The organism is Antarctobacter heliothermus (assembly GCF_900188425.1).
Classification (GTDB): domain Bacteria; phylum Pseudomonadota; class Alphaproteobacteria; order Rhodobacterales; family Rhodobacteraceae; genus Antarctobacter; species Antarctobacter heliothermus.
In genome coordinates this window covers 1-113,785 of sequence record NZ_FZON01000012.1, presented here as the reverse complement: position 1 = coordinate 113,785, position 113,785 = coordinate 1, and the positions used below count along the sequence as shown (strand labels likewise).

The 113,785-nt window shown below is 62.2% G+C and carries 109 protein-coding genes and 1 pseudogene; 45 read left to right on the top strand and 65 right to left on the bottom strand.

Going from position 1 to position 113,785, the window contains the following annotated elements; translation table 11 throughout:
- The coding region (locus CHB90_RS08835) for a transposase (protein ID WP_141135831.1) at positions 1-303 on the top strand (303 nt) is incomplete at its 5' end.
- Between the two features lie 12 nt (positions 304-315).
- Positions 316-1,830, top strand: a pseudogene (locus tag CHB90_RS08830) (efflux RND transporter permease subunit); the annotation flags it as partial.
- Between the two features lie 136 nt (positions 1,831-1,966).
- Here the strand turns inward: CHB90_RS08830 and CHB90_RS08825 are convergent.
- The 3 genes from CHB90_RS08825 to CHB90_RS08815 are packed head-to-tail and all read right to left on the bottom strand — an operon-like array spanning position 1,967 to position 3,170.
- Positions 1,967-2,335 carry a DUF2155 domain-containing protein gene (locus tag CHB90_RS08825; RefSeq protein ID WP_089277499.1) on the bottom strand — a complete coding sequence of 123 codons (369 nt, stop codon included), beginning with the start codon at positions 2,333-2,335 and terminating at the stop codon, positions 1,967-1,969.
- Entirely contained in the window at positions 2,332-2,790 is a 459-nt protein-coding gene (gene mlaD / locus CHB90_RS08820; RefSeq protein ID WP_089277498.1) for an outer membrane lipid asymmetry maintenance protein MlaD, read from the bottom strand. Before mlaD ends, CHB90_RS08825 begins: the two co-directional genes overlap by 4 nt.
- On the bottom strand, positions 2,787-3,170 hold the full coding sequence (locus CHB90_RS08815) for an NADH:ubiquinone oxidoreductase subunit NDUFA12 (protein ID WP_089277497.1): 384 nt from the start codon (positions 3,168-3,170) through the stop codon (positions 2,787-2,789). The genes mlaD and CHB90_RS08815 overlap by 4 nt, the downstream gene beginning before the upstream one ends.
- Positions 3,171-3,363: 193 nt before the next feature.
- Between CHB90_RS08815 and CHB90_RS08810 the strand changes: the two genes are divergently transcribed.
- Complete coding sequence (locus tag CHB90_RS08810) at positions 3,364-5,139, top strand: FkbM family methyltransferase (RefSeq protein WP_089277496.1); 1,776 nt, start codon at positions 3,364-3,366, stop codon at positions 5,137-5,139.
- Positions 5,140-5,262: 123 nt separating this feature from the next.
- On the opposite strand, the gene CHB90_RS08805 is transcribed toward CHB90_RS08810, so the two are convergent.
- The 15 genes from CHB90_RS08805 to CHB90_RS08735 all read right to left on the bottom strand — a co-directional run bounded on the left by CHB90_RS08805 (position 5,263) and on the right by CHB90_RS08735 (position 19,936).
- Entirely contained in the window at positions 5,263-5,622 is a 360-nt protein-coding gene (locus CHB90_RS08805) for a RidA family protein (RefSeq protein WP_089277495.1), read from the bottom strand.
- 84 nt (positions 5,623-5,706) lie between these two features.
- Entirely contained in the window at positions 5,707-6,972 is a 1,266-nt protein-coding gene (gene clpX / locus CHB90_RS08800; RefSeq protein ID WP_089277494.1) for an ATP-dependent Clp protease ATP-binding subunit ClpX, read from the bottom strand.
- Between the two features lie 167 nt (positions 6,973-7,139).
- A complete protein-coding gene (locus tag CHB90_RS08795) occupies positions 7,140-7,769 on the bottom strand; it encodes an ATP-dependent Clp protease proteolytic subunit (protein ID WP_089277493.1) in 630 nt (209 codons plus the stop codon).
- 270 nt (positions 7,770-8,039) lie between these two features.
- Positions 8,040-8,897, bottom strand: a complete 858-nt coding sequence (locus CHB90_RS08790; RefSeq protein ID WP_245823203.1) for a cation diffusion facilitator family transporter — start codon at positions 8,895-8,897, stop codon at positions 8,040-8,042.
- Between the two features lie 210 nt (positions 8,898-9,107).
- Positions 9,108-10,373 carry an NAD(P)/FAD-dependent oxidoreductase gene (locus tag CHB90_RS08785; protein WP_089277491.1) on the bottom strand — a complete coding sequence of 422 codons (1,266 nt, stop codon included), beginning with the start codon at positions 10,371-10,373 and terminating at the stop codon, positions 9,108-9,110.
- 405 nt (positions 10,374-10,778) lie between these two features.
- Positions 10,779-11,495 (bottom strand): c-type cytochrome, encoded by a 717-nt coding sequence (locus CHB90_RS08780; RefSeq protein ID WP_089277490.1) that lies wholly within the window; start codon positions 11,493-11,495, stop codon positions 10,779-10,781.
- A gap of 9 nt (positions 11,496-11,504) precedes the next feature.
- Positions 11,505-12,761: a c-type cytochrome gene (locus CHB90_RS08775; RefSeq protein ID WP_089277489.1), complete on the bottom strand. Its 1,257-nt coding sequence runs from the start codon at positions 12,759-12,761 to the stop codon at positions 11,505-11,507.
- Entirely contained in the window at positions 12,745-14,022 is a 1,278-nt protein-coding gene (gene soxC, locus CHB90_RS08770; protein WP_089277488.1) for a sulfite dehydrogenase, read from the bottom strand. Before soxC ends, CHB90_RS08775 begins: the two co-directional genes overlap by 17 nt.
- Before the next feature lie 92 nt (positions 14,023-14,114).
- Entirely contained in the window at positions 14,115-15,815 is a 1,701-nt protein-coding gene (gene soxB / locus CHB90_RS08765) for a thiosulfohydrolase SoxB (RefSeq protein ID WP_089277487.1), read from the bottom strand.
- A 98-nt stretch (positions 15,816-15,913) separates the two neighbouring features.
- Entirely contained in the window at positions 15,914-16,765 is an 852-nt protein-coding gene (gene soxA / locus CHB90_RS08760; RefSeq protein WP_089277486.1) for a sulfur oxidation c-type cytochrome SoxA, read from the bottom strand.
- Positions 16,766-16,828: 63 nt separating this feature from the next.
- On the bottom strand, positions 16,829-17,158 hold the full coding sequence (soxZ, locus tag CHB90_RS08755) for a thiosulfate oxidation carrier complex protein SoxZ (RefSeq protein ID WP_089277485.1): 330 nt from the start codon (positions 17,156-17,158) through the stop codon (positions 16,829-16,831).
- 29 nt (positions 17,159-17,187) lie between these two features.
- Positions 17,188-17,622, bottom strand: a complete 435-nt coding sequence (gene soxY, locus CHB90_RS08750) for a thiosulfate oxidation carrier protein SoxY (protein WP_089277508.1) — start codon at positions 17,620-17,622, stop codon at positions 17,188-17,190.
- Between the two features lie 26 nt (positions 17,623-17,648).
- Complete coding sequence (gene soxX, locus CHB90_RS08745) at positions 17,649-18,125, bottom strand: sulfur oxidation c-type cytochrome SoxX (RefSeq protein WP_089277484.1); 477 nt, start codon at positions 18,123-18,125, stop codon at positions 17,649-17,651.
- A gap of 423 nt (positions 18,126-18,548) precedes the next feature.
- Positions 18,549-19,133, bottom strand: coding sequence for a thioredoxin family protein (locus tag CHB90_RS08740; RefSeq protein WP_089277483.1), 585 nt, complete (start codon positions 19,131-19,133; stop codon positions 18,549-18,551).
- Between the two features lie 65 nt (positions 19,134-19,198).
- The gene (locus CHB90_RS08735) at positions 19,199-19,936 is read right to left on the bottom strand and encodes a cytochrome c biogenesis CcdA family protein (protein ID WP_089277482.1); all 738 of its coding nucleotides are present in this window, start codon (positions 19,934-19,936) and stop codon (positions 19,199-19,201) included.
- Positions 19,937-20,010: 74 nt separating this feature from the next.
- Here CHB90_RS08735 and CHB90_RS08730 point away from each other — a divergent pair, with 74 nt between their 5' ends.
- From CHB90_RS08730 to CHB90_RS08715, 4 genes are all read left to right on the top strand, one after another.
- Positions 20,011-20,394 carry a thioredoxin family protein gene (locus tag CHB90_RS08730; protein WP_425426601.1) on the top strand — a complete coding sequence of 128 codons (384 nt, stop codon included), beginning with the start codon at positions 20,011-20,013 and terminating at the stop codon, positions 20,392-20,394.
- A gap of 15 nt (positions 20,395-20,409) precedes the next feature.
- Positions 20,410-20,748, top strand: coding sequence for an ArsR/SmtB family transcription factor (locus tag CHB90_RS08725; RefSeq protein WP_089277480.1), 339 nt, complete (start codon positions 20,410-20,412; stop codon positions 20,746-20,748).
- A gap of 92 nt (positions 20,749-20,840) precedes the next feature.
- The gene (locus tag CHB90_RS08720) at positions 20,841-21,899 is read left to right on the top strand and encodes a YeeE/YedE family protein (RefSeq protein ID WP_089277479.1); all 1,059 of its coding nucleotides are present in this window, start codon (positions 20,841-20,843) and stop codon (positions 21,897-21,899) included.
- 240 nt (positions 21,900-22,139) lie between these two features.
- Positions 22,140-23,270 carry an NAD(P)/FAD-dependent oxidoreductase gene (locus CHB90_RS08715; RefSeq protein ID WP_089277478.1) on the top strand — a complete coding sequence of 377 codons (1,131 nt, stop codon included), beginning with the start codon at positions 22,140-22,142 and terminating at the stop codon, positions 23,268-23,270.
- Between the two features lie 68 nt (positions 23,271-23,338).
- Here CHB90_RS08715 and CHB90_RS08710 read toward each other — a convergent pair whose 3' ends face one another.
- The 3 genes from CHB90_RS08710 to CHB90_RS08700 all read right to left on the bottom strand — a co-directional run bounded on the left by CHB90_RS08710 (position 23,339) and on the right by CHB90_RS08700 (position 24,735).
- A complete protein-coding gene (locus tag CHB90_RS08710) occupies positions 23,339-23,632 on the bottom strand; it encodes a hypothetical protein (protein WP_089277477.1) in 294 nt (97 codons plus the stop codon).
- Position 23,633: 1 nt separating this feature from the next.
- Positions 23,634-23,936, bottom strand: a complete 303-nt coding sequence (locus CHB90_RS08705) for a hypothetical protein (protein WP_141135830.1) — start codon at positions 23,934-23,936, stop codon at positions 23,634-23,636.
- 211 nt (positions 23,937-24,147) lie between these two features.
- Complete coding sequence (locus CHB90_RS08700; protein WP_089277475.1) at positions 24,148-24,735, bottom strand: riboflavin synthase; 588 nt, start codon at positions 24,733-24,735, stop codon at positions 24,148-24,150.
- An 89-nt stretch (positions 24,736-24,824) separates the two neighbouring features.
- Here CHB90_RS08700 and CHB90_RS08695 point away from each other — a divergent pair, with 89 nt between their 5' ends.
- From CHB90_RS08695 to CHB90_RS08685, 3 genes are all read left to right on the top strand, one after another.
- The gene (locus CHB90_RS08695) at positions 24,825-26,117 is read left to right on the top strand and encodes a capsule biosynthesis protein (protein WP_089277474.1); all 1,293 of its coding nucleotides are present in this window, start codon (positions 24,825-24,827) and stop codon (positions 26,115-26,117) included.
- Positions 26,118-26,213: 96 nt separating this feature from the next.
- Entirely contained in the window at positions 26,214-27,359 is a 1,146-nt protein-coding gene (locus CHB90_RS08690) for a polysaccharide biosynthesis/export family protein (RefSeq protein WP_170941014.1), read from the top strand.
- A gap of 6 nt (positions 27,360-27,365) precedes the next feature.
- Positions 27,366-29,402 carry a capsular polysaccharide biosynthesis protein gene (locus tag CHB90_RS08685; protein ID WP_245823202.1) on the top strand — a complete coding sequence of 679 codons (2,037 nt, stop codon included), beginning with the start codon at positions 27,366-27,368 and terminating at the stop codon, positions 29,400-29,402.
- Between the two features lie 124 nt (positions 29,403-29,526).
- On the opposite strand, the gene ribD is transcribed toward CHB90_RS08685, so the two are convergent.
- The 5 genes from ribD to CHB90_RS08660 all read right to left on the bottom strand — a co-directional run bounded on the left by ribD (position 29,527) and on the right by CHB90_RS08660 (position 34,017).
- Positions 29,527-30,630, bottom strand: coding sequence for a bifunctional diaminohydroxyphosphoribosylaminopyrimidine deaminase/5-amino-6-(5-phosphoribosylamino)uracil reductase RibD (ribD, locus tag CHB90_RS08680; protein ID WP_281256091.1), 1,104 nt, complete (start codon positions 30,628-30,630; stop codon positions 29,527-29,529).
- Positions 30,627-31,094: a transcriptional regulator NrdR gene (gene nrdR, locus CHB90_RS08675; protein WP_089277472.1), complete on the bottom strand. Its 468-nt coding sequence runs from the start codon at positions 31,092-31,094 to the stop codon at positions 30,627-30,629. Before nrdR ends, ribD begins: the two co-directional genes overlap by 4 nt.
- A 133-nt stretch (positions 31,095-31,227) precedes the next feature.
- Positions 31,228-32,772, bottom strand: coding sequence for a zinc-binding metallopeptidase family protein (locus CHB90_RS08670; protein ID WP_089277471.1), 1,545 nt, complete (start codon positions 32,770-32,772; stop codon positions 31,228-31,230).
- On the bottom strand, positions 32,769-33,521 hold the full coding sequence (locus CHB90_RS08665; RefSeq protein WP_089277470.1) for a DUF1353 domain-containing protein: 753 nt from the start codon (positions 33,519-33,521) through the stop codon (positions 32,769-32,771). Before CHB90_RS08665 ends, CHB90_RS08670 begins: the two co-directional genes overlap by 4 nt.
- 91 nt (positions 33,522-33,612) lie before the next feature.
- A complete protein-coding gene (locus tag CHB90_RS08660) occupies positions 33,613-34,017 on the bottom strand; it encodes a secondary thiamine-phosphate synthase enzyme YjbQ (RefSeq protein ID WP_089277469.1) in 405 nt (134 codons plus the stop codon).
- A gap of 108 nt (positions 34,018-34,125) precedes the next feature.
- Between CHB90_RS08660 and yghX the strand changes: the two genes are divergently transcribed.
- On the top strand, positions 34,126-35,031 hold the full coding sequence (gene yghX, locus CHB90_RS08655; RefSeq protein ID WP_089277468.1) for a YghX family hydrolase: 906 nt from the start codon (positions 34,126-34,128) through the stop codon (positions 35,029-35,031).
- Between the two features lie 48 nt (positions 35,032-35,079).
- Here the strand turns inward: yghX and CHB90_RS08650 are convergent, their stop codons facing one another.
- The 15 genes from CHB90_RS08650 to CHB90_RS08580 form a co-directional block, all read right to left on the bottom strand.
- Positions 35,080-35,409, bottom strand: coding sequence for a DUF1294 domain-containing protein (locus CHB90_RS08650; protein ID WP_212591580.1), 330 nt, complete (start codon positions 35,407-35,409; stop codon positions 35,080-35,082).
- A 32-nt stretch (positions 35,410-35,441) separates the two neighbouring features.
- The gene (locus tag CHB90_RS08645; protein WP_089277466.1) at positions 35,442-35,723 is read right to left on the bottom strand and encodes an HlyU family transcriptional regulator; all 282 of its coding nucleotides are present in this window, start codon (positions 35,721-35,723) and stop codon (positions 35,442-35,444) included.
- Between the two features lie 3 nt (positions 35,724-35,726).
- Positions 35,727-37,718, bottom strand: a complete 1,992-nt coding sequence (gene rpoD, locus CHB90_RS08640; RefSeq protein ID WP_089277465.1) for an RNA polymerase sigma factor RpoD — start codon at positions 37,716-37,718, stop codon at positions 35,727-35,729.
- Between the two features lie 123 nt (positions 37,719-37,841).
- Positions 37,842-39,806 (bottom strand): DNA primase, encoded by a 1,965-nt coding sequence (gene dnaG, locus CHB90_RS08635; RefSeq protein ID WP_089277464.1) that lies wholly within the window; start codon positions 39,804-39,806, stop codon positions 37,842-37,844.
- A gap of 82 nt (positions 39,807-39,888) precedes the next feature.
- Positions 39,889-40,164 carry a hypothetical protein gene (locus CHB90_RS08630; RefSeq protein ID WP_089277463.1) on the bottom strand — a complete coding sequence of 92 codons (276 nt, stop codon included), beginning with the start codon at positions 40,162-40,164 and terminating at the stop codon, positions 39,889-39,891.
- A 34-nt stretch (positions 40,165-40,198) separates the two neighbouring features.
- Positions 40,199-40,750, bottom strand: a complete 552-nt coding sequence (locus CHB90_RS08625) for a sarcosine oxidase subunit gamma (protein ID WP_245823201.1) — start codon at positions 40,748-40,750, stop codon at positions 40,199-40,201.
- On the bottom strand, positions 40,743-43,679 hold the full coding sequence (locus CHB90_RS08620; protein ID WP_089277462.1) for a sarcosine oxidase subunit alpha family protein: 2,937 nt from the start codon (positions 43,677-43,679) through the stop codon (positions 40,743-40,745). The genes CHB90_RS08625 and CHB90_RS08620 overlap by 8 nt, the downstream gene beginning before the upstream one ends.
- A complete protein-coding gene (locus tag CHB90_RS08615) occupies positions 43,669-43,935 on the bottom strand; it encodes a sarcosine oxidase subunit delta (protein WP_089277461.1) in 267 nt (88 codons plus the stop codon). The genes CHB90_RS08620 and CHB90_RS08615 overlap by 11 nt, the downstream gene beginning before the upstream one ends.
- Positions 43,936-43,939: 4 nt before the next feature.
- Positions 43,940-44,446 carry a hypothetical protein gene (locus CHB90_RS08610; RefSeq protein ID WP_141135829.1) on the bottom strand — a complete coding sequence of 169 codons (507 nt, stop codon included), beginning with the start codon at positions 44,444-44,446 and terminating at the stop codon, positions 43,940-43,942.
- Between the two features lie 14 nt (positions 44,447-44,460).
- Complete coding sequence (locus tag CHB90_RS08605) at positions 44,461-45,714, bottom strand: sarcosine oxidase subunit beta family protein (protein ID WP_089277459.1); 1,254 nt, start codon at positions 45,712-45,714, stop codon at positions 44,461-44,463.
- A gap of 109 nt (positions 45,715-45,823) precedes the next feature.
- Positions 45,824-46,384: a TadE/TadG family type IV pilus assembly protein gene (locus CHB90_RS08600; RefSeq protein ID WP_245823200.1), complete on the bottom strand. Its 561-nt coding sequence runs from the start codon at positions 46,382-46,384 to the stop codon at positions 45,824-45,826.
- Between the two features lie 5 nt (positions 46,385-46,389).
- Positions 46,390-46,926, bottom strand: a complete 537-nt coding sequence (locus tag CHB90_RS08595) for a TadE/TadG family type IV pilus assembly protein (protein ID WP_089277458.1) — start codon at positions 46,924-46,926, stop codon at positions 46,390-46,392.
- Positions 46,923-48,842, bottom strand: a complete 1,920-nt coding sequence (locus CHB90_RS08590) for a TadE/TadG family type IV pilus assembly protein (protein ID WP_170941013.1) — start codon at positions 48,840-48,842, stop codon at positions 46,923-46,925. The genes CHB90_RS08595 and CHB90_RS08590 overlap by 4 nt, the downstream gene beginning before the upstream one ends.
- Positions 48,843-49,010: 168 nt before the next feature.
- Positions 49,011-50,918 (bottom strand): TadE/TadG family type IV pilus assembly protein, encoded by a 1,908-nt coding sequence (locus CHB90_RS08585; RefSeq protein WP_170941012.1) that lies wholly within the window; start codon positions 50,916-50,918, stop codon positions 49,011-49,013.
- Between the two features lie 218 nt (positions 50,919-51,136).
- Entirely contained in the window at positions 51,137-52,591 is a 1,455-nt protein-coding gene (locus CHB90_RS08580) for a Glu/Leu/Phe/Val family dehydrogenase (protein WP_089277455.1), read from the bottom strand.
- Between the two features lie 350 nt (positions 52,592-52,941).
- Here CHB90_RS08580 and CHB90_RS08575 point away from each other — a divergent pair, with 350 nt between their 5' ends.
- The 3 genes from CHB90_RS08575 to CHB90_RS08565 are packed head-to-tail and all read left to right on the top strand — an operon-like array spanning position 52,942 to position 55,679.
- Positions 52,942-54,585: a TadE/TadG family type IV pilus assembly protein gene (locus CHB90_RS08575; RefSeq protein ID WP_089277454.1), complete on the top strand. Its 1,644-nt coding sequence runs from the start codon at positions 52,942-52,944 to the stop codon at positions 54,583-54,585.
- Complete coding sequence (locus tag CHB90_RS08570; RefSeq protein WP_089277453.1) at positions 54,582-55,115, top strand: TadE/TadG family type IV pilus assembly protein; 534 nt, start codon at positions 54,582-54,584, stop codon at positions 55,113-55,115. Before CHB90_RS08575 ends, CHB90_RS08570 begins: the two co-directional genes overlap by 4 nt.
- A gap of 12 nt (positions 55,116-55,127) precedes the next feature.
- A complete protein-coding gene (locus tag CHB90_RS08565; RefSeq protein ID WP_089277452.1) occupies positions 55,128-55,679 on the top strand; it encodes a TadE/TadG family type IV pilus assembly protein in 552 nt (183 codons plus the stop codon).
- A 94-nt stretch (positions 55,680-55,773) separates the two neighbouring features.
- Here the strand turns inward: CHB90_RS08565 and CHB90_RS26510 are convergent, their stop codons facing one another.
- Positions 55,774-56,253, bottom strand: a complete 480-nt coding sequence (locus tag CHB90_RS26510; protein ID WP_089277451.1) for a hypothetical protein — start codon at positions 56,251-56,253, stop codon at positions 55,774-55,776.
- A gap of 94 nt (positions 56,254-56,347) precedes the next feature.
- Positions 56,348-57,301 carry an NAD(P)-dependent oxidoreductase gene (locus CHB90_RS08555; protein ID WP_089277450.1) on the bottom strand — a complete coding sequence of 318 codons (954 nt, stop codon included), beginning with the start codon at positions 57,299-57,301 and terminating at the stop codon, positions 56,348-56,350.
- A gap of 105 nt (positions 57,302-57,406) precedes the next feature.
- Between CHB90_RS08555 and CHB90_RS08550 the strand changes: the two genes are divergently transcribed.
- The gene (locus CHB90_RS08550) at positions 57,407-58,573 is read left to right on the top strand and encodes a 4Fe-4S double cluster binding domain-containing protein (RefSeq protein WP_089277449.1); all 1,167 of its coding nucleotides are present in this window, start codon (positions 57,407-57,409) and stop codon (positions 58,571-58,573) included.
- Positions 58,573-59,028: a methylated-DNA--[protein]-cysteine S-methyltransferase gene (locus tag CHB90_RS08545; protein ID WP_089277503.1), complete on the top strand. Its 456-nt coding sequence runs from the start codon at positions 58,573-58,575 to the stop codon at positions 59,026-59,028. The genes CHB90_RS08550 and CHB90_RS08545 overlap by 1 nt, the downstream gene beginning before the upstream one ends.
- A gap of 122 nt (positions 59,029-59,150) precedes the next feature.
- On the opposite strand, the gene CHB90_RS08540 is transcribed toward CHB90_RS08545, so the two are convergent.
- The gene (locus CHB90_RS08540) at positions 59,151-59,984 is read right to left on the bottom strand and encodes a prephenate dehydratase (protein WP_089277448.1); all 834 of its coding nucleotides are present in this window, start codon (positions 59,982-59,984) and stop codon (positions 59,151-59,153) included.
- 124 nt (positions 59,985-60,108) lie between these two features.
- Between CHB90_RS08540 and CHB90_RS08535 the strand changes: the two genes are divergently transcribed.
- The 5 genes from CHB90_RS08535 (at position 60,109) to CHB90_RS08515 (ending at position 66,664) form a co-directional block, all read left to right on the top strand.
- Positions 60,109-60,621: a c-type cytochrome gene (locus CHB90_RS08535; protein ID WP_089277447.1), complete on the top strand. Its 513-nt coding sequence runs from the start codon at positions 60,109-60,111 to the stop codon at positions 60,619-60,621.
- A gap of 232 nt (positions 60,622-60,853) precedes the next feature.
- Positions 60,854-62,797, top strand: a complete 1,944-nt coding sequence (locus tag CHB90_RS08530) for an extracellular solute-binding protein (protein ID WP_089277446.1) — start codon at positions 60,854-60,856, stop codon at positions 62,795-62,797.
- Position 62,798: 1 nt separating this feature from the next.
- Positions 62,799-63,887 (top strand): microcin C ABC transporter permease YejB, encoded by a 1,089-nt coding sequence (locus CHB90_RS08525; RefSeq protein WP_089277445.1) that lies wholly within the window; start codon positions 62,799-62,801, stop codon positions 63,885-63,887.
- 3 nt (positions 63,888-63,890) lie between these two features.
- Positions 63,891-65,078, top strand: a complete 1,188-nt coding sequence (locus CHB90_RS08520) for an ABC transporter permease (RefSeq protein ID WP_089277444.1) — start codon at positions 63,891-63,893, stop codon at positions 65,076-65,078.
- Positions 65,075-66,664, top strand: a complete 1,590-nt coding sequence (locus tag CHB90_RS08515) for an ABC transporter ATP-binding protein (protein ID WP_089277443.1) — start codon at positions 65,075-65,077, stop codon at positions 66,662-66,664. Before CHB90_RS08520 ends, CHB90_RS08515 begins: the two co-directional genes overlap by 4 nt.
- A gap of 27 nt (positions 66,665-66,691) precedes the next feature.
- On the opposite strand, the gene hemN is transcribed toward CHB90_RS08515, so the two are convergent.
- Complete coding sequence (gene hemN, locus CHB90_RS08510) at positions 66,692-68,047, bottom strand: oxygen-independent coproporphyrinogen III oxidase (protein WP_089277442.1); 1,356 nt, start codon at positions 68,045-68,047, stop codon at positions 66,692-66,694.
- A gap of 63 nt (positions 68,048-68,110) precedes the next feature.
- Between hemN and fnrL the strand changes: the two genes are divergently transcribed.
- The gene (gene fnrL / locus CHB90_RS08505; protein WP_089277441.1) at positions 68,111-68,860 is read left to right on the top strand and encodes a transcriptional regulator FnrL; all 750 of its coding nucleotides are present in this window, start codon (positions 68,111-68,113) and stop codon (positions 68,858-68,860) included.
- A complete protein-coding gene (locus tag CHB90_RS08500; RefSeq protein WP_089277440.1) occupies positions 68,832-69,767 on the top strand; it encodes a PhzF family phenazine biosynthesis protein in 936 nt (311 codons plus the stop codon). The genes fnrL and CHB90_RS08500 overlap by 29 nt, the downstream gene beginning before the upstream one ends.
- A 76-nt stretch (positions 69,768-69,843) precedes the next feature.
- Here the strand turns inward: CHB90_RS08500 and CHB90_RS08495 are convergent, their stop codons facing one another.
- Complete coding sequence (locus CHB90_RS08495) at positions 69,844-70,683, bottom strand: universal stress protein (protein WP_089277439.1); 840 nt, start codon at positions 70,681-70,683, stop codon at positions 69,844-69,846.
- A 193-nt stretch (positions 70,684-70,876) separates the two neighbouring features.
- Here CHB90_RS08495 and ccoN point away from each other — a divergent pair, with 193 nt between their 5' ends.
- The 4 genes from ccoN to ccoP are packed head-to-tail and all read left to right on the top strand — an operon-like array spanning position 70,877 to position 74,331.
- A complete protein-coding gene (gene ccoN / locus CHB90_RS08490; protein ID WP_089277438.1) occupies positions 70,877-72,487 on the top strand; it encodes a cytochrome-c oxidase, cbb3-type subunit I in 1,611 nt (536 codons plus the stop codon).
- A 12-nt stretch (positions 72,488-72,499) separates the two neighbouring features.
- Positions 72,500-73,228, top strand: coding sequence for a cytochrome-c oxidase, cbb3-type subunit II (gene ccoO / locus CHB90_RS08485; RefSeq protein ID WP_089277437.1), 729 nt, complete (start codon positions 72,500-72,502; stop codon positions 73,226-73,228).
- Between the two features lie 11 nt (positions 73,229-73,239).
- On the top strand, positions 73,240-73,431 hold the full coding sequence (locus CHB90_RS08480; RefSeq protein ID WP_089277436.1) for a cbb3-type cytochrome c oxidase subunit 3: 192 nt from the start codon (positions 73,240-73,242) through the stop codon (positions 73,429-73,431).
- A gap of 12 nt (positions 73,432-73,443) precedes the next feature.
- Positions 73,444-74,331, top strand: coding sequence for a cytochrome-c oxidase, cbb3-type subunit III (gene ccoP / locus CHB90_RS08475; RefSeq protein ID WP_089277435.1), 888 nt, complete (start codon positions 73,444-73,446; stop codon positions 74,329-74,331).
- Between the two features lie 267 nt (positions 74,332-74,598).
- Here the strand turns inward: ccoP and CHB90_RS27305 are convergent, their stop codons facing one another.
- Together CHB90_RS27305 and CHB90_RS26505 are read right to left on the bottom strand one after the other, a co-directional pair.
- Positions 74,599-74,724, bottom strand: coding sequence for a hypothetical protein (locus tag CHB90_RS27305; protein ID WP_281256090.1), 126 nt, complete (start codon positions 74,722-74,724; stop codon positions 74,599-74,601).
- A complete protein-coding gene (locus CHB90_RS26505; RefSeq protein WP_170941011.1) occupies positions 74,717-74,872 on the bottom strand; it encodes a hypothetical protein in 156 nt (51 codons plus the stop codon). The genes CHB90_RS27305 and CHB90_RS26505 overlap by 8 nt, the downstream gene beginning before the upstream one ends.
- A gap of 99 nt (positions 74,873-74,971) precedes the next feature.
- Here CHB90_RS26505 and CHB90_RS08470 point away from each other — a divergent pair, with 99 nt between their 5' ends.
- The 5 genes from CHB90_RS08470 to ccoS all read left to right on the top strand — a co-directional run bounded on the left by CHB90_RS08470 (position 74,972) and on the right by ccoS (position 80,202).
- A complete protein-coding gene (locus CHB90_RS08470; RefSeq protein ID WP_089277434.1) occupies positions 74,972-75,847 on the top strand; it encodes a LysR substrate-binding domain-containing protein in 876 nt (291 codons plus the stop codon).
- A 92-nt stretch (positions 75,848-75,939) separates the two neighbouring features.
- Positions 75,940-77,373 (top strand): cytochrome c oxidase accessory protein CcoG, encoded by a 1,434-nt coding sequence (ccoG, locus tag CHB90_RS08465; RefSeq protein ID WP_089277433.1) that lies wholly within the window; start codon positions 75,940-75,942, stop codon positions 77,371-77,373.
- Positions 77,373-77,837 (top strand): FixH family protein, encoded by a 465-nt coding sequence (locus CHB90_RS08460; protein ID WP_089277432.1) that lies wholly within the window; start codon positions 77,373-77,375, stop codon positions 77,835-77,837. Before ccoG ends, CHB90_RS08460 begins: the two co-directional genes overlap by 1 nt.
- 1 nt (position 77,838) lies before the next feature.
- Positions 77,839-80,025 (top strand): heavy metal translocating P-type ATPase, encoded by a 2,187-nt coding sequence (locus tag CHB90_RS08455; protein WP_089277431.1) that lies wholly within the window; start codon positions 77,839-77,841, stop codon positions 80,023-80,025.
- Between the two features lie 15 nt (positions 80,026-80,040).
- A complete protein-coding gene (gene ccoS, locus CHB90_RS08450) occupies positions 80,041-80,202 on the top strand; it encodes a cbb3-type cytochrome oxidase assembly protein CcoS (RefSeq protein ID WP_089277430.1) in 162 nt (53 codons plus the stop codon).
- Positions 80,203-80,382: 180 nt separating this feature from the next.
- Here the strand turns inward: ccoS and CHB90_RS08445 are convergent, their stop codons facing one another.
- Positions 80,383-80,841 carry an Lrp/AsnC family transcriptional regulator gene (locus CHB90_RS08445; protein ID WP_089277429.1) on the bottom strand — a complete coding sequence of 153 codons (459 nt, stop codon included), beginning with the start codon at positions 80,839-80,841 and terminating at the stop codon, positions 80,383-80,385.
- 136 nt (positions 80,842-80,977) lie between these two features.
- On the opposite strand from CHB90_RS08445, the gene ald reads away from it, so the two are divergent.
- Positions 80,978-82,090, top strand: coding sequence for an alanine dehydrogenase (gene ald / locus CHB90_RS08440; RefSeq protein WP_089277428.1), 1,113 nt, complete (start codon positions 80,978-80,980; stop codon positions 82,088-82,090).
- A gap of 119 nt (positions 82,091-82,209) precedes the next feature.
- Here ald and mscL read toward each other — a convergent pair whose 3' ends face one another.
- The gene (gene mscL / locus CHB90_RS08435; RefSeq protein ID WP_089277427.1) at positions 82,210-82,638 is read right to left on the bottom strand and encodes a large conductance mechanosensitive channel protein MscL; all 429 of its coding nucleotides are present in this window, start codon (positions 82,636-82,638) and stop codon (positions 82,210-82,212) included.
- A gap of 151 nt (positions 82,639-82,789) precedes the next feature.
- On the opposite strand from mscL, the gene CHB90_RS08430 reads away from it, so the two are divergent.
- Positions 82,790-83,491 (top strand): glutathione S-transferase family protein, encoded by a 702-nt coding sequence (locus tag CHB90_RS08430; protein ID WP_089277426.1) that lies wholly within the window; start codon positions 82,790-82,792, stop codon positions 83,489-83,491.
- 210 nt (positions 83,492-83,701) lie between these two features.
- Entirely contained in the window at positions 83,702-85,045 is a 1,344-nt protein-coding gene (locus CHB90_RS08425; RefSeq protein WP_141135828.1) for a hypothetical protein, read from the top strand.
- 4 nt (positions 85,046-85,049) lie between these two features.
- On the opposite strand, the gene CHB90_RS08420 is transcribed toward CHB90_RS08425, so the two are convergent.
- The 3 genes from CHB90_RS08420 to CHB90_RS08410 form a co-directional block, all read right to left on the bottom strand.
- Positions 85,050-85,499, bottom strand: a complete 450-nt coding sequence (locus CHB90_RS08420) for a YtoQ family protein (protein WP_089277424.1) — start codon at positions 85,497-85,499, stop codon at positions 85,050-85,052.
- Positions 85,500-85,688: 189 nt separating this feature from the next.
- A complete protein-coding gene (locus CHB90_RS08415; protein ID WP_089277423.1) occupies positions 85,689-88,190 on the bottom strand; it encodes a GcvT family protein in 2,502 nt (833 codons plus the stop codon).
- Positions 88,191-88,357: 167 nt separating this feature from the next.
- Complete coding sequence (locus CHB90_RS08410; protein ID WP_089277422.1) at positions 88,358-88,762, bottom strand: hypothetical protein; 405 nt, start codon at positions 88,760-88,762, stop codon at positions 88,358-88,360.
- 746 nt (positions 88,763-89,508) lie between these two features.
- On the opposite strand from CHB90_RS08410, the gene CHB90_RS08405 reads away from it, so the two are divergent.
- The 8 genes from CHB90_RS08405 (at position 89,509) to CHB90_RS08370 (ending at position 97,657) form a co-directional block, all read left to right on the top strand.
- On the top strand, positions 89,509-90,555 hold the full coding sequence (locus CHB90_RS08405) for a rod shape-determining protein (RefSeq protein ID WP_089277421.1): 1,047 nt from the start codon (positions 89,509-89,511) through the stop codon (positions 90,553-90,555).
- Between the two features lie 109 nt (positions 90,556-90,664).
- On the top strand, positions 90,665-91,594 hold the full coding sequence (gene mreC / locus CHB90_RS08400; protein WP_089277420.1) for a rod shape-determining protein MreC: 930 nt from the start codon (positions 90,665-90,667) through the stop codon (positions 91,592-91,594).
- Positions 91,587-92,126, top strand: a complete 540-nt coding sequence (locus tag CHB90_RS08395) for a rod shape-determining protein MreD (RefSeq protein WP_089277502.1) — start codon at positions 91,587-91,589, stop codon at positions 92,124-92,126. Before mreC ends, CHB90_RS08395 begins: the two co-directional genes overlap by 8 nt.
- The gene (gene mrdA, locus CHB90_RS08390) at positions 92,123-94,066 is read left to right on the top strand and encodes a penicillin-binding protein 2 (protein ID WP_089277419.1); all 1,944 of its coding nucleotides are present in this window, start codon (positions 92,123-92,125) and stop codon (positions 94,064-94,066) included. The genes CHB90_RS08395 and mrdA overlap by 4 nt, the downstream gene beginning before the upstream one ends.
- On the top strand, positions 94,063-95,208 hold the full coding sequence (gene rodA, locus CHB90_RS08385) for a rod shape-determining protein RodA (RefSeq protein WP_089277418.1): 1,146 nt from the start codon (positions 94,063-94,065) through the stop codon (positions 95,206-95,208). Before mrdA ends, rodA begins: the two co-directional genes overlap by 4 nt.
- Before the next feature lie 63 nt (positions 95,209-95,271).
- A complete protein-coding gene (locus CHB90_RS08380; protein WP_089277417.1) occupies positions 95,272-96,204 on the top strand; it encodes a 2-hydroxyacid dehydrogenase in 933 nt (310 codons plus the stop codon).
- A 122-nt stretch (positions 96,205-96,326) separates the two neighbouring features.
- Positions 96,327-97,016 carry a ribulose-phosphate 3-epimerase gene (rpe, locus tag CHB90_RS08375; RefSeq protein WP_089277416.1) on the top strand — a complete coding sequence of 230 codons (690 nt, stop codon included), beginning with the start codon at positions 96,327-96,329 and terminating at the stop codon, positions 97,014-97,016.
- Complete coding sequence (locus CHB90_RS08370; protein WP_089277415.1) at positions 97,013-97,657, top strand: HAD-IA family hydrolase; 645 nt, start codon at positions 97,013-97,015, stop codon at positions 97,655-97,657. Before rpe ends, CHB90_RS08370 begins: the two co-directional genes overlap by 4 nt.
- Before the next feature lie 144 nt (positions 97,658-97,801).
- On the opposite strand, the gene CHB90_RS08365 is transcribed toward CHB90_RS08370, so the two are convergent.
- The 5 genes from CHB90_RS08365 to CHB90_RS08345 form a co-directional block, all read right to left on the bottom strand.
- Positions 97,802-98,197 carry a PaaI family thioesterase gene (locus CHB90_RS08365; RefSeq protein ID WP_089277414.1) on the bottom strand — a complete coding sequence of 132 codons (396 nt, stop codon included), beginning with the start codon at positions 98,195-98,197 and terminating at the stop codon, positions 97,802-97,804.
- Complete coding sequence (locus CHB90_RS08360; protein WP_089277413.1) at positions 98,190-99,212, bottom strand: phosphotransferase family protein; 1,023 nt, start codon at positions 99,210-99,212, stop codon at positions 98,190-98,192. The genes CHB90_RS08365 and CHB90_RS08360 overlap by 8 nt, the downstream gene beginning before the upstream one ends.
- Positions 99,213-99,262: 50 nt before the next feature.
- Positions 99,263-100,498: an acyl-CoA dehydrogenase family protein gene (locus tag CHB90_RS08355; protein WP_089277412.1), complete on the bottom strand. Its 1,236-nt coding sequence runs from the start codon at positions 100,496-100,498 to the stop codon at positions 99,263-99,265.
- Positions 100,499-100,592: 94 nt separating this feature from the next.
- The gene (locus CHB90_RS08350) at positions 100,593-101,030 is read right to left on the bottom strand and encodes a MaoC family dehydratase (protein ID WP_089277411.1); all 438 of its coding nucleotides are present in this window, start codon (positions 101,028-101,030) and stop codon (positions 100,593-100,595) included.
- On the bottom strand, positions 101,020-102,654 hold the full coding sequence (locus CHB90_RS08345) for a long-chain fatty acid--CoA ligase (protein ID WP_089277410.1): 1,635 nt from the start codon (positions 102,652-102,654) through the stop codon (positions 101,020-101,022). Before CHB90_RS08345 ends, CHB90_RS08350 begins: the two co-directional genes overlap by 11 nt.
- 98 nt (positions 102,655-102,752) lie before the next feature.
- Between CHB90_RS08345 and CHB90_RS08340 the strand changes: the two genes are divergently transcribed.
- Positions 102,753-103,775, top strand: coding sequence for an NADP-dependent oxidoreductase (locus CHB90_RS08340; RefSeq protein ID WP_089277409.1), 1,023 nt, complete (start codon positions 102,753-102,755; stop codon positions 103,773-103,775).
- Positions 103,776-103,786: 11 nt separating this feature from the next.
- Here CHB90_RS08340 and CHB90_RS08335 read toward each other — a convergent pair whose 3' ends face one another.
- The 6 genes from CHB90_RS08335 to CHB90_RS08305 all read right to left on the bottom strand — a co-directional run bounded on the left by CHB90_RS08335 (position 103,787) and on the right by CHB90_RS08305 (position 111,070).
- Positions 103,787-104,605 carry an aspartate dehydrogenase gene (locus CHB90_RS08335; RefSeq protein ID WP_089277408.1) on the bottom strand — a complete coding sequence of 273 codons (819 nt, stop codon included), beginning with the start codon at positions 104,603-104,605 and terminating at the stop codon, positions 103,787-103,789.
- Positions 104,606-104,639: 34 nt separating this feature from the next.
- The gene (locus tag CHB90_RS08330) at positions 104,640-106,181 is read right to left on the bottom strand and encodes an ATP-dependent DNA helicase (RefSeq protein WP_089277501.1); all 1,542 of its coding nucleotides are present in this window, start codon (positions 106,179-106,181) and stop codon (positions 104,640-104,642) included.
- 180 nt (positions 106,182-106,361) lie between these two features.
- Entirely contained in the window at positions 106,362-107,000 is a 639-nt protein-coding gene (locus CHB90_RS08325; RefSeq protein WP_089277407.1) for an acyl-homoserine-lactone synthase, read from the bottom strand.
- A 114-nt stretch (positions 107,001-107,114) separates the two neighbouring features.
- Complete coding sequence (locus CHB90_RS08320; RefSeq protein ID WP_089277406.1) at positions 107,115-107,852, bottom strand: helix-turn-helix transcriptional regulator; 738 nt, start codon at positions 107,850-107,852, stop codon at positions 107,115-107,117.
- A 354-nt stretch (positions 107,853-108,206) separates the two neighbouring features.
- On the bottom strand, positions 108,207-109,493 hold the full coding sequence (gene ccrA, locus CHB90_RS08310; protein ID WP_089277404.1) for a crotonyl-CoA carboxylase/reductase: 1,287 nt from the start codon (positions 109,491-109,493) through the stop codon (positions 108,207-108,209).
- A 233-nt stretch (positions 109,494-109,726) separates the two neighbouring features.
- Positions 109,727-111,070, bottom strand: coding sequence for a 1-acyl-sn-glycerol-3-phosphate acyltransferase (locus CHB90_RS08305; RefSeq protein ID WP_089277403.1), 1,344 nt, complete (start codon positions 111,068-111,070; stop codon positions 109,727-109,729).
- Between the two features lie 295 nt (positions 111,071-111,365).
- Between CHB90_RS08305 and CHB90_RS08300 the strand changes: the two genes are divergently transcribed.
- The gene (locus CHB90_RS08300) at positions 111,366-113,339 is read left to right on the top strand and encodes a protein meaA (RefSeq protein ID WP_089277402.1); all 1,974 of its coding nucleotides are present in this window, start codon (positions 111,366-111,368) and stop codon (positions 113,337-113,339) included.
- Positions 113,340-113,493: 154 nt separating this feature from the next.
- Here CHB90_RS08300 and CHB90_RS08295 read toward each other — a convergent pair.
- Positions 113,494-113,785 (bottom strand): transposase (locus tag CHB90_RS08295; protein WP_141135827.1); only part of this gene is annotated, 292 nt, incomplete at its 5' end.

The following is a 113,785-nucleotide window of genomic DNA, read 5'->3' as shown; positions in this document are numbered from 1 at the left end:
AAAGCCGTGGGGAAACTGACCAAAGACCGCGACGTTCTCTTGGCATTCTATGACTTCCCAGCCGAGCACTGGAAACATGTCCGAACGACGAACCCAATTGAAAGCACCTTCGCCACCGTCCGACATCGCACAGGCAAAACCAAGGGTTGTCTCAGCCGTAAAACCGGCCTTGCCATGGCGTTCAAGCTGATGATGTCAGCGCAGACGAAATGGCGCAAACTCGACGGAGCAAACCGCATGCCAGAGATCATCCAGGGGATTGCATTCAAAGACGGGATCAAACAACTTAACCAAGCCGCCTGATTACGCCATCACCAACTTTCGGGCATAGCTCTGATTGGCCTGACCGTGGTCTGTTACATTGGCTTCGGGCAGGTCAAGCAACAGTTTTTCCCCGACAGCAACACACCGCTGTTTTATGTCCACTACAAGCTCCCTCAAGGGGCCAGAATCCACCGCACGGCGGAGGACATGAAGCAGCTGGAAACCTGGCTGGCGGACCGGGACGACGTGGTCTCCGTCTCGACCTTTGTTGGCGGCGGCGCGACCCGGTTCATGCTGACCTACGCCCCAGAAGAGGCGCTGCCGACCTATGGCCACCTCATCATCCGCACCGAAAGCCTCGAGCAAATTCCACCGCTGCGCGAGGAGCTAGAGGCGTTTGGGCGCAACACGCTGACGGATGGCGAGTTCCGCACTGAACGTCTGGCCTTTGGCCCCGGCGGCGGCGCCCCGATCGAGGCGCGTTTTTCCGGGCCGGACCCTGTCGTGCTGCGCGAACTGGCAGAGCGGGCCATGGCGACTCTGCGGACCGGGTCCAGCCAGTTGCAGGATCTACGCACCGACTGGCGCGAACGAGAACTGGTGATCAGGCCGAACTTTGCGGATGAACGGGCCAAGGCGGCGGGCGTCACCCGCGAGGATCTGGCGACCTCCCTGCTTCTTGGCTCTGACGGATTGCAGTCCGGGGTCTACCGCGAAGGTGACCGGCTGATCCCGATCATCCTGCGCACCGATGTCGCGGCGCAGGAAGGCGGGGCGCACCTGGCCGATCAACCTGTCTACTCCAGCGCGGCGCAGTCCTTTATCCCACTGTTGCAACTGATCGACGGCTACGACTGGGAGGCGCAAAACACGCTGCTGCGCCGTCGCGACCGAGTGCCCACCATCGCGGTACAGGCGGGCGTTCCCGCCGGTGTGAACGCCTCTGCCGTCTTCAACGAGATCCGCGCCGGGATCGAGGCGATCGACCTGCCAGAGGGCTATACGCTGGAATGGGGCGGCGAATACGAAAGCTCGACAGAGGCGCAGGCCGCATTGGGCAAACAATTGCCCCTGTCGCTGATCATCATGGTGCTGATTTCCGTGCTGCTGTTTGGCCATATCCGCCAGCCGGTGGTGATCTGGCTGCTGGTCCCGATGAGCGTCAACGGCGTCGCGTTGGGCCTGCTTGGGACCGGGCTGCCGTTCTCCTTTACCGCCCTTCTGGGCCTGCTCAGCCTGTCGGGGATGCTGATCAAGAACGGCATCGTTCTGGTCGAGGAAATCGATCTGGTCCGGGCCGAGGGCGTCGGCTTTCGCAAGGCGGTTCTGGATGCCTCCACATCGCGTCTGCGGCCCGTCGTGCTAGCAGCGGCCACCACGATCCTTGGCATGATCCCGCTGCTGTCTGACGCCTTCTTTGCGTCCATGGCCGTGACGATCATGGGGGGCCTTGGCTTTGCCTCGATCCTGACGTTGATCGCGGCGCCGGTGCTGTACTTCAGCTTTTTCCCGAAAGCGCGCAAGGCGGACGCGGCAGCCACAGCTGCGGCCAAGGCAAGAGCCTGACGCGGAAAACCCAAGGGCCGGACTGCGCTGTCCGGCCCTTGGGACATCCCTTTGTCACAGAGCCCAAGCGAACTGCGCCTTTAGGTCATCACTTGGAAAAAACCGATCAGTCCGGCTCCGTTCAGTCCGGCCCCGATCAGTCCGGCAGAGTGCAGCGCAAAATCCAGACATCGAAACGCGCATGGTCCATGGCGTTCAGCGCCGGGGACGAGGCGATCATCCAACCCGAGAATACAGGTTTTGCGATGCCAGCCTCCCGGATGGTCAGAAACGCATAGGCGTCGCCTGACGGATCCCCCTCGGGATAGCGGCATTCCTTCAGCGCGATCTCGATCAGGCCAAGAACCTCGGTCGCACCGTTTTGCAGCACGATGTCGGTCACCTTGGCGTTCAGTTTATCCAGACCACGCAGGACGGCCCCGGTCCCGACCGACACCGTTTCCTGCGCCGCGACGGGCACGGATGATGCCAGCGCAAACAGGACAACCGCCGCGCGGAGGATCATTCGGCTGTGTCCTCGCTCCCGCCGCCAACGTAGCGCAGCAGAAGCGTAAGCAAGCTGACAGAACCCTGCGTATCCAGGATCTCTTCGCCCGCAGCGTAGTAGAACAATGATCCGCCGGGAGAAATCTCGACATAGTTGCCGCCAAGCAGCCCCTCGGAGGCGATGGCGATCACGCTGTCGTCGGGCACCTGAACGCCGTCATTCAGGATCACCTTGGTATCGGCACGATAGGTCTCGGCGTTGAGATTGATCCCGGTGACAGTGCCCACCTTCACGCCCGCAAGACGCACGTCCGTGCCCACGCTGATCCCCTCGACAGAGCGGAACGAGGCGGAAAGTTCATATCCGGTCGAACCGAAAGCAAAGCCAGTGCTCTGAACAGTATAGGCCCCAAAGGCAAGCGCCGCCGCCAGAACAGCCCCGCCAACGGCCACTTCGGCCACGGAATGAGTCATTTGGGCGACCATGCCTCATAGTCGCGACGGTCTGCGGGCACTTCGCGGCGAATGGACCCGGCGGGCGCATAGGCCAGCGCGGTTCCGGTCAGGTTCTCAATGTGCGGCTTTTCCCAGGCCTTGTGCGGCAAGGGGCGGTCTGTCGGCGCTTCCTTGTAGGTGTGATGCAGCCAGCCATGCCAGTCGGGGCTGACGCGGGTTGCCTCGGCCTCACCGTTGAAGATCACCCAACGGCGCTTGCCATCGCGGGTCTGGTAATAGGTGTTGCCCTGCTCATCTTCACCCACCTTCACGCCCTTGCGGCTGGTGTAGATCAGGGTGTTGAGAGTGGCGCCATTCCACCATGTCACGGCGCGCAGAAGGGTATTGAGAATGCCCATGGACGACTCCTCGTGTGTCTGGGGCCTTGTATGGCGAATTCCCGCAGCGGGGTCCAGTGGCAGGCATGACGCATGTCCCCGGTTTGCCGCATCTGAAAACGGATCTGGTGCGGCAATCATGGTGAACATAATCTTAACACAAACGGGTGGCACGCCGATCATGAGCAAAAAGACGAAAAACAGGCGAGCAGCGATGCAAGATACATTGGTGGCAGTCACTTGCCGAGGCGTGGCTGTGCCTGCCTCTCCCTTTCTGACAGAGACGCGCCAGCGGCGAATGGCCGAAGAGCGCTATGAGGCCGATGAGATTGCAGGCGCTCTGTCCGTTGTGCGCCCCGGTGACCGGGTGCTGGAGCTGGGCGCCGGACTGGGCGTTGTCGGGGCCGTGATCGCCAAGAACGCCAATCCCAAGGCTGTCTTGTCGTTTGAGGCCAATCCCGATCTGATCCCCCACATCCGCGCGCTTCATGCCCTGAATGGGCTTCAGGACCGGATCGACCTGCGCAATCAAGTGCTGATGAGCGCACCAGAGCGGCCGGACACGCGGACGTTTTATCTGCGCAACTCTTTCCTCGGGTCCTCTCTGGTGGACGTGGACAACCGTCAGACGCGCCCGGTCGAGGTTCCGACCGCCTCTTTTGATGCCGTGGTCAAAGAATTCCGCCCCGACGTTCTGATCATGGACATCGAGGGCGGCGAACTGGAATTCCTTGAACACGCCACCCTCAAAGGCATCCGCGCCGTGGTGATCGAGTTTCACCCCACGGTCTATGGCGCTGATGGCACCAGAACCTGCAAGGATCGGCTGCGGGCGCTGGGGTTCCGCAAATCCGAAGACGTCTCTACCCGGTATGTCTGGACCTGCACGCGCAACCTTGTCCGGATGGAGCCGCCCAATCCGGTGGGCGGCTGGTCCTGCCAGATCGCGCGGTTGAAGCAGCCCGTGGTCGTGCCGCCTGCACTTCGGTCACATGTGCAACCCTCGGGCGTTTTGACCGCCGATGGGCAAGTGGTGCCGCACGCGGCGACCTGGCGTGCCGCGCGATTGCTGACGCCGCCACCCGCGCGCCCGCCGCAGGCAGAACGGTTGCCGGGGCGGTGGTTGTGGGGCGGTGTCCTTTGGCGCTATTTTCCGCACTTCGTGACCGAAAGTGTGACCCGGCTTTGGGCGTTGGAGCATATCGACGCGTCGCAGTTTGATGGCATTCTGTTCACCCCCAAGAACCCGACCAACTCGGACCCCCTACCTGCGTTCCACCGTGAATTCCTGTCCTTGATGGGATGTGATCTGCCGATCCATGAGGCGCGCACGCCTTGCGTCCCCGATGAGTTGATCGTTCCTGGTCAGGGCTTTGGTCTGGGAGAGATTAGTCGCGGCACGGACCGGTTCATCGAGGCTGTGGCCCTGCGGTTTGGGCAGGGTGTTGCGCCCGAGGGATCGGACAAGCTGTATATCAGCCGCTCTCGGCTGGGTGCGGGGCGGGGCGCGCTACTGGGGGAGGCACGGTTGGAGGCGTATCTGGCCGCGGAGGGCTATGAGATCTTTCATCCGCAGGCGCACTCGTTGACCGAACAGGTGGCCCGTTACAAGGCGGCCAAGCAGATCGTGGCGGCCGAGGGATCGGCGTTGCATTTCCTGGCCTTTGCGGCACGACCGGATCAGCAGGTGGCGATGATTTTGCGGCGGCGTTCCGGGGCAACGCAGCATATCTCGGCGCATCTGGAAAGCTTTTCGGGCCGCGCTCCGCTGTGGATCGAGACCCTGCGCCGGGCATGGATGCCAGCCGGTCAGGTCCGCAAGAGATTGGCCGTCGGAGAGCCGGATTTTGCGGCGGTTCAGGCAGCCCTTGTGGGGGGAGGATTCGTGGCCCCCGGCCCGGTTTGGGAGCAGCCCGGAGAGGATGAGGTGCGTGCGCTCTTGGGGCCGGATTTTGAGCTGCTGGACGAGGGCGTCCGGCTGGCGGGGTAAGGGGTTGTCCACACGTGGACAGCGTTTCGCCTGAAAGAAATCAATGGCTTGCAGAGACGGTTTAACCTTGTCTAAAGACTTTGCCAGCCGTGGCGGTGGGTCGAAACCCACCCTAGGAATGGATCAACGCGCGAGCGCCGTGACCTCGATCTCGATCCGGTATTTGGGGTCGATCAGCCCGCATTCCACCATGGTCGCGGCGGGAGGATTTGCGCCAAACGCCTCACGCAGGATCGGCCAGCAGGGTTCAAACTCGGCCCGATCCGGCAGGTAATAGGTGACCCGCACCGCGTCGGTCAGGCTGGTCCCTGCCTTTTCAAGCGCAGCCGCAATTGTCGAAAGCGCGGCGCGACACTGGTCCTGCACCGTCTCGCCCTGCCCGACCGTTCCGGCGACATGGACAAAGCCGCCAGCGACAACCGCGCGGCAATAGCCGATCTGCTCCTCAAACGGGCTGCCGGACGAAATGCGGGTGATGGTCATGGTGTCTGTCCCTTGGACAAAGGAAAGGCGGGGAAAATCCCCGCCCTACACTTGTTTCGATATGTTGTTCGAGATGTCGCGGCCTTACCCGGCCGAGGCACCCTCTTTCTTGGCATCGGCGTAGATCATCAATGGCTTGGCCTCGGAGATAACCGATTCCTCATTGACGACAACCTCTGTCACCTCATCCATGCCCGGCAGTTCGAACATGGTATCCAGCAAGATCCCCTCAAGGATGGAGCGCAACCCGCGCGCGCCGGTCTTGCGTTCAATCGCCTTTTTGGCGATGGCCGACAGCGCGTCATCGGTAAAGTCGAGCTTGGTGTCTTCCATCTCGAACAGGCGCTGGTACTGCTTGACCAGGGCGTTCTTGGGCTGGGTCAGGATGGTGACAAGCGCGTCCTCATCCAGATCCTCAAGCGTGGCGATGACCGGCAGACGGCCGACAAATTCCGGGATCAGGCCGAATTTCAGCAGATCCTCAGGCTCCAGTTCCTTGAACGTCTCACCGACGCCAATCAGGCTGTCATCACGCACATCGGCCCCAAAGCCCATGGCAGAGCCTTTGCCGCGCTGCTTGATGATGCGGTCCAGACCGGCGAAGGCACCGCCGCAGATGAACAGGATGTTGGTGGTGTCGACCTGCAGGAATTCCTGCTGCGGATGCTTGCGCCCGCCCTGCGGCGGAACGGAGGCAACGGTGCCTTCCATCAGCTTCAACAGGGCCTGTTGCACGCCCTCCCCCGACACGTCGCGGGTGATGGAGGGGTTTTCCGACTTGCGCGTGATCTTGTCGACCTCGTCGATATAGACGATGCCGCGCTGCGCGCGTTCGACGTTGTATTCGGACGATTGCAGCAGCTTGAGGATGATGTTTTCCACATCCTCGCCGACATACCCCGCCTCTGTCAGCGTGGTGGCATCGGCCATGGTGAACGGCACATCCAGAATGCGCGCCAATGTCTGCGCCAACAGCGTCTTGCCGCAGCCGGTGGGGCCGATCAGCAGGATGTTGGATTTCGCCAGTTCGATGTCCGACGATTTCTGCGCATGGTTGAGACGCTTGTAATGGTTGTGGACCGCGACCGAGAGCACCCTCTTGGCCGTTGCCTGACCGATCACATAATCGTCCAGCACATCGCATATTTCACGCGGGGTGGGCACACCATCAGCAGCCTTCAGCCCGGCGCCTTTGGTTTCCTCGCGGATGATGTCCATGCAGAGCTCGACGCATTCGTCGCAGATGAACACGGTGGGGCCCGCGATCAGCTTGCGCACCTCATGCTGGCTCTTGCCACAGAAGCTGCAATAGAGGGTGTTCTTGCTATCGCCGCCTGAATTCGTTGCCATAGTGCACCTTTCCCGGTTTCAGTTCCGGTTTCCTGCTTCGCCGGCGACCGGCATTTGCGCCCCCACAACGCGGCCTTCCGCCGGTGTTCGCACAGCTTAGGCCACGCGGTCGGGCGCGACAATCCGAAAGTTCGCCCCACGCCACCCTGTGGCGCGGGGCTGCCTCTTTAGGCGTCGCTGTCGCCTTCGGTGACGCGCGAGGTCACGATTTCGTCCACATGCCCCCATTCCTTGGCTTCTTCGGGGGTCATCCATTTGTCGCGGTCAAGCGCCTCTCGGACGGTGTCAAAGTCCCGGCCAGAGTGCCGCATGTACAGTTTGTACATCCGCTCTCGCGTTTGTTCGATGTGGCGCGCAGAGATCAGGATGTCCGCCGCCGTGCCCTGTGCGCCGCCGGACGGCTGGTGCACGAGGAATTCGGCATTGGGCAGCGAGTAGCGCATGCCTTTTTCGCCACCGATGGCGATGACAGAGCCCATCGAGGCCGCCAGACCGCACACCAGCGTCGACACCTTGGGTTTGATGTATTGCATGGTGTCGTAGATCGACAGCCCCGCCACAACCGACCCGCCGGGCGAGTTGATGTACATCGAAATCTCTTTGGACGGGTTTTCCGCCTCAAGGTGCAGCAGCTGCGCCACCACCAGAGAGGACATGCCGTCATGGACCGGGCCGTTGACGAAAATGATCCGCTCTTTCAGCAGCCGTGAAAAGATGTCGTAGGCGCGTTCCCCGCGGCTGGTCTGTTCTACCACCATGGGAACGAGGTTCATGTATGTCTCTATCGGATCTGTCATTTCGGCCTGCCTGCAACTGCTGTCAAAGATGTAACGCCTGAGTGTTACCCGAGTCTTAGTATTGCCCATGGGGGGCTGCAAGGGGCGCAGGCCAAAACGGCCCGCGCGGTGGGTCGGTGTCAGACGGTCGGATGGTCACGCAGAGCGCGAACGCCGGGCCCGGCATCCCGCGGTTCGGGGCGGGTTTCGGGCCGGGTCACAAAGGTAGAGACGTCCGCACGCCTTTCAAGGCCGGCCCGCCGCGCGCGGGGGGCGGAGTGGAGATCGGGGTCAGTGACCGATGCGACGGACGTCCACACAAATATGTTCGGCGCATTCCATTTCCAGCGTGACATGGGTCAGCCCATGCGCTGCGGCCAGTTGGGTCTTGACCTGATCCTTGATTGTATCGGCCCGGTCCCAGGCACCGGGCGCGATCACCAGATGCGCCTGAAGCGCAGCGGTGTGCTCATCCATTTGCCACAGGTGGGCGTGGTGCAGGCTTTGGACGCCATCGACCGCCTCGGCGGTGTTCAGGACGTGTTCGGGGGCCATGCGTGGCGGGCTGCCCAGCATCAGGATGCGGATGACGCCGCCGATCTCACCCCATGCCATCCACAGGATGTAGCCCGCGATCAGCAGCGTGATGGCCGGGTCGACCCATGTCCAGCCAAAGGCCCAGATCAGCCCGCCCGCCACGATCACCGCGACCGAGCCCATGGCATCGGCGAGGTTGTGCAGAAAGGCGGCGCGGATGTTCACGCTGTCCTGCGCCATCCGGTAGGTCAGCGCGGCGGTCACAAGGTCGATCACCAGCGCCACGGCGGCGATGACGATGATCAGCCAGCCGATCACCTCTTGCGGCTGGAAAAAGCGCATCACCGCCTCGTAGATCAGGTACAGGCCGATCACGATGAGCGTGGTCAGGTTGATCAGCGCGGCCACCACCTCTGCCCGGCCATAGCCAAAGGTCATGTCCGAATCCGCCGGGCGGCGGGCGATGCGGCGCGCCCAGGCGGCGATGATCAGGCTGGCCGCGTCGGAAAAGTTGTGCAGCGCGTCGGCGATCATGGCAAGCGAGCCGGACAGCACCCCGCCGATGACCTGCGCAACCGTGAGCAGCAGGTTCACCCCGACGGCGGCAGCCATGCGGGCATCCCCGGCATCGGGGTCGACGTGGTGATGGTGGTGGTGTCCATGTGGCATGGGCCGAGAGAGCGCGCTTTGGAGGGCAGGGTCAAGGGGGCGTGGCCCGCCCGCGACCGGGGGTCGCGCGGGGCTGCCCGGGAGCACTGCGCGTTCTCTGTGGTCCGCCGCGCTGGACGCGCGGCGGACCGGTTGTTCAGCCGGACACGGCCCTTAGCCGAACATGTCCGAGGTGATGCCAGCGTACCAGCCGACGCTTTCCTCATAGGTCGTCTTGCGCAGGGCCGCGTCCTCTCCGGTGTCGGAAATGAACCCGTCGACCTTGGCGATCTTCTCGTCTGTCGCCTCGTAGGTGGCGCCCACCTTGACGCCGTCGTCGGTGTTGATCAGCGACCAGCAGGTGTTGGAGAACTTGGCCGGGAAAACACGGCTGCCCGTCAGCGCACCGCGCACCGCCATGGCTGCCACCTTGGCCTGTGAATTGGCGGAAAAGCCGGATTTCGGCATGTCGCCCTGATTGGTGGCGTCGCCGAGGATGTGGATGTTCTCATCCAACCGCGATTGCATGGTGTGGCCGTTGACCGGCGCCCAGTTGCCCTCTGTCAGATCGGCGGCAGCGCAGATCATGCCCGCCTTTTGCGCCGGGATGACGTTGCAGACATCGGCCTTGACCACCTCGCCGTCGATGTCGACCTCCATGGTGTCGGCGTTCACAGAGACGTTGTCGCCGCCGAAATCCGGGCCGATGCGGGTGATCATGCCGCCATAATATTTCTGCCAGCCTTCCTCGAACAGCGCCTGTTTGGAGAAGCTCTCTTTCGGATCGGCGATGAGGATCTTGGCCGTGGGATTGGTGGCCTTCAGCACATGGGCCACCATGGAGATCCGCTCATACGGTCCGGGCGGGCAGCGGAAGGGATTGGGCGGCGCGACCATGACATAGGTGCCGCCCTCTGGCATGGCCTCGATCTGCGCCTTGAGCAGCGCGGTCTGGGTGCCGGCCTTGTAGGCGTGGGGCATCGCGGTCTGTGCAGAGACGTCCCAGCCGGGAACCGCGCCGTCGACAAAGTCGATACCGGGGGACATCACCAGACGGTCGTAGGGCACGCTTCCGCCCCCAGCCAAGGCCACGGTTTTTGCATCCCGGTCCACGCCCACAGCCCAGTCATGCACGACATTGACGCCGTATTCAGAGGCCAGCGTTGCGTAATTGTGTTCGATGCTTTGCAGGTCGCGGAAGCCACCGATGTAGAGATTGGAGAAAAAGCAGGTGTAATAGCTGCGCGAGGGTTCGATCAGGGTTACGTCGATCTCTCCATTGCTGTCCTTGGCGATATAGCGGGCGGCAGTTGCGCCCCCTGCCCCGCCACCGATCACAACGGCGCGCGGGCGTCCGTGGCTGGCAGCCTGTACCATCGGTGCGGCCAGCGACGATGCGGCCACAGCGGTCCCCAGAAATGTGCGTCTGTTAAATGTCATGTCCGTACTCCTCCATATTGGACAGGTTTATTGGTGCGCCCCCTTGCAGGGTTGAAAAATGGGCACACGGAATGCTTTCCCAGACCTACGAAAAACCCCGCGCGGCACAGGGCTGCGCGGGGTGACGTGGTGTCGGAAAAGGTCTTTGGGGGCGCGATATGGCCCGGCGGCATCAGGTCGGCAGGAGGCCGAAAAACGCCGCCAGCGCCAGCAAAGCGCCCAGCATCAGTATCCGGGTGGCGAAAGGCATCCGCATGAAATCCATCCAAACTGGCCGGGACAGTCCCGGCGGTACGCATAAGCGCAGGGGCAAAAATCAACCCGCTGCGGCGGGACTGGCTGTCCCGCGCGTTCACTGTCTTATCTGGGTGGCTTTTGCTCAATTGCGGAATACCTGACCCCCGGTCATTCGATGGTTGCGAAATAGGCCGCCAGTGCGGCGATTTCCTCATCCGACAGCCGCCCGGCCATCATCTGCATCACCGGATGCACCCGCAGTTTACGCTTGTAGGCGTGCATGGCGATGACAAAATCCTCTTCGGGCCATTTGACGATAGAGGGGATGCCGTCATCCGAGCCATCACGTTTATGACAGGTCACACATTCCGAGGCGAGGTATTCGCCATACGGCACGTCGCCCACAATGGCGAGGATTTCGGGCGGCAATTCGACCTCACGCGCCACGGCGGTCGGTGCGGATTCCGGGATGTCTTGCGGGCTGGCGGTGAACTGGCGCAGGTAGGCCAATACATCGTGGCGGTCCTGTGCGTCCTTGATGCCCCGGAACGACATGCGCGTGCCGGACAGCAGGACGCGCGGGTTTTCGATATAGGCATCCAGCAGGTTGAAATCCCACGTCAACCCGTCACCAGAGGCGCGTTCCATGGATTTGGAGTAGTCGAACCCCTCCAGACTGCCAGCACGGCGTCCGAAGATGTTGTTGAGATGCGGGCCAATGCGGTTCTTGGCATCGCGTCCGACCTGGTGACACCCGGAGCATTGCGCAAACAGTTTTGCCCCGCGTTCGGCATCGCCGAACAACTGGGCCTCCTCCTCTGCGGTTGCTGGCCCCACGAGGGGGGCCAGCGCGACGAGGGCCGTTATGATCAGCCGCTTCATCATGTTTTTATCTTACTCGGAGAACGACTTGAGGTAGGCGATCATTGCCGCGACTTCCTCGTCTTTCCTCAGACCGGCAAACGCCATCTTGGTGCCTTTCACGGTGCCACGCGGATCGGCAAGGAACGCGCCCAGGATCTCTTCGTCCCAGGTGCCGCCCATGTCGGCCATGGTTCTGGAGTACTTGAACCCCTCGACCGCGCCGATGTCGCGCCCCACCACGCCTGTCAGCTGCGGACCGACGCGATTCTTGGCCCCGTCGCCGACCTGGTGACAGGCCTTGCACTTGCCGAACAGCTTTTCACCAGCGGCGACCAGTTCGGGGTCAAGTGCGTCCTCCGCCGGGGCGGCGGCGGGCTCTGCTGCGGGTTCTGCCTCTGGCTCCGGGTCGACGGCGGCGGCCTCTGCCGGGTCGGCAGCGGGGGCTGGGTCAACGGCGGGCTCTGTGCCCTCCTCATCCGGGGTCACATCCAGCACGGTGGCGCGCATGGTGATCTCGACACTGTCCTTGCAGTTTTCCATGCAGGGCTCAGTCCGCCAGATCGGATACTCCGTCTCGGCCCGGTCATCGACGATAAAGCCATCCGCATTGGGCAGCGTGATCGTCGGCAGGGTTTCGTTGGAGACCTCGAACTCATCGTCGATGATGTCGTTGGAATAGAGGATGTAGGCCACGATGGCATAAACGTCGTCATCCGACAGCGTCTGCGCCGCGCCAAAGGGCATCGAGCGGTGGACATAGTCCCAGATCGTCGAGGTGTAGGGCCAGTAGGAGCCCACGGTTTTCAACGGGTCGTCATCGGCAAGGGTGCCGTCACCCCCGGCCAGTTTCGGCCAGTTGCCGACGCCCTCGGCAAAAGAGCCGTGACAGGCGGCGCAGTTGTCCTCGAACAGCGGTTCGCCGTCGAAGGCATTGCCGGTGCCGACCGGCAGGCCGGTGCCATCGGGGCTGATGTCCACGTTCCAGGCAGCGATTTCCTCCGGCAGAGCCTCACGGCCAAGGCCAAAGCGCAGGCCGGTGCTGTCGCCGTTGTCGGCATGGGCCGCGCCTACGATGCCGCCGTCTAGCGCCGCCGGGTCGGCGGCGTCGGGGGCAGTCGCGGTCTGCACCGGGGCCACGGGTTCCGGGATGGGGGCGGGCAGCTCGGCCAGCACTTGCGGATTGGTGGGATAACCCGCGACGTTGCGATCGGCAAAGTTGTACGCGCCCACCAGCATCAGGCCGATGCCAGCGGCAACGCCACCGTAGAGTTTAAGAGACTTCGACATTTTCGGCCTCCCCATTGGCTTTGACGTGCCATGTCTGGATGCAATTGTTGTGATAGATCGAGTTCAGCCCGCGCACATCGCGCAGCTGGGCCTTGGTCGGTTGGACATAGCCGGTCTCATCCATCGCGCGGGATTGCAGCAGCATGTCTTCGCCGTTCCAGGTGGTATCAAGGTAAAAGCGTGTCAGCGCCTTGTCCTCTCCCGGCGCAGCCAGACGCGCGGTTTCCCATGTCTTGCCGCCGTCCTTGGAGACATCGACGCGGGTGATCTTGCCGTGGCCGGACCAAGCCATGCCGGTGATGACCAGCGGGCCGTGACCATGGGTGATCGGCGATTGCGGGCTGGGCGAGGTGACAACCGATTTGGCGTCCATGACCCATGTCCACTTGCGCGATGTGCCGTCCTCAAGCGTGTCGGTGTATTTCGAGGTCTCTTCGCGGCTCTCGACCGGGCCATCCATGACCTCGATCCGGCGGATCCACTTGACCCACATGTTGCCTTCCCAACCGGGCACCACGAGGCGGACGGGATAGCCGTGCTCCTTGCGCAGCGCCTCGCCGTTGGCCTTGAAGGCCACCAGAACATCGTCCATCGCCTTTTCCATCGGGATGGAACGGCCGTTGGACGAGGCATCCGCCCCCTCGACATAGACCCATTTGTCCTTGAAATCGCCCGCGGCATCCAGACCGGCCTCGGCCAGCAGGGTGCGAAGGGGGACGCCGGTGTATTCCATGTTGTGGATCATGCCGTGGGTGAACTGCGCGCCGTTCAGCTGCGCGCCCGCCCATTCCATGCCGGTGTTGGCGGCGCATTCGCAGAAATAGACGTGCTGTTCGCGCGGAAAGCGTTCCAGATCCTCGTAGGAGAACACCAGCGGCTTATCCACCAGACCGTTGATCATCAGCCGGTATTCGGATTTGGCCAGTTCGATCGCGCCCGAGTGGTGGCGTTCAAACGCGCAGCCCTGCGGCGTGATTGTGCCGTCCAGCGCGTGGATCGGGGTGAAGTTGATCGAGGAAATCGTGTCGGCGGTCAGCCATTCCACGTTGCGGCGGATCACGTCGTCCTCAAACTTGATCGGCAGGCCATAGGGGACCTCGTCGACGCCAGCGCCAAACCCGGACGCCCAGTCCTGTATTTCGGTGATCAGCGGATCAGGCCCTGCCGCGCGGGCACCGGTTGCGGCCACGGCCCCTGCCCCAAGTGCGGCGGCACTGGTCAGGAACTTGCGGCGCGAAGGGCCATTCGTTTCCTTGCTCATTGCGTTCTCCTTACGGATCATCTCATTCATCTATGTGAATGATCTGGCTGAAAAATCGGCGGGCCGAAGCCCGCCGGAAAAACATGGTGGCGTCAGATGCCCACCACTTCGACGTTGTCACGGGGCGCAATCGAGACAGTGCCCTGTTTGCGGATGTGGCTTTCGACCACGTCCCAGATCTGCGGACCTTCGGTGCCCTCATTCACACTGGCCCAGCCGGCGACCACATAGGTCTTGGCCGGATCAATGGCCTCACCGGTGCTGAGCAAGGTCATGTTCGAGATCCGCTCACCCTGCGGTTTGGTCACGTCGCAGCGATAGCCCATGCCCCCGATGCGAACCATGTCGCCACCCTGCTGGTAATAGGGATCGGGGTTGAAGATGTTGTCGCCCACGTCCTCAAGAATGACCTTGATGAATTCGCCGGTCATTTCAGAGCGATACGCCTCACCATAGGTCATGGAGGTCACGTTCCAGATGTCCTCGCGGGTGATGTCGTCGCCCGGGATCAGCGAGGGGCCCCAACGCACGCCCGGCGACATGGCAATGTCGGCCTCACGTTCGGACAGCAGCGCGTCACAGATCAGGTCGTCCCATGTGCCGTTGAAGTTGCCACGGCGATAGAGCAGCGAGTCGGTCTGGCCAATCACCTCTTCGAGGTCGGCCTTGTAGGGCGCGCGCTGTTCCTGGATCAGGCTGGTCATGGTCGGATCGGGCGCGATCACATCCGAGAAAATCGGGATCAGCTTGTGCCGGAAGCCCATCATGCGACCGTTCTGCACGTCCAGATCGACGCGGCTGACGAATTTGCCGTTCGACCCCGAAGCAATCAGGATCGTGTCGCCCACCAGAACGGGTTCGGGCAGCGCGTCATGGGTGTGGCCGGTCAGGATCACGTCGATACCGGTGACTTTGGACGCCATCTTTTTGTCGACGTCAAAGCCGTTGTGCGACAGGCAGACAACCAGTTCGGCGCCCTGCGCGCGGACCTCATCCACCATGGCCTGCATGTTCTCATCGCGGATACCAAAGGAGAACTCGGGGAACATCCAGCGCGGGTTGGCGATGGGCATATAGGGAAAGGCCTGACCGATGACCGCAATCTTGACGCCGCCGCGCTCAAAGAACTTGTACGGCGGGAAGAGGTCCGGCAGCGGTTCATCCCATTCGGCGTCAAAGATGTTCTGACCCAGCGCGGCAAAGGGCAGGTTTTCAACCAGCTCCTGCACCCGCTCGGACCCGAGGGTGAATTCCCAGTGGAACGTCATGGCGTCGGGTTTCAGCCCGTTCATGACGTTGACCATGTCCTGCCCTTCGGTGTGGTAGCAGGTGTAGGAGCCGTGCCATGTGTCGCCGCCGTCTAACAGAAGCGCGTCGGGGCGGTCAGCGCGGATCGAATTCACAACCGTTGCGACGCGGTCCATGCCGCCGACGCGACCATAGCCCTGCGCCAGCGCGCTGAAGTCACCCGAGGACAGCGCGTAATGCGAGGGCGATCCGTCCTCGATGCCATACAGCTTGCGGAAATCCGCGCCGGTGACATGCGGGACCGCGCCTTTGTTGCCGCCAACACCGATGTTGACAGAGGGTTCGCGGAAATAGATCGGCATCAACTGCGCATGGATGTCGGTAACATGGATCAGGCTGACGTTGCCGAAGGTGTCGAATTGCAACAATTGGTCCTGAGTCAGCTTTTGCTGGGCGGCAAGCCGCGCCCAGTTGCCAAAACCGGAGGCCCCGAGCATCGCCGAGGCCGCCATGGACACTTGCAGGAAATCGCGTCTTGAGATCATGGGGAGGGACTTTCTATCTCATGACACACATGCGCATGTGTGAATTTGTAAGTTGAAAGAAACCCCGCGCCAGTCGCCTGACGCGGGGTTCGTGTGTCTTAGTTGCGGACCGAGGGGCCTTCGACCGACAGGCCGTTGCCACGCGATTTCACATACAGCTCAAGTGCGATGAACTCATCCGAACCGGCGCTGAAGGTTTCAGCACGGGTGTCGCGGATGCAGCCCTTGAAGCGCGAGTGCGATCCGTTCAGCTTGGCGTTTTTCAGACGGTAGGTCGGGAAACCGTTGATCTGGCCCTGGCTGAGGTGATCGGCGCGGATGTAGTTGCCATAGTTCTGCTCGTGGCAGTTGGCACAGGACAGTTCGAGCTGGCCGAAGCGGGTGTAGTAGATGTCCTTGCCCGCCTCCCAGTAGTCGGCTGCCGGGCCGTCGATGGCCACGTCCACCGGCATTCCGCGCGAGACAGACGCAATCAGCGCCTCCATCGACACGGCATCGCCTGCATCGTATTTCCACGCCTCGGCACCCATGCGGTTGGTCCGGCAGTCGTTGACCTGCATCTGGACGGTGCGCATCTCACCGGCCTCTTCGTTCCACTTCGGATAGGTCGCCGCAACGCCCACCATGCTGTCCGCCGGATCGCTGTGGCAATCCGCGCAGGATTTGCCCTCAGAGCCTTCGGCGGTGTTCCACTGGTCGATCGCCTGATCGACAAAGATCATGCCCTGGTTTTCGAAGTCGTCGGTTTGCAGCTGCTGGGTTTCATCCGACCGGAAGTGCCAGCCAGAGATGATCTCATCAAACGCGTCCGACAGGTGATCCGGGGCGGCGGTCTTGGTGACCATGTCCAGATCGCCGTTGATGGTCAACGTATCGTCATCTGCGCCGCCGGCAAAGGCCGCAGGCGCGATCAGCAGTGCGGCTATAGCCGTCAATGCCTTGAATTTCATAGGTATCCCTCCCAATTGGCGATCCCGCCCCGCGTCGTGCGGGACAGGATTTATCTTGCCAGGTCAGCCGACGGCGACCGATTTGGTATCTTCGTAGACGTCGCCGTCATCGTCGTACCAGGTAAACTTCAGATCGCCCGCTGCCGGAATGGTTGCGTCGAATTCGAAGTAGGGGTTGGTCGAGATCGCCGGAGCGAGGACAATGTCGATCACGCTCTCACCGTTGAACTCACAGGTGAAGCGATTGATGATCGAACGCGGGATCACATTGCCCGATCCGTCTTTGCGCTGACCCGATTCCATCTTGTGGGAAATCAGGGTCTTGATGGTCACGACCTCACCGGCGGATGCCTTCTTGGGGGCCTTGACGCGGGGTTTGACACCAGATGCCATTTCTAAGAACTCCTCTAGGTTTCCGCTGATCAGCCGCCGCAGCCGCCGATGGTGACCTTGACGGTCTTCATCGCGGTCACATAGCTGCCGTCTGCCATCTTGGCGATTGCCTGCACGTCCTGCGTTCCGGCAAGACGGACACGGGTCGATGCCGCCTGCGCGCCGGCCAACGGGCCAAAGCGGAAGGTGGCGATGCCCGGGGTCGGGTTGCCCAGCGCGTAAACGCGGATCTCGACGGCGCCGGGGGCGTCGACAGAGATCGGAACAGTGTTGCCGTTTTCGGCAATTTCCGGGGCGGTCAAGGTCAGATCGCCGGTGCCTGCGTCAGCGCCTGCCAGAAAGTCGTCGGGCCCGCCGACCATTTCGGCGTTGGGGTCAGCCTGGGCCATGGCGCGCAGCGGCAACAAGGCCAATGCGGTGGCGCCGGCACCCAGCGCCAGTGTATCGCGTCGCGTGAAGTTCATCATGTTTCTCCTAATGTGATCGGGGGTCAGCTTTCCTGCAGCGTCAGCAGGAATGCGACCACATCTTCGATTTCCTGGGCCGACAGGATCGGTGACAGGTCACCCTGGGCGGCCTTGCCGGTGTAGCCGTCGCCAGGACGGGTAAAGCCGGTTGTCTTGTAGAACGCGGGCATCACCGTGTCCGGGAAGGTCATCTTGGCGTTGGCCACGATGCCGCGCAGTTCCTCGGCGGTGCGCGCCTCGCCGGTCCAGGTCAGTTCGGGGCCGACTTCGCCCTGAAAGGCCACATCCGGCAGTTGGGCAACGGCATGGCACGCCGCGCAATTGCCTTTGGACCGCGACGAAAAGATAACGCTTCCTTTGTCCGCGTCTCCGGCCATACCGCTGAGTGAGGTGGCGACATCGCCATATTCGCCAAACTGGACGTCGCCGGGGGCGACCGTGTCCGCGAACGCCGCTCCGGTCGCCAGGACCGCCGCCGCCGTGATTGCTGTAAGCCTCATGTTCCCTCCCTAGGCTTTTGGACCCCCGAAAGGAGGTCCTCGCTCATACCTGTTGGCGTATACCGTAGGCTACCGGACGACCTTCACGCAACAACAAATTCAGGGATGTGAATTTTTGCTCCGTTTCGTCGCAGGTCCGCTGGCGCGTCCTTGCGCCTGATGACCACCGGAGCAAGGGCAGGCTGCCGAATTTATGAAGCAAAATTAAGTGGATGCGCTCACCCAAGCGCCCCAGCCCCTTGATGCGGCCATGACAAGATGACAGAGTCCGCAGACACCCGGCATATCCCGAAACCGACCGCCGCGACCAAAAGCAGGGGCGCAGGTCGGGGCCATGTCCACCCCGACAGGCCGCGCGTGGAGTCCTGCGGTCCTGCCCCGGAAACCGCGGCAGGACCCGGAGTCGATTCGGGCGTCCCGCCCTCAGTCAAACTTGCCGTTGTTGCGTTCCTGGATGCGGCGGGCATGGTAGCGCTGAAAGTCCTCGCCGGTCTCATCCGCGATCTCATAGCGCTTTTCAGCGACCCAAGTGAACATGTCCAAGGAGGTGCCTTTGGAAAAGGCCCCCGGCATCACCGCAACCGCCGCGTCCAGCGCGCTTTGCCCCTCTGGCACCTCTTCGGGCAGGAACACGATGTTGGGGGTGAACAGGACGCGCCATTTGCGGGCCATGTCCTTTTCGGTCAACACCTCACCGTCGAAATCCGTCACTTCGATATCGCCATGCAGGTTCAGCTGCACCACAAAGTAATTGTTGTCGATGAACTCTGACACCTCCGCATCGGAAAACACCTCTTCGTGCATCTTCTTGCAGTAGATGCAGCCGCGCTGTTCAAAGAACAGTACCAGCCGCTTGTCCTCGGCGTTGGCCTCTGCCAGATCCTCGCGCAGATCCTTGAAAGTGTCGCGCATCCACGGGCTTTTATACAGTCCATCGTCGCCCATCTGCTGGGCCGCAACAGGCAGCGCCATGACCACGGCCAGCGCCGCACCGATCCAGTGTTTCATCCGGGTATCCTCCCTATTGGTGCGGCAAGGGGTCTGTCGGCCCCACGGCCGCGACATCAGTTGCTTCAGCTCAGCGAGGACCAGGACGGAAAGGTCTCGATCATCCACTGGGCAATCAGGTTCACGGTATCGGTCGCGATGAGGATCGCAAAGAGGATCAGCATCACGCCCATGAGTTTCTCGACATATTGCAGCTTGTCCCGGTGGCGTGCGGTCCAGCGCAGGAACGGCCCCGAAAACAGCGCCGCAATCACAAAGGGCGCAGTCATGCCGACACCGTAGACCAGCAACAGCAGCCCGCCCCGCGCAATGTCGCCCATGCCGCTGGCGATCATCAGGATCGAGGCCAGCGCAGGCCCCACGCAGGGCGTCCAGCCAAAGCCAAAGGCCAACCCCATGGCATAGGCGCCAAACACGGTTGTCGGCTCTGCGCTGCTTTCGATCTTGGCCTCTCGGTAGAGCAGGCCAATGCGCAGGACGCCAAGGAAATGCAGGCCAAAGATCGCCAGCACAACCACGGCCACCCATTTCAGATAGCCCATGTAGTCGGCAAAGGCCTGACCGACTGCTGTGGCCCCCATGCCCAACAGGACAAAGATCGTCGTGACCCCGGCGGCAAAGAACACCGAAGACAGGATCAACCGTCGTTGCGCGCCGGGCGTGATGCCTGCATCGTCGCGCAGTTCGGACATCGAGATGCCCGCCATGTAACACAGATAGAAAGGCACCATCGGCAGGATGCAGGGCGTAAAGAAGCTGAGCAAACCGGCAAATGCTGCACCTGCAAATGAAATGTCGAGCACTTGGCGCGCCTTTCCTTGATCAATTCACATATTCAGATTAAGTTGTTTGTCAGGCCTACGTCAATTGGTGCACCATGAGAACCATGAAATTCCTGTCCGCGACTTTGTTCAGCCTTGTGCTGCCTGCCAGTCTGGCGCTGGCAAGCGATGTGAGACTGATTATGGTCGAACAGCCGGGATGCGCCTATTGCGCCGCATGGAACGATCAGATCGCCCCGGCCTACCCCCACACCGAAGAGGGCAAATTCGCCCCGCTGGAGCGTGCGGACCTGCACATGGGGCCACCTGATGACGTCACCTATGCCCGCCGCGTGAACTTTACCCCGACGTTCATCTTGGTGAAGGACGGCGCAGAGCTTGCCCGGATGGAGGGCTATGTCGGCGAGGATTTCTTCTGGCCGCTTTACGCCCGTCTTCTCGAAGAGCATACGACCTTCGCCCCTGGCAGCAACGACTGAGGAAGAACAGGACTGATGGCGCTTCCGGTATTGCATGACAACATGACCGACGATGAGCTTGACGCGATCGTCGAAAAGGCGACCGCCGCGTCGTCGTTCCTGAAAGCCATCAGTCACGAAGGACGGTTGATGATCCTGTGCCATTTGGTCACCGGAGAGAAATCCGTCACCGAACTGGAGGAATTGCTGGCCGCGCGCCAGGCCGCCGTGAGCCAGCAACTGTCGCGCCTGCGGCTGGAGGGGTTGGTGGTGCCGCGCCGGGACGGCAAGGCGATCTATTACCGGCTGGCCGACGACCGGCCGCGCAAGATGCTGGAATGTGTCTACGACCTGTTCTGCCGCGACGACGACTGATCCGCCCGCACAGGTGCGACGCTTGCCGCTGGCATGAGGCCCCTGCATACTCGATGAATTGATTTTCGGCGAGTCAGGAGGAGGCCCCGCCCATGATCTCATTTCTGTCCGAACACCACCTTGTTGCCCTGATCGGGTTGCTGACGGGGATTCCGCTGGGTCTGGCGGCCCGTCTGGGTCGATTTTGCACGCTGGGCGCGATCGAGGACGCGCTCTATGGCGGATCGACCGTGCGGCTGCGGATGTGGGGCATGGCGATCGGGCTGGCCGTGGTTGGCAGCTTTGCCCTGATGGGGTCGGGCCTGTTGACGGGCGCGGACACCTATTACCTGTCGATCCGCTGGATGCCGATGGCCTCGATCCTGGGCGGGTTGGTGTTTGGCTATGGCATGGCGCTGTCGGGCAACTGTGGCTATGGCGCGATTGCACGGCTGGGCGGCGGTGACCTGCGCAGCTTTGTGATCGTGCTGGTGATGGGGGTGGCGACCTTTGTGGTGCTGTCCGGTCCGCTGGCCCCGTTGCGGGCGATGATCTTTCCGCAGACCGAGGTCACAACGGATGTTCCGCCGGGGATTGCGCATCAACTGTCGGCACTCAGTGGCGTGTCGGTCAATGTGATCGGCATCGCTGTCGGCGTTTTGATCCTTGCAGGTGCGGCCGCGTCCCGCGAGGTCTGGAAAAGGCCCGCGCAGGTGGCCTGGGCCGGAGCGGTCGGTCTGGCCGTGGTCGGGGCCTGGGCGGGCACCACATGGGTGGCGCGCGGCGGGTTCGAGGCGCTGCCGGTGGTCTCACATAGCTTTGCGGCCCCTCTGGGAGACACCATTCTGTGGTGGATGACAGGCTCTGCCCGACCGTTGAGCTTTGCCGTCGGATCAGTTGCGGGCGTCTGGGGCGGGGCCTTTATCGGGTCGCTGATCAAGGGGCATTTCCGCTGGGAGGCCTGCGAAGATCCGCGCGAATTGCGCCGTCAGATCATTGGTGCTGCGCTGATGGGCGGCGGCGCGGTTGTGGCGCTGGGCTGTTCCATCGGGCAAGGATTGTCGGCTTTTTCGGTGCTGGCGATTTCGGCCCCGGTAACATTTGCGGCGATCTTTGCGGGCGCGGCGCTGGGTCTGCGGCAGTTGATCGTGGGGTTTCAACCGGCAGAGTGAACCCGGCCTGTCCACGCGTGGACAGATTTGTGACCGAGCGTCATCAAGGGGTTACAGAGGCGTTTTTACCCTTTGTTGACCAATACCCCCTCCCGCCGCGCGACAGGCGTCCGACATCGCCGCTTGCCGCGACGAGGCCGGTGCGCGTAGCCTGACGGACAGATAAACCAGAGCCCTCATCGCGCCAAATCCTGCGTCCTTCAGGTCATGCCCGGGTCGGACACATCCGAAAGGACGACAATGAAATCCAGGGTTCTTGTGCTTGGCGCCGGTTTCGGCGGCATGGAGTTGGCCAGCCTGCTGTCGGAAAGCCTGGGAGAGGGCGCGGACGTCACCGTCATCGACAAGGGCGACCATTTCGTTTTCGGCTACTCCAAGCTGGATGTGATGTTCGGCAAAAAGCCTCTGGATGCGGTGCGCCTGCCCTACAGCCGCTTTGCCCCGCCCGGCGTCCGTCTGGTGCGCGAAACGATAACCGCAATCGACCCGCAGGCGCGGCGCGTGACAACCGATGGCGGCAGCTATTCAGCGGATTTCCTTGTCGTGGCGCTGGGCGCCGATCTGGACGTCGCCGCGACGCCGGGGCTGGCCGAGGGCGGGAACGAGTTCTACTCGGTTCCCGGCGCGACCCTGCTGCGCGATGTGCTGCCCGATTTCTCGGCCGGGCCGGCCATCGTGGGGATCTGCGGCTTTCCCTACAAATGCCCGCCCGGTCCCAGCGAATGCGCCCTGACCCTGCACCATTACCTGAGCGAAAGGGGGGTGCGCGGGGCCTGCGAGATCACGCTTGTCTCGCCCTTGTCGAGCCCGATGCCGGCCTCGGCCGAAATGTCCAAAGCCATGATGGCGGCCTTTGCCGAAACGGGCATCCGGGTGATGCTGCAAACCACGGTCACGGCACTGGACCCGGACCGAAAGGTGGCCCTGCTGGATGACGGCAGCGCCCTGCCCTACGCGCTGTTTCTTGGGGTCCCCAAACACCGCGCGCCGCAGGTGGTCCGCGACAGCGGGCTGGCCGAAGGCGATTGGGTTCCGATCGACCTTGCCACGATGGCGACCGCGATTCCGTGCGTCTACGCCATCGGCGACATGGCCAAGACAGGCCACCCCAAGGCCGGGTCCTTTGCTGAAAGTCAGGCCGAGGCGGTGGCCAGCGCGATCATCGCGCAGGTGACAGGCGGCCAGGCGCACACCAACAAGGGCACCGGCAGCTGTCACATCGAATTCGGCGATGGCCGCATCGCCCGCGCCGATGTCGATTTCCTGACCGGACCAAAGCTTCGGGCGACATATCAGCCGCCGTCACTGGACTCGCGGGCGCACAAGGACGCCTTTGACGCCGACCGTCGGAGCCGCTGGTTCGGGCTTTGAGGCTGGGTAGACCCAAAGCGCAACGAATGTGTGTATCCGTTGCCTGCGCCGACACGCCGCGCGGCAAATCACGCGTCGGGGTCTTGGGGCCTTGCCCTGTCGCGATCAATCTTGATCTCGGGCAGAGCGACCTCTGCCGGCCATGAAACGCGCAGGTCTGAAAAGAACCTGTGCAGATCCGGGCCGGGAAGCCCGACCACTTCGGCGGGAAGGTCGATTTCCAGCGCGCGCTGGCCCTCCGTAGGCTCCAGCCGGGCGGTTGGGGCGTTGTCCTGTGGCTTGTCCCGCTCATCTCGAAACCGTGCGCCCACAACCCGGCCATCCCGATCAACGATCACCTGCACCTTGATTTGCCCTGTCATTTCAGACACCCCCACCGTCCAGCTTGAACTTGCACGCGTTGCTGTCGAAGTTCCGAATGTCCGTGAAATATTCCCAATAGGCGCTGGACGGCGCGCCGCAGGAATACTTGCCGCCCGCGACCTGAGCGATGGTGCAGCGCGCCTTCTTGCCCACCCGTTCGGTCGACAGCGTGCCGTATTCGCCCGGTTCGGGATGCCCCATGACCCATTGCGCGCCCCGGTTGCCCGGACGCTCCCACGCAAACCAGATGTTGATCGTCTGACCCGGGGCGACATAAAAGGTGTCGTTCATTGTCCAACCCATTTTCATTCCTCCCTGTCCGGGACCGGATCGCGCATGACCCGACCGCGGTCTGGTCGCGACAAGCACCGTGGGCCGATTGCCAAACGGGCCGTTACGAACCTTGGAGAAATCTGCCGGAACCGTCGATCAGTGCATTGATCCCGGTCAACCTGCGCGAGAAAGACGTCAGGCGTTTCACCCGGACACACTCAGGACAGTCGCGGACACGGGATCACGCCCAATCCTGCAGCCGCGCGACATAGCGCGCCAGCGTGTCGATTTCGAGGTTGATGCGGTCGCCCACGGCGACCTCACCCCAGGTGGTCACGGATTTGGTGTGCGGGATGAAGTTGATGCCAAAATCGCATCCATCGACCTCATTCACCGTCAGCGAGGTGCCATTCAGCGCCACCGACCCCTTGGGCGCGATGAACCGCGCCAGCGCGTCAGGCGCGCGAAAGGTGACGCGGGTGCTGTCACCCTCATCCACCATGTCGACCACCTCGGCCACGCCGTCCACATGGCCGGACACGATATGCCCGCCCAATTCGTCCCCGACCCGCAAGGCGCGTTCAAGGTTGAGCCGCTTGCCCTCGGCCCAGTCGCCGACATTGGTCTTGGAAACCGTCTCGGCAGAGATATCGACGTCGAACCAGTCGTCGCCCAGACCCACCACGGTCAGGCAGACGCCGCTGCAGGCAATCGACGCGCCCATGTCGATGCCAGCGGTGTCATAAGACGTGGCGATCCGCGCCCGCAGGTCGCCGCGATGGTCCAGCGTGCTGACGGTGCCAAGATCAGTGACGATGCCGGTGAACATGAATGTGCCCTTTCCCCTGCCGCAGAGCCTTATTTTCGACGAACTCGCGCGGTAAAGATATCTACAGACACCCGACATAAAGCGGCACAATGACCAAGGCAACCGGCGACAAACGGGTCTTTCTGTTCTTGCAGGGACCCCACGGCCCATTCTTCAACCGGCTTGGCACCATGCTGCGCAAGACCGGCGCAGAGGTCTGGCGCGTCGGGTTCAATGCCGGTGACCGGGCATTCTGGTTCCATTCGCGCAGCTACCTGCCCTATCGCGGCACGCCTGACGACTGGTGCGCCTGGTTTGTCGACCTGATCGAGGCGCGGCATGTGACTGACATCGTCCTGTACGGCGACGTCCGGCCGATCCACGCGCAGGCGGTGGAACAGGCCAGGGCGCGCGGGCTGACGGTGCATGTTTTCGAAGAAGGCTATATGCGGCCCTATTGGGTCACTTATGAACGCGGCGGCAGCAACGGCCATTCGCGGCTGATGCAGATGAGCGTCGAGGACATGCGCCGCGCGCTGGAGCTGTCCGACATGGAGGCCCCCCTGCCCCCGGCCCATTGGGGCGACATGCGCCAACACATCTTTTACGGCGCGCTGTACCACTGGTTCGTGATGTTTCGGAACGGCGACTACCGCAATTTTCAACCGCATCGCTCCCTTAGCGTGTTTCAGGAGTTCCTGTTGTACCTGCGGCGGCTGTTCCTGATGCCCGCCAGCTGGCTGGACCGGGTCATATCGACCGCGCGCATCCGTCTGGGCGGGTTTCCCTACCACCTTGCCCTGATGCAATTGGAACATGACTCCAGCTTTCAGAAACACTCGCCCTTTGACACGATGCCCGATTTTGTCGATCTGGTGATCGCGGGCTTTGCCGAGGGCGCGCCGGGCCACCATCACTTGGTGTTCAAGGCGCATCCGCTGGAGGATGGACGCGCCCGCGTGCGCCGGTCCGTGACCGCATCGGCCCGCAAACACGGGGTTCTTGACCGGGTGCACTATGTGCGCGGCGGCAAGCTGGCGCAGCTGTTGAACGATGCGCGCAGCGCGGTCACGGTCAATTCCACCGCAGCGCAACAGGTGCTGTGGCGCGGAATCCCGCTCAAGGTCTTTGGCGACGCGGTCTATGCCAAACCCGAATTTGTCTCGACCCAGTCGCTGCCGGACTTCTTCGACATGCCGACCCGGCCGGACAACCGCGCCTACAAGGATTATCGGCGCTACCTGCTGGAAACCTCACAGCTTCCGGGCGGGTTTTATTCCGCGCGCGGACGGCGGCAATTGCTGCGTCAGGTGGTCGATATGATGCTGTCGCCGGACGATCCCTATGACGCGCTCAGCCGTGGCACCGCGGCCCCACGGCAACAGTTGCGCGTGGTGCACTAGGCCGGGCTGAACGCTGGACTGGCATTTTGCGCCGGAGTCCCGTAGTTTAAACAAAAAAACCTGAGGCAAAAATAACAAGGTCGAGGAGACCGAGCAGTGAAACAACCCATTTCCCGGTGGGCGCGTGGAATCGCGTTCCTGGTCGCGGTATCGCTTGTGGCGTCCTGCGGCCTACCCCGCGTTGGCCCGAACAAGCGTGAAATCTTTGCCGGTTCCGTACAACGCGAAGGCGATGCCTTTATCGTTTCCGTCAACGACCGCGTGACGCGTGCCACTGCCGTGGTGCCCTCGCTGGGTTTTTCCGACACGTTCAAGAACGCCAGCCTGCTGGGGTCGGACACGATCCGTCCCGGTGATACGCTGGGCCTGACGATCTGGGAAAACGTCGATGACGGGCTGCTGGCAGCCGAAACCGCCAATGCCACGATCCTCGAAGAGGTGCAGGTGGACGGCGCGGGCTTTGTCTTTGTGCCTTACGCCGGTCGCATCCGCGCGGCGGGCAACACGCCAGAACGCATCCGCCAGATCATCACCGAACGTCTCGAGGACCAGACACCTGACCCGCAGGTCGAGGTGCGGCGCCTGGCCGGTGACGGCTCGACCGTGAGCCTGGTCGGTGCAGTCGGCAGTCAGGGCGTCTTTGCCATCGAACGGCCCACCCGCACGCTGTCGTCGATGCTGGCGCGCGCAGGTGGCATCACCATCGCGCCGGAAATCGCCCAGGTGACCGTCCTGCGCGGTGACCACAAGGGCAAGATCTGGTTCCAGGACCTTTACGAGAACCCCAAGTTCGACATCGCCCTGCGCGGCGGCGACCGGGTACTGGTCGAAGAGGACACAAGATCCTTCACCGCATTGGGCGCGACCGGCACACAGGCCCGCGTGCCGTTTGAAACGCAAGTGATCTCGGCGGTTGAGGCCATCGCACAGGTTGGCGGGTTGCTGTCTGCCTCTGCGGACCCGACCGGCGTCTTTGTGCTGCGCAATGAACCGGCAGAGGTCGCCAACCAGGTTCTGGGCCGCGACGATCTGATCGGCGCACAGCGCATGGTCTACGTTCTGGACCTGACAGAGCCGAACGGCATGTTCATGGCGCGCGATTTCATCATCCGCGATCAGGACACGCTGTATGTGACCGAAGCGCCCTTTACCCAGTGGAACAAGGTGATCGCCTCGTTTACCGGCACCTTGGGCGCCGTGAGCACGGTCACCTCTGCCGCCGACGCGCTGTCCGGGGGCTGACCTCCCTTGCCGGGATCGGTTGAACAGACACACACCGCCGGGGGCCAACACCCCCGGCGTTTTTTTGTCTATAACGGCGGTTTTCTGTGGCAGCGCAGGCTGCGCCGCATCCTGTCACTGGCGGGCTACCGCGTGTCCCTCGGACGGCCCAGACCGGCGGATCTGGTCGGTGTTTGGGGGCAATCCCCCTATGCGCACCGGGGCAAGGCGATGGCCGAAAAGACCGACGCGGAACTGGTGCGGGTCGAAGATGCCTTTCTGCGTTCTCTGCACCCGGGCCGCGCCGGAGAGCCGCCAATGGGGCTGTTGATCGACCATGCGGGCGTGCATTTCGACGGGCGCGCGCCCTCGGACCTTGAAACCCTGCTGAACACCCATCCTCTGGATGACACCGCGTTGCTGGACCGGGCGCGCGGCGTCGCGGCACGGATGCAAGAGGCGCATCTGAGCAAATATTCAGCCACCCGGCTGGATGTGAACCTACCGGAACCGGGCTATGTGCTGGTCATCGACCAGACCCGCGGCGATGCCTCTGTCCGGGCCAGCGGTGCCGATCGGTCGCGGTTTCTGGAGATGCTCTTTGTCGCGCGCGAGGAAAACCCCGGCGCGCAGATCGTGTTGAAAACGCACCCGGAAACCGGCGCAGGCTATCGTGAGGGCCATTTCACCGATGCCGACACAGGCGAGACCGTGTCGCTCTATGACGGGCCCGCCTCCCCCTGGATGCTGCTGGAGGGCGCGACAGCGGTCTATACTGTCTCCTCTCAGATGGGGTTCGAGGCGATCCTGGCCGGGCACCGTCCGCGCGTCTTTGGCCTGCCGTTCTACGCGGGATGGGGGCTGACCGAAGATGAGGACGTGATCGCGCGTCGGACACGTCCCCTGACCCGGGCGCAACTGTGCGCGGGCTCGATGATCCTCTATCCGCGCTGGTACGATCCGCATGACGACAGGCTATGCGAAATCGAAACGGTTCTCGGCACGCTGGAGGCCTGTGCGCGCGCCTGGCGCGAGGACCGTTGCGGCTGGGTCGCCACGGGGATGCGCCTGTGGAAAAGAGCGCCGTTGCAAAAATTCTTTGGTCAGGAAAAGCGCCTGCGCTTTGAAGATGATGTGGAGAAAGCTGGGGACATCGCGCGCGCCGAGGGTCGGCAACAGATGTGTTGGGCGGGCAAGGCGCAGGGCGAAACGGTCCGGGTGGAGGATGGATTCCTCAGATCGCGCGGTTTGGGCGCAGATCTGGTGCCGCCCCTCTCTCTGGTGCTGGATGACGCCGGAATTTACTACGATCCGACCCGCTCGTCCGCGCTGGAGGCATGGATTCAGCGGCGCGCACTGAAGATGAGACCAGACCAAACCGAACGTATCCACAGCCTCACTCGCCGTCTGGTGGCCGATGGCTTATCCAAATACAATCTTTCGGGAAAGGCGCCACTGCTTCCTCCGGGTCATCGGATCCTTGTCCCCGGACAGGTCGAGGATGACGCTTCGATCCTCACCGGCAGCCCGAACATGCGCCGAAACGCGGACCTGCTGGCCCGTGTCCGTGCCGAAAACCCCGACTCCGTGATCTTGTGGAAACCTCATCCCGACGTCGAAGCCGGATTGCGGTCCGGCAAGGTCGATCATCCCGACCGCTGGGCTGATGCCGTGCTGGACAACTGCGATATCGGCGCGCTGTTGCGGGATGTCGACGAGGTTTGGACGATGACCTCGCTCACCGGGTTCGAGGCCTTGATGCGCGGGTGCCGTGTGGTGACGCTGGGCGCACCGTTTTACGCGGGCTGGGGCCTGACGCGCGATCTGGGCCCGGTGCCCGCCCGCAGGTTGCATGGCCCTCGCCCAACGCTGGACGCATTGGCCCACGCCACCCTGATTGACTATCCACGCTATTTCGACCCGGCGACAACTTCACCCTGTTCCGTCGAAACCGTCGTCAGCCGCCTGAAATCCGGCAGGATTCCGTCACCAGGCCCCTTCAATCGGGGGCTGGCAAAACTACAAGGCGCACTGGCCAGTCGGGCCCACCTGTGGCGTCATTAACGTCGCATGGCAGCCAATTGGTCCATCAATCTGATATAAAAGTTATTTCCAGACATATCCACAGGTGGCTGACGCAAAGTAAACCGCGCAAGTGAGCGTGTTAACCATTTGTTAACGTTCCGGTTTACCCTTCCCGCCGCCGACGCCAAACGTGATGGATATCCGCCCCCTGCGACATTACATCCACAAGCTGAAACCGAGGCGCGTCGTCCAGGCGGTCAACCCCAAGTGCGCCAATCCCCGGATGGCCTTCGGCCCCCAGCGCCATCCCGGCGGAAAAGACGTGCAACTCATCCACGAGATCGTGCATCAGCAAGGACCCGGCCAATTGCCCGCCGCCCTCACAAAACACCCGCGTCAGCCCCTCGGCCCCAAGGGTGCGCAGCATCGCCAGAGGATCAATGCGTCCACCGGCGATCTGGCAAGGCAAGAGCCGCGCGCCGATCCCGTCCCAGGCAGAGCGCAGCTCGCTGCGCGCCTCCGGGCCGTGACAGAACCACAACGGCACATCTCTGGCGCTTTGGGCCAGATAACTCATCAAGGGTACGTCGATCAGGCGCGACACGACAATGCGCACTGGCTGACGGCGCGGCCCAAAGCCGCGCACCGTCAATTGCGGATCATCGGCCCGCGCCGTTCCGGCCCCGACCATGACCGCGTCATGGCTGGCGCGCAGCCCGTGCACCGCGCGACGTGCAGCGGGACCGGTGATCCACTGGCTTTCCCCGGTGGCCGTGGCAATCCGCCCGTCCAATGTCATGGCCAGTTTCAGCGTGACCCAAGGCCGCCCCTGCGAAACCCGCAGAAAGAACCCGGCATGATCATGCAGCGCCTGCTCGGCGCCGATGCCGGTTGTGACCTCGACCCCGTTTTTCCGAAGATAGTCAAAACCTTGCCCGTCGACCCTGGGGTCGCTGTCGGCGATGGGGGCGACCACGCGCGCGATACCGGCCGCCGCCAGGGCCTGACAGCAGGGCGGCGTCTGGCCGTGATGTGCGCAAGGCTCAAGCGTGACATAGGCCGTGGCACCGCGCGCGGCCTGTCCGGCCTGCTCCAGCGCCACGGTTTCGGCGTGCGGACGCCCGCCCGGCTGGGTCCACCCACGACCGACCACGCGACCGTCACGGACGATGACGCAGCCAACCGCCGGGTTCGGCCAGCACTGTCCCATGCCGCGCCGACCCAGCCCAAGGGCATGGGCCATGTGGCGCCGGTCGTCGGATGTCACTTTTCCGCCTGACCTTCGGGACGCAACTCACTGACGAACTTGTCAAAATCGTCTGCGGCCTGAAAGTTCTTGTAGACGCTGGCAAAGCGGACATAGGCTACGGTGTCGATCCGCGACAGCGTTTCCATGACAATCTCACCGATCATCTTGGACGGGATGTCCGTCTCACCCATGCTTTCCAGCCGCCGCACGATGCCAGAGATCATCTGGTCAATGCGTTCCGGGTCCAGCGGGCGTTTCTGCAACGCCATGCGAATGGACCGCTCCAGCTTGTCCCGGTCAAAATCCTCACGCCGCCCGCTGGTCTTGATGACGACAAGGTCGCGCAACTGCACGCGTTCGTAGGTGGTGAACCGTCCGCCGCAAGCCGGACAGAACCGGCGTCGACGGATCGAAACATGGTCCTCGGCCGGGCGAGAGTCCTTTACCTGGGTGTCGATATTTCCGCAAAACGGGCAGCGCATAGGCCCATCCCCTCGTTTTTACTTGATGATCCTGCCTCTGGTCATGGGGTTGGCCCCCACTTATCCACAGTCACTATAGGGGAGCCGCCAGAATTTGGGTAGAGGGGAATTGACGCCGCTAGATAAGGCAGGCTCAGCCCGGAATATGCCAGTGCCGACCGCGGACAGTGGTGACATATTCCGGCCAGGGCAAATCCACGGGGGGCGGGTAATCCGCCAAGGGCGGGATCGGATTTTCGGCGCGGCGGCGCGCGAACTCCTCCGCTGCGGCGTCGCGTGCGCCGGAATCGGTGAGCAATTGCAACGCGGTGCGCGCCAGTACGCGACCTGCCGTTGCCACGGTCGGGTCAATCAACGCGGGAATGCCCCCCATCGCATTCATCGCCCAAGGCGGATACGGCCCGCCGCGCAGTGCGGGGCGCGCGATGTAGATCCGCGCCGTGGGGGCGTGCCAGCACATGTCCGTATAGTCGTCCGAGGTGCTGTTGCGCTGACCGGGCGGCAGATCGCGGCGCAGGATCGCCTCTGCCTCTTGCGGTGCAATCAGACGGGTGCATTCCGGGATCAACGGATCGTCGGTGGGCTCTTGCCCACACGCCGCCTGCACCTGACGGGCCAGATCCAGCGCTTGGGCATCATAAACCGGCGCGCCGACCTGCTGGAGCGCCTCCCAGGCAATAGAGGCCAACGCATGATTGGGCAGTCCGGGGCGGGATTTGCTGACCCAGATCTTTTCGACCGTGCAGCCGGTGATCAAAGCCACATGCTCGGCCAGCCGGTCCAGTTGCGCGGTGATCTGTTCGGCCATGTCCAGATCCGGCACCCGGATCATGTATTGCAGATCGGCCTGCCGCGCGGGCAGATTGTCGGCGCTGGCCTGCCCGGTGGACAGGATCGCCTCTGACACGGACCAGCCGCCGCGATGGGGCAACATGGACTCCCGCAGGGACCGCCCCAGCTGGTACAGGGTGATCAGCGCGTCATTGGCCCCCGGCGCACGCACGTCAGAGTGGCTTTGCGGGATCGGCGGCGCGCCCTCCCCGCCCTGCATCCAGGCCTGTGGCGCGGCGCACCTGAACCGATACACAAAGCTGTAGGCCGCGCCGCAATGGGTGTCCCAGCGCACGGTGTTGCACAGCGGCAGCATGTAGAACGGGTGCCACGACAGCATCGCCGCCAACCCGTCATAATACCCGGCGGCGGCATGGATCGGTTTGGAGCCACGGACCTTTTCCGCAGGTTCGCCGGTGATCTGCAGCCCGCCGGGAATGCCCTGCGCCTGCATCGCCGCCTTGGTGGCCAGCACGCCCGCCAGCGCGCCCATGCCCAGTGCGGAATGCGGATCGGTGTGGCCGGCAGCAAGCGGACCCAGCCCGGCGCGCGGGGCCTCAAACGGCACGGGCGCCTGACAGTTGGCCGGGACGGCGTCGTATTCGGCATACATGCCGACCACAGGCCCCTCTCCCTGCTGCCAGCGGGCGCAAAACGCCGTCGGCATCCCGGCAGATTCTGCCTCTACCTCGAACCCCTCGGCGCGCAGCCGGTCGACGTACCATGCCGCTGATCGGTATTCGCGCCACGCGGGTTCCGCATAGTCAAAGATCTGCGCGCACCAGTCCGAGAGATCCCCGGCATGGTCCGCGATCCAGGCATCGGCGGCGTCAAAGGCTTTGGTCACAGGTTTCTCGGGTCCTTGGCATCACGGAGATAGTCGGGAATGACCTGCGGCTCTCCTGACAAAAGCGCCTTTTCCCGCTCTTCCATCCATTGTTCGATTTCATCCGGCGTGGGATCGGTCAATTCGATCCATTTCAGACACCATTCCATTTCCTGCCGCAAGACCGCCTCTGGCAAATGATCCAGCATCCTGTCCGGTTCATCCCAACGCGGACCGCCGAGAAAGACAGCGGCATACATGATCTTGGCCTTTTTCGGCGGCGTGCCGTTGACCAAAAGCGCCTCAAAGAACATGCGATGCACCTCACGCCATGACCGGGTGCGGAAGGTGGCCAAACCGTCATTCCCGACACCGCAATAGGCATCGTGCAGGGCCGCCGCCATCAGGTATTCGCGGCTTTGCCGGTCGCCGATCAGGGGCGCAAAGATAACCGGGATCGTCGCCCCGTCGGTCAGGGTATTGGGCGGCGCGGTCCACTTGTCGCCCGTGGCGTCGATGAAATCGATCTTGGCCAGGGTTGGCAAAAAGGCGTGGTGGAAATTCTCCATGAACACGGGTTCACCGGCCATCTGCAGCGGGCCGCCGATAAAGCGGCAGAACCGCTTGCGGTCTTCCACGTCCAGGCAGGTCGAGGCCACGCCGCTCTGGCGGGCGAGGTATTCCGGCAGGCCGATCACCGCCCCCGCTCCGCCCGCGACGAGCAGGAGACCAACGGCGAAAAACGCCCGACCTTTGGTCATGCGTGACATGTGTTCATTCCCGAGACAAACGGTTTGAAAAACTTGGCAGTTATCGCACCGACCCTATCAGCCCGGCGGGGCGGAACAATGGCGGAATTCCTCACCCGGACAGATGGCACACCACCTCACGGCGGTGCGGCGCGCTGCGGTGTTCGAACAGGTAAATGCCCTGCCATGTGCCCAGTCCCAGCCGCCCGTCCACCAGCGGGATCGACAGGCTGACCGGCAACAGCGCCGCCTTGATATGGGCGGGCATGTCGTCAGGCCCCTCATACCGGTGGGTCAGATAGGCCATCTGTGGGGCATCCGCATCCGGCACCAGACGGGCAAAAAACGCCTCCAGATCGCGGCGCACGTCCGGGTCGGCGTTTTCCTGAATAACCAGACTGGCCGAGGTGTGGCGCAGGAACAGCGTGCACAGGCCGTCCGACAACCCGGACTGCGCCACCCAGTCGGCAACCTGTCCCGTGACCTCATACAGGCCCGGCCCACGCGTGCTGATCATGAAAACGTTATTCGGCACGCTCTTCCCTCACCTGAAATCACAGTTAAGCTAATTACATCCGAACGCTGGCGCCGCAACGGGCCCGGGCGGACCTCAGGGAGCCTATTGATGAACGACCAGACCCCGCAACGCCGCATGACCGCGGCTGATTTCGATCAGGACCTTCTGGATCTGTACGATTTTTACGCGCATGGACGCATCACAAAGCGCGAATTTCTGGACAAGGCGGGCAAATTTGCCGTCGGCGGTCTGACCGCGCTTGCACTGCTGAACATGCTGTCACCAAACTACGCCATGGCCGAGCAGGTCAGTTTCAACGATCCCGATATCACGGCGGACTACATCGAATACCCCTCGCCCAACGGCCACGGCAGCGTGCGCGGCTATCTGGTGCGGCCTGCAAATGCCAATGGCCCGCTGCCTGCGGTGGTGGTTGTGCATGAGAACCGCGGCCTGAACCCCTACATCGAGGACGTGGCACGCCGCGCCGCCAAGGCCGGGTTCATCGCATTGGCCCCGGACGGGTTGACCAGTGTCGGCGGCTATCCCGGCAACGACGCGGACGGGCGCGACCTGCAGCAGACCGTCGATGGCGTCAAACTGATGAACGATTTCTTCGCCGCCTATGAGTTCCTCGCGGATCACGCGGAAACCACAGGCAAGGTCGGCTGCGTCGGCTTTTGCTATGGCGGCGGCGTGTGCAATGCGCTGGCGGTGGCCTACCCGGAACTGGGGGCCTCTGTCCCGTTCTATGGCCGACAGGCCAGCGTCGAGGACGTGCCGAAAATCCAGGCGCCCCTGCTGCTGCAATACGCGGAACTGGATGAGCGTATCAACGAAGGCTGGCCTGCCTATGAGGCCGCGCTGAAAGAGCACGGCAAGACCTACACCGCGCATATCTACCCCGGCGTGAACCACGGATTCCACAACGACAGCACCCCGCGATACGATGAGGCGGCAGCAGAGCTGGCGTGGGATCGGACCATCGCGTTTTTCAACGAACACCTGACCTGAAACCGTCGGGGCGCGGTTCCGCTGCGCCCCGTACCCAGTGCCTCCGGGTCAGCCAGAAACACCCGTCAGCCCGGACAAGATCCACTGTCGGCTGGCGGGGATCACCATGGCCACGACGGCCACGGCCTGCATCAGGCAGATCGCGTTCAAAGTCCCGGCAAACGGCTGCTTGCTTGTCTTGTGACGAAAGACACGCTGGCCCAGCTTGGCGCCGACAGAGCCGCCCAGCGCGGCAAGGATCAGCAGATTGCGTTCTGGCACGCGCCAGACGCCCCGGCGCGCGCGCCGCTTGTCCAGACCGAACAGGACAAAGGCCAGTGCGTTGACCAAGACGGCCAGCCCGACACAGGTCAGGATAAGGACGACCCTGTCAGTCATGTCCGCGAATACCATCGGGGCCCAATCCCTGTTCAGTCGAACAGTCGCGCGCCCATCTGGTCGATCATCTGCTTGGCCTTGCGGATCGACGCATCCACAGCCTCATCCGCATCGCGGATCAAGTCCGCACGGATCAGATGGTGGGTCTTGGTCTCGCCGTTTACCTCGCCCTCGATCAGCGCGCCGATGCGGTACTGACCGCCCTCCGACGACGGCTGCGGGGTGATCCGGAAACCTTCGTAATCAATCGAAGCGGCGGCGGCGGGCGTCTTGTCCGCGCCGCCACCCCCGAAAAGACGTTTCAACAACGACATCGCTTATTGATCCAGGAACGAGCGCAGCTTGCGCGACCGGCTGGGATGCTTGAGCTTGCGCAGCGCCTTGGCCTCGATCTGGCGGATCCGTTCGCGGGTAACGCTGAACTGCTGGCCCACTTCTTCCAGCGTATGGTCGGTGTTCATACCGATGCCAAAGCGCATCCGCAGCACCCGTTCCTCACGCGGCGTCAGCGAGGACAGCACGCGGGTCGTGGTTTCCTTCAGGTTTTCCTGAATGGCGGAATCCAGCGGCAGGATCGCGTTCTTGTCTTCGATGAAATCGCCAAGCTGGCTGTCTTCCTCGTCGCCGATGGGCGTTTCCAGCGAAATCGGCTCCTTGGCGATCTTCATCACCTTGCGGACCTTTTCCAAAGGCATCTGCAGCTTTTCTGCCAATTCCTCTGGTGTCGGTTCGCGGCCAATTTCATGCAGCATCTGGCGACCGGTGCGGACCAGCTTGTTGATCGTCTCGATCATGTGGACCGGGATCCGAATGGTGCGCGCCTGGTCCGCGATGGATCGGGTGATCGCCTGACGGATCCACCACGTTGCGTAGGTCGAGAACTTGTAGCCGCGACGGTATTCGAACTTGTCCACCGCCTTCATCAGGCCGATGTTGCCTTCCTGAATGAGATCAAGGAATTGCAGGCCGCGGTTGGTGTATTTCTTGGCGATCGAGATCACCAGACGCAGGTTGGCCTCGACCATTTCCTTTTTCGCCTGACGGGCCTCTTTTTCGCCCTTCTGCACCTGGTTCACGATGCGGCGGAATTCCGAGATATCCAGACCGACGTACTGACCAACCTGTGCCATGTCGGCGCGCAGTTCCTCGACCTTGTCGGTCGAGCGTTCGATGAACATCTGCCAGCCGCGACCGGATTTCGCGCCCATACGCTCCAGCCAGTTGGGGTCCAGTTCGTGGTTGCGGTATTCCTCGATGAATTCGCGGCGGTTTATGCGGGCCTGATCGGCCAGCTTTACCATGGCGCTGTCGATCGACATGATGCGTTTGTTGATGCCGTACAACTGGTCGATCAACGCCTCGATCCGGTTGTTGTGCAGGTGAAGCTCATTCACCAGTTCAACGATCTCGGAGCGCAGCTTTTGATACAGCGCCTCATCGCCCGCAGAGAAAGAACCGTCCTCGTTCAGGGTCGCCGAGATCCGGCTGTCCTGCATTTCGGCCAGTTGTTCGTAATCCTGCGCGATCCGGTCCAGCGTTTCCAGCACGCGCGGCTTGAGCGCGGTTTCCATCGCGGCGAGCGACATGTTCGCCTGCTCGTCGTCTTCGTCGTCGTCGTCGTCCTTGGCGATGGGATTGCCGTCGGCGTCGTATTCCGGCTCATCGCTCTTGGGCTTGGCAGCGGCGTCGACATTGGCGGTGGCGTCCACCACCGGCTCCCCCAGTTCGCCGTCCTCGCCCATCTGGCCAGAGAACGTGGTCTCAAGGTCGATCACGTCGCGCAGCAGGATGTCCTCTGACAGCAATTCCTCGCGCCAGATGGTGATCGCCTGAAAGGTCAGCGGGCTTTCACACAGCCCGAGGATCATGGTGTTGCGGCCGGCCTCAATGCGCTTGGCGATGGCGATTTCGCCCTCGCGGCTCAGCAGTTCGACGCTGCCCATCTCGCGCAGGTACATGCGCACCGGATCATCGGTGCGGTCCAGCTTTTCATTGCCGGAGCCCGCCAGCGTGACTTCGCCCGGCTTCTTGGTCTCGACCAGATCGGTCGAGCCTTTGCTGTCGTCGTCTTCCTGCTCTTCCTCTTCGGTGACCTGGATGCCCATTTCGGACAGCATGGACATCACGTCCTCGATCTGGTCGGACGAGACCTGATCAGGGGGAAGCACCTGGTTGAGCTGATCGTAGGTGATGTAGCCGCGTTCACGCGCCTCGGCGATCATCTTCTTGACCGCCGCCTGGCTCATGTCGAGGCCGGCATCCTCTTCCTGGTCTTCGGACTTGACGTCTTCATTGTCCTTGGCTGCCATGCGGCTCTCCTGATGGGGGGCTCGGGAACGGGGCGATTCGTTGAAACGACTCAATAGCGCGATAAAGTGATTCGCACACCCGTTTAACCTTATTTCTTTACCAGTTCGTCACCAATACGACGCTCATTTCCGGCCCTTGTCGAATCGAATCTGCGACAGGAGCGAATCGAACGCGCTGCGTTCCTCACGGTCAATCGGGGCACCGTTTGGCCCCACGTCATATTCGGCATCATCTTCATCCCGGCGGCGACCCGCCTGCGCGCGGACCCTTGCGGCCTCTGCCAGACGCCATGTCAGCGCCTCGTCGGCATGGTCGGCCAGGTCCTCCACGGCTTCGTTCAGTTCCACTTGCCACCCGTCGGCGGCGGCGAGCTTCGCCAGTTCCTCGGCCACGGTCAGCCTTGCTAGATCGGCATTTCCGGGCGTGCGGATACAGGGCACCACCGCCACATGGCGTCCCATCAAAAGATTTTCAAGGGCTTCCGCCCCGATCACCGCCTCTGCACGCCGGGTCATCGTCTCTGGTTCGGCGATACTGTCGAGGATGGCATCCCGCAAGGCCGCCAGCGTTCCGTCGGCGCAGGGCATGTCCTCCAACTGCGATTCGAACCCCTCTGCGATACTGGGGGCCGACAGAACCGCCGCCAGGATCACCTCCAGCCGCAGGCGGCGTTCGCCCTCTTTCCCGGACGAGGCCAGAAACGACGCCTTTGCCCCCGCCGTGGGCGCCGCTGGCGGCTGAAACGGTTTGAACCCCTTTCCCCGATAGCTTTGCTGTTGGCGCGGGGCCTGTTGCGGGCGTTGGGCGCGAAAGGCCTGAAACCGCAGCTCCTTGATCGCCTCGCCATAGTGGTGGCGCAGACTGGGATCCTGAATCTTGCCGATCCGCGCGCGCAACGCCTTGTCCAGCGACGCCTTGCGCTCGGGGCTGTCCAGCACCAAGCCCTCTGTTTCTTGCCGCCACAGCAGTTGCACCATGGGCATCGCCCCGTCCAACACCTTGCGGACCGCCTCTGGCCCTTCGGCGCGCAACAGGTCGTCCGGGTCCTTGCCTTCTGGCATGATGGCAAAGCGCAGCCCCTTGCCTGCCTCCAGCAGCGGCAGGGCCACGTCGATCACCCGGTACGCGGCGTTCAGCCCGGCCTTGTCGCCATCCAGCGCGATCACCGGCTCATCCGACACGCGCCACATCAGTTGCAACTGCGGCTCTGTCACGGCGGTGCCCAGCGGCGCGACCGACGCCGTGAACCCCGCCTCTGACAGGGCGATCACATCCATGTACCCCTCGCCCACGATCAGGGTCTGCCCCCGGCCCGATGCCTCGCGCGCGGGTTTGAAATTGAACAGGTTGCGCGACTTGTCGAACAGGTCGGTTTCCGGCGAGTTGAGGTATTTGGCGTTGTCGTTCGGGTCCATCGCGCGCCCGCCAAAGGCGATGGCGCGTCCGCGCGCATCGCGGATCGGGAACATGATGCGGTTGCGGAACACGTCATAGGGTGCGCGCCCCTTGTCCGACGCCTTGACCAGCCCGGCGGCCAGCATCAGGTCCGGCGACACGCCCCGCCCGCCCAGCGCCTCACGCAGGTTTTCCCACCCCGGCGGGGCAAAGCCGATCTCCCAACGTTCCAGCGCCGCCTCGTCCAGACCGCGCCGCGCCAGATAGGCGCGCGCCTCGGCCCCGGCCCCGGTCTTCAGTTGCAGGCGAAAGAACCCGACCGCTTGTTCCATGACCTCGACCAGCTGTGTCCGCCGATCCGCCTTTTGCTGCGCGCGCGGGTCTGCCTTGGGCACCTCCATGCCCGCTTCCTGGGCCAGGATCTCGATCGCTTCCATGAAGCTCACGTTTTCCGTTTCCCGAACAAAGGAAATGGCGTCGCCCTTGGCGTGGCAGCCAAAGCAATAGTAATAGCCCTTGCGGTCATCGACGTGAAAGGACGCGGTCTTTTCGTGGTGAAACGGGCACGGCGCCCATAGGTCGCCCTTGCCCTGATTGGATTTTCTGTTATCCCACAGCACCTTGCGCCCCACCACCTGGGCGAGGCTGGAACGATTGCGCAGTTCATCCAGAAAACCGGGGGGGAGACTCATGGCCGCTTTATCGGTCTTTGCGGTCCCATTGCCAAGAGGCGGTCATCCGCGCGCAAAACGATGCGCCCCATCCTGAGGTGAATCAGAGCGCCTCACATTGGGTGCGCGCCGCCTTGGCCACCTCTGGCGTCAGGGCCGCCTCGGGCAGGGCAAAGACAAACTCGGCCAATTGCTCGGCGGCGGTCCGGTCCATGTCCTTGCGCAGCGCGCGGCGCACCTTGCCGATGGCATCACCGTCCAGCCGGGCCTGCACGGCGGCGTTGAACCATGTTTCCGTCAACTCACATTTATCGACGTCCTGTGCCACGGCACCCGATGCCGTCATTCCGATCACAGCGGCAATAGTCAAAACGCGCATGACACGCACTCCCCTCTGTCAGTCAGAGAGGTATCTAGCCCGCCGCCCGCCGTCCGGCAACAGAGGCCATGGCGTCACTTATTTCATGGGCAAGAGTCCGCGCCATCGACCGGAACGCCATGATTTGCAGCCCCTCAGCCCGCCGACAGATCGTGACCGACATATGCTGGCACAGCGTCCGCGCCGCCGCCCCTTCGGGAAAGGCGGCGGGTCGCAGATCAATGGGCACCAGCCGCGCCAGCACGTCCTCGGCATCCAGACCCGCCAGCAGCACCACCGACCAAGCGTCCGACTGATCGGTGACAGCGGCGTGTGGCGCAAGGCTGTCGTCCGGGGCCGGTCCCATCAAAAAGGCCTGATCCCGCGCCGTCCAGACACAGGATGCGCCTTCGGCCACAGTGGTTTGCCCCGGTTCGGGAAAGCCCAGACCGTGCGCCGCCTGCAACGCCTCCGTCAGCGCCGCGTGCTGTCCCCGGAATGGCATCAGCGCGGTGATCCGTCCCGGATCGACCTCGCTCAGGGTCGTCTCACCAATGGTTATCGGCAAAATCCCGTTGCAGGGCATCAAAGCTGTCAATTCAACCACGCAGCCGTCCTCCATCCGCATCAAACGCCACCGGATCGGTCACAAGACAGACCTCTTCGACCCCGCGCAGGTGATCGACCATCCGTACCTCTTCACCATGCCGCGCGCGCCCGTTTTTCAGGAAACCCAAGCCAAGGAACGTCCCCAGCGTCGGCGAAAACCCGACCGAGGTGATATAGCCCAAATCGTTGATCCGCACCGCCTCGGCCTCCTTGTCGAACAGATGCGCCCCGGCGGTCAGCGCGTTGCCCACGGTCACCGGCCGCAGGCCGACCAGTTGTTCGCGGTCGTCGTCGACCATGCCGGGCCGCGCCGCCAGCGCCTTGCCGATACAGTCCTTCTTGGCCGACACCATGCGGGCAAAGCCGATGTCAAAGGCATTGGTGCGCCCGTGGATCTCGGCGTGGGTGATGTGCCCTTTCTCGATCCGCAGGACGTTGAGCGCCTCCATCCCGTAGGGGCCGCCGCCCAGCGCCTCTGCCCGGCCCAGCAGCACCTCGAACAGGCTGGCCCCATAGCGCGCAGGCACCGCGATCTCATAGGCGTGTTCGCCGGAAAAAGAGATACGGAACAGCCGCGCCGCGACACCGCCGATGCTGACCGGCCCGTTTTGCATAAACGGAAAGCTGTCGTCGTCGATTGGCTCATCCAGCAGCGCATTCAGCAATTCGCGCGATTTCGGTCCGGCCACGGCAAACTGCGCCCATTGTTCGGTGACGGACACAAACCGCACGTCCATATGGCTGCAATAGGCCTGCCGCACCCAGTCGAGGTGCTTCATCACCGGCCCCGCCGCAGCGGTGGTTGTGGTCATGACCCACTGGGTTTCCGACAGCCGCGCCGTGGTGCCGTCGTCCATCACATGACCACCCTCGCGCAACATCAGCCCATAGCGCACGCGCCCCGGTTTCAGCGTCGAGAAGGTGTTGGAGTAGACGAAATCGAGGAACGGGCCGACATCGCGCCCTTGCAGATCGATCTTGCCAAGGGTCGACACGTCGCAGATGCCCACCGCCTCGCGCACCATCTTTACCTCACGGTCACAGCTTTCGCGCCAGGAGGTCTCGCCCGGTTTGGGAAAGTACGAAGGCCGATACCACAGCCCCGCCTCGATCATCGGCGCACCGCGCGTCACACAGCCCTCATGCGAGGTGGTGTAGCGCTGCGGGGCAAAACCCGCGCCCTGCGCCCCCGCGCCCATCGCCGCAATCGGTACAGGCACATAAGGCGGGCGGAAGGTGGTTGTGCCGGTCTCAGGAATGTCGCGGCCCGTGGCGTCGGCCAGAACCGCCAAGGCCGACACGTTAGAGCTTTTGCCCTGATCGGTCGCCATGCCCTGCGTCGTGTAGCGTTTCATATGCTCGACGCTCTTGTAGTTCTCCGTCGCCGCCTGCTTGACGTCCTTCACGGTCACGTCGTTCTGGAAATCCAGCCAGGCGCGCCCCTTGCCCGCCACGGCCCACAGACGGCGCACCCGGTAGGCCGCGTTTTCCGCCTCCGGGATCACAGGCTTATCACCGGTGAAGCCTAGCGCGCTGGCGGCGTCAAACCCCGCCTCGGCGCCCTCGCGCAGGCAGGCATGGGTGGAAAACGTACCGCGCGCAGAACCCGCGACGCTCATGCCCGGCACCGCGCCGTCGCGTGGGACAAATGCCGCGATCTGATCGTTCCAGACAGGCCGCCCGTTCAGGTGGCAGGTCAGATGCACAGAGGGGTTCCAACCGCCGGAGACGCCCAGCGCGTCCACCTGCAGACGTTTCAACGCGCCCTGCGGGCCGGTCAGGTCGATGGCCTCCAACCCTTTGCCGCCCAGCGCGCGGGACACTTGCCAACCGGGAAAAAACGGCACGTCGCCGGCCAGGTTCTGTGCATCATGGCGGCTGTCGACCAGCGCCTCGACCCGGACACCGGCGTCCAGCATGTCGCGCGCGGTCCGGTGCGCGTCATCGTTGTTGCCAAACACCGCCACCCGCTGTCCCGGCACAACACCCCAGCGGTTCAAATAGGCCCGCAGCGCGCCCGCCATCATCACGCCGGGGCGGTCGTTGTCGCGGAACGCGATGTGCCGCTCCATCGCACCGGCGCAGAGCACAGCGCGTTTCGCCGCGATCCGCCAGAAACACTCGACCGGCGCATCGCCGGGGTTGGCCAGATGATGCGTCACCCGCTCCAGTGCGCCGAAGGTGCCGCCGTCATAAGCACCCGTGACGGTGGTGCGCGGCATCAGCCGCACGTTCGGCAGCGTCGCCAGTTCGGCGGCCATGGCATGTGCCCAGGCATGACCCGGCTGATAGTCGACCTCTTCCTCTTCCGACGCCAAGCGCCCGCCGCAATCGAACCCCTCATCGCACAGGATCACCTCTGCCCCGGTCCGGCTGGCGGCATGGGCGGCCATCAGCCCCGCCGGTCCGCCGCCGATCACCAACACGTCGCAAAAGGCATAGGCCTTTTCATAGCGTTCCGCGTTGGATTTGCCCGACAGCGCCCCCAGACCCGCCGCGCGGCGGATCATCGGCTCATACAGCTTTTCCCAAAAACTCTTGGGCCACATGAAGGTCTTGTAATAGAACCCCGCGCCAAAGAACGGCGCGGCAAGGTTGTTCACGCTCAGAAAGTCCACATTCAGCGACGGCCAGCGATTCTGGCTGACCGCCTCCAGCCCGCTGTAAACCTCTTGCACCGTGGCGCGGATGTTGGGGTCCGTGTCCCCGGCCCGCGTCACCGTCACCAGCGCGTTGGGCTCCTCTGACCCGGCGGTCAGCACCCCGCGCGGGCGGTGATATTTGAAACTGCGCCCCATCAGCCGCACATCCGCCCCCAGCAGCGCCGAGGCCAGCGTATCGCCGGCAAACCCGCTGTAAGCCTTGCCGTCGAAGGTAAAGTTCAGCGGGCGCGACCGATCCACCCGGCCCTTGCCGTCAATCCGCATCGGCGCTCTCCACCAATTCGACCGAGAACACCTCATGCGTGACGGTATCGCGCTCCACCGCCAGCCAGGCGGTGCAGCCCGCCTCGTGATACCACAGGTCTCGTGTGCGACCGGCCGGGTTGTCGCGCAGGTGCAGCCAGTCCGCCCAGACCTGCGGCGGGGCATCCGCGCCGGGGCGGTCCAGCATCACAGCGTCCCCCTGGTAGTAGAATTCGCGCCGGTCGCGCGGGCCGCATATCGGGCAGGTCAGCCGCATCTCTTCACATCCCGTAACAGTCCGAGTCCGCGACCCGGTACAGTCGATAACTTGTATAGGCGCCGCGCACTTCGGCCATGTCCATCACGCCGCCGCATTCGCTGGTGTTGCCCACCACCATGTAACGGGTGCGGAACACCATGCCCTGTCCGTCCTGTTTGGTGACCTCCATGCGGCCGCCGTCACATTCGACCTGACAATACGGCGCGCCCGTTTCCGTGCCGCAGATCAGGAACTGTTGCAGCCGCGCACCGACCCAGGGCTGGCCGCGCACATGGCCCTGATTTGCGGGCACCACCTCGATCGTGGCCTCACGCGCGACCTCTGTCATCCAGTCGCCCACACGCAACCGCACCGATTTGACCACCTGTGCCGGGTGATCCCACAAATGCTGGTCCGAATAGACCCGCTGGTAACAGCCGGGGCGAATGTCCTCGGCGGCAGCAGGCAGCGCCGCGGTCAGGACCGCCGCCAGCGCCCCTGCCAATATCCCGAATGTGCGAACAGCCATGATGTTTCCCTTCATCAATGCAGGTTGTGTTGCGCGCCTGTTCCTTCTTCGTCCATCAGTCCCCGGCCGGTGGTGAACCGATCCAGCCGGAATTTCGCCGCCGGTTCGTGCGGGCGGTCCTGTGCGATCAGATGCGCAAAGGAAAAGCCCGACCCCGGCACAGCCTTGAAGCCGCCGTAACACCAGCCGCAATTGAGATAGAGCCCCTCAACCCCCGTCTTGTCGATGATGGGCGAGCCGTCTGACGACATGTCCATGATGCCGCCCCAGCTGCGCAGCACCCGCGCCTTGCCGATCACCGGCATCAGGGTCATCGCCGCCTCCATCACATGTTCGGCCATCGGCAGGTTGCCGCGCGCCGCGTAAGAGGCATAAAAATCCAGGTCGCCGCCAAACACCAGCCCGCCCTTGTCGGACTGGCTGATGTAGAAATGCCCCATGCCAAAGCTGATGACATTGTCGATGCAGGGCTTCAGCCCCTCGCTGACAAAGGCTTGCAGCACATGGCTTTCAATCGGCAGCCGCATCCCGGCCAGCGCCGCCACCTGCCCAGAGCGGCCCGCCACGACAATGCCGACCTTCTTGGCCCGGATCGCCCCGCGCGAGGTCTGCACACCGGTCACGCGACCGCCTTCGAGGTCGATGCCGGTCACTTCGCAATTCTGGATCAGGTCGACGCCGCGCTGGTCCGCGCCGCGCGCATAACCCCAGGCCACCGCATCGTGGCGCGCCGTGCCGCCGCGTCGCTGCAAAAGCCCGCCATAGATCGGAAAGCGGATGTTGTCATAATCCAGATAGGGCAGCATTTCGCGCACCTGCGCGCGGTCCAGCAGCTCTGCGTCGTCGCCCTGGTTGCGCATCGCATTGCCGCGCCGGGCAAAGGCATCGCGCTGGCCGTCCGAATGGCACAGGTTGATGATGCCGCGCTGGCTCATCATGGTGTTGAAATTCAGCTCCTGTTCCATCCCCTCCCACAGCTTGAGAGAGTGGGAATAGAATTCGGAATTGCCGGGCAGCCCATAGTTGGCGCGCACGATGGTGGTGTTGCGACCGACGTTGCCGCCGCCCAGATAGCCCTTTTCCAACACGGCGATATTGGTCAGCCCGTGCTCCTTGGCCAAATAGAACGCCGTGGCCAGCCCGTGCCCGCCGCCGCCGATGATGACGATGTCATACTCGGGCTTTGGCGCGGGATCGCGCCAATGCGGCCGCCAGCCGCGATTACCTGTGAGCCCTTCGGCAAGAACTCTGAGACCGGAAAAGCGCATCGCCCCCTCCAAGTGAACCGGGGGCCAGAAAAGCAGGCCCGCCGCCCGGGATCAATTCCCCATAGCGACAGGCCATGACGTTTTTGTGCCTTAGCGACAATGTTGCGCTTTAGCTGTCGCTCCAGACGATCTTGGGCGCGAAACGCGGGCGGGTAAAGCCGTAGTTGTAGAACAAACCGGCCCCCGTCAGCCCCGGGATCGCAAAGGGTGGCGAATAATTGGTTTCCGTTTCGACCACGATCACACGTTCATTGTGCAGCATTGTGGGCAGTTTGTCGTGCATCTGGGACAGTTGCGCGCTCTGGAGTTCCCCCAGACCGCCCCGGGTCCTCGACCATTCGGACTCGTAGCTGGACGTGGTGCCGTTGTAGCGCACCAGCGTGACCCGCAACGAGGACTCGCCGCCCGGTCGCACGAGGAAGTCCAGCAATTCGACCATCCCGTCCAGATAGGTGCCGTCGATCGGGTCCGTCTCGCGCGAGATCGCGTCAGAGATCGTGTAGGCCGCCTTGACGTTCAGCGCCTTGTAGCGAAACGCGTCGTGCAGCGAAAAGGTGGCCGCCAGCAGGAACAGGATGAAAGGCAACCAGATCAGGCTTTCGATGGCGATGTTGCCACGGGTGTCACTGGCAAAGCGGCGTAGGTGGGTTTGGATCTTGGGAAATGTCATGGCGCTTACCTCGGTTCCTGGACAAAGGCGGACGTGACGACAATCTGGGCATAGCCCTGCGCGTCCTTGTTCAATGCCAGACCAAAGGAGGTGGTCGGCATGGCGGGCTTGTATTTCAGGCAGGCGCGGACCAGCATCAGCTGGTTGTCCAGTCCCGCCACGAAACTGCGCAGCGGGCGCGGCTCTTCCTCGGCGTTCTTGCAGTCGGCACCGGGCGGAATGGCGGCAAAGTTGCGCGGATCGACCTCCAGCATTTCGAGACGAAGGTTTTCTGCACAGCCATCCACGATGACCGCCTCGTCGCAGATCTTTTGTCGCACTTCCTCATAGGTCGGGATATCGCCGGTGTTGAGGCGGATTTCCCGGGTCGCGAGGTCGACCCCCCGTTCCAGCAGCGCGTGGCGCAGGTTCATGTACCCCATTTCAACCGCAGCCGCGAGAATGAAGAAAAAGATCGTAAAGTAGACGGCGAATTCGATTGTCGCTGTCCCGTCTTCTTCACGGCGGAACCTGTTCAGGCACGTTTTCAGGCGATTTGTCATTGGATCAGCCTCAGGTTGTTGATCTGGCGGGCGATGGTGTCAAACGTGTCGTCGATCTCGTCACCGTAGACGTGGAAGAAGTGGCTGGCCGAAGAGGCGCACTGCCGCATGTCGTCGGCGGCGGAACTGCTGGTCTCGAAGGCGATGGTAAAGACGGTCACGCCATTTGCCTTGGCCAGGTTGCACTGCTTTTGCAGGTTGGTGACGTTGGTCGATTGCGGTGTCAGGGTGTAATAGCTGTCGCCGCCCTGAACCTGCAGTTCGGTCTCACCGTTGAACGGGTCATCCGGATCGTTGGGTCGGAATTGGTCGGTAGTCTGACCGTCTGTCATCAGCACGATGTATTTTTCGGTCTCCGGATCATGCCAGTCAATCGGACGCCCTTCGAACCGCGGGGCCACCAGACCGTTGGCGATAAGGTGGCTGACCTCGTCCCGGTTGTTCGGGTCCAGCAGGGCAAGACCGTACTTCATGCCGTATTGCGTACCGGTGCCGTCATGCATCCGCATGTCTGCGATGAAGGCGTTCAGGGCAAACTCGTCGTCGGAGAAATACTGGATTGCGGTGTCTTCACCCGGGCACCAGCCCCAGTCCATCACGTCTTCGGCAATCGGCCAGAACATGAAGTGCGGAACATAGTCATCCGACTGCGGCATCTCGGTTGTGTCGAACTCAGTGTTGTAGATCTCGATGCAGGATCCGGGCATGTTGACGTTGATCGGCTCCGCCGCTTCTTCCTCAGCCGTGTCCGTTGCAGGATCGGGAGAAACCTCGGGGTTGGGCGACACATAGCTGGACTCCCAAGCGGTGTAGTCGATGCTGCCGTAGCTGTATGTATTGCCGGGGATCTTGCCATTATTCTTGGTCGGCCCAAGGTCCGAGGTCGCCCCGTTCGAGTTGCCTTTGACCTGGAAGTAGCGGTTCTTTTCCTTGCCGCCCTTGATCGAAACACCAAGGAATTGCTCCGGATCGTGCAGATCGCTGTCCTGCGCCATCAGATAGGCCACTGCCCCCTTGAAGAAGTCGTCCGCATCGCGCGGGGCATTCTCGGGGAAGTCCTCGATCTTGTGGGCGACATCATAGATATCGTCGCTATCAATGTCGAAATAGACCACGACGTTCGAAATCGCCTGCGGCCAAGCTGAGAAAAAGCCGCCTGTCACCGGTGCAGCCGTGCCATCGGAACAGGACGGATCGGCCAGTCCTTCGTCATAGTTTTCGGCATTGTTGTTGCACAGCGACCCGCCGGGGGCATCCTGATCGCCGTTGCCCCAGCCGTTGTTGCCTTTGATCTTCGGGCGTTCACCGCGGAAATAATCAAAGAGAATGTCGCCCGGGTTCACCTGCCCTGCAAAGGGGACAAGGTTAAGGGTGGTCACGCCTTCGGTCTGATCGGTCATCACCTTGCTGACAAAGGCCTGAGCCGCCGGCTTCAGCTTTGTCATGCGATCATTATACCGCATGGACCCGGAAATATCGAGAACGAGGCTGATTTCCACGTTCGAGATCTTTTCCTCGGCCACGCTGACGGCGGGCGGGGTCAATTCGTCATATCCGCTCATCTTCAGGAAAAAGGTCGGGATTGTCGTCTTGCCCCATGCCTTCACCGTGCGATGGTTGAAACCATAGGTGATTTCGGACCCGGACAGAACGTGATCCATTCCGGCCTTGGTCATGTAGTCGGCAACCACTGCATCAGATGTCTGCACCTGATCCAGATCGGCCGCCGCCAGAACGGCGCGGTCCATGTTGGTCTGAAGAACAGCCCGTGTTGCCTCAAACCGCATGATGTCCACCGCTGCCCCGGATATGACGAGGATCAAAAGGGCCATCATGACTGAGAATATGGTGATGTTTCCGTCTTCCCGGGTCCGGAAGCGCACCAGCTTCGACCTTAGCATTTTGCGGCTGTTCATGTTTGCACTCCCATCGGAAAAGACCATTCTGGTGAGAGTAAGTGTTGCTTAAGAAATGGGCCGTATTTGCGGCAAATTCCGGCAGGACTCGGGACTTATTCAAGATTTGCGATGAATTAACATACCCTTTAGAATAGTTAACGCACGGTAAACCGAAGGGCGCGCAAGTCATTGGATCAGCCTCAGATTATTGATCTGACGCGCGATGCTGTCAAAAGCATCGACAATTTCCCCGCCATGCACATGAAAGAAATGGCTGTCGGAAGAGGCGCAGAGCCGCATTTCCTCGGCCGCCTGAGCCGTGGTCTCAAAGGCGATGGTAAAGACGGTAACCCCCTGCGTGCGGGCCAACTCGCACTGTTGGTAAAGATGATCGAGGTTGGCGGCCCGCGCGGTACGGACGTTGTAGTTTGCCGCGCCCTGGTCCAGCAGTTCGACCTCGCCGTTGATCGGTGCGTCGGGGTCGTTGGGGCGGAACTGGTCCGTCACCTGCCCGTCCGTCATCATCACGATGTATTTCTCTGTCTCGGGGTCGTTCCAATCTATCGGACGCCCCTCAAAGCGGCTTTCGATCAGGCCCGCGTCGATCAGGTGGCTGACCGCGTCGCGGGTTGTGGGGTCCAGCAGGGCCAATGCGTATTTCATGCCGAACTGCGCGCCCGTGCCGTCGTGCATCCGGATGTCGTCGATGAACTGCGTCAGGCTGGTGACGTCGTCCGAGTAATACTGGATGGCCATTTGTTCGCTCGGGCACCACCCCCAGTCCATCACCGATTGGTCGATCGCCCAATGGTGAAAGATCGGAACATATTCGTCCGACAGCGGCAGGCTGGAGTTGGCAAATTCGAACCCGTCGATTTCGACGCAGGAGCCGGGCATGTTGACGTTGACCTCTGGCCCGATCTCATCGGCTTCGGGACCGGCATAGGCGGCTTCCCACAGGAGATAGTCGACCTGGTTGTAGGAATAGGTGTTGCCGGGGATCTTGCCCTTGTTCTTGGTCGGGCCAAGGTCAGAGGTGGCGCCGTTCAGGTTGCCCTTGACCTGGAAATAACGGTTCTTCTCATTGCCGCCCTTGATCGAAACACCCAGGAATTGCGCCGGGTCGGAGAGATCGCTGTCCTGCGCCATCAGGTAGGCCACCGCCCCCTTGAAAAAGTCATCCGCATCGCGCGGGGCGTCCTCGGGGAAATCCTCGATCTTGTGGGCGACATCATAGATGTCGTCGCCATTGGTGTCGAAATAGACCACCACGTTGGAAATCGCCTGTGGCCAGGGTGAGAAAAAGCCCCCCGCCACCGGCCCGTCCGTGCCATCCGCGCACGACGGATCGGCCAGTCCTTCGTCGTAGTTTTCGGCGTTGTTGTTGCACAGCGATCCGCCGGGCGCGTCCTGATCGCCGTTGCCCCAGCCGTTGTTGCCTTTGACCTTTGGCCGTTTGCCCAGGAAATAGTCGAACATGATGTCGCCCGGGTTCACCTGCCCGGCAAAGGGGATCAGGTTCAGGGTCGTGACACTTTCGGTGCCGCCGGACATGACCTTTTCCACAAAGGCCTTGGCGGCCGGCTTGAGGTTGTCCATCCGCTCGTCGTAGCGCATCGATCCCGACACATCGAGGACAAGGCTGATCTCGACGTTGGCGATCCGTTCCTCGGCGGTGGCCAGCGCGTTGGCCGGCAGCATGTCGCGCCCCGACAACCGCAGGAAAATCGTCGACAGGCTGGAGGCGGCATCGGCGCTGACGGTGCGCTCGTTCAGGCCAAGGGTGACATCGACCCCGGTGACATAGCTGTCCAGTCCGGCCTTGGCGACGTAGTCGCCCACCACTGTGGCGGGCGTCTGCATCTGGTCCAGGTCCGCTGCGGCCAGAACCGCACGGTCCAGCGTGGTCTGCAGCCGGGCGCGAGACGCCTCTTGCCGCATCAGGTCGACCGACGCCCCCATGATGGTCAGCGAGAGCAGCACGATATAGACCGAATAGATCGTGATATTGCCGCCATCGTCCTTGCAGAAGCGCCCGATTGCGCTGGAGGCGCGCAGCAGCGCCGGGCGGGGGGAGAATGCAAATCGTGCCATGATGGGTCTCCGTTGATGCCGCCGGGATCGGTGTGCGGTACGGAGTCCGTTTTCGGGTAAGATTCGGTCAAGGCTCTGGTCAGGACTGCGGCGAAATTGCGGCGAAAGCCGAGGATTTTTGACAAACTCGCGCCGCATCCCCCCCTGCCGCATCCCCCTGCCGCAAACGAAAAGGGCGACCCTCCCGGGCCGCCCTCTTTACCAAATCCGCACCAGCGTCAGAGCCCCTTGGCGCGATAGCTCGCCGCGACACGGCCAATCGCCACGATAAAGGCGGCGGTGCGCAGGTCGGTCACGTCGGGCCTGCTGTGCCAGACCTCGCGCATCGACTGGTAGGCAATCCGCATGGTGTCATCGAGGCCCGAGCGCACCAGCTCCAGCTCACCCGCGCCGCGCAGATACTTGGACTTGAAGTCCGGCGACATGGACCACGCATCACCCAGATAACGGTCCAGCCGCTCCAGCTCACGCACGATCAGCTCATGCCGGGACTCTTCCTGGCGGCGCTGCATCCGGCCAAACCGAATGTGGCTGAGGTTCTTGACCCATTCGAAATAGGACACCGTCACACCGCCCGCGTTGGCATACATGTCAGGCACGATCACCGTGCCCTTTTCGCGCAGGATGTCGTCGGCCCCCGCCGTGATCGGCCCGTTGGCGGCCTCGATGATCATCGCGGCCTTGATCCGGTGGGCATTGCCCAGGTTGATCACCCCCTCCAGCGCCGCCGGAATGAGAATGTCACACTCTTCCTCCAGCACGGCCGCCCCTTCGGCGGTGTGGTTGGCATCGGGATACCCCGTCACGCCGCCGTGCTTGGCGATCCACTGATGCACCGCCTCGACGTTCAGGCCCGCCGGGTTGAACAGCGCGCCGTCGCGTTCGATGATGCCGATGACCCGCGCGCCGTCCTCTTCCTGCAGGAACTTGGCCGCGTGGTAGCCCACGTTGCCGAGGCCCTGAACAATCACCGTCTTGCCGTCCAGATCGCCGTCCAGACCCGCCTTGGCCTTGTCCTCGGGGTGGCGAAAGAACTCTTTCAACGCGTATTGCACGCCGCGCCCCGTCGCCTCTGTCCGACCCTGAATACCGCCGGCATTGGTGGGTTTGCCGGTCACGCAGGCATTGCCGTTGATGTCGGTGGTGTTCATGCGCCGGTACTGATCGGCGATCCAGGCCATCTCACGCTCACTGGTGCCCATGTCGGGCGCCGGCACGTTCTGCGACGGGTTGATCAGGTCACGCTTGATCAGCTCATAGGCAAAGCGGCGGGTGATCTGCTCCATCTCGTGTTCATCATACTGGCGCGGATCAACGCACAAGCCGCCCTTGGAGCCGCCAAACGGCGTCTCCACCAGCGCGCACTTATACGTCATCAGCGCGGCCAGCGCCTCAACCTCGTCCTGATTGACCGAGGTGGCAAAGCGGATGCCGCCCTTGACCGGCTCCATATGTTCGGAATGCACAGACCGATACCCGGTAAAGGTCTGGATCTTGCCGCGCAGGCGCACGCCAAAGCGCACCGTATAGGTGGCGTTGCAGACGCGGATCTTTTCCTCCAGCCCCGGGGGCAGGTCCATCAGCGCCACGGCGCGGTTGTACATGAGATCGACGGACTGACGAAACGTCGGCTCGTTCAACGGCACGACGGGCCGGGATTTTGCGATGGACATGGGTTTCCTTCCTTTCCATTGCGCGCGCGGGCTATCCGCCCTGCGCCTGTGGTTCCTCTTGACGGGAACCCGCAAAACCAAGCCTAGCCCGGCCCCTGCCACATCCCAACCCTGCTTTTGCCCGAATCGTGCCCGGACAGAGGAACAGCCGGATTGGCACCGGATTAGCCCTGAAACCTGAAACAAATCCTTCGATTCACCGGGAACTGTGCCGCCGCCGACACCTGAAACAAGGCATTCCTACGTTCGATTGCCCAAGTTTGGCCATTTTGAAATGGCATAAAATTGTCATCAAACTGAACCGGTCGCGGCATGGGGGTGCTGGGCGACCCGGTTGAAAAGGTGCCAAAATGTTGAAATCGACCACCAGTCTGACCGGCTTCATTACCAGCCGCCTCGCGTTCACATCGCGCCTTCGCGCGTTTGCCGCAGATACCTCCGGGAACATGTCCTACATCGCCATCATAGGCTCGTTGGTCATGATGGTCTTTGGCGGGGTCGGCATCGACATGATGCACGCCGAGCTGAAGCGCATCAAAGTGCAGAACACGCTGGACCGCGCCGTGCTGGCCGCCGCCAACATCGAAAACGCCATCGCCCCGCAACAGGTGGTCGAAGAGTATTTTGCCGCCATGGGGCTGGGCGATGCGCTGACCTCGATCGACGTCGAGCAGAGCATGACCGCCAAACGCGTGTCCGCCGTCGGTCAATCCGCGATCTCATCCGACTTCATGTCGCTGATCGGGGTCGACACACTCGACGCCTTCGGACGCGCCACCGCCGAACACGCCACCGCCAACATCGAGATTTCCATGGTGCTCGACGTGTCCGGCTCGATGGGCTGGAACAGCAAGATCGTCAACATGCGCAGCGCCGCGCGCAGCTTTGTCGACATCATGATGCCCCCGGACAGCCAGGCGCTGACCACGATTTCGATCGTGCCCTACAACGCAACCGTGAATCTGGGCGCCACGACGGCCAGCTATTTCACACTGGACGACCTGCATGATTATTCGAACTGCGTGACCTTCGACCAGTCCGACTTTGATCAGGCGGCGATCTCGCCTAGCGAGGAACTGACCCGCCTTGCCCATTTCGATCTGAATTCGACCAATACAAACGCCACACAGATCGCCAGCCCGTGGTGCCGCACCGGCGACACCAGCGCCGTCATGGCGCACAGGTCTGATCCGGCGACGCTCAAGGCCCACATCGACTCGTTGAACGCAGGCGGCAACACCGCCATTGACCTGGGGATGAAATGGGGGGCTGCCCTGCTTGACCCCGCCGCACGCCCGGCGATCACCGCCATGTCCGATGACGGGCTGGTGGATGCAAGTTTCGCCGCGCGTCCGGCGTCCTACGCGGACCCGGAGACATCGAAATATGTGGTCATCATGACCGACGGCGAAAACACCACGCAATACGACCTGAAACCGCATCATAAATACGGGTATTCGGATGTCTGGATCGACGAGCGCGGCAACGGCGATCCGTCCGACGACCGCTTCTCTTTGCGGGTGGTCGACAACTCTGGCAGCGACAACGACACCTATTTCTGGCAGCGCTATGAGGGGTATTCGCAGAGCTATCGCTATCGCGGATCGCCTGACGGGGGGTCCAACGCCCGCCGCATGACCAACGCCGAGCTGTTTGCCCGCTTTGGCACCCGCGCCGTGGGCAGCAAGATGTACCAGCGCCCCTACTACGATGGCTATGTGTCCTACGGCACCTACAGTGACATCTACTACGCCTATGAGGCCACCGTCGGTGCGGACCCGGCCGACAACCGCCTCGAAAGCATCTGCGACGCAGCCAAGGCACAGGGTGTCGTGGTCTTCGCCATCGGCTTTGAGGCACCGTCAAGGGGGCTGGACGCCATGCGCAACTGCGCCTCCTCCCCGGCCCACTTTTTTGACGTCAACGGAACCGATCTCGAAGAAACCTTTGCCTCCATCGCCAACACAATCACCCAACTGAGGTTGACCCAATGACCCGCGCCTTCCTTTCCCCCCTGCGCCGCTTCTGGGCCGACGAGGCCGGCAATGCGGTTGTCCCCTACGCGCTCTGGCTGCCGTTGTTCATCGGCCTGATCGTCTCGACCGTCGAAATCGGCACGATCACCGTCCGCCACACCCAGCTTGAGCGCGCACTGGACCAGACCGTGCGTGAGGTCAAGATCGGCGTGACCGCCCCCACCCATGACGCGCTCAAGGCGGCGATCTGCGACAAGACCACCGTGCTGCAGAACTGCAACGCCATGCTGCACCTCGAGATGATCCCGCTGAACATGCGCAACTACGCCGAACCGCCGGCCACCGCCGATTGTGTCGACGTCAGCCAGGACGCAACGCCGCAACGCGCCTTCAGCCATGGCAGCGGCGGGCAGCTGATGTTCCTGCGCGCCTGTTTCAAGTTCCGCCCCGCCACCCCGGCGGCCACGCTGAACGCCAGCCTGCCCAAGGACGACCAAGGCTATACCGCCATCGTGTCGACCTCTGCCTTTGTCTACGAACCCAGCTGAGGAGATCCAGCCATGCGCCTTCCTTCGTTCCTCCAGCGTTTCGCCTCTGACACCCGCGGTTTCGTCAACGTCGAGGCGGTCATCGTCTTCCCCGCGCTGCTCTTTCTGTTCGGCGTCGGCTGGACCTACTTCGACGCCTTCCGCCAGCAGGCCGTCAACCAAAAGGCCAACTACGTGATCGGCGACATGATCTCACGCGAGACGGCGGCGATCACCCCGGACTATCTCACCAACGCCCAGGGCCTGCTGCGCCACCTGACCAAGACCAGCGGCGCCGATAGCGACCTGCGCGTCACGGTGGTCCAGTACAGCGACAGCCACGGCGGCTGGAACGTGGTGTGGTCGAACGAACGCGGCGACAAACCGGTGCTCAACACCGGCGACCTGGCCATCTACGCCGACAAACTGCCCTCGGGCACCAATGGCGACCAGCTGATCATGGTGGAAACCTGGGACGCCTACAATCCGGCGCTCAGTGTCGGCCTCGATGCCTTTGAGATCCGCACCTACAGCTTTACCCGCCCGCGCTATGCGCCGCAGGTTGTGTTCGATCAATCGGCCTGACCCGGCCCGAACGCCAAACAAAAAGGGCTGCGGCATCGACCGCAGCCCTTTTTCGTTGGACAAAACCCAAGCCCGACACCGCAGGCAATCGCTCCTAACCGTTGTCCCGGTTATGCAGCAGATGGATCATGACGTCGGCCACCGGGCGCGTCTGCGACCCGGCGGTCACACCGCCCACGGCCACCCGCCGCCCCAACCGCCACCACAGGCCCGGCCGCCACGCACGCGGCCCCGGTTCCTTGAGGATCACCAGAAACCCGTTCGACGGTTTCATCGCGAACATGCCCCGGTCCACCTTGGCGACATTCTCCAGCCGCGCCACAACCGTGCCGTCGCTGTCGGTCAGCGCCTCTTCGGTCAGGATCAGCACATGGCCGGTCGACTGCCACATCAACTGCGCCAGAACCAACCCGACGATGCCCAGCGCCACCAACACGGCCTTCCAGCCCAGCGCCATCTCCGGCGTGCTGAGCGCCACATAAACCACCAGCGCCCCCAGCCCCATCATCGAGCCTACACCGATCACCCGCCGCGAGGCCGAGGCCGTGATCCGTGCCAGTTCTTCCTGTGCCATGTCTCTTCCCCGCTTTTGCGCTCACCCCTCCTACTGGGCGCATCGCACAGGGGAAAGCCCCGGCGCGCTCCGCTGCACCGGATTTTTGGCGGCGCTACACAGCCTCCCGGCGCACAACCACCTCGGCCCCGCGCGCGGGCGGCTCATCGTCGACCAGTTCCTGCGGGAACCCCGGCGCGCGCACCGACAGGCCGGTGGCCTCTTCCAGCCGCTCGATCATCCGGTCGGACTGCGCCTGCGCGCCGAACCGCGCCTGCCCGTCCTTGATCATCGAAATCACCAGCGGCGACAGCTCCAGAGGCACGCCATGCGCATCGGCCAGCGACTGAAACAGGCCCACGTCCTTCATCACCAGATCCAGCGCAAAATCCACGTCGCGGCTGCCCGACAGGATCAACTGGCTTTCCGTCTCATGCACAAACGACGTGCCAGAGGACACCCGGATCGCCTCATAGGTCGTGGCCATGTCCAGCCCGGCGGCCTGCATGGTGGTCAGCGCCTCGCACAGCGTCAGAAGGTTGGCGGTGGCCAGATAGTTGGTCATCACCTTCAGCTTGGACGCGGTGCCAACCGCCCCGGTGTGCAACACCTGCCGCCCCAGAATCGTCAACAGCGGCAGGATCGCCTCGAATGTCGCGCGCGGCGCGCCGCAAAACACAGAGATATTGCCCGTCGCCGCCCGGTGACAGCCGCCCGACACCGGTGCCTCGACCGCGATGGCCCCCTTGGCCGCCACCCGCGCCGCCTGTTCCTGAATCACCTCCGGGTCGGTGGTCGACATCTCGACCCATGTCTTGCCCGGTCCCATTTCCGGCAACATCTGCAACAGCACCGCCTCTGACGCCGCGGGGCTGGGTAGCGACGTAATGACAATGTCGCAGGCCGCCATGACATCCGCCGCCGATGTGCCAGCCTCTGCGCCCGCCTGCACAAAATCGGCCATCTTGGCCGCGTCCAGATCAAAGACCCGCAGCGCCACGCCATTGCGTTGCAGGTTGCCCGCCAGTTTGGCGCCGACCGCGCCCAATCCAATAAATCCCGTGGCCATACTGCCCTCCTGTTTGCGCCCAACCTTCGGCGCGGGCGCGCCGGGGTCAATCCCGATAGCGACATGTTTCTTGTGCCCAGCGTCGCCCGCGCCTAGCGTCGCCGCATGACATGGCCCGCCAACAGCGCAAAACGCACCGAGGACGCTGCCGCTGGCATCGAGGTCAGCGAAGAGTTTGAGCCCTTCGCCCAGCGTGACGACATCTTCAGCCGCGCCATGTGGGATGACACCGTCCGCTCCCCGCGCACCGACGCGTTTTTCGCCTCCTACAGGATCGAGGCCGCCCCCCGGCGCGGCGATGGCTTTACCCAGCGCGATTTTGCCCTGCGCAACGCCGCGTGGCTGATTTCCGACATCATGACCGACCGCCACGCCGCCCAAGGCCGACGTGAGGGGTTTCAGGCCACGCTCAGCGCCGATACCCCCGTCTCCCCCGATCGCGTCCCCGTCGATGACCCGGCCCGCATGGCGGCAGAGGTCAAACGGACCGCGCGGTTCTTTGGCGCGCAGCTTTGCGGGATCACCGATTTTGACCGCCGCTGGCTGTACTCCGCCCGCGTCGACACCCGCGACATGTCCGATGCTCCGCATGATCTGCCAGAGGGTCTGACCAACGTCATCGTGCTGGGCCATGAAATGGACGCCGATCTGGTCGCCACCTACCCCTCGGCGCTGGCGGGGGCGGCGACCGGCAAGGCCTACAGCCATGAGGCGGCGGTGGTGCTGCAACTGGCCGCCTATATCCGCAACCTTGGCTATCAGGCGGTGGCCTCTATGAATGATACCGCGCTGGTCATTCCCTACGCGGTCAAGGCGGGGCTTGGCGAATACGCCCGCAACCAGTTGGTCATCACGCCGCAACTGGGCCCGCGCCTGCGGTTCTCCAAGATCTTCACCGATCTGCCCCTGTCCCATGATGTCCCCAAACCCTTGGGCGTGGCCGCATTCTGCGACATCTGCACCAAATGCGCCGATGCCTGCCCGGTTGCGGCGCTGCCATTCGGGCCGCCCTCTACCGACCGCCCCAACCGCTCGGCCATCAAGGGCGTGCGCAAATGGACCTCGGACGCGGAAAAATGTTTTGGCTTCTGGGCGAAACTTGCCTCGGACTGCGCCATTTGCCTGCGGGTCTGCCCGTTCAATCGGGACTACACCCGCTGGACCGCGCGGGTCTGGCGGCGGCTGGCCCTGTCGCGGTTCCGCCGTGTCGCGCTCTGGCTGTCGCGGGACCACGGCGCACGGGTCAAACCGCAAAACTGGTGGGCCGGCTGATGCCCCGTTTGTGCGTGGCCACGCCCACCGGCCCGTTCGAGATCACCGAAACGAATGGCCAGATCACCCGCGCCACATGGATCGCCAGCGACGCGGCGGACGACACACCGCTGTTGCGCCGCGCCGCGTCCCAGGTGGCCGCCTATTTCAACGGCACGCTGACCGACTTCGACCTGCCTCTGGCGGTCGAGACCAGCGAGTTTCAGCAACAGGTTTGCGCCCGGATCGCCGCCATCCCCTTTGGAGACACCACAACTTATGGTGAGATCGCCAAGGCGCTGGGTGCCCCTGCGCAGGCCGTGGGACGCGGCTGTGGCGGCAATCCCATTCCGCTGCTCATCCCCTGCCACCGGGTGCTGGGCTCTGCCGGGCTGGGCGGGTTTTCCGGCGGCACAGGGGTCGAGACAAAGGTCTGGTTGCTCCGCCACGAAGGCGCGGGCGGCCTGCTGATCTAAAGAGCGCAGCTTCGCCCTCCACAGCGGCCAAAGGTTAAGCGGACGTAAAAACGCCTCTGTAACCCATTGATTTTTCACGGCCGCAATTCTGTCCACGCGTGGACACGCCTAGGCCCGGTGCCTTAATCCCGCCGAGGATCACGCGGATAAACGCCCAGAATTTCCAGCATATCGGTGAAATAATCCAGCTCTTCCAACGCACGCTGAACGCCCGGATCATCAGGATGCCCCTCGATATCCGCATAGAACTGCGTCGCCGTGAACGACCCGCCCACCATGTAGCTTTCCAGCTTGGTCATGTTGACCCCATTGGTGGCAAAGCCCCCCATCGCCTTATACAGAGCCGCCGGAATGTTGCGGACCTGAAAGACAAAAGTCGTGATCATCCGCGCGCTGCCCCGCCGCGACGTGTCCGGATCGGGGGCCATCAACAGGAATCGCGTGGTGTTGTGGGCGTGGTCCTCGATATGACGCGCCAGAATGTGCAGCCCATAGATCTCCGCCGCCAGATCAGAGGCCAGAACGCCCTCATCACGCGCCTCGGCCCGCGCCAGATCCGCCGCGGCCCCGGCACTGTCGGGGGCCGCCACGCCCTGAATGGCGTATTTCGTCAGAAAGCTCTGCGCCTGCGGCAGCAACACCGGATGCGCCCGCACCCGCGCCAGCTCTTCGACCTGAACGCCGGGCAGAGCCATCAGACTGATATGCACCCGCACAAACGCCTCACCCACGATGCGCAGACCACTTTCGGGCAACAAGCGGTGAATGTCGGCCACCCGACCATAAGTCGAATTCTCGACCGGCAGCATCGCCAGATCGGCCTGTCCACCACGCACCGCCGCGATGACGTCCTCAAAGGACCGGCAAGGCAACACTTCGGCACCCGGACGGGCCTCTGTGCAAGCCTGATGGGAATAGGCGCCCAGCTCTCCCTGGAAGGCAATCCGCTGTGTCATTTCCGGCCCCTCGTCACACGGCCCGCACAAGCGGGCGATTGGTCGCGCCTTCTACCGCTTGCCCAGAGGGATGGAAAGCAATAGATACGCGCCCGACACCGACATAAAACAAGCAGGGCTTCCCATGTTCGATACCATGACCTTTACCAAGATCGTCGGCGGCGTCTGCGGCGCCTTGCTGATCTTCCTGATGGGCAAATGGGCCGCAGAGGGCCTGTATCACACGGGCGGCGGCCACGGCGACGAAGAGCACGCCGCAGGGTTTGCGATTCTGGTCGAAGAGGCGGAACCCGTCGAAGAGGTCGAGGTGGACTTTGCCTCGCTCATGGCCGCAGCCGATGCCGACAAGGGCGAACGCGTCTGGAGCAAGTGCCGCGCCTGCCACAAGCTGGATGGCAGCAACGCAACCGGCCCGCATCTTGACGGGGTTGTGGCACGCAACGTGGGCTCGGTCGATGGCTTTAACTACTCGGGCAAACTGAGCGAAGTTGCAGACGTCTGGTCGCCGGAAAACCTCTTTGCCTTCCTCGAAAACCCCAGAGGCTTTGCCCCCGGCACCACAATGGGCTTTGCCGGGCTGAACAAGGCCGAGGATCGCGTGAACCTGATCGCCTATCTCCAAACCACCGGCGGCTGACTACGACTCCGTGATCCATCGCTGGCCAGATATTGGGGCCGTCCGGTTCGGACGGCCCTTTTTTCATGCCTGATCCGGGCGCAGACCCTGTGTTCGGCGTCTTCGTGCCGTTGACGTTTCCGTAATCTCGACTTGAATGTGGTCTCGCGGAAAACTTAGCTTAGAACTAAGCAGGATTACCGCCAAATTGCCGGGCAGACCCGCCGGTTGACAGGTTGACAGGGAGATGACGATGACGATCCAGGCCAAACGTCCTCAAGACCGCAGCGCTGCGCGAACGCGCCCCGCCGTGGACATGCGTCTCATGGCGACCGGAACGCTTGCCATCGGACTTGCGCTCTGGGGGGCAGCATCCCTGGCGCAGGACGGCGACGACAACGTCACCACCGCACATGGCTATTCCTACTTCGGCAATCTCGACTACCCGACGGATTACAGCCACTTTGATTTCGTCAACCCCGACGCGCCCAAGGGCGGCAAACTGGTGCTTGGGGCAACCGGCACCTTTGACAGCCTCAACCCCTATTCGCGCAAGGGGCGCCCCGGTGCCCTGACAACCCTGCAGTACGACCAATTGATTGAATCGACAGAGGATTCGGTCGGACAGTACTACTGCATCCTGTGCGAAAGCATCGAATACCCCGAAAGCCGCGACTGGGTGATCTTTCACATGCGTGAGGACGCGACGTTTTGGGATGGCTCCCCGGTCACGGCAGAGGACGTGATCTATTCCCACAAGTTGTTCGTCACGCAGGGCCTGCCGTCCTATGCACAGGCCGTCGGACGCATGATCGACAGCGTCGAGGCGCTGGACACCTACACGGTGAAATTCACCTTCAACTCTGAACTCACCAAACGGTCGCGGATCGAAACCGTGGGTTCTACCCCGGTTTTTTCCAAGGCATGGTTCGAGGCGGATCTGGAAAACCGCAGGTTGGATGAGCCACGGCTGGAAGTTGCGATGGGGTCCGGGCCGTACAAGCTGGACAGCTTTGAGGTGAACCGCCGCATCGTTTACAAACGGAACCCGGATTATTGGGGCAAGGACCGGCCCTACAACATTGGCCGCCATAACTACGACACCATCCAGGTCGAGTATTTCGCGGATCAGACTGCGTCGTTTGAGGCGTTCAAGGCGGGCGCTTACACTTTCAAGATTGAAAGCGACCCCAAGCAGTGGGCCACGGCCTACGATTTTCCCAAGGCCAAGCAGGGCATTGTAAAACTGGAGGAAATTCCAGACGGCAGCCCGCCGAACCCCACCGGCTTTGTCTTTAACCTTGCCAAGCCGCAGTTCGCGGACAAACGTGTGCGTGAGGCGATTGCTCTGGCTTTCAACTTTGAATGGTCAAACGAGTCGTTGCTGCACGGGCTCTACACCTCCCGCAGTTCCTTTGTCGAAGGCACCCATGTCGAGGCCAAGGCAAAGCCCGCAGGCGCGGAACTGGCGTTCCTGGAATCCTTGGGTGATGTTGTCCCCGAAGAACTGCTGGCCGAAGACGTCTGGACCATGCATGTCTCTGATCCCTCTGACAGTCTTCCGTCGCGCCGCACACGGCGAGAGGCGATGGGACTGCTGCAAGAGGCAGGCTGGACCGTGGGACAGGACGGACTGGCCCGCAACGACAAGGGTGAGACGCTCAAGGTCAACATGTTGATCCCGTCGAACATCGAATCCTCCGTCGAGGGGATGCACGACATATTTGTGCAGAACCTGCGCCAGATCGGCGTGGACGCCAGTTTTGAAAAGGTTGATCCGTCGCAGTATACGCTGCGCCGCCGCGAACGAGACTATGACATGCTGTATTCCACCCGCTACGGCAGTTTTCTGTCGACCGGCGGCGGTCTGACCCAGATGTACGGGTCAGAAGAGGCTGCCTTTAGCCTGTTCAATCCCGCCGGGCTGGCCAGCCCACTGGTGGACGCGATCATCGACGCCAGCTTTGTCGCCGAAAGTCAGGATGACACCGACGTGGCGCTGATGGCGCTGGACCGTGCCCTGCGGTATGAGTTTTTCGTGATCCCCACGGGCTATATCGCGGACAGCTGGGTGGCCTATTTCGACATGTACGAACATCCCGAGACGATCCCGCCCTACGACCTGGGCTACCTGAGCTTCTGGTGGGTGAATCCCGAAAAGGCAGCTGCGCTCAAGGCGGAAGGTCACCTGGACTGACATGGGAGCCTATATTCTCCGCCGACTCCTGCTCATCATCCCCACCTTGTTGGGGATCATGATCATCAACTTTGTGCTGGTGCAGTTTGTCCCCGGCGGCCCGATTGAACAGATCATCGCCCAGATAGAGGGTCAGGGCGATGTGTTCGGCGGTTTCGCCGGCGCGTCAGAGACGCCAGAGGCCGGCGCGATGGGCGGGGGCAACGATACCTATGCCGGTGCGCGCGGCCTGCCGCCCGAGTTCATCGCCGATCTCGAACGCCAGTTCGGATTCGACAAACCGCCGCTGGAACGGTTCCTGAACATGATGTGGAACTACATGCGGCTGGATTTCGGAGAGAGTTATTTCCGCTCCATCGGCGTGATTGATCTGGTGCTTGAAAAGATGCCGGTGTCGATCTCGCTGGGCCTGTGGTCGACACTGATCGCCTATCTGGTGTCGATCCCGCTGGGCATCCGCAAGGCGGTCAAGGATGGCACCAGCTTTGACACATGGACCAGCGGCGTAATCATCGTGGCCTACGCCATCCCCGGCTTTCTTTTTGCCATTCTGCTGCTGGTGCTCTTTGCCGGTGGCTCTTATTGGCAGATCTTTCCGATCCGGGGGCTGACCTCTGACAACTGGGCAGAGATGAACATCTTCATGAAGGTGGTCGATTATTTCTGGCACATTGCCTTGCCGATCTTTGCCTCGACCATTTCGGCCTTTGCCACGCTGACCCTGCTGACCAAGAACAGCTTTCTCGACGAGATCAAGAAACAGTACGTCATGACCGCCCGCGCCAAGGGCCTGTCGGAAAAGGGCGTGCTGTATGGCCACGTCTTCCGCAACGCGATGCTGATCGTGATTGCCGGTCTGCCGGGCGTCTTTATCGGCGTGTTCTTCGGCGGCTCGATCATCATCGAGACGATTTTCAGCCTCGACGGGCTGGGGCGTCTGGGGTTTGAGGCGGCGGTGGCGCGCGACTATCCGGTGATCTTTGGCACCCTGTTCATCACGTCGATGATAGGCCTTGTCGTCGGTCTGCTCTCGGACCTCATGTATGTCGTCGTTGATCCACGCATCGACTTTGAAAAGCGGGAGGGTTGATTGATGGTTACCAATCCTCAACCTGAGACGACGCCCAAGCCGACCCCCGGCTTTGCCGTGCCGCCAGAGCCAAAGAAGGGTTTCTTTACCCTCTCGCCACTCAACAAACGGCGCTGGAACAACTTCAAACGCAACCGCCGGGCGCTGTGGTCGTTGTGGATCTTCATGTTTCTCTTCGGTCTGTCGCTGTTTGCCGAGTTCCTCGCCAACGACAAACCCATCCTGGTCAACTATCGAGGCGACTATTACGCGCCGATCTTCAACTTTTATCCCGAAACAGACTTCGGCGGCGATTTCCGGACTGAGGCCGCGTATCGCGACCCTGAGGTACGCTGCCTGATTACAACCGGCGGGTTGGAACGCTGTTTCGACGACCCCGATGCCATGATCGAGGACGCCAGGGCCGGCACGCTGACCGACGACGGCTTCCAAAAGGGTTGGCTGCTCTGGCCGCCGATCCCCTACAGCTATGACACCCCGGTGGACCGTCCCGGTGCCGCCCCCCTGCCCCCCAACGACCAGAACTGGCTGGGCACGGATGACACAAAACGCGATGTGGTGGCGCGGGTGATCTATGGCTTTCGCCTGTCGATCATCTTCACCTTGATCGTGACGGTCTGCGCCTCTCTCATCGGCATCACCGCAGGCGCGCTACAAGGCTATTTCGGCGGCTGGCTGGACCTGATCTTTCAGCGCGTGATCGAGGTCTGGGGCGCGACGCCCTCGCTGTACATCATCATCATCCTGTTCGCGATCCTGGGGCGAAGTTTCTGGCTGCTGGTCTTACTGACAATCCTGTTTGGCTGGACCGCGCTGGTGGGCGTGGTGCGGGCAGAATTTCTGCGTGCGCGTAACCTTGAATACGTCCGCGCGGCCAAGGCGCTGGGAGTGTCGAACCTGACAATCATGTTCCGCCACATGTTGCCCAATGCCATGGTAGCGACCGTGACCTTCCTGCCCTTCATCGTGACCGGCACCATCAGCACGCTGGCGGGGCTCGACTTCCTCGGTTTCGGTCTGCCGTCTTCATCGCCCTCCTTGGGGGAAATGACGCTACAGGCGAAACAGAACCTGCAAGCGCCCTGGCTGGCCTTCACCTCTTTCGCGGTTTTCGCGATCATGCTGTCGCTGCTGGTCTTCATCTTTGAAGGGGTGCGCGACGCCTTTGACCCCAGGAAAACCTTCTCATGAGCGCATTGCTTCAGGTCCGCGACCTACAGGTTGGCTTTCGTCAGGACGGTGTCACCGTCCCTGCCGTCAAGGGCGTCAGTTTCGAGATCGAAAAGGGCGAAACCGTCGCGCTGGTGGGGGAATCCGGGTCAGGCAAGTCCGTCACAGCGCTGTCGACCGTGTCCCTACTGGGCGATTCCGCGCGAGTCCAGGGATCGGTGCTGTACAACGGGGTCGAGATGATCGGCGCGTCGGACAAGCGTCTGCGCGACGTCCGCGGCAACGACATCAGCTTTATCTTTCAAGAGCCGATGACCTCTCTCAACCCGCTTCACACGCTGGAAAAGCAGATCCGCGAGAGCCTTGAACTGCATCAGGGACTCAGCGGCGATACCGCCCGCACCCGCATCATCGAACTGCTGACCAAGGTCGGCATCCGCGACGCGGAAACACGGCTGGGTGCCTATCCGCACCAATTGTCGGGCGGGCAACGGCAGCGTGTCATGATCGCCATGGCGCTGGCCAACGGACCGGAACTGCTGATCGCGGATGAACCGACCACGGCGCTGGACGTGACCATTCAGGCGCAGATCCTTGACCTGCTGGCCGGCCTCAAGGACGACGAGGATATGAGCCTGCTGTTCATCACCCATGATCTGGGCATCGTGCGCAAAATCGCCGACCGAGTCTGCGTGATGAAGGACGGAGAGATCGTCGAACAGGGCAAGACGTCGGAAATCTTTGCCAACCCGCAGCACCCCTACACCCAGATGCTGTTGTCGGCGGAAAGCACCGGCACGCCGGACCCGGTGGATGAGGGCGCGGAACTGATCGCCAGCACCGACAACCTCAAGATCTGGTTCCCTATCCAGCGCGGGCTGATGAAACGCACGGTGGGCTACGTTAAGGCGGTCAACGATGCCTCGATCGCGGTGCGCGCCGGTGAGACCGTGGGGATCGTGGGCGAAAGCGGGTCAGGCAAGACAACCCTTGCGCTGGCGATCATGCGGTTGATCAGCTCTGAGGGCCAGATCACCTACCGGGGGCAGGACGTGAACGCCTGGTCCACCAAGCGGCTGCGCAAGCTGCGTTCGGAAATGCAGATCGTCTTTCAAGACCCGTTCGGCTCACTCAGCCCGCGTATGACCTGCGAACAGATCATCGCGGAAGGGCTGCAAGTGCATGGCGCGCCTGATGGTCGCTCGCACCGCGAACTGGTGGCCGAGGTCATGGTCGAGGTCGGTCTGGACCCGATGACCATGCACCGCTATCCGCATGAGTTTTCCGGCGGTCAGCGCCAGCGCATCGCCATTGCGCGCGCCATGGTGCTGCGGCCGCGGCTTCTGGTGCTGGATGAACCGACGTCGGCATTGGACATGACGGTACAGGTACAGATCGTGAACCTGCTGCGTGACCTGCAACGCAAGTACAATCTCGCCTATCTGTTCATTTCACACGACCTCAAGGTGGTGCGCGCGATGAGTCACAAGGTCATCGTGATGAAACAGGGTGATGTGGTGGAGTATGGCGCTGCGCAGGACATCTTTGACGCGCCTCAAACCGAATACACCCGCACTCTTTTGGCAGCCGCGCTCAACATCGCATAGGGCGGGGATTGCCCCCCCGCCCCCTGTTCAAATCGCGCTGGAATGCCCGGCCCGGCTAAGCTCATAGCCATCAAAGGCCCGCGCCACCATGCGGGTCAGTGGGCGCGCCGCTTCGGGGATGAAGAGCCCGTCCTCGGTGATCTCCATGATGTTCTCGAACGATGCGTTCGCGTCACGGAACATCCCGAACAGCGCCTCACGCGAAATGGGGAAATCGCGCAGGATCTCAGCCGCATTGACCCGGAAATCGCACATCAGCGCCTCGATCAACCGCGCGCGCAACTGATCCTCGCCCTTCAACTTATGCCCTCGGGCGGTCGAAAACTGCCCGTCGCGAATTGCTGCCACATGTTTGGACGTGGCGGACGCGTTCTGCGCAAACCCTTGCGGGAACTTTGAGATCGACGAGGCCCCTACCCCGATCAGATAGCCCGACGTGTCGTCGGTATAGCCCTGAAAGTTCCGCCGCAACCGACCTTCGCGATTTGCCACCGACAGCCCGTCTTCCTTGGTTGCAAAGTGGTCGATCCCGATTTCATCGTAACCATCCCAGACGAACAGCCGCCGCGCGGTTTCGAACAGCTCAAGCCGCTCTTGCGGCGTGGGCAGAGCCTCGGAGGGCAACAACTGCTGGCGTTTCGCCATCCATGGCACGTGCGCATAGCCATACAGCGCCACCCGGTCCGGGGCGAAACTCAGCAGTTTTTGCACCGTTTCGGTGATCCGCTCATTGGTTTGATAAGGCAGTCCAAACAGAATGTCGGCGTTCAGGCTGTGGACCCCGCGTGACCGGATCATCTCGACCGCATCGCGGGTAAGATCATAGCCTTGCTCACGCCCGATGGCCGCCTGAATCTGGGGATCGAAATCCTGAACCCCGATAGAGGCCCGGTTCATCCCGCTTTCGGCAAGCGCATCCAGCCGCGCCTCGTCGATTTCATTCGGGTCGATCTCGACCGAGAATTCATACCCTTCGGCAAAGTCGGCCACTTCGCGAATCGACGCCGACAGCCGCTTCATCAGATCGGGCGACAACAGCGTCGGTGTTCCCCCGCCCCAATGCAGTCGTGACAGTCGCACGCCCTGCGGCAAAACGTTGCGCAAGAGCGCAAGTTCCCGTTGCAGATCGCCGACATACGCCTCTACAGGACCCAAGGTGGCCGTTCCCTGTGTCCGACAGGCACAGAACCAACACAGTCTGCGGCAAAATGGAACATGCAAATACAGGGATATGTTACCATCTTCAGGAATGGAGCGGATCCAATCCTGATATTGTGAGGGTCCGACATCCCCATCAAAGTGGGGCGCTGTAGGATATGATGTGTATCGCGGCACTTTGGCATCGAAGAGGCCAAGCCGCGCGAGTTGTGTTCGCTTCGTCATGAATTTACGGTTAGGCTGCGCTCAATCGCCAAGCCTTGACGCAGATCAAAAAAGGCAACTCTGATGCTGAATGAACGTAGTTTTTCCATAGCGCCCGATTGCGCCGACTGCCCGATCCGCCACAGAGCGGTCTGCGCGCGATGTGAAAGCGACGAACTCGAAAGCCTTGAACAGATAAAGTACTACCGCAAATTCGAGGCAGGCCAATCGATTATCTGGGCAGGTGACCGGATGGATTTTGTCGGCTCTGTCGTTTCGGGTATCGCAACGCTCAGCCAGGCGATGGAAGACGGGCGCACCCAGATGGTGGGCCTGTTGCTGCCAAGCGATTTTGTCGGGCGTCCGGGGCGCAACATCGCGGCCTACGACGTCGTCGCGACCACTGATGTCGTCATGTGCTGTTTCCGGCGGTCACCATTCGAGGATCTGATGCACCGCACGCCGCATATTGCCCAGCGCCTGCTGGAGATGACGCTGGACGAACTGGATGCCGCACGCGAATGGATGCTGGTGCTGGGCCGCAAGACCGCGCGCGAAAAGATTGCCTCGCTGTTGTCGATCATCGCGCGCCGCGATGCCACGCTGAACATGCGCGGACCGGGCACGGGCAGCGTTGTTTTCAACCTTCCGCTGACGCGAGAGGCCATGGCCGATTACTTGGGTCTGACACTGGAAACGGTCAGCCGTCAGATTTCAGCCCTGCGCAAGGACGGGGTGATCGAACTGGAAGGCAAACGGCACGTCACGGTGCCGGACATGGCCCGCCTCATGGAAGAAGCGGGAGATGACGCGGACGGTGGAATGCTTGTCTGACAGGCTGCCTTTTGTCACCTGCGATGTGTTTACGGACACGGCGTTCGCGGGCAATCCGCTGGCCATTGTCGAAGACGCGGACAGGTTGAGCGACGCCGCGATGCAGATCATCGCGCGGGAATTCAACCTGTCAGAGACGATCTTTGTTCGGCGTCCTGTGGACCCGGCACATTCCGCCAGCGTGCGGATCTTTTTTCCGACCGCAGAGATCCCCTTTGCCGGTCATCCGACCATCGGCTGCGCCATTCATCTGGCGCTGAAATCCGCGCCCTTGGGCGACTTTGACACCGTGATCACGCTGGAAGAGGTCGCTGGGCTGGTTCCCGTGCGGGTCTGGCGCAAGGACGGCAGGGTTGCGGCAGAGTTTCGCGCGCCGGTCCTGCCGCATGCGGTCGAAACGGGCCAATTGCCGGATGATGCGGCCTTTGCCGCCGCTCTTGGCCTGTCAACGGCGCAAATCGGTTTTGACACGCACCGGCCCGGCCTTTGGCAGGGCGGACCGGCGTTTGCCTATGCGCCGGTGTGCGATCACGATGCGTTGACCGCTGCACGTCCAAACGGGGCCGCATGGGAGGCGCTGACCAAAGCCACCGGGGTGAACGCGCTTTATATCTACACCAAGGGGGACGGTGTCGATCTGTCCGCCCGCATGTTCGCCCCCGGCGATGGCATTCCCGAAGACCCGGCAACGGGATCGGCCTCTGCCATTCTTGCGGCACAGCTGTTGAACGCCGGAACCCTGGCCGAGGGGGAAACCTGCCTGAGCCTGCTTCAAGGGGCCGATATGGGCCGACCCAGTCGGATCGACCTGCGCATCGTGACCACGGGCGGTACGCTTCAGGCGGTTTATGTCAGCGGATCTGCGGTGCCGATCAGTGAGGGCCACATCTCACCGCCGACCGACTGAACCAAGACCATTTCACATCGACGACACAAGACGGCGCCCTGAAAGAGCGCCGTCTTATGATTGAGTGTGCCGAATTTCAGTGCGCCATGAAGACCGGTACGCCCGCCTGTTCCAGCATGTTGCGCGTTGCGCCGCCAAGGATGGCTTCGCGGAACCGCGAATGCCCGTAGGCCCCCATGACAACCATGTCTGCGTCCAGGTCCGACACATGCCGCAACAAAACATCCGAGACCCGTGGCAGCGTCTTGGCCAGAACGTCCACCTCGGTCTTGACCCCGTGACGTGCGAGGAATTCGGACACCATGCCCCCTGGATCGGATCTGTTCGGCCCGTGCTTCGGTGGATCGATCACAACAACATGGACATTTTCGGCTGCGGTCAGCAGCGGCATGGCGCAGCGCAGGGCGCGCAGCGCCTCGTTGCCCTCGTTCCAGCCAACGACCACGCGTTTGGGCCGAGCTTTGGGTTCCACGTTGTCAGGCACAACCATCACCGGCACCTGACCGTCAAACAGCGCGCCCTCAAGCACGGGCTCCAGTTCCACCCCTTTGCCGTCGCCATAGGGTTGCGGCAATACAACGAGGTCAGAGAACCGGGCGCGCGATGCAACGTGGCGACCGATGTCGGCCAGTTGCGCAACCCCGTGGTCCACGCCCCACACGGCATTGGTCCGTCCCAGTGCCTCGCGGACGTCGGCGGCCAACGCCTCGGACTCCTTGGTGGCACGAGTCAGCGTTTCCTGTAGAACCATCGCGTTGGCACCGGCATAGTAGTAGCCGGTCTGGGTTCGGTCGACGCCGAAACAAAGGGCAGTCAAATGTGCGTCGTAGGCTTCGGCCAGACTCGCCGCGTGCGAAATCGTGGAAGGTAGCAAATCAGTGTCCGATACCACGGTCAGGATGGATTTGAAGTACATGTGCGTCTCCGTCGGCTTCATGCGCACAAGCTATCGTTGCGCCTTTCGTCGCACTTTGACGCCGGTCAACATATCCATCTTGTTCCATTGATGCAGATCAAGGATGCCTTTCGCGTTACATAGCTAACAGGGGCGCAGTCAAATGACGCCCTCGCGGTCATAGAATCGTTTGGGTCAGACGAAGGGACGAAAAATGTTGAATTATCTCAAGCTCATCGTGCTGGGACTGATTGCGATCTTCTCGATGATCGCAATCAATTACGCACGCGATGTGGCTTACATGATTCACGCGATCATCATTCTGGCGGTATCCGCCGGATTGTTCGTGTGGGTCTTGCGCCACACAGATGAGCCGGTGACACCGGCTCCTCAAAACGAATACATGGACGGCGTGATCCGATATGGCGTGATCGCCACCGCCTTTTGGGGTGTGACCGGCTTTCTCGTCGGCACCTGGATTGCCACGCAGCTGGCCTTTCCCTCGCTGAACTACGAGTGGGCACAAGGGTACATGAACTTTGGCCGCCTGCGTCCGCTGCACACCAGTGCTGTGATCTTTGCCTTTGGCGGCAACGCGCTGATTGCCACCTCCTTCTATGTGGTACAGCGCACCTCGGCGGCCCGCCTCTGGGGCGGTGGCTTGGCTTGGTTTGTGTTCTGGGGCTACCAGCTGTTTATCGTGCTGGCCGCGACCGGCTATGTTCTGGGGTCCACCCAGTCCAAGGAATACGCTGAACCGGAATGGTATGTAGACCTCTGGCTGACGCTGGTCTGGGTTGCGTATCTGGCGGTCTTTGTCGGCACTCTGGTAAAACGGAAAGAGCCGCACATCTACGTCGCCAACTGGTTCTTCCTGTCCTTCATCCTGACAGTCGCGATGCTGCATATCTTCAACAACATGTCGATCCCGGTATCGATCTGGGGCTCGAAATCTGTGCAGGTCTTCTCGGGCGTGCAAGATGCGATGACCCAGTGGTGGTATGGCCACAACGCCGTTGGCTTCTTCCTGACGGCCGGCTTTCTGGGCATGATGTACTACTTTGTGCCCAAGCAGGCCGAACGCCCGGTATTCAGCTACAAACTGTCGATCATCCATTTCTGGGCGCTGATCTTCCTCTACATCTGGGCCGGTCCCCACCACCTGCACTACACCGCTCTGCCTGACTGGGCCTCGACCCTTGGCATGGTGTTCTCGATCGTGCTGTGGATGCCGTCCTGGGGGGGCATGATCAACGGCCTGATGACGCTGTCCGGCGCTTGGGACAAGCTGCGCACGGATCCGGTCATTCGGATGATGGTGATCTCTGTCGGCTTTTACGGCATGTCGACCTTTGAAGGTCCGATGATGTCGATCCGCGCGGTCAACAGCCTCAGCCACTACACCGACTGGACCATTGGTCACGTTCATTCCGGCGCGCTTGGCTGGAACGGCATGATCACCTTTGGTGCGCTTTACTATCTGGTGCCGAAACTGTGGAACCGTGAGCGTCTGTATTCGCTGTCGATGGTGTCCTGGCACTTCTGGCTCGCCACAATCGGCATCGTGCTCTACGCGGCGTCCATGTGGGTGACCGGCATCATGGAGGGCCTGATGTGGCGCGAAGTGGATGCAAACGGTTTCCTCGTGAACTCTTTCGCCGACACTGTGGCTGCGAAATTCCCGATGTATGTCGTGCGTGCGACGGGCGGTGGGCTCTTCCTCACTGGTGCCTTGATCATGTGCTACAACCTGTGGATGACCGCCACGCGTTCACCTGCCGTAGAGGCCGACGCTGCCGTGGCCCATGCCACTCCGGCCGAATAAGGAGACCGGACCATGAGCATTCTCAACAAACACGCGATCCTTGAACGGAACGTCACGCTGCTGGCCATCTTTGCCTTTCTGGTGGTGGCCATCGGCGGGCTGGTGCAAATCGTGCCGCTCTTCTACCTCGAAAACACCATTGAGGACGTGGAAGGCATGCGCCCTTACACTCCGCTGGAACTGACCGGGCGTGACATCTATGTCCGCGAGGGCTGTTACGTCTGCCACAGTCAGATGATCCGCCCCATGCGGGACGAGGTCGAACGCTATGGCCACTACAGCCTTGCGGCGGAAAGCAAGTACGATCACCCGTTCCAGTGGGGGTCCAAACGCACCGGGCCGGATCTGGCCCGTGTGGGTGGCCGGTATTCCGACGAATGGCACGTTGACCACATGCGCAACCCGCAGTCAGTGGTGCCGGAATCGGTCATGCCCAAATACGGCTTTCTCGAAGCCAAGCTGATCGAGGGCACCTATGTCGCAGATCTGATCAAGACCAACCGCTTTGTCGGCGTCCCCTACACGGACGAGATGATCGAAGCCGCTCAGGCGGACTTCATGGCACAGGCAGACCCCGACAGCGACTATGACGGCCTGCTGGAGCGCTATGGCGACAAGGTCAACGTCCGAAACTTTGACGGTGCTCCCGGCATCTCTGAGGCGGACGCGCTGATCGCTTACCTGCAAATGTTGGGCACGCTGGTCGATTTCTCGACCTTCACGCCTGACGCAAGCCGGTAAGGGGGAAAGACATGGAAACCTATTCCTTTCTCCGTCAACTGGCCGACAGCTGGGCGCTGCTTGCAATGTTCGCAATCTTCGTGGGGATCGTGATCTGGGCCTTTCGGCCCGGATCACGAAAGGTCCACGAGGATATTGCCAACATCCCGTTTCGTCATGACGACAGACCTGCCGCGTCCCCCGGGGACGACCCTGCGCAATAAGGAGCCCAGGACATGAGTGACAACAAAAATCACGACGATCTCGACTATGAGACGACGGGCCACGAATGGGACGGCATCAAGGAGTACAACAAGCCGCTGCCAAAATGGTGGCTGTATACTTTTTATGCCTGCATCGTCTGGGCGATCGGCTATTCCATCGCCTATCCCGCGTGGCCGGGCATCAAGGCGGCGACACCGGGTCTGCTGGGCTTTTCCACACGCGTCAACGTCGCCAAGGCGATCGAGGCGCACGAGGCAGAGCTGGCCCCGATCAACGCCAAACTGGCGGCGGCTGATCTGGGTGCGATTCCCGATGATCAGGAATTGCTGACCTACGCCAACAACGCAGGCGCAGCGGTGTTTCTGACCTGGTGCGCCCAGTGCCACGGCTCGGGGGCCGCGGGGGCCAAGGGCTATCCCAACTTGCTGGACGATGATTGGCTCTGGGGCGGCTCGATCGAGGCGATCCACGAAACGATCAGCCACGGCATCCGCAACGAAGTGGATGACATGGCCCGCTGGTCCGAGATGCCGGCCTTTGGCCGTGACGAGCTGCTGGCCGAGGAAGAGGTCGTGCAGGCCGTCAACTATGTGATGCAACTTTCCGGGCAGACCCCGAAGGATGCGGCCGCCGCCGAAGCGGGTGCCGAAGTCTTTGAGATCAACTGCACGGGCTGCCACATGGAAGACGGCACCGGCGACCGCTACCAGGGCGCGCCCAACCTGACGGATGCGATCTGGCTGTACGGCGGTGACTACGACTCGCTGTATCAGACCGTCTACAACTCGCGCTTTGGCGTGATGCCGCCCATGGGCGGGGCCGAGCTGAGCGAGGCAGAAATCCGCGCCGTGGCGACCTATGTCCACGGGCTTGGCGGTGGCGAAGCCTCCGAAGACTGATCCTCTTTCGATCGAACATGAAACCCCCGCCATTGGCGGGGGTTTCTTTTTGCCTGCGCGACGCCCTGCCCCGACCGCAATTAATCGTCTCGGGACGCCGCCGCTTGACCCAAGTCAAGGCGCGCGATTCACCGGCCTGTAGATTGAGGACAAGGTCGTCGGGAAACACATTCCGACGCACAGTACCCCGCCCTTGTAGGACGGGGTGTGGCGCTGGTGTCCTGTCCTGTTCGCGCGTTTCCTAGGACGCCAGCGCCCCTTTCTCCTTCACCGAAAACAGACGCCGGCCCGGCGCTTTTCCGGGAACACCCTGCCCCGCGCGTTGGCAAAGATGCGCCGTGCCGGATCCGGCGCGCGCCAGAGATCCGGCAGATAGGCCACCGGATCAATCATCGCGCCCGCTCCGCGATCCGGCGTGACTGCGGAACGGCAGATCCTCGTCAATCCAGCTCAACTTGGGCAGCGCCTCGGACCGGTGCGGGCGCGGGTCCGGGGAATTCCGGGTCGCGGTGAGAAAACTTCTTGCAAGTATTCCGAACATCAAAGCCTCCATGACGTGTTCAACTCTGCAAGTAACTTGACCCGAACACGGCCTTCATGCGACTCAGGAATAAATCCATTATGTAAGCCATAATTACAGATGAACTGGTCAACGCTCCCACCCCTCTCCTCCATGCGCGCCTTTGCAGCCTATGCGCAGGCGCGCACTGTCAGTGCGGCCGGGGATCTGCTGAATGTTAGTCACGCTGCCATCAGCCAGCAGATGCGCGCGCTGGAAACGCATCTGGGCGTTGCGTTGCTGGACCGTTCGGGCCGCAAGCTGGCGCTGACACCCGAGGGCGAAACATTGGCCCGCAGTCTGACCGATGCCTTTGGTGGCATTGCCCAGACAATCGAGGCGCTGACCGGTGCCGATGCCTCTCGTCCGTTGCAGATTTCTGTCACACCCACCTTGGCGGCATCTTGGCTGATGCCGCGGCTGAGTGTCTTCCGCGAGGCACACCCCGACATCAACCTGATGATCGACCCCTCAGCCAGGGTTCAGACGCTGGAACCGGGCGGCATTGATCTTGCCCTGCGCTATGGCGACGGATCATGGCCCGGCCTGCTGTCCGAACCGCTGATCCGGTCGCCCATCGTTGTTGTTGCCGCACCGGATCTTGTCGGCGACCGCCAGATCACCTCGCCGTCCGACCTGCGCGATTATCACTGGTTGCAGGAACTGGGCACCAACGAGGCGACCGACTGGTTTGCCAAGAACGGCGTGGACCGGGACGCGGGCCGCGGCTTTACTGCCATGCCGGGGAACCTGATGCTGGAGGCCGCCCGCGCGGGCCAGGGCATTGCCATCGTCGCAGGTGTGTTTGTCGAACCGGACATCCGCGCCGGTCGGCTGCGAAAACTGTTCGAAGACAACAAGGAAAAGGGGTATCACATCGTCACGCGCCCCGGTGTCCCGCGCCCTCCGCTCAAGGCATTCCTGAACTGGCTCCGCCGCGAAGCACGTAAAAGCTGAGTTTCAAACTCAAAATTGATGCAGGTCAAAGCTGCGCAGGCCGCGCTCTGTGAAAACCGGCCCAAATCCTAATCCAACGGAGCGAATCCGCCGTGTCCGACAGCAATTCCCCGCCTCCCTCCCTGTACGCATCCCGCGAACCGATCTTTCCCAAGCGCGTCAAAGGCAATTTCCGCAATCTCAAGTGGATCATCATGATTGTGACGCTGGGAATTTACTACATCACCCCTTGGCTGCGCTGGGACCGTGGACCACAACTTCCGGATCAGGCGGTGTTGATCGACCTTGCCAATCGGCGCTTCTTTTTCTTCTGGATCGAGATCTGGCCGCATGAGTTCTACTTTGTCGCGGGCCTACTGATCATGGCGGGTCTTGGCCTGTTCCTGTTCACCTCGGCGCTGGGACGGGTGTGGTGCGGCTATGCCTGCCCGCAAACCGTCTGGACCGATCTGTTCATTCTCGTGGAACGCTGGATCGAGGGCGACCGCAACGCGCGGCTGCGTCTACACCGTCAGAAAAAGATGGATTTCCGCAAGATACGTCTGCGACTGACCAAATGGGTGGTCTGGTTCCTGATCGGTCTGGCCACCGGCGGTGCCTGGGTGTTCTATTTTGCCGATGCGCCCAGCCTGTTGATGGATCTCGTCACCGGGCAGGCACATCCGGCGGCCTATATCACCATGCTTATCCTGACGCTGACGACCTTTTTCTTTGGCGGGTTCGCCCGCGAACAGATCTGCATCTATGCCTGCCCCTGGCCGCGCATCCAGGCCGCGATGATGGACGAGGAAACGCTGACCGTCGGCTATCGCGACTGGCGCGGAGAGCCGCGCGGCAAACATCGCAAGTCCGAAGGAGCCGAAAATCTGGGCGACTGCATCGACTGTATGGCCTGCGTCAACGTCTGCCCCATGGGCATCGACATCCGTGACGGTCAGCAGATGGAATGCATCACCTGCGCGCTGTGCATCGACGCCTGTGACGACGTGATGGCCAAGATCGGCAAGCCGCGCGGATTGATCGACTATCTCGCCTTTTCGGACGAACCGGGCGAACGCGCGGGCAATGACCCCCGCCCGGTCTGGAAACACGTCTTTCGGCCCCGCACGATCATGTACACCACGCTGTGGAGCCTTGTGGGTGTCGGCCTCGTCTTTGCCCTGTTCATCCGACCCGAAATCGAAATGACGGTCGCTCCGGTGCGCAACCCGACCTTTGTGACCCTGTCAGACGGATCAATCCGCAACACCTATGACGTGCGCCTGCTCAACAAGCACGGAGAGGACAGGCCATTCCGCATCACGCTGACCGGCGATCCAACCCTGCGGGTCCAGCTGGAGGGCACTCCCTATGAAACCGTGGACGTCCCGGCCAATGCGACCTACCTGCGAAAGGTATATGTCATTGCACCAACGTCCTCCGCCCCGGCAGCCTCTGAACGCACCGAGTTCCGGTTCTGGGTCGAGGATCTGACAAACGGCGACCGCGCGCACAACGACACGTTTTTCAACGGAAGGGCGAACTGATGGCTGGCAAGGAATTTACCCTCAAGGGTTGGCATGTCCTGGGGATCTTCTGCAGCGCCTTTGCAGTGATCATTGGGGTGAATATCGCGTTGGCGGTGAATGCCGTCAGCACATTCCCCGGCCTTGAAGTCGCCAATTCCTATGTCGCCAGCCAGACGTTCGACAAACGCCGCGCCGACCAGGAAAGCCTGGGATGGACGGTCGCGGCGCACCTGCAAGAGGATATGCTGATCCTCACCATCACCGATACACAGGGCCGCCCTGTTCAGGCGTCGCGGCTGCATGCCAAGGTCGGCCGCCCGACCAATGTCAGTGATGACCGCGAACCGGAATTTACCTTCAACGGCCACGCTTACGTCGCTTACGAAACGCTGCGCCCGGGCAACTGGGACGTCTGGTTGACCGCGACGGCACTGGACGGAACACCGTTTCAGCAGCGGCTGGAAATGACGGTGACCCACTGACATGACCGCCACGCTGCGCCCGCCTGCCTCCGCCTGCCCCGCCTGCGCCGCTGCTCCCGCAGCAGAGGCGCTGGCCGCGCAGGCTGCCCCGACAGAGGCCCATATCGTCCTTTCGCTGCCAACGATCCACTGCGCGGCCTGCATGTCATCGGTCGAACGTGCGCTGAACGCTTTCCCGGGCATCCGCTCGGCACGGGTCAACCTGACGCTCAAGCGGGTGAGTATCGAGGCCGCGCCAGACCTGACCGCCGCCGATGTCATCCCGGTGGTCGAAGGCGCAGGCTATGAGGCGCATGAGCTGGACAACAGCGCCTTGTCAGCGACAGCAACGGACAAGGCCGGGCGCGATCTGCTGATGCGGCTGGCTGTTGCGGGCTTTGCCTCGATGAACGTCATGCTTTTGTCGGTCGCGGTCTGGTCCGGGGCCGAGGGCCCGACCCGCGATCTGTTCCACTGGATTTCCGCCGCCATCGTCCTGCCGACCGTGGCCTTTTCCGGAATGCCCTTCTTTCGCAACGCCTGGACCGCCCTGTCGGCGCGTCGCCTGAATATGGACGTTCCGATTTCGCTGGCGATTCTGCTGGCGGTGGGCACATCGCTCTGGGAAACGTCTCTGTCTGGCGAACATGCCTATTTCGATGCCGCCATCACGCTGACCTTTTTCCTGCTCACCGGGCGCTACCTGGATCACCGTACCCGTTCCGTCGCCCGATCCGCCGCCGAAGAACTGGCCGCGCTGGAGGTGCCGCGTGCCTGGCGGGTAACAGACGACGGCGAGGAACAAGTATCGGTCAGCGCTCTGGCCGTCGGCGATCTGATCCGCGTGCGCCCGGGCGGACGGATGCCGGTAGACGGCGAGATCACCCAAGGCACCTCGGAACTGGACCGCTCCCTGCTGACAGGGGAAACTCTGCCGGTCTTCGCGGAACCCGGCCGCACCGTCAGCGCCGGAGAGGTCAACCTGACCGGACCGCTGGTGGTGCGGGCCAGCGCCGTGGGCCGCGACAGCTCATTGCACCGCATGGCCGATCTGGTGGCCGTGGCCGAATCCGGTCGCTCGCGCTACACCTCGCTGGCGGATCGCGCCGCCAAACTCTACGCGCCCGGCGTACATATCCTTTCGGCGCTGGCCTTCCTTGGCTGGCTGGCCTTTACCGGCGACCTGCGCGTGGCGCTCAACATTGCCGCGGCCGTGCTGATCATCACCTGCCCCTGCGCGCTTGGCCTTGCTGTTCCGGCGGTGACCACTGCGGCCTCTGGCCGGTTGTTCAAACGCGGCCTGCTGATCAAGGATTCCACCGCGCTGGAACGTCTGGCACAAGTCGATACAGTGGTCTTCGACAAGACTGGCACATTGACGGCGGGCACGCCGGAACTGACCAACCTCGGCGACTTCTCCCGGCGTGATCTGGAAATCGCCCTGGCGCTGGCCGAAGGGTCCAGCCATCCGCTTTCACAATCCCTGACAGCCGCCGCGCGCGATGCCGGGATCAAACCCGCCGCCATCACAAATGTGATGGAAATCCCCGGGCATGGCACTCAAGGCACCTGGCATGGAGAAGACGTGCGGCTGGGCCGCGCGGCCTGGGTCGGCGCCGGCCCAGGCATACAGACAGCCGCATGGCTGCGCGTAGGTGACGGACCGGCACAGGGCTTCCTGTTCACCGACCGGCTGCGCGAAGGGGCCGACACGGCGGTATCCGCCCTGCAAGCCGCCGGGTTGAAAGTCATCCTGATCTCTGGCGATACGCCTCTTGCGGTCGAGGCACTGGCAGGCCGGTTGGGCATCACGCAATGGATGGCAGAGGCGCTGCCACAAGACAAATCCGCCCGGATCGAAAAGCTGACTCAATCTGGCGCGCATGTGCTGATGGTGGGTGACGGGCTGAACGACACGGCCGCGCTAACCGCCGCCCATGCCTCGATCTCCCCCGCGTCAGCGCTGGACGCAGCGCGTGTGGCTTCGGACATCGTCCTGCTGGGCGGAACGCTTGCGCCGATCCCTGACGCCATTTCAACCGCACGCAAAGCGACCCGCCGTATCCGCGAAAATTTCACTATCGCCACATGGTACAACGTGATTGCCGTACCGCTGGCGGTGGCGGGGCTCTGCTCGCCGCTGATTGCCGCATTGGCCATGTCTGCCAGTTCCATTACCGTCTCGCTCAACGCCCTGCGATTGCGCTGACACAGGAGACCTGCGGTGAATATCCTGACCTACCTGATCCCGATCTCTCTGATCCTTGGCGGCCTCGGGCTGGTCTTTTTCGTCTTCACCCTTCGGTCGAACCAGTATGACGATCCTGAGGGGGACGCGCAAAGAATCCTCTCGGGCGAATACGATGACCACCCCAAACAGGACTGACCCGCGGGTTTCTTCTGGCTGAAAATATCCCGGGGGAGTCGACCAATGGGAGACGGGGGCAGCGCCCCCTTCCTCCTTGCGAACCTTGGCACCGGCGGCCCTGACAGGGCACAGACATCGCGGTTGAACATGCCATACCCGGCCCGTTGCACGCATCGGCAGGTCTGCCCCCACCCTGCCTCAAACCGGCAACGCCGTCGTCCGAAACACCGTGCGCAAAGCAAAGGAACTCTGCATCTGCGCCACCCCCGGCAGCCGAGTCAGGTATTGCCGGTGAATGCGGGCGAAATCCTCGGTGTCTTCGGCCACAACCTTCAGGATGTAGTCCGCAGTACCCGCCATCAGATGACACTCCAACACCGAAGGCACCCGCGCTACCGCCTTCTCGAATGCATCCAAAACCTCATCTGCCTGCGCAGTTAGCTTGATCTCGACAAAGACCGTCGCGGGCAGTCCCATCCGCCGGGCATCCAGCAGCGCCACATAGTCGCGCACATAGCCTTCGGTTTCCAGCCGCTGCACCCGGCGGTGACAGGCCGAAGGAGACAGATTGACGGCCTCCGACAGGTCAGCGTTCGAAATACGACCCGTGCGTTGGATCACGCGCAAGATACGCTTGTCTGTCTCGTCCAGAGCCATTTGTGCAAGAACCTCCGTCAGAACCGATTTTTCGTCGAAAAATCGTGCGCCCCCCTGCCTAAGTGAAAGCAAGGTAGAGAGCCAATTGCAAGCCGTCGGTGTCATAATCCCGAGCACACCGCGAGGAGGATTCGCCATGAAGATCGGTTGCCCGACAGAGATCAAACCCCAGGAATTCCGTGTTGGTCTGACACCCAACGCTGCCCGAGAGGCGGTTGAGCACGGTCATGAGGTCATTGTGCAAACAGGGGCCGGCATGGGCGCCGGGTTCACCGACACCGATTACACCGACGCCGGCGCACGCATGGCGGATACCGCGCAAGAAATCTTTGCCAAGGCCGACATGATCGTCAAGGTCAAGGAACCGCAGGCCGCCGAGCGCGCCATGCTGCGCGAGGGTCAATTGCTGTTCACCTACCTGCACCTGGCCCCCGATCCGGACCAGACACAGGACCTGCTGGCCTCCGGGGCCACCTGCATCGCCTATGAGACGGTGACCGACGGTCGCGGCGGCCTGCCCCTGCTGGCGCCCATGTCAGAGGTCGCGGGCCGTCTGGCGCCGCAGGTCGGCGCCTGGACCCTGCAAAAGGCCAACGGCGGACGTGGCGTTCTGATGGGCGGCGTGCCGGGTGTGGGTCCGGCGCGGGTTTTGGTCATAGGCGGCGGTGTCGTCGGCACCCATGCGGCGCGCATCGCCGCAGGCATGGGCGCGGATGTGACCGTTCTTGACCGCTCGCTGCCCCGTCTGCGCTATCTCGACGACGTCTTTGGCGGCACTTTCCGCACCGGCTATTCCAGTGCCGGTCTGCTGGCCGAGCATCTGACGCTGGCGGACATGATCATCGGCGCGGTGCTGGTCCCCGGCGCAGCGGCGCCAAAACTGGTCAAACGTGCCGATTTCCCCACCATGAAGCCGGGTGCAGTTCTGGTCGATGTCGCCATTGATCAGGGGGGCTGTTTCGAGACGTCGCGCGCCACCACCCACGCCGATCCGATCTACGAGGTCGACGGCATCATGCACTACTGCGTGGCCAACATGCCGGGCGCGGTGGCGCGCACCTCGACCATCGCACTGGGCAACGCGACCATGCCGTTCATGCTGGCACTTGCGGACAAAGGCTGGAAACAGGCCTGCGCCGATGATCCGCACCTGCTGAACGGGTTGAACGTGCATGCGGGCAAGCTGACCTATGCCGCGGTCGGCGAAGCGCAAGGGCTGGATGTCACGCCCCCCCAAACGCTGATCTAGACCTGACTTCAAGGAAATTGCCCCGGCAGCGCATTGACCGTCGCCGGGGCAAACTGACAAGTTTCGACATCAAAGGCACCGGAGCGCGGTACGCTCTGCCCTCTGCCCGAATAGCGGACTTAGCCGCGCGCCTTCAGCGAGTCGCGGATCTCGACCAACAGGTCAACTTCGCTCGGACCCTTGGGGGCTTCTTCGACAGCATCTTCCGGCTTGGCTGCGGCGTCCTTTATGCGATTGACCATCTTGACCAGCATAAACACCACAAAGGCGATGATCAGAAAGTTGATGACCGCCATGACAAAGCGGCCGATGGCAAAGATCGGCGCGCCGGCCTCTTCCGCCACGGCAATCGACGCGTATTCGTTTCCGTCCAACGCATAGAACCAGCCCGAGAAATCAATACCGCCGGTGAACAGCGCGATGATCGGGTTGATGATGTCGCCCACCAGCGACGCGACGATCGCGGTAAAGGCCGCGCCGACGATGATGCCGACGGCCATGTCCATGACATTGCCCTTGGCGATAAAATCCCTGAATTCCTGAATCATTCCGTGGTTCCCATGTTCCGGCGCCGCCGGTTTTCCACCGGAACATGCGCTCTTCTTGCGTATCAGATCTGCGCAATCGCACATTCGCCGACCTGTGAAACAGGGAAAAAGACACCTAGCTTTCCCCCAACCGCAGGAAAGGCCCGATAGCATGCTTGATCTCACCACCCACCCCATCGCCACCCGTTGGCCCGCCCAGTACCCTGACCGCCTCCAACTGTATTCGTTTCCCACGCCCAACGGTGTGAAAGTGTCGATCATGCTGGAGGAGATCGGCCTGCCCTATGAGGCCCACCGCGTCACGCTCAGCGAAGCGGATGTGAAAAGCCCCGAGTTTCTCAGCCTGAACCCCAACAACAAGATCCCCGCGATCATTGACCCGGACGGGCCGGACGGCACCCCGCTGGCCTTGTTCGAAAGCGGCGCGATCCTCATGTATCTGGCGGAGAAATCAGGGCAGCTGACCGGCAAGACGGCAAGTGAGCGCCACACGATCACTCAATGGCTGATGTTCCAGATGGGCGGGCTTGGCCCGATGCTGGGCCAACTTGGCTATTTCTCGAAATTCGCCGGGGCCGAGATCGAAGACCCCCGCCCGCGGGACCGTTTTGTCGTCGAGGGCAAGCGTCTGTTGAACGTCGTGGAAAAACAGCTGGACGGGCAGGGGTGGATCGCCGGAGAGTATTCCATCGCCGATATCGCCATCGCGCCTTGGCTGCGGGCATTGGACTTTTACGGCACACAAGAGGCCGTACGCTGGTTCGACCACCCCAATGCGGTGGCCTATCTGGACCGCTTTCTGGCCCGACCGGCCGTGCAGCGCGGGTTGAAAATACCGCCGCAGGAGGGGTAAGGGGCAGGCTTGTGCCCGCCTGAACGGCCCGTTAGCCTGCCCCTCAACACTTTGGGGATAAACGTTTTTCGGCACTTTCTTGTTGTTCTTTTTTGCGGCCTTGCCAGCCTTGCGCAGGCCGGAACGCTGACGCGGACGGACGAGGGCATATGCAGCCTGCGCTTTGAAGGTCAAATCGTTCCCGGCGACCTCGAATTGTTCGGGGAGGCGTTGGCCGGAGGCTCATTCGGGGCCGTATGCCTGAACAGTCCCGGCGGATCGCTGATCGAAGCCACGAAGATCGCGGAGTTTATCGAAAGCCGATACCTTGGCACGGTCATCGAGGATGGGGACAGTTGCCTGTCCGCCTGCTCTCTCATCTTCATGCTGGGCACGAAGAAGTTGGGGAGCGTCGGCAGCGACGAGTGGTCGCGGCGGCTCGAAATGGGGCTCAGCCGCCGGATGCACGTCAACGGGACGCTCGGCTTTCACCGGCCCGCGCCGACGCTGGATACCTCGCGCAGTTACAGCGCCAAAGACATGAGCGCCGCCTTTGACGTCGCGGTGAACGCCGCACTGGAGTTCATGCGTCTGGCCAATAGCTACAAGCCCTCGGACGGGACCGGCGCCATGAAGCCCGACCTGATCGAGAAGCTCCTGCAGCACAAGGGGCAGGATTTCTACTACATCGACACGGTAGACAAGGCCGGACGCTGGGATATCGAGATCTTTGGCTATCCTGAGCCGCGCCACGCCGGGGCTCGCGAGGCGCTGAACGCCTGCGACAACACCTCGAACTGGTTCAAGGGGCTTGCCCCGGTGCCGGTGATCGACGCCAACCAGGCAATGCTGGACAGCCTCGTCTACAAGCGTGCGCGGGACCTGCAACCCGAGAACGAAGACGGCATCTATTACTTCTACGAAGTGCAGGGCCGCGACGATGTGAGCGATCTCGGAGCCGGGCCGGGTGAGCGCATCTGCGAAATCGGGATCTACTACAACGAAGAGTATGTCTCGGATAAGCTTAGTGTGATGGGCTGCGGGGGCGACACGGTCTTTGGACCGAGTTTCGGTCAGCGCTGCAACGACGGCGACGACGCGGGGATCTACTTGGAGGTCTCGCCGCTCTCGATATTTTCGTCCGAGACACGACTGCGCGACCTGCCGGACAAGGTGGCCGAGATCGACCGCGTCTCGCCCGAATTTGAAATGGGACAGTCACGCAGGACAATTGCGAGCTGCTACCCCAAGGAGGGCCGGTTTGTGCGGGTTTCCGAAGGCCCGCGGCTGGAGATCGTCGACAGCACGGACAAGCCGCGCAAAAGGATCGCGCTGGCCCAAGAGTGGCTTTCCCTGACCATCGGCCCCGAAGAGACACGATTCACCGGGCCCGACAACAATCGCAAGGTCTGCAAGGACTGGTGCGATTTGCATGACGGCAAATTCTCCAGTCCCGAAGCGGACCGGGCCCCCGAGATGGTACAGACATGCAAAGATATGTCATTGGTCTGGTGGAGCGTCGTCCTGCCTGACGGTCGCAGCGGCTGGACCCCGGCGCAATACCTGATGCCCTGACGCCTCAGGCCGGCAACGTCCCGGTCAGGACATAGCGCAGCACCTGAACCACCTGTTCTGGCGTGCGGGCAACGGCCAAAGCGGCGGCGTCCACCTCTTTCAGCGCGTGGTCATGTTCGGGCGGCTGCAGGATGATCAGCGATTTGCCCAGCGCGCTGGCGCAGCCCGCGTCAAAGGCCGCGTTCCACTGTTTGTACTTGTCGCCAAAGCGCACGACCACAACATCCGCATCGGCAATCCCCTTGCGCGTGCGGATCGCGTTGATTTTCGCGCCCTTGTTGTCGTGCCAGAACTTGTTCGGTTCCTCCCCGAGGATGTCCACGCCGCAATCGTCGCTGGCTCCGTGGTCCGTCACCGGCGCGTTGAAGGTGATGTCCAACCCCTGTGCGCCCTCGATGATCTGGTCGCGCCAGTCGGTGTGGATTTCTCCTGAAAGATAGACGTTCAGTCCCATGTCCGCTCCTTTCCATGAAAAAGGGCGCGATCTGCGCCCCGTTTCCTGACAACATATCCGGCCTCGCGCCTGTGGCAAGGTGTGAGGGCGTCATGCCCAAGGGATGCTTGCTGCATGACCCCCGTCTCCCTGCGGTCGACTCCCCCGGGATATTTCTGGACAGTAGACGCCGGATGAAGGCACTGAGGGTCAGCCGTCCTTGCGAATAACCTCGTTCTTGGGGTCGTAAGGGCTGTCATGGGTCACTGTGGCGTCCCAGAGTTGGTCCAGCATCTTGACCTTCAGCCGGGTGCCTTCGATCGCGTGTTCGGGTGTGACGTAGCCCATGCCGATGGATTTCTCGAAATGCACTGAGTACCCGCCGGACGTCAGCCGCCCGACGCGGGTGCCGTCCTGCGCATACAGCGCCTCACGCCCCCAAGGATCAGCGTCCGGTGGCCCGTCGATCAGCAGGGTCACGCATTTGGAGCCGATGCCGGTCTGTTCCAGGTTCGCCTTGCCGTGGAAGTCCTTGGTGAGGTCGACAAAACGCGGCAGGTCGGCCTCTAGGGGCGTCGCGTCGCGGCCCAGTTCGTTGCCAAAGGCGCGGTAGCTCTTTTCCTGCCGCAGCCAGTTCTGCGCCCGCGCACCGACCAGTTTCAGCCCGTGTTTTTCGCCCGCGGTCATCAGCTGATCCCACAGGTTGTTCTGCATCTCGATCGGGTGGTGCAATTCCCAGCCCAGTTCGCCGGTATAGGCGACGCGGATTGCCATGACCGGCACCATCCCCAGTTCGATGTTGCGCATGGTCAGCCAGGGGAACCGTTTGTTGGACAGCACGGTGTCGGGGTCGGCGTCCTTTACGATCTCACGCAGGACGTCGCGAGATTTCGGCCCGGCGATGGCGAAGACCCCCCATTGGGTTGTCACGTCATGGCAGGAGATCCAGCCGAATTCTGCGCGCTTGTCCTCAATGGCCTTTTGCAGAAAGTCGCTGTCATAGGCCGTCCATGCCCCGGCGGAGACAAGGTAGTAGCGGTCCTCATCCAGCCGCACGATGGTGTATTCGGTGCGCGTGGTGCCGTGTGTGGTCAGCGCATAGGTCAGGTTGATGCGACCGACCTTGGGAAGCTTGTTGCAGGTGAACCAGTCAAGGAACTGCGTCGCGCCCGGCCCCTCGACGATATGTTTGGTGAATGCCGTGGCGTCGATCAGGCCGACGCCCTCCCGCACGGCCCTGGCCTCATCCACCGCATATTGCCACCAGCCGCCGCGTCGGAACGACCGCGCGTCGTGGTCAAACGTGTCCGGTGCATCCAGCGGGCCGTAATAGTTGGGCCGCTCCCAGCCGTTCACACAGCCGAACTGCGCGCCACGCGCCTTTTGCCGGTCATAGGCCGGGGCGGTGCGCAGCGGGCGTGCGGCAGGGCGTTCCTCATCCGGGTGGTGGAGGATGTAGACGTGTTCGTACGCCTCTTCGTTCTTGGCGACAGCGTATTGGGTGGTCATCCAGCCGCCGAACCGCTTGGGGTCCAGCGAGGCCATGTCGATCTCTGCCTCACCCTCGACCATCAGTTGTGCAAGGTAATATCCGGTGCCGCCAGCCGCCGTGATGCCGAAGGAAAACCCTTCGGCCAGCCACATGTTGCGCAGGCCCGGCGCGGGTCCAAGCAGCGGGTTGCCATCCGGCGTGTAGCAGATCGGGCCGTTGAAATCGTCCTTGAGGCCGCAGTCTTCGCAGGACGGAATCCGGTGGATCATCGCCATGTATTGCTCTTCGATCCGCTCCAGATCCAGCTGGAACAGATCGGCGCGGAAACTGTCCGGCACACCGTAGGCAAAGCGGGCGGGTGCGTTTTTCTCATACACGCCCAGGATCCAGCCGCCGCGTTCCTCACGCACATAGGATTGCGCGTCGGCATCGCGGATGACGGGATGTTCGGCGTTCGTCTTGCGGTAGTCGACCAGCGCCGGATCCTGCTCCATCACGATGAACTGGTGCTCTACCGGAATGGCCGGGATCTTGATCCCCAGCAGGTGCGCGGTCCGCTGTGCGTGGTTGCCGGTGGCGGTGACCACATGTTCGGCGGTGATGACCTTTTGTTCGTCGCCGGGGACAAGGTTGCCGCCCTTTTCGACCATCTTGGTGATGGTGACCTGCCACTCGGACCCGGTCCACTCATAGCCATCGACTTGCCACTTGCGTTCGATCACCACGCCGCGCTGGCGCGCGCCCTTGGCCATGGCCATGGTCACGTCAGCGGGGTTAATGTAGCCATCGGTGGGGTGATACAGCGCGCCTTTCAGATCCTCCGTGCGGATCAGCGGCCAGCGGTCCTTGATCTGCGCGGGCGTCATCCACTCATAGGGCACGCCGCAGGTTTCAGCGGTCGAGGCGTAGAGCATGTACTCGTCCATGCGATCCTGCGTCTGCGCCATGCGCAGATTGCCAACCACGGAAAACCCCGCGTTCAGCCCGGTCTCTTCTTCCAGTGTCTTGTAGAAGCGGATCGAATAGTCGTGGATGTGGGTCGTGGCAAAAGACATGTTGAAATAGGGCAATAGGCCCGCCGCGTGCCATGTGCTGCCGGACGTCAACTCATCGCGTTCCAGCAACAAGACATCGTCCCAGCCCGCCTTGGCCAGATGATAGGCAATCGACGTGCCGACGGCCCCGCCGCCGACGACCAAAGCTTTGACATGGGTTTTCATCACACGACTCTCCCGTTCTTTGAAAGAGTGCATAGCGCGCCGCGAAGTCCCGCGCCGCGCGCGCCCGACATCTCAGGTGGGGAAAACGACGCCGCCCCGCGCAAGGCACGGGGCGGCGGACAAAAAATGACCGATCACGCCTGTGCGGCGCAGTCCGTCAGACGCGGTCAGCAGTCGTAGAGATAGGTAAAGACCAGCGTATCGGTCTTCCATTGTCCGGTGGGCTGGCAATTGTGAAAAACCTGACGATTGCCGCTGACCTGCACGCGCAACTGGTTGGGCGCAACCGGCCCCTCGACATGGTATTCACTTGGGCTGCCGGGGCAGGCGCTGGAAAAAACCCGCGCCGTGCCCGAATACCAGTTGCCGTTCTTGACCCCGTTGAACAGCAATGTGCCGGGGCGTACGCCCGCTGGCCATTGCCAGCTGTGCGGTGTCGTCTCATAGCTGAGCCAGCGATTGTTGCCCTGTGCCTGCAACCGCATGACCGATCCGTTGTGATCCCAGCAGGAATCGGCGACGGCCTGGCTGGCAATCAGACTGGCAAGAACCAATGTCAAAAATCGTTTCATCGGGATTCCTTTAGCTTTTGGTAGAATGCACCTGGCTTCATCTTCCGCCCGCCATATGTGACCTGTCAAACATTTTTGACGGGGGCGCCCATCGGCCGGCTCCCCGAATGTGTCCCGTCGATGCCAAGCTCCTGAACCCAATCAGCGTTTACACTGCAGGTATAGGTTGTTCAGGGATGTTTCATGTCTTTTGCAAAGACCAACGGCGTTCTTGTGCTGTCAGGGCGTGTCGGCTTGGGCGCCCCCTCTGCACCCGATCAGCAGTCATCCGGACCCTACAGTCTGGCAAAGCGAGCATGCAACCTATCGGAGAGTAACATAGGCCGAACGGCGCGGACGCGTCGAGAGTGCAGAAAGCAGAATATGGCCACATCGGTTGCGCGTCTTCGAAGCGACATTCGGCGATCTCAACCTGGCAGTCACCGCCCGCAGGCCAGATTATCACATCGAACGCATTTTCCGGATCGTCGATCCGGCCGGCAAGCGTCCCCTTTCACAGAGACGCAGCCGCGCGTTTCCCGCCAAGATCGCATTGGCTTCGACAGAGTAGGTGATGGTGTGGCGGGCACAGGTCCGGGCAGATCGAGGTCGCAACAGATATTGCCCCCATTGTTGCGGCGGCATGCGGCGATTCCCCGCTGATTGGCCCCCCCGCCCCCCTTCCGCATCAACCGGTGCGGGCCTATAAGAGCGCTGGTCCGGACTGGAAGAGTCGCGGGCCAATGAGGCAATGGGGCAATAATAAAATGTTTGGCATGGATAAACTCCTTGGCCTGTTCTCGTCGGACATGGCCATCGACCTTGGGACCGCGAACACACTGGTCTACGTCAAGGGCAAGGGAATTGTTTTGTCTGAGCCGTCCGTCGTCGCCTACCACATCAAGGACGGGGTCAAGAAGGTGTTGGCCGTCGGCGAAGACGCAAAGCTTATGCTCGGCAGGACGCCCGGCAGCATCGAGGCAATCCGCCCGATGCGCGAGGGCGTGATCGCGGATTTCGACACAGCCGAGGCGATGATCAAGGAATTCATCCGCAAGGTTCACCGCCGCTCGACCTTTTCCAAACCGAAAATCATCGTCTGCGTTCCGCATGGTGCCACACCCGTTGAAAAACGCGCGATCCGTCAGTCGGTCTTGTCCGCAGGTGCGCGCAAGGCTGGCCTGATCGCCGAACCCATTGCGGCGGCCATCGGCGCGGGCATGCCAATCACCGACCCGACCGGCAACATGGTTGTCGATATCGGCGGCGGGACAACTGAAGTTGCCGTTCTGTCGCTGGGCGACATTGTCTATGCGCGTTCTGTACGCGTTGGTGGTGACCGCATGGACGAGGCGATCATCAACTACCTGCGCCGCCAACAGAACCTGCTGGTGGGCGAATCCACTGCCGAACGTATCAAGACTTCTATCGGCACGGCACGGATGCCCGACGACGGGCGTGGCAGCAGCATGCAGATCCGCGGACGCGATCTGCTGAACGGTGTGCCCAAGGAGACCGAGATCAGCCAGGCCCAGGTGGCCGAAGCCCTGAGCGAGCCGGTGCAGGCGATCTGCGAAGCCGTGATGACCGCGCTTGAGGCAACCCCGCCGGATCTGGCCGCCGACATTGTCGACCGGGGTGTGATGCTGACCGGGGGCGGTGCGCTGCTGGGCGATCTGGATCTGGCGCTGCGCGAACAGACCGGTCTGGCCGTCTCCATCGCTGACGAATCACTCAACTGCGTGGCTTTGGGCACTGGCAAGGCGCTGGAGTACGAAAAACAACTGCGCCACGCGATCGACTACGATAGCTGACGAAACTGTAGGTGAGGCGATTTTTCGGCGAAAAATCGTTTCCTCCCACAACCGCTGTATCTGATCCAAGGCATTCTGTAACATCCGCCAAACCCGATGCGAGGGACCCTTGGCCAGCGACCGCAATGCACAAGACGATTTCACCGGCCCGCTCAAGCGGTTGCTGCTGGTCGTGCTGGCGCTGTCTCTGGCAGGCGTCTTTCTGCTCTGGCGGATCGACAGCCCGCGCGTCGAACGGTTTCGTGCGCAGGTGGTGGATGCGGTTGTGCCACGCATGGACTGGGCGATGGCGCCCGTCACCGCCTCTGTCCGGCTTGTCCGCGATTTCCAGAGCTACCAGCGCCTCTACGAACAGAACGAGGAACTGCGCCGCGAACTGCGCAAGATGACTGCCTGGAAAGAGGCGGCCTTGCAGCTGGAGCAGGAAAATGCCCGCCTGCGTGACCTGAACAACGTGCGGTTGGACCCTCGCCTGACCTTTATCACCGCCGTGGTGCTGGCGGACAGCGGATCGCCGTTTCGGCAATCGGTGCTGATCAACGTGGGCTCACGCGATGGGATCGTGGACGGCTGGGCCACGATGGATGGCATCGGTCTTGTCGGGCGCGTGTCCGGCGTGGGGGCCAATACCAGCCGCGTGATCCTGCTCACCGACGCCACCAGCCGTATTCCGGCAGAGATCCAGCCCTCGGGCCAGCGCGCGCTGATCGCCGGTGACAACACATCCGCCCCACCCATCGACTTTCTGGAAAACCCCGACCTTGTCCGCCCCGGTGACCGCATCGTGACCACCGGCGACGGTGAGGTGTTTCCGCCGGGCCTGTTGATCGGACAAGTGGCCGAAGACCCCGGCGGGCGTCTGCGGGTCCGTATGGCTGCAGACTACGAACGGTTGGAGTTTCTGCGCGTGTTGCGGGACCACGGCACACGCCGGGTCGATTCGCCCTCGTCGCTGATCCTGCCCGAGGACCTGCCGGATGCCGGTGTCCCGCCGGTCACAGCGCCTGACGCGGTCCCGGGGGACGGCGGGGATGGCTGACAACAGCCCCGCGCGGCTCTGGAGCATGCGAGCGACCTATTTCGGCCTCGCGTTTGTGGTCTTTTTCTTTCATCTGTTGCCGTTGCAGATCATGCCCTCACGCATCGCCGGTCCGGATGTGCTGACCGTGCTCACCTTTGCCTGGGCGCTACGCAGGCCCAGCTATGTGCCGATGCTGTCGGTGGCCGTGGTCATGCTGTTGGCGGATTTTCTGTTTCATCGTCCACCCGGGTTGTGGGCATTGTTGGTGTTGTTGGCGGCCGAATGGCTCAAGGTACGCGGTCGGCATGTGCGCGAGAACACTTTTGTCGCAGAGTGGATCACCGCCGCTACCGCGCTATTTGTCATCACCGTGACTTACCGCGTCATTCTGGCGGTCTTGATCGTGACGCCGGGAATGCTTTCTCTATGGGTGATGCAATATGGTATGACGGTTGCGGTTTACCCGCTGGTTGCCGCGATCAGCTATCTGGCCCTGGGTGTGCGCCGCAGCACGCCCGGAGAATATGACCACACAGGACGCCCGCTATGAGACGCACGCCACGCGAAACCCAGGAAAGCGCCCGCCGGATCACCCGGCGCGGGCTGATCCTTGGCGGTGGTCAACTGGTCTTTGCCGGGGTTCTGGCGCTGCGAATGCGCCACATGCAGGTCGATCAGGCGGATGAGTTTCGCCTGCTGGCCGAAGAGAACCGCATCAATATCCGGCTGATCCCGCCCGCCCGTGGCCGCATCTTTGACCGCGAGGGGCGGGTGATCGCCGAAAACGAACAGACCTACCGGATCACCCTGACACGAGAGGATGCAGGCGATGTCGCCACTGTCATCCAGCGTCTGGGCCAACTGGTGGAACTGGATGAGGGCGACCTCAACCGCGCGTTGGCGGAAATGGAACGGACGCCACCGTTCTTTCCCGTCACGGTGGCCGACCGTGTCACATGGGAGGACATCAGCCGCGTCGCCGTGAACGCCCCCGCCCTGCCCGGCGTGACAACAGAGGTCGGCCTCAGCCGGTTTTACCCGGGTCGCGAACTTTACGCCCATGTGGCGGGCTACGTCGGCCCGGTTTCCGAGCGCGACCTGAGCCGCTATGAGGATCCGCCGCCGGTGTTGCGCATCCCGCGCTTTCAGATCGGCAAGGTCGGGGTCGAATCGAAATACGAGGAAAAGCTGCGCGGCAGCGCCGGGGCCAAGCGGGTCGAGGTCAACGCCGTGGGCCGCGTCATGCGCGAACTTGACCGCCGCGAGGGCGTGGCCGGAGCTGATCTGCAACTGACCGTCGATACCGCGTTGCAGGACTATGTGCAGGCGCGGCTGGGCCCCGACAGCGCCTCTGTCGTGGTGATGGATCTGGAACACGGCGATCTGCTGGCCATCGCTTCGTCGCCGTCTTACGATCCCAACAAATTCGTGCGCGGCATTACCGTCAAGGACTATGGAGAGCTGCGCGACAACGATCACCGTCCACTAGCCTCCAAGACGGTGCAGGACGCCTATCCACCCGGCTCGACCTTCAAGATGGTGACGGCGCTTGCCGCGATGGATGCTGGCCTGATGACGCCAGACGATACCGTCTGGTGCCCCGGCCACCTGGAGGTCGGCGGGCGCAAGTTCCACTGCTGGAAACGTGTCGGCCACGGCCACATGAACCTGGAACAAAGCCTGCGCGAAAGCTGTGATGTCTATTATTACGAGCTGGCGCTGAAGGTCGGGATCGAACGCATCGCCGCCATGGCGCGCAAGCTGGGCATGGGCGAAGCGCATGACATCCCCATGTCGGCTGTGACCAGCGGGCTGGTGCCCGACAAGGCGTGGAAACTGCGCGAACGCGGCGCGGACTGGGTGATCGGCGATTCCGTCAACGCCGCCATCGGTCAGGGTTTTGTGCTGACCTCGCCGCTGCAACTGGCGGTCATGTCGGCGCGGATTGCCACCGGGCGCGCGATCACTCCACGTCTGGTCAAAAGCGCGGACGGGATCGAAACACCGCGCCGCGAAGCGCCGGATCTGGGCCTGAATCCCAATCACCTGCTTCAGGTGCGCCGCGCCATGTTTGCCGTGTCGAACCACCGCCACGGCACCGCCTACCGGTCGCGTATCGTCGCCGAGGGGCTGCGCATGGCTGGCAAGACCGGCACCAGCCAGGTCCGCAACATTACCGCCGCTGAACGGGCGCGCGGTGTGACATCGAACGACGATCTGCCGTGGGATCGCCGAGACCACGCGCTGTTCGTCAACTTTGCGCCCTTTGACAATCCGCGCATCGCGGTGGCCGTGGTCGTCGAACACGGCGGCGGCGGCAGCACCGCCGCCGCCCCCATCGCACGCGACATCACGCTCCAGGCGCTGTACGGTGAGGACCCGCCGCTAGAGGCCTATCCCACAGCCGACCGCCGCCGCGTCAAGGCGTTGCAGGAACGGCTCGCCCGCGAACGCGACGCACGCCGCGCCGGCGGGAGCGACAGCGCGTGACCTATCTTGAATACAACGTAAAGACGGTCCCCACCGGCTGGCGCAAGATCCTACATCTGAACTGGCCGCTCGTGGTGCTGCTGGCCACCGTGGCGGGTGTCGGCTTTCTGATGCTCTACTCGGTTGCCGGTGGCTCTTTCAGCCCTTGGGCGGAACCGCAGATCAAGCGGTTTGGCCTGGGACTGGTTTTGATGTTCGTCGTAGCCATGGTGCCAATTTATTTCTGGCGCAACATGGCGCTGGTCGCCTATGTCGGATCGCTGGGCCTGCTTGTCCTGGTCGAATTCTTTGGCGCTGTCGGTATGGGGGCTCAGCGCTGGATCGACCTTGGTTTTATGCGCCTGCAACCTTCCGAGGTGATGAAGATCGCCATGGTGATGCTGCTGGCCGCCTACTACGACCGGCTACCGCTCAGCCGCACCTCGCGCCCCTTGTGGGTGCTTGTTCCCATCCTGATCATCCTGCTGCCCACCGGACTGGTGCTGACCCAGCCCGATCTGGGCACGGCGATCCTGCTGATGACGGCGGGCGGGTTGATGATGTTCCTCGCAGGGGTCCACTGGCTCTATTTCGCAACCGTTCTGAGTGCGGCCTGCGGCGGCATCTGGGCGGTGTTCCAATCGCGGGGAACCGAATGGCAGTTGCTGGAGGACTACCAATTCCGCCGTATCGACACCTTTCTTGATCCGTCGTCGGACCCGCTGGGCGCGGGCTACCACATCACCCAGGCCAAGATCGCCATGGGCTCGGGCGGCTGGACCGGTCGGGGGTTCATGCAGGGCACACAAAGCCGTCTGAACTTTCTGCCGGAAAAGCACACCGACTTTATCTTCAACACGCTGGCGGAGGAGTTCGGCTTTGTCGGCGGTGTCTCCCTGCTGGCGCTCTATGTGTTGATCCTGCTGTTCTGCATCGTTGCGGCGGTCCAGAATCGTGACCGCTTCTCATCCTTGCTGATCCTGGGCGTCGGGCTGACCTTTTTCTTGTTCTTCGCCGTCAACATGTCGATGGTCATGGGGCTGGCGCCGGTTGTGGGCGTGCCGCTGCCGATGGTCAGCTATGGCGGATCCGCGATGCTGGTGCTGATGCTGGCCTTCGGCATGGTGCAAAGCGCGCATATCCATCGCCCGAGGCAGGCCTGACAGCTTTCCTTTCCCCCCGATCCTCATCTAAGCCGTTCGGCGACACAGCAAGGGAGCAAATTCATGCCCAACATCCTATTCGCCGCCCGCTCTGAAAGCTGGAATGACTACGAGACGCCACTCAGCACGGCGCTTGACGCCGCTGGACTGTCCTACACTCTGGGCACGGATATGCCCCCCGAGGAGGTCGACTATATCGTCTATGCCCCCAATTCTGACGTGCAGGATTTCACTCCTTTCACACGACTGAAGGCGGTGCTGAACCTCTGGGCCGGGGTCGAGGATGTGGTGGGCAATACCACGTTGGCCGTTCCGCTGGCCCGCATGGTCGACGAAGACGGGCTGACGCAGGGCATGGTGGAATGGGTGGCGGGCCACACATTGCGCCATCATCTTGGCATGGACGCCCATATCGTGAACCCGGACCGCACCTGGGACGCGACCCCGCCACCCCTGTCGGCGCACCGCCCGGTCACGATTCTTGGCCTTGGCACGCTGGGTCAGGCCTGCGCCCGCGCGCTGATCACGCTGGGCTTTCCCGTCAGCGGGTGGAGCCGGTCAGCCAAAGACCTGCCCGGCATCACGACCCATGCCGGGGACGAAGGGTTGCATAAGGCACTGCGCGACGCGCAGATCGTCATCCTGCTGCTGCCCGACACGCCCGCCACAACCAACGTGATCAATGCCGAAACCCTGGCCCTGATGGCTCCGGGTGCCATGATCCTGAATCCCGGTCGCGGTCCGCTGATCGACGATGACGCGCTGCTGGCCGCACTGGACAGCGGCCAGATCGGCCATGCCACGCTGGATGTTTTTCGCACCGAACCGCTGCCCGACGATCACGCCTACTGGGTCCACCCCAAGGTCACGGTAACGCCGCACATCGCCTCTACCACCCGGCCCGAAACCGCGGCCCGCGTCATCGCCGACAACATCCGCCGTGCCGAGAACGGCGAGGCGCTCTTGCATATCGTGGACCGCAGCGCCGGATACTGACGCGCGCCCAGTCTCGGGTTTGTCCCGGGCTTGACCCGGGACCTCCCAGACGCCACAAGCCAGAGGCCAAAGGCCCCGGATCAGGTCCGGGGCGTGTGACCGCCCAGACCTCAGGATGCCCCATGCCCTTTGACCGCACCGTGAAAATCGCCCCCTCCATCCTCTCCGCCGATTTCGCCGACTTCGGGCGCGAGATCCAGGCGGTCGAGGCGCAAGGCGCCGACTGGATTCATGTCGACGTGATGGACGGTCATTTCGTGCCGAACCTCACTTTCGGCCCGCCCGCCGTCAAAGCGTTCCGCAAACACGTCAAGACGGTCATGGACGTGCATCTGATGATCGCCCCCGTCGATCCCTACATCTATGCCTACGCCGAGGCGGGCACCGACATCCTGACCGCCCATGTCGAGGCCGGTCCCCACACCCACCGCACCCTGCAAGCCATCCGTGCCGCCGGGATGAAGGCAGGTGTGGCGCTGAACCCCGGCACGCCCGCACAGGCGGTCGAACACCTGCTGGACCTTGCCGATCTTGTCTGCGTCATGACCGTGAACCCCGGTTTTGGCGGGCAAAAGTTCATCAACTTGACTGACAAGATCCGCACCCTGCGCGCCATGATCGGTGACCGCCCCGTGCATATCGAAATCGACGGCGGCGTGACGCCCGACACAGCCCCACTGGTGGTGAACGCGGGCGCAGACGTGTTGGTGGCGGGATCTGCCGTGTTCAAGGGCGGCTCGGTCGACAATCCCACGCCCTACGGTGACAACATCCGCGCCATCCGCATGGCCGCCACTGCGGTGGCCGCATGAACGCCACCATCGCCTTTGACCTTGACGGCACGTTGATCGACAGCGTGGGCCATATTCATCACGGCGTCTCTCAGGCGCTGGAGGAAATGGACCTGCCGCCGATCAGCCGTGACGACACGCAGGGGTTTGTTGGGCGCGGCCTGCCCATTCTGCTGCAACAGGTGCTGGACCACATCGGCGCGCCACAGGCACACCACGCCGAACTGTCACGCCGCACCATGGAACACTACGTCGGCACGCCATCGGACCCGGCCTCGGTCTATCCCGGTGCGCGCGACGCGCTGAGCGCGCTCAAGGCGCAGGGATATCGCCTGACGCTGTGCACCAACAAACCGATCGAGGCCACGCGCGCCGCGCTGCGCGACACCGGATTGGACGGGTTCTTTGACATCGTCGTGGGCGGTGACAGCCTGTCCACCCGCAAACCCGATCCCGAGATGTTATTTGCCGCGCTTGATGGGGCCGAAAACGCGCTTTATGTGGGCGACAGCGAGACGGACGCCGAAACCGCGCAGCGCGGCAAGGTCGCCTTTCTGCTGTATACCGAAGGCTACCGCAAGACCCCGGTCGAGGCACTGCCGCATACGGCACGTTTTTCGGACTTCACAGACCTTCTCGCGCTGGTGCAGCGTTATCTGTAACGGCCCCCGGCGGGCGCGCTGTTAGCCTGCCGGTGTCGCACATCGATGCACATGGATTGCACATCAGAAGTGCACGCATTGTGACCAGGAAAAACGCTTTCCTTTCTGGCCACTAACCATGATTCGCACAGGCTTGGCCCGAGATTACGACCGATACTTGAACACGCCCGTCCCCTTGGCGATCACCTCACCCGTTTCATCGGCAATCTGAGCTTCAGCAAAAAACGTACTCTTGCCGCCGCCGGTCTTCCACCCCTCACCCTTCAGCATCACACCCCGAGGACGTGACAGATACTGCACGTTCAGGTTCAGCGTCAGGCACATCTGCCGCCGCTCCGGGTCGCCCGTCCAGCACCCAGCATAGCCCATGACCGTGTCCAGCAAGGATGCGTGGACCCCGCCATGTGGATTGCCGTGCCGGTTCATCAAGAACGCCTCAAGCGGTACATCAAACGCGGCATAACCCTCGCGCCAATCGGTCATCGTCATCCCAAGGTGTGCGGCAAAGGCATAAGCATCCTCGCGAAAAGCCTCATCCATAACGGTGCCGTGCCTCCAACCCAAGTTTCGCAAACAACGGCACATAAGCACCCAGTTTCAATGCCTTTTCCGGGTTCGCCGCATTGCCGTCAAGGGCGCGTTTCTTGACCCCCTGCAGGATTGCCGCCATGCGAAAAAACGCAAAGGCGACGTAAAAGCCAAGACTGTCGATCCCGTCGATGCCGCGCCGCCCACAATAGGCCGCCACAAAATCCTCATCCGACGGCAGGCCCAGCGCCGCCCGGTCCACCCCCGCCAACCCGCGCCCGTCGGCCCCCGGCGGAAGCTGCCACTGCATCAAAACGCCGGCCAGATCGGCATAGGGATGTCCCAGCGTCGACAATTCCCAATCCAGCACCGCGACACAGGCGGGCCCGTCAGCGGCAAACAGCAAGTTGTCGATCCGGTAGTCGCCATGCGCCAACGTCCGCTGCCCGTCTTCTTCGGGCAGCGCCTCATCCAGCCACGACATCAGCGTTTCCATATCGCGCAGTTCCTCTGTCTCCGATGCGCGATATTGTTTGGTCCAGCGCCCCAACTGGCGGGTGTGATAATTCCCCGGCGCGCCGAAATCCTCCAACCCGGCTGCAGCCAGATCAACGTCATGAATCGCGGCCAAAACCCGGCTCATTTCGTCCATAATCGCCGCACGCCCCCTTGGCGTGTCGTCAGGCAATGAAGGATCGACGAGGTTGCGCCCGTCGATATGTTCCATGACATAGAACATCGACCCCAGAACTGTGTCGTCCTCGCACAGCGCGAACATGTGCGGAACCGGCACGGATGTTCCGACCAGCGCCCGTTGCACACGAAACTCCCGGTCCACCGCATGGGCGGATTTCAACAGGGTCCCGGTGGGCTTGCGCCGCAGCACATAGGCGCCCGAGGGACTGTCCAGCCGGAATGTCGGATTGGACTGGCCCACCACGAATTTCTCGGCCCTGACAGGCCCTTGAAACCCCGGCACATGGGCCTTCATCCACGTTCCCACCCGCGCCAGCTCGCCCTTGTCCATGCCGTCCCCCTAATTTTTCTTTGAAAATACTCAACTTGCGACAGCAGATTTCAGATTTTCTCGTTGGCGTATTTGCGCAATTCGGCCCGCGCCACCTGACGGCGGTGCACCGCGTCGGGACCATCGGCGAACCGCAGCGTACGGATATGCGTCCACATAAAGGCCAGATCATAGTCCTGACTGATCCCGCCCGCGCCATGCAGCTGCATCGCCTCATCCACAACTTTGCCCGCCATCAGGGGGGCCACCACCTTGATCTTGGAAATCCACGGCTGCGCGGCACGCACACCGGCGGTATCCATCATCCAGGCCGCCTTGAGGCACAGAAGGCGCGCCATCTCAATCTCCATGCGGGCATTGGCGATAATGTCATGGTTGGCCCCCAGATCGGCGATGCGCTTGCCAAAAGCCTCGCGCGACAATCCGCGCCTGCACATCATCTCCAGCGCCTTTTCCGCCTGTCCAATGGCGCGCATGCAGTGGTGGATACGCCCCGGTCCCAACCGCCCCTGCGCCACCTCGAACCCGCGTGCCTCACCCAGCACAACATGGGATGCGGGAATGCGCACGTCAGTAAACCGCAGGTGCATGTGCCCGTGCGGCGCGTCATCCTGCCCAAAGACCTGCATGGGGCGCAGGATTTCTATCCCCGGCGTGTCCGCATCCATAACGAACATCGTGTGGCGGGCATGTTTCGCCGCTTGTGGATCGGTATTGGCCATCACGATGTACAGACCACAGCGCGGATCTCCCGCGCCGCTGATCCACCATTTCTCACCGTTCAGGACATAATCATCGCCGTCCTTCTTCGCCTCAAACGCCAGTTGTGCCGCATCGGATGACGCCACATCCGGCTCTGTCATTACATAGGCTGATCGGATGTCCCCCTCCAGGAGGCGAGTCAGCCAACGCTCTTTCATCCAGTCGTCGCCGTAGCGCTCCAGCACTTCCATATTGCCGGTGTCGGGCGCGTTACAGTTAAAGACCTCCGCCGCGATGCTGACCTTGCCCATCTCCTCGGCCAGATAGGCATATTCCACGGTTGTCAGCCCATAGCCGCGGTCCGACCCGGTCAGCCAGAAATTCCACAACCCACGCTCTTTCGCCAAAGCCTTGAGCCCGTTCAGGATCTCCAATTGGCGAGGCACATGCTTGAACCGATCACCCGAAGGATGTGTCCCGACCAGCGCGTGAAACTCCGCATCCAGCGGAGCAATGTCGTCCTCAATCATCCGGCGCACCTGCGCCACCAGCGGTTTCACCCGCTCCGTCAGTCCAAGATCCATGGATCCCTCCCAAATTGTCCCAAGCCGCGCGTGCACTTTTCGGCGCGCGCGGGTGGGCGTGGGGCGTCGCGCCGAAAAATGCGCGCGCGGCGCCTCACCTCAAGTACATTCGTGTGATCCAGTTGGCGACAAGCGCCGGCCGCGCCGCGCCCTCGATTTCGACCTCGACGTCCCAATGCACGTCCAGCCATCCATCCCCCTCATCCACGCTGGCCACGGCAAACCGCCCTCGCACCCGGAGCCCCACCCGCACGGGTGAGACAAAGCGGATGCGGTCAAAACCATAGTTCACACTGGACAGAATGCCCGGGATCCCCTCCATCACCTGATAGGACATCATCGACAACATCGACAGCGTCAGGAACCCATGCGCCACGGTGCCGCCAAAGGCGGTCCTAGATGCCCGTTCCGCGTCCAGGTGGATGAATTGCCAGTCCTCCGTCGCATCCGAAAATGCCTTGACCCGCGCCGCATCCAACGACACCCAAGCGCTTTCGCGCGGGGCAAGATCGCGCAGATCGTCAGCCAGCATCGGGCAACACATAATCTGCGAACCGCTGCCGCAGAGTCAGCTTTGACACCTTGCCGGTGGCTGTCAGCGGCAGATCCTCGACAAATTCCATGGCATCGGGCAATTGCCATTTCGCCAGGTGTTCCAGCAGCATCCCGTGTATCTCCTCCAGCGTGGGAAGATCGCCCGCGTCACGCGGCACAACAATCAGCAGAGGTCGCTCATCCCATTTTGGATGCGGCACAGCGATCACCGCACAATTGGCCACCTTTGGATGGGCAATGGCGATGTTCTCCAGATCCAGCGAACTGATCCACTCACCGCCGGACTTGATCAGATCCTTGGCCCGGTCCTGAATATACAGAAAGCCGTGCGGGTCGATGCTGGCCACATCCCCGGTCCCAAACCAGCCGTCCGCATCGAAGGCCCCCTTTGAGGCCGCCTCATTGTTGAAATACCCTGCGATGACGGCATTGCCACGCACATAAAGTTCGCCCACCGCCTTGCCGTCATGAGGTTGTCTGACGCCATCCTCATCGGAAATCTTCAGCTCGACACCGAACAATCGTCGTCCTTGCTTGGACTTGGCCGCCATGCGATCTTCGAACGGCAGGTTTTGCATCGGCGGCGACAATTGGCCATGGGTGCCCACCGGGCTCATTTCTGTCATACCCCAGGCGTGGCAGACGTCCACCCCCCGACCTTCGAAAAACGCAATCATGGCGCGCGGCGCGGCGGACCCGCCAATCACCAGCTGATCCAGCGCGGATGGCATGGCATCGCGCGCCTCGATCTCGGCCCGCAGGCCCAGCCAGACGGTGGGTACCCCCCACGCGGCTGTGACCTGTTCACCTTCCATCAGGTCAAAGATGGATGCCCCGTCCAGCTTGCCGCCCGGCATGATCAAGGATGCGCCGACCAAAGGCGCGGCATAGGGCAGCCCCCATGAATTGACGTGAAACATCGGCACCACCGGCAGGATGCGCGCGCCATCGTGAAGCGACCGTGGCACTGTCACTGACAGAAAAAGCGCGTGCAGAACCGTGGACCGATGCGAATACAGCGCGCCTTTGGGATGCCCTGTGGTGCCCGATGTATAGCACAGCGCCGCCGCCGCATCCTCTGACACCAGCGGCCAATCAAACGCCTCCGCCTGCCCGGCCAACACGTCCTCATAGCACAGCCAATCCAGCTTGCCCTCCGGCATATGCGCCCGGTCTGTCATGGCCACCAGCTTTATCCCGGCGGGCAAATGTTCAGCCAGGGCTTCGACCAGCGGCACAAAGGTCAGGTCGACACACAGAACCTCATCCTCGGCATGTTGGATGATATAAACCATCTGCTCTGCCGACAGGCGCGGGTTGATCGTGTGACAGACCGCCCCCATGCCAGAGATCGCATAATACAGTTCAAAGTGGCGGTAGCCGTTCCAGGCCAGCGTCGCCACCCGGTCGCCCTGTTCGACACCCAGCCCGGACAACCCATGCGCCAGTTGCGCAGCGCGGGCATAGGCCTGGGCATAGGTTTCACGGTGAATATCCCCTTCAGTCCGCACCGAGACGATCTCCGCCCCCGGATGCGCCTGCGCCGCGTAATCAAGAATCTCAATGATCCTCAGCGGCATATGCATCATCATGCCTTGCATCCAGCCCTCCCTTGCCGATACCTCACGTCCCGCTAGACTGTGCGAGAGCGCGCCCCGCGTGCAACCGTTTTTCCCAAATTGTGACGCAAGGATTCCCCATGACCAGCCAGATGCAGCGCATTGCCCTTGCCCGACGGCCGTCGGGCCATCCAGTGGCCGAAGATTTCGCGCTCAAGACCGATCTGACGCCCGTCCCCGCACAGGGTGAGGTGCTGATTGAGGTCACACACCTGTCCCTTGACCCCTACATGCGCGGCCGCATGGATGACGTGAAAAGCTATGCGCCCTCCGTCCAGATCGACGGCACCATGACCGGTCAGGGCGTTGGTCGCGTGGTCACGGCCCCCGGCACGGATTTTGCACCCGGGGACATGGTCACAGGCATGACCGGATGGGCCAGCCACACCGTTCTGCCCGCGGCAGAGGTGCGTCGCCTTGACGACGCCCTGCCCCCATCGACAGCCCTAGGCGTGCTGGGCATGCCGGGCTTCACCGCCTGGACCGGGCTGCGCGAATACGGTCGCCCCAAGGCGGGTGAAACGCTGGTCGTGGCGGCAGCCACTGGTCCGGTGGGATCGCTGGTCGGTCAACTGGCCAAGGCGGCGGGCCTGCGCACCGTTGCGATTGCAGGCGGGGCCGAAAAGTGCCGCCTTGCGGTTGAAACCTTCGGCTTTGACGCCGCCATCGACCACCGCGCCTATGACGACGCCTCTGCCCTGCGCAAGGCGATTGCGGCAGAGGCACCTGACGGCGTCGACATCTACTGGGAGAACGTCGGCGGTAAGGTGCTGGAAGCGGTGCTGCCGCTGATGAACGTGCATGGCCGCATCCCGATCTGCGGCGCGATTTCATGGTATGGCGGGACCGAGGATTGCGCCGACCGCCTGCCCGCAGTCTGGCGATCCATTCTGGTCAAGCGATTGTCGGTGAACGGCTTTATCATCTTTGACCACTGGGGCAATTTCCCCGCCTTCCTGCAAGAGGTCGGCCCCAAGGTCGCGGCGGGCGAACTGTCGTTCCTTGAGGATGTCGCCGAGGGGTTGGAGAACGCGCCAGACGCCTTCATGGCCATGTTGAAGGGCGGCAACACGGGCAAGCAGATCGTCAAGATCGCAGACTGATCTTGCCGCGCTCAGGCCCCGATCACCATCGGGGCCACCAACCGCCGAAGGGTCGAGATCACGCTAAGCGGCGTGATCCGGCCCGTCCTTGGGTTGTCGTCGGACGGAATGCCCTCAATTGTCATGTTCATGTTGGCGCTGTCGGAAATGACAGTGATGCTGTGCGTATTGCGGTCCACGGTCGGGTCGGCCCACACCTCGACCTGCGTGCGTTCGGTGCCGATTCCGGCAAGGCCTAGCGCCACGGCGACGTTTGTATTCGCGGGAAACCCCTTGATCGCGTCCTGCGCCGATCCGGTGAAGCATTGAACCGGGGCGGTCAGGCCGTCCAGATCCAGTCCCATCTTTTCAATCGCGGGAGCTCCTTTCAGGCTGGCGGGCGGTTTTCGGGTGACAATCGTCACGCTGTCAATTTTGCCCTGCGCGGCGGCCTGCACCGCATCCAGCCCCAACAATGCGCCCGATGGCACCAGAATACGTCCGCCTGTTCGGGTGGCGATCTCCGTGAGATGTGGCGCGCCAAGCAGCCCGCCAACGCTTGCCACCACGACGATCTTGCCAGCCTCAAGCGTGGGTCGGGCAACCTGATCCAACAGATGTGCCGGACAGCATTCGACGACCACATCGGCGGTCGCGGCCAGTGCGTCCAGTGAAAGCACATCGTAACTGCTCCGGAAATGCCTGGCCATGTGGGCCTTGGCCTTGGTGGCATCGCGCGCTGAGACCGCGACAAGCTCCAGCCCGTCGATGCCTTGATCCAGTGCCGCCGCGACCGCCTTGCCAATGGCACCAAAGCCGCCCACGGCCACCTTGAGAGTGCATTTTGCCATATTTTTTTTTGCCTCACGTTCAAGAGCACGCCGATCAAACAGCGGGGCCGTCCACCTCGGCCTCTAGCGCCAGTGGTGCCGGTGCACCCGCCAGATCATCTACCCGCAGCGGCCCCGAAGGCCGCGCCAGCCGGTTGCGCACCACCCAGAAAAGCCGCGACTGTGCCCGTGTGATCGCCACATAGGCCAGCCGCTTCCACAAGGGTTGCCCGGCCTCGTTGCGACCAGCCCTTGCTGCGGCAAACAGATCGGGGGCAAAGACCTGCACTGCCTCCCACTGGCTACCCTGCGCCTTGTGAATCGTCACCGCCGCCCCGTGCAAAAAGGTCGCCCCCATCCGCGCCGCATAGGGCAGGAACGGTTCTTCCTCGTCAGGCATCTCGATCTTGACGATGGACGCTGCGGACACCTGCGGCTCCATCGCGCCAACCACATGCAGGCGCGAAAACCCCGGCTTTTTGCCGGGTCCAAGATAAATCACCTGCGCGCCCTTGATCAGGCCGCGCGCCTCAAGATCCAGCCGTTTCTTGCGGTGTTTCAGCGGCAGTTCCAGCCCGTCACAGATCAGCGGTTCACCGGGCAACAGGCTATCGGCGGGGGCGTCATGCACGCGGCGGAAGGCGTTGATCAGCCGAATGCGCGTGGCATTGCGCCAGACCAACACGGGAGAGCGTGCCATCAGGTCAACCTCGACCCGATTGGCAAACACAACCCGGTCGTCGCGCCGCGACGCATCCTCGACCATACGTTCAAAATCTTCGAACCCAAGGGCGGGATCGGCCAGCGCATGCGCCAGATCAAGGATCGGGTTATCGGCCGCCTGCCGGTGCACGCGGCTCAGCTCGCGTTTCTGGCTGTCTTTCAATCCGTCAAACACCATCTTGCCCGATTGGTTGACGGGCGCCAACTGCGCCGGGTCGCCAAACAGGACAAGGTTAGGAAAAATCTCCTGCAAATCCTCGAACTGACGTTCGTCCAGCATCGAGGATTCGTCGACAAAGCCTATGTCCAACGGCTCTTCGCGCCGCTTCCAGCCGGTGATGAAATCGCTTCCCCTCAGGCCTGCCGCCGCCAATGCGGCCGGAACCGATTTGTGCAGGGCATAAACTGCCAGCGCGCGTTCCAGTGCCACATCGGTCAGCCCCTCTATCTGTGGCCGCTCGTCTTCATTGCCCATGAGCCATTCGGCGATCTTTTCGTACTCGGGGTCATAAACTGGCGTATAGATGATCCGGTGGATTGTTGTCGCCGGGACGCCACGCATCCGAAGCACGCTGGCCGCCTTGTTGGTGGGTGCCAGCACCGCAAGAGTGCGCTTGTCGCGTGACCGCCTGCTTTCGTAATCGCCAGAGACTGTTTCGACCCCGACTGCCTCCAACGCCTTGACCAATTCAGCCAGTAGCAGCGTCTTGCCGCTGCCTGCTTTGCCCATCAAGGCCATGACACGCGCCCGCCCCTCCTGCGCCGGAAGGCACAGCCCCTCGTCCAGGTCGACGCCGGCGGCGCGCAAGAGATCTGTCACGCTGTCATAAGCAGCGGCCTGATCGTCGGAAAATACAAGGGAGGGCAAGGTCATGCCGGACAATACCGCGCCGGGCTGAGGGCCACCAGAACCCTTTACATCTTCTTCTTGGTTCAAATACTCATTTCTGCCGCTGACGGCCCTGCCGCCTTGGCCGGGAATGGAAAACGCGCGCAGGGATCACCCTACGCGCGTTTTGAAGCATCAATTGGATTTACCTGTGTCCAAAGTTCCTCAGGCCGCTTCCAGTTCCTTGGGCACCACGATGTCGCCAAACGACCGCGCGAACCACCGCTTGGACATCTCCGGCGTGATACCTGCGCTTTTTGACACCTGCGCCTGTGCAGCCGGGGTAAACTCCCACAGTCCGACACTGATCTGTTCGCGGCCCTCGCCCTGCTGGCCGAGCACTTCCGGCGAAGAGCCGATGCGACGGTAGATCCGCACCATGCGTGCATCGAAGACACCGACATAGTGCTCTACGCCGAATTCCTGCATGACCTCACCCCCGGCCAACATCAGCGCCGCCGCAACGCCCGGAGTGGCACCACGGGCCAGACAGAACCGGGTGCATTCCCAGATCAACGGCGACTGGATGCGCACGCCGTCGGTCAGGTGAACAAAATGATCGTTGACCATGGTGCGGCCCACTGTGGGCAGCAACCGCATCGAGCCACCATGAGTGCCGTCAGCGTTTTCCCAGATGACATACAGCGGGTTCTCATTGTCGTATTCGTCGCGCTCAAGACCATGCTCGTCGACGGACACTTCCCAGCCCAGACGCGTTTTGAACTGGTCGGCGCGGTCGCGGAACATCGCTTCGGCGAGCTTCGGGAACTTGTGCAGGTCGGTGCCGTAGATGTAGCGGATCATTTTCGATTTCCCCTCGGAATGTAAATTCGATGAGGAGAGATTGCCGACGAACTGGTTAACGAGATTCAACCTGAGCGCGCGCAGCCCGAACACACGCTTTACCAAAACGCGTTTTCAGACCACGATCACGCCCCGACTAAGGGCCCGTGCGACCGCATGAGTGGTGTTCAGTGCGCCCAGTTTATGTCGGGCGCTTTCGACATAGACCCGCAAGGTATGCTCAGAAATCGAAAGAGTATCAGCAGCTTGCGCCCTGCTGTAGCCTACTGCAAGCAGCGTCATGGCTTCGATCTCACGCGGGGACAAGGACTGTGAGGCCTCTGGCGTGCGACCAGGTTCGAATTCCAGCGCCTTCTGGTTGAAGTAATGCGCAATTAGGATCAGATCGCGCCGGTTGGTTACGGTGAAATCCTCCCATTCGGTGTCATTGCAATTGTGCGAAAGCGAGAACAGGGCGAATTGACCGTTGGGACCACGAAGAGGAATCGAAAACCCTTGGTTGCCGATGCCATAGGCGATGGCATCCTGCATGAGCGCGCGCGCAGCCTTGCCAGACCAGTCGAGCCGCTTCCAGTCCACAGGGTGAAACCGCTGATAGCAGCCCACCACCACCGGATCGACACGCAAATAGCCTTTCTCGACGTAGCGGTTGACCCATTCCAGGTCATAGGTGCCGCAACCGTACTGTTCGCCATTGCTGTTGACCCAGTGATAGACAATGTGGTCGACCCCATAGCTGTCCCGCAATTCCTCGATCAGGATTTGCAGATCCTCGAGTCCCTCAGCGGATTCGAGCCGCTCGATCAGTCCGTCCAGTCGCAGTGCGTTTCCCGACAAAAAGCCCAATGCCATTACCCTCGGCCTGGGACGCAATCTCTGCCTGCGCGACGAAAGATGCATCATCCAGCTGCGCGGCCAACGACTGCATGCCATTTGCCCGAGCGAATGATTTCAGGTCAGTGAGAACGTCCAAAATCCAGTCATGTCCCATGATCAGCCTCGTGTATAGATGGTTAACGCTTCATTAAAACAACCTTAGCACGCAGCCGAACATGCCGAAATTCGCGGAATCTTCCTCCCCAGAAATAGCGAGGGGGCGTTTCGGCAAGTATCTGAATCTGTTCAAACCGGGTCTCAAACGCAAAACGCCCGCGATGCCAAAGGCGATTCGCGGGCGTCAGACAGACCGGGATCGGCGGCCAAAGATTACTTGCGGGCGGCCAATGCATCCTCAAGTGTACGCAGTCCGGTCTTGGGTGCCTGCACCAGCACCGACATGTTGCCAGGCTTGTGTTCATTGCGCAGCATCTTCATGTGGGCGTCCGGGATCTCGGCCCAGGGGAACACCTCGGACATGCAGGGATCAAGACGCCGCTCGATCATCAGCCGGTTGGCCGATGCCGCTTGCTTGAGGTTGGCAAAGTGAGAACCTTGCAGGCGCTTCTGGTGCATCCACATGTACCGCACGTCAAAGGTGCAGTTGAACCCGGACGTGCCAGCACAGATCACGACGATGCCGCCCTTCTTGACCACCAACGTGGAGACCGGGAAGGTCGCCTCACCGGGGTGTTCGAACACCATGTCGACGCTGACGCCCTTACCGGTGATCTCCCAGATCGCCTTGCCGAACTTGCGCGCCTCTTTCAGCCACGCGTTGTATTCGGGCGAATTCACGATAGGCAGTTGGCCCCAGCAATCGAAATCCTTGCGGTTGATCACGCCTTTGGCGCCCTGTGCCATCACGAACTCACGCTTGCTTTCGTCCGAGATCACACCGATCGCATTTGCACCCGCCGTGTTCGCCAGTTGGATCGCGTAAGATCCCAGGCCGCCCGACGCGCCCCAGACCAGGACGTTCTGGCCCGGCTTCAGCTCATGCGGATGGTGGCCGAACAGCATCCGGTACGCGGTGGCCAACGTCAGCGTGTAACAGGCGCTTTCCTCCCAGGTCAGATGCTTGGGACGCGGCATCAGCTGCTGTGCCTGCACCTTTGTGAACTGCGAGAACGACCCGTCACCGGTTTCATACCCCCAGATCCGCTGGGTGGGGGAAAACATCGGGTCGCCGCCGTTGCATTCCTCATCGTCGCCGTCGTCCTGATTGCAGTGGATGACAACCTCGTCGCCGACTTTCCAGGTCTTGACCTTGTCGCCCACCTTCCAGACGATTCCGGCGGCGTCGGACCCGGCGATGTGGTAGTCCTGACCATGCACGTCAAACGGCGAAATCGGCTGACCCAGACCGGCCCAAACGCCGTTGTAATTGACGCCTGCCGCCATCACCAGAACCAGCACCTCATGGCTGTCGATGTCCCAGACATCGACCACTTCCTGCTGAAAGCTCTGATCGGGCTCGCCATGACGATCACGGCGGATCGCCCACGCGTACATTTTTTTGGGGACGTAGCCCATCGGGGGCATTTCGCCGACTTCGTAGAGGTCTTTTTCCGGCGCATCATATTGAGCGATGTTCGTTTGCGTATCCAGAGCCATATCGGTCTCCTGTAGGCCAGAGTGGACGGGTTGACCGGTTCTGCGGTGCAGAATCGCGGCGTCTGACCATCGGAATATTCGGCGCCACGCAACATTGCAACATCAGTTGCTTCGTTTTTGTAATTTTATGACCCTGCGCATGCAGAAAGACCAATGCGAGCGCAGCATCCAGCCACCGACGTGTCGTCAGCACACTTCGCCAAATGCCTCGCGAACAAGGCGGATGTGGTTGTTCAGAACAGGTGGTCGATGGAACGCGCGTAGTAGGCGGCCAAGGGCGCCCCCTGCGGCGTGAGATGGAACAGTCCGTCCCGTTCCTCCACCAAACAACGCTCTATCATGGCGCGCAGGCCAAACTCGACGCTGTAATCACGGTTGTTCCGGGCGAGATGGACATGCGCCTCCGGCAGGTCGGCCACTGCGTCGGAAAAGCCTCGTTCCAGTTCGGCGCGGCTTTGCGGGCCACGCAAAAGAAGATGTGCGACAAGGGGCACCGGCAGGACCGGGATAATGGCCGCTATCCGCGCCATAAGTGTCTCAGCCAAAGTCGCGGCATCTTCGGCAAGCGCCGGATGACCGCGCAATGACAAGGGAGGACCAAAGCTGACCGCCGCATAGCCAAAACGGTGGAACCGCCCGGTCAGGCGCAGCCAAACTTGACGAAGGACAGACCGAATGACGCGCGTGACGGAGGCATCAAACCGGCGCGGCCCTCGACGATCGGCGGCAATCAACACCTTGTCTTCCAAGACGCGATCATAATTCAGTCCCACCGGAACAAATACGACATCGCGGCTTGTAAGATCGAGATCGTCAAGAAGATAGGCCAGCAGCCCCAGTTTCGGCTGCGCAAGTGCGCCATCCAGACTTAGCCCGCCTTCAGGAAAAATCGCCTGGGTCACGCCGCCGCTGGTCGCCATTTGGACGTAGCGTCGCAAAACCTTGCGGTACAGCCCATCGCGCGATTTCCGCCTGATGAAATACGCCCCCATAGAGCGGATAAGCCGCGACAGGGGCCAGACACGCGCCCATTCACCCACTGCATAGGACAGGGCCGACCGGTTGGCGGCCAGATGCGTGACCAGCACATAATCCATGTTGGATCGGTGATTCATGACAAAAACCACCGTGGCCTCCGCGTCGATTGCGGCAAGCCCTTCGCCGTCATGACGCCCCAGCCGAACGCGATACAAGGTATTCGACAACCAACGCGCAAAGCGCAGGCCAAGGCCGAAATAGGCAAAAGCGGAAAACGACGGTACAATCTCACGCGCGTACCGACGGGCCTGCTCAAAGGCGACATCCTCGCGCAACCCGTGTTCAGCGGCATGTTCGACAATCGCCTGAGTGACGTCCGGATGATACAACAGGCGCTGGATCAGATCGTATCGGCGCAGCAGGCGAAAGGGTTCGATCGGACGCTCCAACCGTTGGTTCAACTGCGCCACGGCGCGTTCAAGCCGACGCCGCAGAACCCAACGCACCGATGGAAACAGAAAGTGCGTCGCAAAACTGACCACCGCAAAGGCGAGGATCAAGGCAAAGAGCCAAAACGGCAGGGATACTTGCGACGTCATTGCGGAAACTCTTGCAGGGGCGTGTCCAGGCGGCAAGGGGCAGGTATCGCCGAGCGGTGTTTTTACAAACGAGGCGGTTTAACCTCAACCCGTGTCGATTTGGTCAAAACCGACCGCATCACCCCTAAACCCAAGCTCCGCCGCGCCGCAGCAGATTGCGCTTGTCCCGAAGTCGGCCCATGCTGCATCTGCTCGCGCTGCGACGCGGCGAATTGACAGAGACATAATCTTTCGCGTATCCCAGTCAAAACGCAACAAGATTGCCGAACACGATTCATGCCTGACGGAGGCCCCGATGACCGAAACCCAGATGCCGCAACGCGACAAACCCTGGCTAATCCGCACATATGCAGGTCATTCGACGGCCAAAGCCTCGAACGAATTGTATCGCGGCAATCTGGCCAAGGGACAGACCGGCCTGTCGGTCGCTTTCGATCTGCCGACACAGACGGGTTATGACAGTGACCACATTCTGGCACGCGGCGAGGTCGGCAAGGTTGGCGTGCCAGTCTGCCATCTGGGCGACATGCGAGCTTTGTTTCAGGATATTCCGCTGGAACAGATGAACACCTCGATGACGATCAATGCGACCGCCCCCTGGCTGCTGTCGCTGTATATCGCTGTGGCCGAGGAACAGGGCGCGGATGTGTCAAAACTGCAAGGCACTGTGCAGAACGACCTGATCAAGGAATACCTCAGCCGGGGCACCTATATCTGCCCGCCGAAACCCAGCCTGAAACTGATCGGCGACGTCGCAGAGTACTGCTATACCAATGTGCCCAAGTGGAACCCGATGAACGTGTGTTCCTATCACCTGCAAGAGGCGGGCGCGACACCCGAACAGGAACTGGCCTTTGCACTGGCCACGGCCACGGCGGTTCTGGATGAACTGAAGACCCGCGTCCCGGCAGAGGATTTCCCGACACTGGTCGGGCGGATCAGTTTCTTTGTGAACGCCGGTATCCGGTTTGTGACCGAGATGTGCAAGATGCGCGCCTTTGTGGATCTCTGGGATGAAATCTGTCGCGACCGCTATGACGTGGAAGACCCAAAGTACCGTCGTTTTCGCTATGGTGTGCAGGTGAACAGCCTTGGCCTGACCGAGCAACAGCCGGAAAACAACGTCTACCGCATCTTGATCGAGATGCTGGCTGTCACCCTTTCGAAAAATGCCCGCGCGCGCGCCGTACAATTGCCCGCGTGGAACGAAGCGCTTGGCCTGCCCCGGCCCTGGGATCAGCAATGGTCGATGCGCATGCAACAGATCATGGCCTATGAAACCGACTTGCTGGAATTCGACGATCTGTTTGACGGCAACCCGGCGGTGGATGCCAAGGTCGAGGTGTTGAAACAGGGGGCGCGCGCCGAACTGGCCAATATCGACAGCATGGGTGGCGCCGTCGAGGCCATAGAATACATGAAGGGGCGGCTGGTCGACAGCAATGCCGAACGGTTGAACCGCATCGAACGTGGAGAGACCGTGGTGGTGGGCGTCAACAAGTTCACCCACGGCGAACCCAGCCCGCTGATGGACGCGGACGGCGGCATCATGACGGTCGATCCGGCGATGGAACAGGATCAGATCGACCGACTGGATGGATGGCGGCACGCGCGGAACGACGGTGAGGTCCGTGCAGCACTGGCAGACCTGCGCGCGGCCGCTGCCGAAGGGCGCAACGTGATGCCCGCCTCTGTTGCCTGCGCCAAGGCGGGCGTGACCACCGGCGAATGGGCGGCGCAGATGCGCTCTGTATTTGGCGAATACAGAGGCCCCACAGGGGTATCGCGATCGGTGTCCAACAAGACAGAAGGGCTGGAGGATCTGCGCGAAGCGGTGAACATGGTGAGCGACCGGCTGGGCACCCGGCTGCGGTTTTTGGTGGGGAAGCCGGGGCTCGACGGGCATTCGAATGGCGCTGAACAGATCGCGTTCCGGGCGCGGGATTGCGGCATGGAGATCGACTACGAAGGGATCCGCCTGACACCGGAACAGATCGTCGAAGCGGCGCGCGAGGGCGCGCATGTGGTCGGTCTGTCGATTCTGTCCGGCAGCCATATTCCACTGGTCGAAGACCTGATGGAGCGGATGCGGGCAGACGGGCTAGGCCATGTGCCGGTGATCGTCGGCGGCATCATTCCGGATGAAGACGCGCGGCGCTTGAAAGCGATGGGAGTTGCACAAGTCTATACTCCCAAGGATTTTGAGTTGAACACGATCATGCGCGATATTGTTACTCTTGCCGATCCTGCCTCTGTCGCCGCAGAGTAAAAGACGTCAAACGCCCTGTCTTCGACACAAAGCCCCGCATTTCCTGCGGGGCTTTTGCGTTTTCTGCCGCTATTTAGCGTCAAACCTTCGAGTCCGGGACGGCTTTGTTGCGCAAAGTCGGTAACGTCCGGAGTTCCCCTTTCCCCGGACGCAATTATCCCACAGGCTCTGTGACGGGTATGCCGAGCGCGGTGTAGCCGTTGAGCACGGCGGCGCGGATCTGAAGTTCGGCGACCTGACGATCGAAGTCGCGCGCCATGAGGCTCTGCCCCAGCAGCTTCACGCAATGCATCTTCGTCTCGGCGCGGCTTCGTCGGTGGTATCCGCTCCATTTTCTCCAGATGGCGCGGCCAAGGTATTTCGAAGCGCGCAGCGCCTCGTTCCGAGCGATAGCCCCTGCAGTCGATGGCTTCCACGGCTTGGCATTCTTGCGCGGCGGTATGACG

What these genes read in the sequence shown, in the direction of transcription:
- CHB90_RS08610 (WP_141135829.1), bottom strand. Translation starts at nt 44,446, where the DNA reads ATGGCTGTTCGCACATTCGGGATATTGGCAGGGGCGCTGGCGGCGGTC.
- CHB90_RS08395 (WP_089277502.1), top strand. Translation starts at nt 91,587, where the DNA reads ATGGCTGACAACAGCCCCGCGCGGCTCTGGAGCATGCGAGCGACCTAT.
- CHB90_RS08585 (WP_170941012.1), bottom strand. Translation starts at nt 50,918, where the DNA reads ATGGCACGATTTGCATTCTCCCCCCGCCCGGCGCTGCTGCGCGCCTCC.
- CHB90_RS08535 (WP_089277447.1), top strand. Translation starts at nt 60,109, where the DNA reads ATGTTCGATACCATGACCTTTACCAAGATCGTCGGCGGCGTCTGCGGC.
- CHB90_RS08795 (WP_089277493.1), bottom strand. Translation starts at nt 7,769, where the DNA reads ATGACAGATCCGATAGAGACATACATGAACCTCGTTCCCATGGTGGTA.
- mscL (WP_089277427.1), bottom strand. Translation starts at nt 82,638, where the DNA reads ATGATTCAGGAATTCAGGGATTTTATCGCCAAGGGCAATGTCATGGAC.
- CHB90_RS08360 (WP_089277413.1), bottom strand. Translation starts at nt 99,212, where the DNA reads ATGGACAAGGGCGAGCTGGCGCGGGTGGGAACGTGGATGAAGGCCCAT.
- CHB90_RS08405 (WP_089277421.1), top strand. Translation starts at nt 89,509, where the DNA reads ATGTTTGGCATGGATAAACTCCTTGGCCTGTTCTCGTCGGACATGGCC.
- CHB90_RS26505 (WP_170941011.1), bottom strand. Translation starts at nt 74,872, where the DNA reads ATGTTCGGAATACTTGCAAGAAGTTTTCTCACCGCGACCCGGAATTCC.
- CHB90_RS08740 (WP_089277483.1), bottom strand. Translation starts at nt 19,133, where the DNA reads ATGAAACACTGGATCGGTGCGGCGCTGGCCGTGGTCATGGCGCTGCCT.
- mlaD (WP_089277498.1), bottom strand. Translation starts at nt 2,790, where the DNA reads ATGACTCATTCCGTGGCCGAAGTGGCCGTTGGCGGGGCTGTTCTGGCG.
- CHB90_RS08825 (WP_089277499.1), bottom strand. Translation starts at nt 2,335, where the DNA reads ATGATCCTCCGCGCGGCGGTTGTCCTGTTTGCGCTGGCATCATCCGTG.
- soxY (WP_089277508.1), bottom strand. Translation starts at nt 17,622, where the DNA reads ATGAACTTCACGCGACGCGATACACTGGCGCTGGGTGCCGGCGCCACC.
- CHB90_RS08325 (WP_089277407.1), bottom strand. Translation starts at nt 107,000, where the DNA reads ATGATCCGCTACATCTACGGCACCGACCTGCACAAGTTCCCGAAGCTC.
- CHB90_RS08365 (WP_089277414.1), bottom strand. Translation starts at nt 98,197, where the DNA reads ATGGATGAGGCTTTTCGCGAGGATGCTTATGCCTTTGCCGCACACCTT.
- ccoO (WP_089277437.1), top strand. Translation starts at nt 72,500, where the DNA reads ATGAGCATTCTCAACAAACACGCGATCCTTGAACGGAACGTCACGCTG.
- nrdR (WP_089277472.1), bottom strand. Translation starts at nt 31,094, where the DNA reads ATGCGCTGCCCGTTTTGCGGAAATATCGACACCCAGGTAAAGGACTCT.
- CHB90_RS26510 (WP_089277451.1), bottom strand. Translation starts at nt 56,253, where the DNA reads ATGGCACAGGAAGAACTGGCACGGATCACGGCCTCGGCCTCGCGGCGG.
- CHB90_RS08555 (WP_089277450.1), bottom strand. Translation starts at nt 57,301, where the DNA reads ATGGCCACGGGATTTATTGGATTGGGCGCGGTCGGCGCCAAACTGGCG.
- soxA (WP_089277486.1), bottom strand. Translation starts at nt 16,765, where the DNA reads ATGAAATTCAAGGCATTGACGGCTATAGCCGCACTGCTGATCGCGCCT.
- soxZ (WP_089277485.1), bottom strand. Translation starts at nt 17,158, where the DNA reads ATGGCATCTGGTGTCAAACCCCGCGTCAAGGCCCCCAAGAAGGCATCC.
- CHB90_RS08480 (WP_089277436.1), top strand. Translation starts at nt 73,240, where the DNA reads ATGGAAACCTATTCCTTTCTCCGTCAACTGGCCGACAGCTGGGCGCTG.
- CHB90_RS08565 (WP_089277452.1), top strand. Translation starts at nt 55,128, where the DNA reads ATGCGCCTTCCTTCGTTCCTCCAGCGTTTCGCCTCTGACACCCGCGGT.
- CHB90_RS08665 (WP_089277470.1), bottom strand. Translation starts at nt 33,521, where the DNA reads ATGTCACGCATGACCAAAGGTCGGGCGTTTTTCGCCGTTGGTCTCCTG.
- CHB90_RS08730 (WP_425426601.1), top strand. Translation starts at nt 20,011, where the DNA reads ATGAGAACCATGAAATTCCTGTCCGCGACTTTGTTCAGCCTTGTGCTG.
- CHB90_RS08445 (WP_089277429.1), bottom strand. Translation starts at nt 80,841, where the DNA reads ATGGCTCTGGACGAGACAGACAAGCGTATCTTGCGCGTGATCCAACGC.
- CHB90_RS08710 (WP_089277477.1), bottom strand. Translation starts at nt 23,632, where the DNA reads ATGACAGGGCAAATCAAGGTGCAGGTGATCGTTGATCGGGATGGCCGG.
- CHB90_RS08600 (WP_245823200.1), bottom strand. Translation starts at nt 46,384, where the DNA reads ATGACATTTCCCAAGATCCAAACCCACCTACGCCGCTTTGCCAGTGAC.
- CHB90_RS08590 (WP_170941013.1), bottom strand. Translation starts at nt 48,842, where the DNA reads ATGAACAGCCGCAAAATGCTAAGGTCGAAGCTGGTGCGCTTCCGGACC.
- CHB90_RS08455 (WP_089277431.1), top strand. Translation starts at nt 77,839, where the DNA reads ATGACCGCCACGCTGCGCCCGCCTGCCTCCGCCTGCCCCGCCTGCGCC.
- CHB90_RS08540 (WP_089277448.1), bottom strand. Translation starts at nt 59,984, where the DNA reads ATGACACAGCGGATTGCCTTCCAGGGAGAGCTGGGCGCCTATTCCCAT.
- CHB90_RS08460 (WP_089277432.1), top strand. Translation starts at nt 77,373, where the DNA reads ATGGCTGGCAAGGAATTTACCCTCAAGGGTTGGCATGTCCTGGGGATC.
- CHB90_RS08650 (WP_212591580.1), bottom strand. Translation starts at nt 35,409, where the DNA reads ATGACTGACAGGGTCGTCCTTATCCTGACCTGTGTCGGGCTGGCCGTC.
- hemN (WP_089277442.1), bottom strand. Translation starts at nt 68,047, where the DNA reads ATGACGAAGCGAACACAACTCGCGCGGCTTGGCCTCTTCGATGCCAAA.
- CHB90_RS08695 (WP_089277474.1), top strand. Translation starts at nt 24,825, where the DNA reads ATGACCAAGGCAACCGGCGACAAACGGGTCTTTCTGTTCTTGCAGGGA.
- CHB90_RS08715 (WP_089277478.1), top strand. Translation starts at nt 22,140, where the DNA reads ATGAAATCCAGGGTTCTTGTGCTTGGCGCCGGTTTCGGCGGCATGGAG.
- CHB90_RS08335 (WP_089277408.1), bottom strand. Translation starts at nt 104,605, where the DNA reads ATGGCAAAATGCACTCTCAAGGTGGCCGTGGGCGGCTTTGGTGCCATT.
- CHB90_RS08330 (WP_089277501.1), bottom strand. Translation starts at nt 106,181, where the DNA reads ATGACCTTGCCCTCCCTTGTATTTTCCGACGATCAGGCCGCTGCTTAT.
- CHB90_RS08550 (WP_089277449.1), top strand. Translation starts at nt 57,407, where the DNA reads ATGACATGGCCCGCCAACAGCGCAAAACGCACCGAGGACGCTGCCGCT.
- CHB90_RS27305 (WP_281256090.1), bottom strand. Translation starts at nt 74,724, where the DNA reads ATGATTGATCCGGTGGCCTATCTGCCGGATCTCTGGCGCGCGCCGGAT.
- CHB90_RS08355 (WP_089277412.1), bottom strand. Translation starts at nt 100,498, where the DNA reads ATGGATCTTGGACTGACGGAGCGGGTGAAACCGCTGGTGGCGCAGGTG.
- CHB90_RS08575 (WP_089277454.1), top strand. Translation starts at nt 52,942, where the DNA reads ATGTTGAAATCGACCACCAGTCTGACCGGCTTCATTACCAGCCGCCTC.
- CHB90_RS08805 (WP_089277495.1), bottom strand. Translation starts at nt 5,622, where the DNA reads ATGACCATCACCCGCATTTCGTCCGGCAGCCCGTTTGAGGAGCAGATC.
- CHB90_RS08615 (WP_089277461.1), bottom strand. Translation starts at nt 43,935, where the DNA reads ATGCGGCTGACCTGCCCGATATGCGGCCCGCGCGACCGGCGCGAATTC.
- rpe (WP_089277416.1), top strand. Translation starts at nt 96,327, where the DNA reads ATGCCCTTTGACCGCACCGTGAAAATCGCCCCCTCCATCCTCTCCGCC.
- CHB90_RS08630 (WP_089277463.1), bottom strand. Translation starts at nt 40,164, where the DNA reads ATGCGCGTTTTGACTATTGCCGCTGTGATCGGAATGACGGCATCGGGT.
- CHB90_RS08570 (WP_089277453.1), top strand. Translation starts at nt 54,582, where the DNA reads ATGACCCGCGCCTTCCTTTCCCCCCTGCGCCGCTTCTGGGCCGACGAG.
- clpX (WP_089277494.1), bottom strand. Translation starts at nt 6,972, where the DNA reads ATGGCAACGAATTCAGGCGGCGATAGCAAGAACACCCTCTATTGCAGC.
- CHB90_RS08720 (WP_089277479.1), top strand. Translation starts at nt 20,841, where the DNA reads ATGATCTCATTTCTGTCCGAACACCACCTTGTTGCCCTGATCGGGTTG.
- CHB90_RS08660 (WP_089277469.1), bottom strand. Translation starts at nt 34,017, where the DNA reads ATGATCAGCACGCGTGGGCCGGGCCTGTATGAGGTCACGGGACAGGTT.
- CHB90_RS08700 (WP_089277475.1), bottom strand. Translation starts at nt 24,735, where the DNA reads ATGTTCACCGGCATCGTCACTGATCTTGGCACCGTCAGCACGCTGGAC.
- yghX (WP_089277468.1), top strand. Translation starts at nt 34,126, where the DNA reads ATGAACGACCAGACCCCGCAACGCCGCATGACCGCGGCTGATTTCGAT.
- soxX (WP_089277484.1), bottom strand. Translation starts at nt 18,125, where the DNA reads ATGAGGCTTACAGCAATCACGGCGGCGGCGGTCCTGGCGACCGGAGCG.
- CHB90_RS08515 (WP_089277443.1), top strand. Translation starts at nt 65,075, where the DNA reads ATGAGCGCATTGCTTCAGGTCCGCGACCTACAGGTTGGCTTTCGTCAG.
- CHB90_RS08470 (WP_089277434.1), top strand. Translation starts at nt 74,972, where the DNA reads ATGAACTGGTCAACGCTCCCACCCCTCTCCTCCATGCGCGCCTTTGCA.
- CHB90_RS08350 (WP_089277411.1), bottom strand. Translation starts at nt 101,030, where the DNA reads ATGCTGGCTGACGATCTGCGCGATCTTGCCCCGCGCGAAAGCGCTTGG.
- CHB90_RS08780 (WP_089277490.1), bottom strand. Translation starts at nt 11,495, where the DNA reads ATGATGAAGCGGCTGATCATAACGGCCCTCGTCGCGCTGGCCCCCCTC.
- CHB90_RS08380 (WP_089277417.1), top strand. Translation starts at nt 95,272, where the DNA reads ATGCCCAACATCCTATTCGCCGCCCGCTCTGAAAGCTGGAATGACTAC.
- CHB90_RS08410 (WP_089277422.1), bottom strand. Translation starts at nt 88,762, where the DNA reads ATGAAACGATTTTTGACATTGGTTCTTGCCAGTCTGATTGCCAGCCAG.
- dnaG (WP_089277464.1), bottom strand. Translation starts at nt 39,806, where the DNA reads ATGAGTCTCCCCCCCGGTTTTCTGGATGAACTGCGCAATCGTTCCAGC.
- CHB90_RS08415 (WP_089277423.1), bottom strand. Translation starts at nt 88,190, where the DNA reads ATGAAAACCCATGTCAAAGCTTTGGTCGTCGGCGGCGGGGCCGTCGGC.
- fnrL (WP_089277441.1), top strand. Translation starts at nt 68,111, where the DNA reads ATGCTGAATGAACGTAGTTTTTCCATAGCGCCCGATTGCGCCGACTGC.
- soxC (WP_089277488.1), bottom strand. Translation starts at nt 14,022, where the DNA reads ATGAGCAAGGAAACGAATGGCCCTTCGCGCCGCAAGTTCCTGACCAGT.
- CHB90_RS08420 (WP_089277424.1), bottom strand. Translation starts at nt 85,499, where the DNA reads ATGGGACTGAACGTCTATCTTTCAGGAGAAATCCACACCGACTGGCGC.
- CHB90_RS08705 (WP_141135830.1), bottom strand. Translation starts at nt 23,936, where the DNA reads ATGGGTTGGACAATGAACGACACCTTTTATGTCGCCCCGGGTCAGACG.
- CHB90_RS08520 (WP_089277444.1), top strand. Translation starts at nt 63,891, where the DNA reads ATGGTTACCAATCCTCAACCTGAGACGACGCCCAAGCCGACCCCCGGC.
- ccoN (WP_089277438.1), top strand. Translation starts at nt 70,877, where the DNA reads ATGTTGAATTATCTCAAGCTCATCGTGCTGGGACTGATTGCGATCTTC.
- CHB90_RS08320 (WP_089277406.1), bottom strand. Translation starts at nt 107,852, where the DNA reads ATGGCATTGGGCTTTTTGTCGGGAAACGCACTGCGACTGGACGGACTG.
- CHB90_RS08300 (WP_089277402.1), top strand. Translation starts at nt 111,366, where the DNA reads ATGACCGAAACCCAGATGCCGCAACGCGACAAACCCTGGCTAATCCGC.
- rpoD (WP_089277465.1), bottom strand. Translation starts at nt 37,718, where the DNA reads ATGGCAGCCAAGGACAATGAAGACGTCAAGTCCGAAGACCAGGAAGAG.
- CHB90_RS08500 (WP_089277440.1), top strand. Translation starts at nt 68,832, where the DNA reads ATGACGCGGACGGTGGAATGCTTGTCTGACAGGCTGCCTTTTGTCACC.
- CHB90_RS08530 (WP_089277446.1), top strand. Translation starts at nt 60,854, where the DNA reads ATGACGATCCAGGCCAAACGTCCTCAAGACCGCAGCGCTGCGCGAACG.
- CHB90_RS08645 (WP_089277466.1), bottom strand. Translation starts at nt 35,723, where the DNA reads ATGTCGTTGTTGAAACGTCTTTTCGGGGGTGGCGGCGCGGACAAGACG.
- CHB90_RS08495 (WP_089277439.1), bottom strand. Translation starts at nt 70,683, where the DNA reads ATGTACTTCAAATCCATCCTGACCGTGGTATCGGACACTGATTTGCTA.
- ccrA (WP_089277404.1), bottom strand. Translation starts at nt 109,493, where the DNA reads ATGGCTCTGGATACGCAAACGAACATCGCTCAATATGATGCGCCGGAA.
- CHB90_RS08345 (WP_089277410.1), bottom strand. Translation starts at nt 102,654, where the DNA reads ATGCAAGGCATGATGATGCATATGCCGCTGAGGATCATTGAGATTCTT.
- CHB90_RS08305 (WP_089277403.1), bottom strand. Translation starts at nt 111,070, where the DNA reads ATGACGTCGCAAGTATCCCTGCCGTTTTGGCTCTTTGCCTTGATCCTC.
- CHB90_RS08620 (WP_089277462.1), bottom strand. Translation starts at nt 43,679, where the DNA reads ATGCGGATTGACGGCAAGGGCCGGGTGGATCGGTCGCGCCCGCTGAAC.
- CHB90_RS08340 (WP_089277409.1), top strand. Translation starts at nt 102,753, where the DNA reads ATGACCAGCCAGATGCAGCGCATTGCCCTTGCCCGACGGCCGTCGGGC.
- CHB90_RS08790 (WP_245823203.1), bottom strand. Translation starts at nt 8,897, where the DNA reads ATGGCTGCCGCCGTCGGGGTGAACCTGCTGCTCACGGTTGCGCAGGTC.
- CHB90_RS08815 (WP_089277497.1), bottom strand. Translation starts at nt 3,170, where the DNA reads ATGGGCATTCTCAATACCCTTCTGCGCGCCGTGACATGGTGGAATGGC.
- mrdA (WP_089277419.1), top strand. Translation starts at nt 92,123, where the DNA reads ATGAGACGCACGCCACGCGAAACCCAGGAAAGCGCCCGCCGGATCACC.
- CHB90_RS08370 (WP_089277415.1), top strand. Translation starts at nt 97,013, where the DNA reads ATGAACGCCACCATCGCCTTTGACCTTGACGGCACGTTGATCGACAGC.
- CHB90_RS08525 (WP_089277445.1), top strand. Translation starts at nt 62,799, where the DNA reads ATGGGAGCCTATATTCTCCGCCGACTCCTGCTCATCATCCCCACCTTG.
- CHB90_RS08545 (WP_089277503.1), top strand. Translation starts at nt 58,573, where the DNA reads ATGCCCCGTTTGTGCGTGGCCACGCCCACCGGCCCGTTCGAGATCACC.
- soxB (WP_089277487.1), bottom strand. Translation starts at nt 15,815, where the DNA reads ATGATCTCAAGACGCGATTTCCTGCAAGTGTCCATGGCGGCCTCGGCG.
- CHB90_RS08785 (WP_089277491.1), bottom strand. Translation starts at nt 10,373, where the DNA reads ATGACATTTAACAGACGCACATTTCTGGGGACCGCTGTGGCCGCATCG.
- CHB90_RS08595 (WP_089277458.1), bottom strand. Translation starts at nt 46,926, where the DNA reads ATGACAAATCGCCTGAAAACGTGCCTGAACAGGTTCCGCCGTGAAGAA.
- CHB90_RS08775 (WP_089277489.1), bottom strand. Translation starts at nt 12,761, where the DNA reads ATGTCGAAGTCTCTTAAACTCTACGGTGGCGTTGCCGCTGGCATCGGC.
- CHB90_RS08580 (WP_089277455.1), bottom strand. Translation starts at nt 52,591, where the DNA reads ATGTCCATCGCAAAATCCCGGCCCGTCGTGCCGTTGAACGAGCCGACG.
- CHB90_RS08725 (WP_089277480.1), top strand. Translation starts at nt 20,410, where the DNA reads ATGGCGCTTCCGGTATTGCATGACAACATGACCGACGATGAGCTTGAC.
- ald (WP_089277428.1), top strand. Translation starts at nt 80,978, where the DNA reads ATGAAGATCGGTTGCCCGACAGAGATCAAACCCCAGGAATTCCGTGTT.
- CHB90_RS08430 (WP_089277426.1), top strand. Translation starts at nt 82,790, where the DNA reads ATGCTTGATCTCACCACCCACCCCATCGCCACCCGTTGGCCCGCCCAG.
- CHB90_RS08810 (WP_089277496.1), top strand. Translation starts at nt 3,364, where the DNA reads ATGCAAGATACATTGGTGGCAGTCACTTGCCGAGGCGTGGCTGTGCCT.
- CHB90_RS08605 (WP_089277459.1), bottom strand. Translation starts at nt 45,714, where the DNA reads ATGCGCTTTTCCGGTCTCAGAGTTCTTGCCGAAGGGCTCACAGGTAAT.
- ccoP (WP_089277435.1), top strand. Translation starts at nt 73,444, where the DNA reads ATGAGTGACAACAAAAATCACGACGATCTCGACTATGAGACGACGGGC.